The organism is Phytoactinopolyspora limicola (assembly GCF_011320225.1).
Classification (GTDB): domain Bacteria; phylum Actinomycetota; class Actinomycetes; order Jiangellales; family Jiangellaceae; genus Phytoactinopolyspora; species Phytoactinopolyspora limicola.
In genome coordinates this window covers 37,515-152,857 of record NZ_JAAOEN010000005.1, presented here as the reverse complement: position 1 = coordinate 152,857, position 115,343 = coordinate 37,515, and the positions used below count along the sequence as shown (strand labels likewise).

Genomic DNA, 115,343 nt, shown 5'->3' with positions numbered 1-115,343 from the left:
GATCGACCTCGACCAGCCGCTCGACCATGGCTTCCAGCATGGCTTCCCTGGTGCGGAAGTAATACGACGTGGAGCCTTCGGGGAGGCCCGCGGCCCGGTCGACGGCTCGATGAGTCAGGCCGCGCATGCCTTCACGGGCGAGTGTGGTGATGGCGACGTCGGCGATGTCGGTCCGACGAGACATACGTCACCCCTTTCTTCGACGTCGGTAACACTACCCAAGCTGACTCTACTTCTGTAGAGTCCTCTACATCAGTAGAGGGCGAATAAGGAGCAACCATGAAAGCGATCGTCGTGGGCGGCGGGATCGGTGGCCTGGCCACCGCGATAGCCCTATCGCAGGACGGGTGGACCGTCGAGGTCCTCGAGCGGGCCGCTCAGTTCACCGAGGTCGGAGCCGGGCTGTCGTTGTGGCCGAACGCACTACGGGCCCTCGACGCTCTTGGGGTGAAACATGACATCGAACAACGCGCACTCCGTGGGGTACAGGCCGGGATCCGGCACCCATCGGGCAGATGGCTCTCCCGAACCGACACCGCTGAGCTGGAACGACGCTACGGCCGACTAGCGATGATCCACCGCGCCGACCTTCTGAGCGTCCTGCGCGACGCCGCTCCAGCGGACTCACTCCGCCCGGGTGTGAGCGTCCACCGAGTCACCCGTAACGGCCTCGTCGAACACTCCAACGGCACATCCAAGGCCGACGTGGTGATCGGCGCCGATGGGATCCACAGCGCCGTGCGCCGGTCGATCTGGCCGGACGCGCCAGCACCGCACTACGTCGGCTACACCGCATGGCGAATGGTCACCAAGCCGATAGCCGTCACCGAGGAAGGCGAGACGTGGGGCCGCGGACAGCGCTTCGGTTATGCCCAACTGCCCGACGGTCGGGTGTACTGCTTCGCCACCGCCAACACCGCCGAAGGAACCGCCGGCAGCAGCCTGGCAGAGCTACGGCGGCGGTTCGGGTCATGGCACGACCCCATCCCGGCACTGCTGGACGCCACTGACGAGTCCGCGGTACTCAACCACGACATCTACGAGCTACCGCGCCTGAGCACATACGTCATGGACCGAGTTATTCTCGTCGGCGATGCCGCACACGCGATGACCCCCAACCTGGGCCAGGGCGCCTGCCAAGCCATCGAAGACGCCGTCGCCCTGCCCGCCGCCCTGCGCACCAACCAACTCGCAGCGTACGACCGCGCACGCCGCGCCCGCACTCAGATGATCGCTCAGCGGGCACACCGGATCGGTCGGCTCGGGCAGTTGTCGTCGCCTCCCGCCGTTGCACTGCGGAACTCGGCTATGCGCATCACACCGTCGAGTTCCCTTCTCCGTTCACTCGATCCGGTGCTGAGCTGGACCCCCGACGGGGCCAACACGTAGGCCGCCGCCGAGTACGACGATGAACGACACCAGTGCCAGGAGGGCCGCGTCAGTGAGCCAGCTGGTAACCAGCCTCGCTGACCGCGGCATCGATCGCGGCGCGCTCAACCGGCTCATCGCTGGTGACGGTGAGCCGGCCGGTCGCGAGATCGACGTCGACGTCGGAGACACCGGCCACCTCGCTCACCTCTTCGGCAACCGAGGAGACACAGTGGCCGCAGGTCATACCCTGCACAATGAAGGTGGCAGTATTCAACGCAGTACCTTTCATCATCAACGTGAGGAGCGCCGACGCGGCCCACACGAGCCCGCCGGCAGACGCCGGGTCAGGAACGGACCAGGCGCCCGATCGCGTCAGCGGCCTCTTTGACCTTGGCGTCGAGCTCCTCGCCGCCTTGGTTGGCCGCCTCCACCATGCAGTGCTGCATGTGGTCGGTGAGCAGGCCGAGCGCCACCGCATCGAGGGCCTTCTTGGCCGCCGACACCTGAGTCAGGATGTCGATGCAGTACGCCTCGGACTCCACCATGCGCTGCAGGCCGCGGATCTGCCCTTCAACCCGCCGCAACCGAGCCAACAGCTCGTTGGAGTCACTGATGTATCCGACCATGGCACTCGCCCCTTCATGTTCACCTCCCTACACCTTACCCCCCTACCGTATAAATGTGAACATCGGTGACTGATTTCGATCCGCGCCGCCAGGTACGTTAGAATCTTCACGCTTCACCAGGACAGGTAGCTCAGTTGGTAGAGCGTCCGCCTGAAAAGCGGAAGGTCGCCGGATCGATGCCGGCCCTGTCCACCGTCTGGCCAGCGGCAATACTGTCGCTGGCCAGCTGTCGTTTACCCCCAGTGCCCGCCATTCACCTGCCGTTATTGCACGCAGGATGCACGCGGACCACCGTGAGATGTGGCCTAGAAGGGTGAGCTGCGCGCGCCCATCCGAACGCGGCGCCGTGGCACCTTGATTCCTCGAACTCCTGAAGGCCTAACGAATCGGCCGCCCTTTTGAGTCCGAGTTCCGGACATGTGATCTTCAAAGCGGCCCCGCCGGGAGCTGGAACCTCCGCGACGGGGCCTGGACCGAACCTACACAGGAGGTTCAGCCGTGGAACCCAACCTACACACTGTCACGATCTCCGGTGACGGTGATCACGTCTACACCTGCACAGCGATCCGAGACGGGAATCGCTGGCTCGTCCACCGCACTGAGCGCCCTCGCGTTGACGTTCATGCCCGGCTGCTCGCCCGAGCCGCACGACTGGCCCGGCACGCGCTGGCCTCGGCGCTCGATGTCGATCCCGCCCGGATCTCCGTGCATGTTCATCCGGTCCTGCCCCACCCGGTGCAGGAGCATCTGAGGCGGGCATTCCGGCTACGTCACGCTTCGGCCACCTGCACTCGCCGTGCGGCCGCTGAGTACCGGGCCGCTGCTCATCGCCTGGTCGACTACGGATTGTCGCTGCGGGACATCGGCACCATCCTCGGCATCTCCCACCAGCGTGTGCACCAGCTCATCACAAGCGCGGCCGGTGGCGGTGACACACGATGACGGAGGACCAGCTTCGCGCCGCCGTCGAACGCATCGGCGAGGCAGCAACCGACGTACACAACGCGCTGGCCGTTCTCGACCGCCAGATCATGCGCCTTGAGGTCGCGCTGTCACAGGATGGCGGTGACCAGCCATGACCAGGGAGCAACGAAGCAGGGTAGAGCCGTTCAAACCCGACGATGTACCGGGGTATCTGTATCGGCAGGTGGCCGATCACATCGAAGCCCGCATCCGCGCTGGTGAACTACCGCACCGCTGTCGGCTGCCGGGTGAGCGTGACCTCGCCGTCGAATACGGCGTGTCCGTCGGCACCATCCGGCGCGCCACCCGAGCCTTACGAGACCGGGGAATGGTCGCGACGCTTGCAGCGAAAGGCAGCTACGTCACCGCCATCTCACGGTCGAGCGGCGGCGGTTGATAGAGCTGTTGCCAGTCTGAGCCGTTCCCCTCATAGCTGCCATCCGTAGGCCGAAGCGAAGCGGGTCAAGGGTGATCGCAGATCATCACGAAGTGACGCGAGCGTGCGAGCGCCCTTGACGTGCGCAGCGTAGGCCGAAGAATGGTCGCGACGAGGGGAACGGTGAACCACACCTGTGCCGACCAGGGTGGGCCAGCGGTCGGCATCGTCCGTGGCCGGTTTGGGGGGCGTAGAGGTTGCTCGCGTGCGGTTGGTCGGGCAGGCCCGAAGGCGCGGGGCTCAGCGAAGGGACCGGCCGCCAGGCCGCACGCCCGGAGCGAGCCCAAGCCGGAGGGGCCAGCGGCGAGCGCACGCGAGCCGCGTGGTCCCCTTGATCTCATAGAGGTCAACTCGGCAACTGGCGGGCTCGGAGAAGTGCGGGAACGCGACTTTGAGCGGCGACCCAGCGCCCGGCATCTGTGCTGATCCAGCCGATTAGCGTGATGATGTCTTGGTGGTCGCGGTTCAGGTCGCGGTTGTGGATAGGCTCGTGGTGGGCCACCCGATTGCGTAGACGGTTCAGGTGGCGGATGCGCTTTTCTACGCGGGCGCGCGACTGAGGTTGAAGATGTGGGAAGGCATGCCGTAGATGGTGGGTCCACAGGCTGGATTCGTACCGTTTGGTAAGCAGGTATCGCCAGAACCCGAAAGATAGCTCCGCGACGACGCGGCCGGGGGTCTCGTCGCGTCCGAGCTGCCTGACTCGCTCTCTCGCTTGGACGATCTGGATGTGCCGTTCAGGCGCGAGGACACGTCGCGGGTCCCGGTACCATGATCCTGGTCGTTGGCCGTGCCAGTTCTCGAGCTGGGCGACGAGGGCGTTGCGGAGTATCACCTCGAGCCCCGCCAACACTTCGTACATCGCGCCGGAAACGGATGTGTTCCACTCGTAGAGCTTGATCGCGCCCGGCAGGTCGTGGGTGGAATCACGGTACGGTCTGAGTCGTTCAGACGATAACAACGGCACCAGCTCGCCGAGGTTGACCTCGTTGGTTTCGTTGGCCACGATCGCCACCTTTGCGTATACTCGTTCTTGAACACCCCGGTGGGCCTCTGCTTCGGCATGTCCCCGGGGTTATTGCTTTCCAGGATCAGGTCGCGTGACCCTACCTCAACCCAACGGCGAGGTCGCCCATAGAGACGATGACACTGGCAGGGTCCTGGCTGCTGAGGCGCTCGCATTTGCCGGGCTTGTTCGCGTAACCAATGGGCACAATGCCTGCCGCGTGGGCAGCGATGATGTCGGATGGTGAGTCGCCGACGAACACGGTACTAGAAGGCTCTGCGTCTAGTTGATCGAGCGCCGCAAGTAGTAAATCTGGCTGGGGTTTGAGTCTGGCGGCGTTTTCGGGTGTGCGGGCAGCCACGATGTCGATATGCGGAGCGAGTTGGTGGGCACCTAGGTAGGCGTGGATGGCGTTCTCAGCGTTGTTACTGACGATGCCGACTCGTCGGCCGGTGCGTACGGCAGCATAGATGGTCTCGATCGCTCCGGGCGTGTGCGTGGCGGTATGGATAGCGGTGTGCTCAGCGGTGGTGAGGGCCACTTCGATCTTGCGAGCAGTAGCGTGATCGAGGGTTTGAGCATGGTAGAGCACAGCCATAGGGTCAGTGCTGGCCTCGATCTCAGGCGGCGGGGCGGCAGGCAGGAGACGGCGTAGCTCGTCGGCGAGCTTGGCAGTGTCGACGGTGGCGAAGACCGAACAGACGGGGCCGTCGAAGTCGAGCAGCACACAGCGGGACTCGGAAAGCAGGGCGTGCAGCGATGTGTCGGTGGACTTCACAGGGCACGCTCTCGGGACATGGTGTTCCAGATGCTGTCGAACCACTCACGGGCCTGCGCGACGTGCTGTGTATCCGGCGCGTTTGGGTCATCGGTGGCGGATTGGTGGAAAAGTACGGCGTCCTTGCCGCCGAGGTCGTACATCTCAACAGCCCCAGCGTCGGTTTCAATGGTGCGGGCGTAGATGGGGTAGAACCCGAAGAACATCTCCTCATCGTTGAGTAGGTACAGCTTGAACAGCGGCGTCAAAGCGTGCGTTCGGACCTGTACCGATGCCTCACTGATGAGCCCGAGTTCGTCCAATTCGCCTATAGCGTCGGCCATCGCGCCAACATGGCGGCTGAACAGCGTGTCGATTCGGCGACGATAGGCGGGCTCGTCGTGCTGATCGTCCACGCGCACAGGCAACGCCCATGGCGTGGACGTGTCCGGCACCAGGACCCGGATAGTCACAGTCTGCGGCGTAATACGACCGGCCCGGATCTTGTCAAGTGGCTCCTGTATCGCGCCTTGCAGCGTCTCACCGGATAAGCCCGCGAAGTCAATGGCCACGTGATCGCGTTCAAAGGCCTGCTCGACATAGGGCCGCAGGCCCACCGGCTTCTCGGTGCGCTGGCGCACAAATACGCCGCTGCCGTGACGGGAGACGATGAGATTCTCTTCCCTGAGCAGGCGCAGGGCTTGTTGAACGGTCATCCGCGCTACGCCGTACTGCTTGGCCAGCTCCTTACCCGAGGGCAACTTGTCGCCCGGACTGAACTTCTTGGTCAAGATCGCGGCACGTAGCGCATTAGCGACCTGCACATAGGGCGGTCGCGAATCATCGGGGTCGAGGCTCATGCCCACACGGTACAGGCTGCCTAGAAGAGCTAGCTACCCATGCTCCTGACTGCACCGTTAACCCTCAGCGCTGCCAGCATCTGCCCAAAGCTCTTGACTTATCTAAGTTGCCTAGGCATGCTGGTCATGTGTTTGGAGATGCCAAGACACATACACGGAGCCGAGGAGGCACACGTCATGGCGTTGCAGGGAGCTATCCCGGTGGAGTTTGGTGCGGTGTTTCCGCATGGTGCGTTTGTGATCGGTGAGGTCACACCCGAAGCCGACTTCGATCAGTCGACGAGGGACAACCGGGTGCAGAAGCGGGACAAGGTCAGCGGTTTGCCGGTGTGGCAGGTGCCGGTGATGGATGCCGACCCGGAGGCGCGTAAGGGGCAGCGTGAGTTGACGGTGAAGATCGCGGCTGAGGTTCAGCCGGTGCCGCCGGAGATCTTGAACGGGACACCGTTTCGCCCGGTGGAGTTTGAGGGGCTGGCGGTGGTGCCGTATGTGGACACCAACGGCCCACGTGCACGGCAGGCGTACTCGTTCCGGGCGTCGGGGATGCGTAAACCCGGAAACAAGCCAGCGGCGAAGGATGCGGCTGCGCGGGATGCGGCCTGACACACAGAGACCGGCGCGGGGATCAGACCGGCTACCAACCTTTGATCCCCGCGCCTTCCAATACCCCCAGCTTGGAGGGAATCGGCATGTCCAACCCTACCCACGACCATGCCCGGACCGAGCCGCTGTTCACCTTCGGTGTCAGCAACGGCGACACAAGGCCGGGGCTGTTGTTTCCCTGTGCCGGCTGCCACGCCCTGACCGTGCCCGAGCCCGGCGAATCGTGCGCTGACTGCGCCGAACCATCAGCGCGCCCGGCCCGAGCCGGCCGACGTTCCAACCGTTCGGCGCCTGCCCGCGCCGCTACTGGCCGCAAGGGCGGTGGTCTGTGATGGGTGCCCACTACGCGAATGACCCGGCGCACGGGGATGAGTACTACACCCCACGCCGTCCCGGTGATGACGACCCGCTGCTGGTCTCGGTGGTCAAGATCGTGTTCATGCTGGCCGCGGTACCGTTCGTGCTGCTGTGGCGGCACCCTGTCGCGACCCCAGTGATCGTGCTCGGCGGGTGGCTGCTGCTGTTTCACGGTGTCGCGTTCACCATCGTGTCCCTGGCGGTGATCGCGGGGCTGGTGGCCTGGTACTGGCGTGCTCCGGACAGCTTTGAACGGTTCGTGGTGCACCCGGCGCGTGGCCGGTGGCGACGCTGGCGCACCTACGGCCGGGGCTGGTCGTCGGCCATGCACATGTGTGGCCTGGCCAAAGGGTGGGGCGCGAAACAGTACGCCCCGCACGTGATCACCGTGCGCCGTGATCCCCATGTTGATCATGTCCGGGTGAAACTGCTCCCCGGACAGACCAGCGGCGATTTCGCCGCCAGTGCTGACGCGCTCGCGGCCACCTTCGGTGCGTTGTCGTGCCGGGTCGAGCAGGAGAAACCCGGCGTGGTGTGGTTGCGGTTCGTCCACGCCGACGCGCTGCACGAACCGGTCCCGCCGCTGGAACCGGATGATCCGGTCGCGCTCGATGCGCTCACTCTCGGTACCACCGACACCGGTACCCCGTGGCAACTCGCCCTACCCGGCACGCATGTTCTCGTGGCTGGTGCGACGAATTCGGGGAAGGGGTCGGTGATCTGGTCCACCATCTGCGCGCTGGCCCCGGCGGTGCGGGACGGGTGGGTGCAGGTGTGGGCGGTTGATCCGAAAGGCGGCATCGAACTGGCCCCCGGCGCGGGCATGTTCGCTCGTTTCGCCCACGAACCCGAACCCATGGTGCAGCTCGTGGAACAGGCTGCCGAGCTGATCCGGACCCGCGCCGATGCCATGCGCGGCAACACCCGGCAACATACCCCGACCACGGCTGATCCGTTCGTGGTGCTCATCATCGACGAGTTGGCGTTCCTCACCGCGTACATGCCGGACCGGGCGTTGACGAAACGTCTCGCGTCGGCGCTGTCGGTGGTGCTGTCCCAGGGCCGCGCTGCCGGGCTGTGCGTGCTCGCAGCGGTGCAAGACCCACGTAAAGAGATCGTGAACATGCGCGACCTCTTCCCCACCCGCATCGCACTCAGGATGACCGAGGCCGATCAGGTGGACATGGTCCTTGGGGATGGCACCCACCACCGCGGCGCCCACTGCGAACGCATACCCGAACACTCCCCAGGTGTCGGCTACGTCGCCGTCGATGGGCGCGCCGAACCCGTCCGAGTCCGCGCGGCCTACCTCGCAGACGAGGACATCACCACCCTGTGCCACCGGTTCGCACCCCACCGGTCCACCACGAGGGCATCAAGTGGCCCGGTGGTGCGGGCCATCTCGACCGAGGCAGAGGCGGCGTGATGAGCATCCACATCGATCACGACCGGATGATCAGCGACACGACGAAACACGGCGCGTGGCGGCTGCCGGTGGGCCGCGACGTGTGGGAAGTGTCGTGGCTGCCTGGTCGGCTGCTGGACCGCGACACCGCCACCACGGCCATGACCCTCGCCGAGATCGTCGCGACCCGCACCGCCGATAACGGCCTACACCACGACGACCCAGCCTGGGCACTGATCGACGCTCTCGCCAGCGAACTCGGCCTCACCGGACCCGCCGCTGTGACCCGCCTCGGAGTGTGACCCCGTGACTCTGCCTCGCCTGGATGATGACACCGTACGCGGGCTCGCGGTCGCGGAGCGGGTGTGTGTGCGCCCGATCCTGTCGCGGTTGACCGACACCGAAACCGGCGACACCCGCACCGTGCTGATCCCGTGCGGGGCCACCCGCGAAACCGTCTGCCCGTCCTGCGCCGACAAGGCACGCCGGCTACGGATGCAGCAATGCCGCGAAGGGTGGCACCTCACCCAAGAACCCACCACCAACCCAGACGAAGACGACGACGGCCAGAACGACGACGAGGATGGTGGCGACAGGACAGACCGGGATGGAGGGGTGCGTCGGGTCCGCTCCACCCGCCGCCGCGACGACGCCGACGACCTACCCCGCCCACCACGACAGCACACCACCCTCGGCCGGGTCTTCGACACACCGGACGGGAAGACCTACCGCCCGTCGATGTTCCTCACCCTCACCATGGGCTCGTACGGGCGGGTGACCCGTGACGGGGTGCCGGTGGACCCTGCGACGTATGACTACCGCCGGGCGGCGTTGGATGCGTTGCACTTCCCGAAACTCATTGACCGGTTCTGGCAGAACCTTCGTCGGGCGACGGGGTACAAAGTGCAGTACTTCGCTACCGTCGAACCACAACGCCGCCTCGCACCCCACCTGCATGCCGCTGTTCGGGGGACGTTCCCGCGTGCCCTCATCCGGCAAGTCGTCGCGGCCACCTACCGCCAGCTCTGGTGGCCCCGACACGACGAACCGGTCTACGACGGCGACCACCTGCCGGTGTGGGACGAGGACACGGGCGGATACTGCGACCCCGGCACCGGGCAGGCACTCCCGACGTGGGATGAGGCCCTCGACCAGCTCGACGCCGACCCCGACGCCGAACCGGCGCACGTGGTCCGCTTCGGTACCCAGATCGACATGCAAGGCATCCTCGCCAGGACTCCTGCGGCTGACCGGCGCGTGGGTTACCTCACCAAATACCTGACTAAGGTCCTCGCCGACGACCTCAACGACGATGGCGAGGTCTCGGCGGCTCGGCAGGCGCATATCGATCGGATCGCCGACGAGGTTCGTTGGCTGCCGTGTGCGCCGACGTGTGCGAACTGGCTCCGATTCGGTGTCCAGCCCAAAAACACCCGCCCCGGCCTGGTACCAGGGCTGTGCCGGTCTAAGGCCCACGACCGGGACCATCTCGGCCTCGGTGGGCGTCGTGTCCTGGTGTCGCGTAAATGGACTGGTAAGACGTTGACCGAACACAAGGCCGACCGCGCCGCCATCGTCCGCACCGTCCTCGAAGACGCCGGCATCGACATGGACGACCACGACCAGTTTTCGGCAACCGCCACCAGGCCAGACGGCACACCCCGCTACGTCTGGGCCCCGGTCAAACCCGGCGACACCGATGCCCCGTCCTACCTGCGGCTCATCGCCGCTGCCATCCGCACCCGACAACGCTGGCGCACCCAATACGAACACGCCAAACAACGCGCCGGACCCTGCGGCCCGGATCTTTCGGCAACCATCTCGGGTGCCGCCTCGGCGGCATAGTCATGAAAGATGTGATGACCTTGGAACGCCTACTCACCGTGGACGAGGCCGCCGAACTGCTGGGAACGTCGGCGCGCTTCCCTCGCCGCTTGATCGCTGAACGTCGCATCCGGTTCGTCAAGCTCGGTCACCACGTGCGGATTCCATCATCGGCCCTCGCCGAGTACATTGCCGCCGTCACGGTCGAACCTGTCGAGGTCAAGTGGCGTGCTGGCCGGGTGGTCGTCTGATGGCGCGGCGTCGGTTCGGCATGGTGCGCAGGCTGCCATCGGGGCGCTACCAGGCCTCATTCATCGGCCCGAACGGCCGACGACAGTATGCACCGGACACGTTTCGCACGAAGACCGATGCTGACCGCTGGCTGGCGCGTGTGGAGGCGGACATCAGCCGTGGTCAGTGGCTAGATGAACAGCTCGGGCGACAGACGCTCGGCGAGTACGCCGAAGCATATCTAAATGACAATCCCGACGTTGGCCCTCGATGGGCCGAAACGTGTCGGCGGAACGTGCGTCTACACATGGATTCGCTGCTTGATCTCCCATTGATCGCAATCACTCCACCGGTTGTGCGTTCCTGGTATGCCAAAGCTCTCAGGGGTACGGGTGGTCGTACGTCCATTGCGCAGTCCTACCGATTCCTGCGCGCAGTCATGAACGCTGCCGTCCGAGATGACGCGATCGCACGTAACCCCTGCCAGATCCCGGGCGCAGGCGGAACTAAAGCAAAGGAGCGCAATATTGCGACCCCGGAACAGGTAGCCGACCTGATCAGGGGCATCACGCCCCGCTATCGGGCGGCCGTCGTCCTCGCCGCGTGGTGTGGTCTTCGACGTGGTGAGGTATGTAGCTTGCGCTGCGCGGACGTCAACCTTGACAAGGGCACTGTGTGGGTGCGAACGAACCGCGTTGAACTACTCGAATCCTCCGCCGCCTTCGACAAAGAACCCAAGACCGAGGCAGGCAAACGCGAGATCTCCGTGCCTCCTCACGTGCTGGTGTTTCTGATCGAGCACGCGAAGGAATGGGCCGGAACGGAGTACTTCTTTATCGGCCGGGACGGTGCGCGCATGCGGGGCAACGCCGTCTATCAAGCCTTCGTCCGTGTACGCAAGAAGGTCGGCGTCGACATCGCCTTTCACGATCTGCGCCACACGGGTCAAAGCCTAGCCGCTGCGGCCGGTGCGACTCTCGCAGACCTGAAGAAGCGGCTCGGACACTCGTCCTCCGCTGCGGCGAATCGCTACCTTCACGCACTCGATGGGCGGGACGCCGAGGTAGCGAAGGCGCTCAGCGACCTGGCGGCACGCTCCAGTGATGTCCGGTCGCTTGCACGGGACGAACGAGAATAGAGGCGTCCCCATGTTGCACGCTCGCTGCACGCGTCGTCGTTGGAGCCTGTTTGACCAGGCCTTTTGCCTACGCCTGAAAAGCGGAAGGTCGCCGGATCGATGCCGGCCCTGTCCACCACCTGACCAGCGACTCCACCGTCGCTGGTATTACCGACACCACGCACCCCTGACCAACGTCCCACCCACCCCACGTTGTGCACCTGATCTCCGTTTTGTCACCTGATCTTTTTCTCAGGGACGATCAGGTGTACGAACGGCGCGTGACGGCGCGGCGTGATGCATCTGATCTCGTCTTAGAGTGTGGACGCGTGGCGATCAGATGCATGGACGGGGCTTGTCGGTTGGTTGATGCATCTGATCATCAGACTTAGCGTCGACCGCTTCATGCAACGACGGCGATGACGTGCATGCCCTCGCCAGGTCTCTGACAGCTTTCTCCGTCAGACCGGCTACCGATCAGATGCACGACACGGTCCTGAAAGCGGTTGTCGTGCATCTGATCGCCGGGGCGTCCGCATTGTGGGGGCGATCAGATGCGTACTACCGCACGCCGACACTGGCAGTCGCCACCACCATGCATCTGATCGCCCCCACAAGAACGATCAGGTGACAAAACGGAGATCAGGTGCACAACGGGGTGGGCGGCAGACGCCGGGTTGGCAGACGTCGGCTATTCGGCCCTCTCCACCACCTGATCCCCGGCTGCTGACACCAGCCGCGCCGCCAGCACCCGACACCGTTGCCCGAGTTCAGCGGGGTCGAGCACCTCGAACCCGTGCCCGAGCAGCACCACGTGCATGAGCACGAAGTCGAGGTTGTCGGCACCCGAGCGCACCTCGCAGCTCCCGCTCCCTCGCGGTTCGACCACGGCCGCCGCGGGCGGAATCTGGGCGCGCACCGTCTCGGCCGGAGCATGCACGAGGAAACGTGCCTGGTGCTGATAGACCCGGTTCGCCACACTCTCCTGTACATAGGCTGCCGCGTCGGGTGCCGGTCGGGGCTTGAAACGCCAGGTACGTGCGGTCACGTCGGTCATCCGGTCGACCCGGAAGCTTCGCCAGTCGGCGCGGTCGAGATCGTAGGCGAACAGGTACCAACGCCGGCCCAGCGCAACGAGCCGGTAAGGCTCAACTCGCCTCTGTTCCGACGCCGCCGACGACGGGTAACCGAAGCCGACCTCGACCTCGTCATGACGAGCTCTGGCCAGCGTCATCAGCACGTCGGAATCGACCGGCGCCCAGGCCGAACCGAACGTCTCCACTGCCCCGGACAGCGCACGTATCTTGGGCCGTAGCCGCACCGGCAGCACCTGGTCGAGTTTGGTCAGCGCCCGAAGTGCCGCGTCGCCGGCCCCGATGACCGCCCCACCCGCGCCGGCAAGTAAAGAAATCGCGGTGGCGATCACCTCGTCGTCGTCGAGAAGAAGCGGCGGAAGGTCCTGCCCTGGGCCGAGCTGATAGCCGCCGCCTACACCGTGGCTGGCATGGACCGGATAGCCGAGCATCCGGAGCCGATCGACATCTCGGCGAACGGTGCGCGGCGTGACCCCGAGACGATCGGCGAGTTCGTGGCCGGTCCAGGCACGACGCTGCTGTAGCAAGCCGAGCAGGGTGAGTACCCGCTCCGTCGTACCACGGTCGGAACCGCTGACCGCATGGCCCATCACCTAACATTAGCGGACCGAATCCGTCCGCTTTAGGCGCCAGAGTGGCTAATGAACAAGCCCGCCTTTGATTGGAGCGCCCCGATGAGCCGCCACTTTCAGGTCACCTTCGACGCCAATGACCCAAAGACGTTGTCGATCTTCTGGCGGGACGTCTTGGGCTACGTCCACCCGGCTCCACCGGGCGTAGAGCTGCCCGACGGCGCCGACCCGCTGGCTGCGTGGGACGACTTCCTCGAACAGAACGACGTGCCGGTGGAGCAGCGCAATTCGGCCTCTGCCCTCGTCGACCCAGAAGAGAAGGGACCTCGGCTGTTCTTCCAACAGGTCCCAGAGGGAAAGTCTGCCAAGAACCGTGTCCACCTCGACGTACGCGCGGCTCCCGGACTCCAGGGGGACGAGCGCATGGCGGCGCTCGAGGCCGAATGCGACCGTCTCGTCGCACTCGGTGCGAAGCGCGTGCGTCGCCATGAGCCCGATCTCCCGATGAGCGCCGGTTTTATCGTGCTCACCGATCCCGAAGGCAACGAGTTCTGCCTCGACTGACTGCCCCGGACACGCCCGGGTCACGGGTGGCGATCAGCCACCTTCGACGAGTGCCGGTGGGACGAAGCCCTCGGCGGCGAGGGCGTCCCAAAGGGACAGCGGAATAGGGCGACGAGCCGCCGCGGTTCCGGTAGTGGAACTCTTCCTCGATTGATCAGCTGCCACGACCCGATTGTTCAGCCGCCACGTCGTTATCGATCCCGTGCGTGCGACGGCGGCCTCTTATGAACAGCAGCAGGGCGCTCATGCCGATCATCACGATGGCACTGATGCCGGCCGCAACCTGGAAGCCAGCGGAGAACGCCTGCCGCGCGGTGGATACCAACGTTGAAGCCAGTGGCTCCGGAAGGTGAGCAGTAGCCGTCAACGCCGAGCTGAGACTGTCCCGGACGGCCTCCACCACATCCGGAGTGGTGTCCGCCGGCATCAGATCGGCCATCCTGGACCGGTACACCGCGGTGATGGTGCTGCCGATGACGGCGATGCCGAGAGCGCCGCCGAGTTGGGGCGCGGTAGCCGAGATCGCAGCTGCGGCGCCTGCTCGGTCCGGCGGTGCGGCACCTATCACCATGTCCGTTGCCAGAGCCATCATCGGACCCAAACCAGCAGCGACGATGATGGCACCGGTCACCACCACCGCCAGCCCGCCGGGGCCGTCACTCACCTGGGTGAGTACGCCGTATCCGATCGCCGAGACAACAAGCCCGACCGCGATGATCAGCGTCGGCGACACCCGGCGGGCGATCCGGGGCGCCACCGTCGATCCGAGGATGACACCGGCCGCCGGTGGCGCGGTCCACAGGCCGGCGTCCAGCGGAGACAACCCCTGGACCAGCTGCAGATATACGGCGATCGCGTAGTTGGAACCCCACAAGACGAAAATGCCCACCGCGAGAGTGCCGGCGGCCACGGCGAAGGCTCGGTTGCCGAACAAGCTCAGATCGACGAAAGGATCGGGCATGGTCCGTTGCCGGCGGATAAAGGCCACACCAGCCGCGATGCCGACGACGATGGCCAGCACGGCGTCCAGCTCCACGCCGTCGGCGGCGAGCTGCTTCAACCCGTAGACCACGGGGAGCACCGCCGCCACCGACAACGCGGCGCTGACGACGTCGATCCGCTTCGTGCCACGATCCCGGGACTCAGGCAGCAACAGGGGGATGAGCACGAGCAGGACGACCATCACCGGCACGGCCAGTAGAAACGCCGATCCCCACCAGAACCGGTCCAGCAGCCACCCACCGATGAGCGGGCCCAATGCGGTACCGCCGGAGACGCTGGCCACCACCACACCAATGGCGGTGGCCCGCTGCCGCGCGACCGGAAATAGGACGGACACCAAGGCCAGGATGGAGGGCATCAGGGTGGCACCGGCCAAACCCATCAGAGCGCGGGCGGCGATGAGCATGTCGGGACTGGTCGAATATGCCGCCAGCGCCGAGGTGATGCCGTACCCGATCACACCGAACAGCAGGATCCGGCGGCGGCCGATGCGGTCTCCTAGGGCGCCCATCGCGATCAGCGATCCAGCAAGCAGGAAAGCATAGACATCGACGATCCACAGCAGCTGGGTGCTGCTAGCCGCGAGGTCCCGTCCGATCGAGGGCAACGCGAGGTTGACGACGGTCAGCTCGAGGGAGGCGAGAAAGGCGGGCAACGCGAGGACGGCGAGCCCGATCCATGGTCGCCGGATCGTTCGCTGGGCGGCCACGGCAGGTTCCGGATGAGTCATGCCAAGGAGTATTGAACCTCGACTATAGTAGAGGTCAAGGCTACCGTGGTCGAATGGACAATCCCCCATTCGACGCCAAGGAACTCACCGTCGGACAGTTAGCTGCCCGTTCCGGCGTCGCCATCACCGCCCTCCACTTCTACGAACGCAAGGGGCTCATTCATAGCCGCCGCACCAGCGGCAATCAGCGGCGTTATCAGCGCGACACGCTGCGCCGCGTATCGTTCATCCGGGTCGCGCAGCGTGTTGGCATCCCGCTGCGGATGGTGGCCGAGGCCCTCGATACGCTGCCGGAAGGCCGCACACCCACCCGCGACGACTGGGCGGAGCTGTCCGCACAGTGGCGCGACGAGCTGGACCTCCGCATCGACCAGATGACCCGGCTACGTGATCGCCTGTCCGACTGCATCGGGTGTGGCTGCCTCTCGCTCGATCGCTGCCTTCTACGCAACCGAGACGACCGGCTCGGAGAGATCGGGCCCGGCCCTCGCCATCTGCTCACTCGGCGGCTCGCGGCGGAAAGCCGGGCCAACCCGCCCGGCCGCCTCGATGACGATGAGTAATCAGCAACCGTTGAGCGTGGCCCTGGCGGCGGCGACCACGGCGTCCAGATGGACACCACATCGCCGCATCACCTCGGCACCGGAACCGGACTCGCCGAAACTCTCGACACTGACCACCTGTCCCGCGCTTCCGGTCCAGCGGTACCAGGCATCACCCCGGCCGGCCTCAACCGCGACCCGCGCGGTCACCGCCTTCGGAAGTACCGATTCGACATACTCGTGATCAGCGTCGAGGAACCATTCCACACACGGCATCGATACCACCCGTGCCGCTACCTGTTCCGCTGCCAGTAGCTGAGCTGCCGCCACCGCCAGCTGCACCTCACTACCGGTCGCGATGATCGCGAGGTCGAGGCCATCACCCTCACACCAGGCGACGTAGGCTCCCCGAGCCACGCCGTCTTCAACGTCGCTCCGCTGCGGCAGTACCGGCACATCCTGCCGTGACAGGACGAGTGCCGTGGGCCGATCCGGTTGGGCAAGGATCCGTCTCCAGGCGGCTTTCACCTCGACGGCGTCGGCGGGCCGCACTACGTCGAGCCCGGGTACCGTGCGCAACCCGGCGATCTGTTCCACCGGCTGATGCGTAGGACCGTCCTCCCCCACTGCCACCGAGTCATGGGTGAAGACGTAGACCACCGGCAACTCCATCAAAGCGGCGAGGCGAACCGCCGGCCTCATGTAGTCGCTGAAGGCCAAGTACGTGGAGCCGTAGGGCCGCCACGGCCCGTGTAACGCGATGCCGTTGAGGATCGCCGCCATCGCGTGCTCGCGGATGCCGAACCGGATGAACTCACCCGCTGGGTCGGCGGCGGAGAAGCGTTGTCCGTCTACCGCGACGTTGGTCGAGGCCGCTAGGTCGGCCGAACCGCCCCAAAGCCGGCGCTGCCGAACCGGCTGGTTGTGCAGCGCCTTGATCACCGCACCGCTGGCCTTGCGCGTGGCCACGAGGGTTCCCGGTGGCGGTGGGTCCACATGGTCGGCCCGGACGAGAGTGTCGACGGACGGCTGCCGGAACATCGCCCATGCCGCGGCAGCCTCCGGATCGTGATCGGCCCACTTCCGATAGTGGTCGGTCCAGCGAGCTTGCGCACTCTCACCTCGGCTTCGAGCCCGGCGGGTGAAGGCCAACGCACGTTCGGTGACCAGACCGTCGAGGTCAGTGTCCGGGTCGAATCCGAGCTGAACCTTCACCGCCGCTAGTTCGTCAGCACCGATCCCTCCGGCATGTGCCGCCGGTGTACCGGCAACCGATTCGGCGGGCCACCCGATGACACTGCGCACGGCCACCAGAGTCGGCGCGCCGGTGGGCTCGGCGGCCTGGCGAAGCACCCGTTCGATGTGGTCGAGGTCGTGAAGATTCTCGAGGTCTAGCACCCGCCACCCGTAGGACCGGTAACGGGCGCGCACGTCTTCGGTCATGGATTCTTCGGTGCCGCCGTCGATGGTGACGCGGTTGTCATCCCAGATCACCACCAGGTTTTCCAGACCCACCGTGCCGGCCAGGCTCGACGCCTCACCCGACACACCTTCCTGCAGACAACCATCACCGGCCAGGGCCCAGATCGTGTGGTCGAGAAGGTCGGAGCCCGCCGTGAAGACGGCGGCTTCATGCCGCGCGGCCATCGCCATGCCGACAGCCGACGCCACCCCCTGCCCCAACGGTCCGGTGGACATGGAAACCCCCGGCGTGACGGAGAGCTCCGGATGCCCCGGCGTGCGAGCGCCGAGAGTCCGGCTGGCTGCGATCTCACCCAGCTCGAGGCCATAGCCGGTCAGATAGAGCTGCATGTATAAGAGCAGGCTGGCGTGCCCGGCGGAGAGGACAATCCGATCACGGGCCACCCATTCCGGATCAGCTGGATTGTGCCGGAGTACCCGCTGGAAGAGCACGTGAGCCAACGGCGCGAGCGCCATCGCGGTGCCCGCATGTCCGTGCCCCTTCGCCTGGACGACGTGCGCCGGGACCGCGATGGCCGCGGCGATCGCCTCGGCCTCCGCCGGATCCGCGACCGCCGGCAGGAATCGTGTACCCATGTGCGTCACTTTTATATATAGATATACAAAAGTCAACGCCTAGGGTGTGCGCACCGCGTACCATGGCGGCGGAGCACCCGGCCACTAGCGGAGGATCTTGGTATGGCGCGTGTCCTGGCGACTGGCTCCGGCGTCGTGCTCGACCTGATCCGTACCGGTCGCGCTCGCACCCGCACCGACCTCATCGAGCACCTCGGCTGGTCACGCATCACCCTCGCCCGCCGACTCGACGAACTGCTCGACGCGTCGATCATCGTCAGCGCCGGCCAGCTCGATTCCCGCGGCGGACGCCCGCCGGAGGAGTTCGTCGTCAACAAAGACGCGGGCCTGCTGCTCAGCTTCGATATCGGCCGCTCCCACACCAGACTCGGCCTCACCGACCTCGCGTCCACCGTCCTCATCGAAGACGAAGCCGACATCGGCTTCCAGGACGGCCCAACGGAGATCTTCGAATGGGCACCCCAGGTTGTGGACTACATGCTCGCCAAGATCGGCCGCCGTAGGGCCGACATCCACGGCGTCGGTGTTGGTGTCCCTGGACCGGTCGACGCCCTGACCGGTCGCCTCGCCGCACCTCAGCCCGACGAACGATGGCAGGGCCTTGCCCTCCCCGACCTGGTTAAACACCACTTCCCCGTCGTGTGCGCGATGGATCGCGATGTCAACATCATGGCCGTCGCGGAGTCTCGGCTCGGCTGGCCCGAATACCACGACCTCGTCATCCTCAAAGTCGGCCTTGGCGTCAGCTGCGCACTGGTTCTCGACGGGCGCATCTACCGTGGCTCCCGCGGCGGCGCGGGCGATCTCAGCCATCCACTACGCACCGCGGGCGAACCACGGACTCTGGAAGCCGAGGCCAGTGGGGCGATGATCCGCCGCGCTCTCGTCGCCAAGGGACATCGGATCCGTACCAGCGCCGACATAGTGTCTCTCGCGGCCAGCGGGAATACCGACGCGCTCCACCTGCTCGCCACAGCCGGCCGGACCATTGGCGACGCCATCGTCGGCATCGTCGCCATGCTCAACCCCGAGGCCGTCGTGGTGGGCGGCAACCTGGCCGAGGCGGACCGGCCGTTCCTGTCCGAGGTTCGCGCAGCCATCCTCGGCGGCGTGCCGGACTTCGCCCGCACCGGCCTGGTGGTTGAACCCGCGCGCCTTGGCGGCAAAGCCGGCGTCATCGGCGCCTCTCTCATCGCCCAGGACGCACTCTTCGAGCCAGACCGGATCAGCCACCTGACCCGCTCCAAGCGCTGACTGGTGACAACGGTCACAGCCCGGTAGGATACGGCAACACTTTGGCACATAAGTGAGCCAAAGTGATGAGTATCTAGGAGCTGACACCGTGGCAGTGAACCTCGCCGACGAGCTTTCGTCGATCGTGACGCAGGCAGCTGCGGCCGACTGGCGGGAAGCGGTGACACTCGCGGGGGACGGACTCGTGGCCGGCGGCGTCGCCACCAACCGCTACACGCACGAGATGATCGACGTCGTCCTGCAACACGGCCCGTACATGGTGGTGGCGCCCGGTGTCGCACTCGCCCACGCCCGACCGTCGCCGGCCGTCCTCCGTACCGGGCTCAGCTGGGTAGGTCTGAGTGCGCCGGTCGAATTCGGGCACACGGCCAACGACCCGGTCTCCCTCGTCATCGGACTCGCGGCTACGGACCATCAAGGACACCTGGCGGTCATGGCCGAGCTGGCCAGCGTGTTGGTCGACCCGGAACGGGTCCGGCAGCTCATTGCCGCAACCGACGAGCACGAAGTCCGCCGTCTTCTTACCGAGTTCGCCGCCACCAGCTAGCCGGCCTTCACCAGTCAAACGAATCGTCCGCCCCGCAAACGAGGAAGGAAGCCCAATGAAGATCGTCGCCGTGTGTGGCATGGGGATCGGAACGTCGGTCCTTCTGAAGATGAACGCCGAGAAAGCGCTGCGCTCCCTCGGCATCGACGCTGACGTGGAGGCGGCAGACATCGGCGTTGCCCGTGGTGCAGCCCGCACCGCCCAGGTTGTCCTGACGTCGGCCGAACTCGCCACCGAGATCGGCGACGTTCCCGCCAAGGTCATCGTGATCGACAACTTCTTCGACGTGGCCGAGATCACCCAGAAGATCCAGAGCGCCGTCGAGTAACCCGCCCCAGCTCCCGCCGACCGTTCGAGAACAGGAGGGCCCACGATGGAGTGGCCTGCAGAGATCCTCGACTTCATCGGCCAGCACATCCTCAACGTGCCGGCCTACCTGATCGGCATCATCACCGCCATCGGCCTGATCGCTCTACGCCGTTCGGTTGGCCAGGTGATCGGAGGGGGCCTGAAGGCCACCCTCGGCTTCCTCATTCTCGGCGCCGGGGCCGGCGTCGTCGTCGCCTCACTAACTCCGCTCGGTGACCTGATCCTCGCCGTCACAGGCGCCCAAGGGGTCATTCCCACCAACGAGGTGATCACCGCCATCGCGTCCGAGCAGTACGGGACCACGAGTGCCTACGTGCTCGTGCTCGGCTTCGCGGTGATGCTCCTGCTGGCCCGGTTCACGCCACTCAAGTACATCTTCCTGACCGGCCATCACATGGTGTTCATGGCGTTGCTGCTGTCGGTGGTACTCACGGTCGGATTCGGCGAAGACCTCAACTGGCTCGTCGTCGTCATCGGGGCGATGCTACTCGGAGTGATCATGGTGGTCATGCCCGCTCTGGCGCATCCCTGGACCAAGAAGATCACCGGCGACGACACCATCGCCATCGGCCACTTCAGCACACTCGGCTACATCGCCGCCGGCGCCTCGGGCCAGGCCGTCGGGCAACGCAGCAAGTCGACCGAAGAGATCAACTTTCCGAAGAGTCTGAGTTTCCTCCGTGACTCCATGGTGGCCACCGCACTGTCAATGGTGCTGATCTACTTCGCGTTCGCCATCTGGGGGCTGATCTCGCTCCCCACGGAGGAAGCCCTGAGCATCCTTGGGTCGGCCGACCGCGGCGCGTTCATCATGGATGCCTTTGCCCAGGCGCTGCAGTTCGGCGTCGGGGTGGCGATCATCCTCTACGGCGTCCGCACCATTCTGGGCGAGCTGGTGCCAGCCTTCCAAGGCATCGCGGCCAAGGTAGTGCCCGGAGCCAAGCCAGCGCTCGACATCCCGATCGTGTTCCCGTTCGCGCCGAACGCAGTGCTCATCGGATTCCTCGCGTCGTTCCTCGGCGGCCTGGCCAGCCTCGCCCTGCTAGCCGCGTGGGCCGGTCCAGTGTTCGGTTTGGCGCTCATCCTGCCCGGCATGGTGCCGCACTTCTTCACCGGGGGAGGCGCCGGCGTGTACGGCAACGCCACCGGCGGGCGCATCGGCGCTGCCATCGGTGGATTCGTCAACGGCGTCCTCATCACCTTCCTGCCGGCGGGACTGCTGCTCGTCCTCGGTGAACTCGGGGTGGAAAACAGCACGTTCGGCGACACCGACTTCGGCTGGTTCGGCATTCTCATCGGCAGCGGGCTGCTGGGCAGCACAGCCGTCGGTGTCATTCTCAGCGTGGTGATCGGCCTGGCGCTCGTGATCGGCGCGTCGATCTTCCAGATCCGGGTGGTCAACCGCGGCTGGGTGCCGGGTGCCAAGCGGGATGCCTGGCTGGAGGAACAGAAAGCTCAACTCGAAACGCAGAGAGCCGAGGCAGCAGCCAACTAGTGTCGCTCTTCCGAGACTGTCAGCGACGTCAAACGGACTCACCGACGGGGGTCACGAGCGCGCCGGTTCCGCCCGCCACCACGTCACACGACGGGCGGAGCCGGTGCGCAGCGTCGCGACGCCAGCCGATTCAAGCCGACTCAAGCCGATAGGTAAGGCCGGTATGCCGGCGGCCAGCACCGACGGTACGCACCGCAACCGCCAGCGCCCTCCGAGATCCAACCAGCACCACGAGCCGCGCAGCGCGGGTGACCGCCGTATACAGGAGGTTGCGTTGCAACATCACCCACGCACTGGTGGTCAACGGGATCACCACGGCGGGGTACTCACTGCCCTGGGAACGATGGATAGTCATGGCATAGGCATGCTGAAGCTCATCGAGTTCGGCGAAGTCGTAATCGACGTCCTCGTCTTCGTCGGTACGCACCGTCAGCACCTGCTGCTCGACCGAAATGGCGGTGACGACACCCACCGTGCCGTTGAACACACCGGCCGCACCTTTGTCGTAGTTGTTGCGGATCTGCGTGACCTTGTCGCCGACACGGAACACCCGCCCGCCGTGCCGCCGTTCCGGTGCGCCATCACGCGCGGGCGTCAACTCCTGCTGAAGGCGCTCGTTCAAGGCACCCGCTCCGGCCGCACCTCTGTGCATCGGCGCCAGGACCTGGACGTCACGGCGCGGATCGAGGCCGAACCGGCGCGGTATCCGACGCGTGACGACGTCCACGAGCAGATCGGCGGCCTGCTCGGTGTCCTCGCAGCCGAACCAGAAGAAGTCGTCCAGACCGGTGAGCTCCGGACTTTGGCCCGCATTGATCCGGTGCGCGTTGGCGACCACACCGGACTGCTGCGCTTGACGAAACACCTGGGTGAGGCGGACGCGTGGGATCGACTCGGCCGCGAGCACGTCGCGCAGCACCTCCCCGGCGCCGACGCTGGGCAACTGGTCGACGTCGCCGACCAGCAACAGATGCGCTCCTGGGGCGACCGCCTTGACCAGGCGATTGGCCAGCAGCGTATCGACCATCGACGTCTCGTCGACCACCACTAGGTCGGCGTCGAGTGGGTTGTCGCGGTCGAAGGCCGCATCACCCCCAGGGCGAAGCTGTAGCAGCCGGTGGATGGTGGCCGCCTCGTGACCGACCAACTCGGACAGCCTCTTCGCCGCCCGCCCCGTCGGAGCCACGAGGGTGATCTTCGCCCGCTTGGCCCGAGCCAGCTCCACGATCGAGCGCACGGTGAAGCTCTTACCGCACCCCGGCCCGCCGGTGAGTACCGCCACCTTCTCCGTCAACGCCAGCTTCACCGCAGCTACCTGCTCGGTGGCCAGTTCGACCCCCGTCCGCCCGGCCAACCACGCAAAGGCTTTGCCCCAATCCACCGAACCGAATGCGGCGAGCCGGTCCGCGGGAGCCACCAGGAGTGTGCGAAGGCCATGGGCGAGCGCCTGCTCCGCCCGATGGAAGGGCACGAGATAGACCGCGGCGATGTGGTCGCCCTCGCCGCTAGGCAACTCCTCTCGAACCACGCCCTCATCGGCGACGAGGTCGGCCAGCACCGGCATGAGCTGGCCGGCGGGCACCGTAAGAATCTTCTCCGCGGCCACCAGGAGTGCGTGCTCAGGTAGGTAGCAGTGGCCGGCATCGGCCGCCTCGCTCAACGTGTACTGGAGTCCAGCCCGGATCCGTTGCGGCGCGTCGTGTGGGATCCCGACGGCTTTGGCAATGGTGTCGGCGGTCTTGAATCCGATGCCCCACACGTCGGCGGCCAGCCGGTATGGATCGTCCTTGACCACGGAGATCGATGCGTCACCGTACTGCCGATAGATACGTACCGAGATCGACGTGGTCACACCGACACTCTGCAGGAAGAGCATGACCTCCTTGATCGCCTTCTGTTCCTCCCACGCCGCGGTGATCAGCTTCGTGCGTTTAGGGCCGAGACCGTCGACCTCGCCTAGCCGCTCCGGGGTGGACTCGATGACGTCGAGGGTGTCCAGGCCGAAGTGTCCGACGATCCGTTCGGCCATCACCGGGCCGATTCCTTTGATCAAGCCTGAACCCAGGTAGCGCTGGATGCCTTGAACCGTGGCAGGAAGGACGGTCGTGTAGTTCCACACCTCGAACTGCCGGCCATACTGCGGGTGAGAAGTCCACCGTCCGGTCATCCGTAGCGATTCGCCGGGTTGGGCGCCGAGCAGCGCGCCGACGACGGTGATCAGGTTGTCTCCGCTACGTTCGGTGCTGGCCCGAGCCACGGTGTAGCCGGTATCATCGTTGGCGTAGGTGAAGCGTTCTAGAACCGCGTCGAGTTGCACACCCGGCGGACGGTCCGGCGCACTCGGAGGCCCTCCCGCAGCAGCGCCGTCTACCGCACTGGCATGGCGTTCCTGCATTGGACGCCCTGGTTCCGCTGGGCTGCGCCCGGCGCCGAGACGACCGGGGCCGCCGCCACGGCCAGGCACACCAGGCCGCTGCACGGGAGGATCGGGCTCACCGGCGGGACGGATCACGCTCCTCATTGTGACCCCTCACCGCCCCCGCAGGTATGCACCTGATCTCCGTTTTGACGCCTGATCGTTTTCACCGGGGTGATCAGGTGCGCAGACGTCGCGATTATGGCGACCGTTCTGCACCTGATCGCCTCCACGATGCGGACGTCCGACGATCAGATGCATCAACACCGCTCATCGGCTAGTTGATGCATCTGATCACCACACCCTCGGCGTCGACCCCGCCAACACCCACAACGACAGTGACGTCGTATAACCATCACCGCCACGGTTCCCTGGCTCACCGGACCGGTCAGGATCGCCCAGCCCCGCCGCCGATCAGATGCACGGCCACAAGCCATCGGCGTCAAGTAAGCATCTGATCGTCGGATGTCCGCATCGTGGAGGCGATCAGGTGCACCACACGGCGCCGACACCCGCCATCAGCACACCTGATCACCCCGGTGAAAACGATCAGGCGTCAAAACGGAGATCAGGTGCACAACGGGGGGTGACGGCGCATCCGAGGGCGGCCACACACTATGGCGCCACCCCTCCCGAGCAGACGAAAAGCCCTGGCCGGCGAGGGACACCGGCCAGGGCTATGTGTCTTTCAGAGTTGTCTGCTCACCCCTAGAGACTGAGGTCTACCTCACTGCGCTGACCCGGAACCTGGCCGCTCAGTAGGGTGCGAACCTCAGACTCGCGGTAGCGTCGATGTCCTCCGAGGGTACGGATCGACTCGAGCTTACCCGCCTTCGCCCACCGTGTGACCGTCTTAGGGTCAACCCGGAACATAGCCGCCACCTCGGCAGGAGTGAGGAGGGCCTCGGCTTCCTGAGTCTTGGTCGCCATCGTCACTTTCCTTCCCCACGTGACGGGACCGTCCCGCCACACAAGAGTTATTTCATCCTTCTGACCATCTTCCATGGGAGAGCCTTATGGCTCGACCCGAACCGACCATTTGGATGATTTTCTGACCATTCGGATGATGCCGTGTACGGCGTGCGCAAGCCTACGCAGACTTCACGAATGCCGCAATCGGTGCAAATCACCCCAGAGTGGTCTGCTCCGACCCCGACGCCATCCGAGATCAACATAGCTCCCAACGTGGGCACGCGAGGGCGTTTTCGCCAAATCGGTGTCAAAACCCGGCCGATAGAGTGGAGGGTGACACCCGTCGAAGCCTGCCAACCCCGCAGGCACGAAGGAGAAAGGTCATCACCATGACCGAGGCGTCGCCTCTTGTATTCAGCCGCACCGCCGGCCCCGACCCCCGATCCGGCCACGAACAGGTGGTCTTCTGCCAAGATCGGTCCAGTGGATTACGCGCCATCGTCGCGATCCACTCCTCCGCCCTTGGCCCTGCCCTCGGTGGCACCCGCTTCTACCCATACGAGTCGGAGGCCGCCGCACTCGACGACGTCCTCCACCTCTCCCAGGGCATGACCTACAAGAACGCTCTGGCCGGCCTCGACCACGGCGGTGGCAAGGCTGTCATCATCGGCGACCCCGCCACCCACAAGTCGGAGTCGCTCCTGCGGGCCTACGGGCGGTTCGTCGCCTCGCTCAGCGGGCGCTACATCACCGCCTGCGACGTCGGTACCTATGTCGCCGACATGGACGTGGTAGCGCGCGAATGCAACTGGGTCACCGGCCGATCACCGGCTGAAGGGGGTGCCGGAGACTCCAGCGTCCTCACCTCGTTCGGGGTCTTTCAGGGCATGAGGGCCTGCGCCGAGCAACTGTGGGGCGACCCCACTCTGGCTGGGCGCCGGGTCGGCATCTCCGGTGTCGGGAAGGTCGGTGCCAAGTTGGCTGGCCTGCTCCTTGACGACGGTGCACATGTGGTGGTCACCGACGTCTCCGAAGCCGCCGTCGCGGCACTACGGAGCGCACACCCCCAGGTCGACGTCGTAGACGACACCGGCCACCTGCTGGACTCGGGCATCGACGTTTACGCCCCGTGCGCGCTCGGGGGCGCGCTCACCGATGACGTCGTCACCGCCTTGTCCAAAGGCGGCGTCCGGGCGGTCTGCGGTGGCGCGAACAACCAACTGGAGCATCCTGGGGTAGAACAACTACTCGACGAGATGGGTGTGCTCTACGCTCCGGACTACGTCGTCAACTCCGGCGGTGTGATCCAAGTGGCCGATGAGCTGCATGGGTTCTCCTTCGAGCGGGCTAGGGGCAAAGCCACGCAGATCTTCGAGACTACTCGGCAGATCTTCACCCTCGCCCAGAGCGAACGTGTTCCCCCGGCCGTCGCCGCTGATCGCATCGCGGAGCGCCGGATCGCCGAGATCAGTCGCCTGCGCGGCATCTACCTGCACGTATGATGGCTGTGATACTTCTCCTACCGCCGGTAGGAGAAATAAGTCGGCACCGGATGAGACGGAACAGGGGTCGACCCTGTACCGTTATACCTACGAGCAGATGTCAACCGAAGGAAACGAGGGCGTCCGGCTAATCTGGTCGCCCCGGTTTTGTGCGAGGGGGTCGACCCTATGGGGCGCGGCCGGGCCAAGGCCAAGCAGACAAAGGTCGCCCGTCGGCTTAAGTATCAGACCCTCGACACGGATTTCGACGCTTTACAGCGCGAACTACGTGGCGAGGAAGATGCCGGCGAGCAGTCCGAGGACTACGAGGCCGAGTACTACGCAGGCTACGAGGACGACGAGGGTGATGACCCCCGCCGTCGAGTTAGCTAGCGAGCTAGTCGCTTCGGTACCCACCGAACGAGCAGAGCCACCGGTATTGCCGCATTTCGCCTCCGAGGCACGGCGGTACCGTTGGCCTGCCCGGGCGGAGAGCGACTTTTCCGGGTAGCCGTTCGGCCGTTTGCTCAGCCGGCCACCCGACGTGCGGCACTCAGGCGGCGTAGCTACCCTGAAGCTCGGCAGCGCCAGCTCCCCCGGCGATCACCTCACCGGCGACCCACGCCGGCACACCCCGGTCATTCAGGCGCCGCACGGTGTCGTCAACAGCGTCAGCAGCCACCACGGCCACCATTCCAACTCCCATGTTGAGCGTGCGTTCCAGCTCATCTTGAGCCACGCCGCCCACCTCACCTACCAGCCTGAAAATCGGCGCCGGGGTCCACGTGGAGCGTTCGACGCGGGCCGAAACCTCAGGCGGAAGCACCCGAGCTAGATTGGCCGCCAGACCGCCTCCGGTCACGTGCGACAACGCGTGCACCTCGACGTTGTTCGCAAGGTCAAGGCAGTCGAGCGCATACACCCTGGTAGGCTCCAGGAGCTCCTCGCCCACGGTTCGGCCCAGATCTGCGACATGCCGATCCAGCGCCCAGCCGGCCCGCTCCAGCACATGCCGGACGAGAGAGTAGCCGTTGGAATGGAGACCTGACGACGCCATGGCCACGAGCACATCGCCGGCTCGCACGCGGTGTGCACCCAGCAGCCGGTCGGCCTCCACCACACCGGTCACAGCACCGGCGATGTCGTATTCGTCCGGGCCGAGCAGACCCGGGTGTTCGGCGGTCTCTCCGCCGCTGAGCGAGCACCCAGCGGCCACACAGGCCTGGGCGATGCCTTGGACTATCGACGCTATGCGCTCGGGGACCACCCGGCCACAGGCGATGTAGTCGGTCATGAACAGCGGCTCGGCGCCACACACCACGATGTCGTCCACGACCATACCCACGAGGTCGAAACCGATCGTGTGATGTACGCCCATCCGCTGCGCCACTACTACCTTGGTGCCGACACCGTCGGTGCTCGTGGCGAGCAGCGGCCGGGTGTAAGTGCGCAGCACGCTGGCGTCGAACAGACCGGCGAACCCGCCCAGCTCGCCGAATGTCTCCGGGCGGCGAGTCCGCGCCACCCACTCCTTCATCAGCTCCACCGCGCGGTCGCCGGCCTCGACGTCCACTCCGGCGCTGGCGTAGGTGGTTCCCGACGGGGCCCCCGAACTCGTCATGCGGTTACTCTATCCAGCACGTTCTTTCCCGGGGTGCGGGGCGGCTCGATCGGATAGACACCGTCGAAGCAGGCCCGGCACAACTCGTTCTTTGGCACCGTGGTGGCCTCGATCAATGCCTCCAACGTGACGTAACCAAGGGAGTCGGCCCCGATCGACTCGCGGATCTGATCGACCGACAGATCGTTCGCCACGAGTTCGGCCCGCGAAGCGAAGTCGATGCCGTAGAAACATGGCCATTTGACCGGCGGGCTGGAGATCCGCACGTGGACCTCCGCCGCTCCGGCGTCGCGCAGCATTTGCACCAGTTTGCGTTGGGTATTGCCACGCACGATGGAATCGTCCACGACAACAAGCCGTTGACCGGCGACGATCTCCCGCAACGGATTGAGCTTTAGCCTGATCCCCAGCTGGCGCAGGGTCTGGGAGGGCTGGATGAACGTCCGCCCTACATAGGAGTTCTTGACTAAACCGATGCCGTACGGGATACCCGACTCCTCCGCGTAACCGACCGCGGCTGGAGTTCCCGACTCCGGGACGGGTATAACCAGGTCGGCGTCGACCGGGTGCTCCTGCGCCAGCCGGCGCCCGATCTGGACCCGGGTCAGGTGCACCGACCGGCCGGAAATCTGGGTGTCTGGTCGGGCGAGATACACGAACTCGAACAGGCAGCCCTTCCGCTCGGCCACCGCGAAACGTCGGGAACGCACTCCTTGAGCGTCGATGACGACGAGTTCTCCGGGCTCCACCTCACGGACGAACGATGCCCCGACGATGTCCAACGCGGCGGTCTCGCTAGCGACCACCCAACCGCGCTCCAGGCGGCCCAGCACCAATGGACGGACCCCTTGCGGGTCACGGGCGGCATACAACGTCGACTCGTCGCAGAACACCAACGAGAAGGCGCCACGCAGCTGTGCGAGGACCTCCGCCGCGCAGTCTTCCAGCGAGGTCCCGGGGTAAGAACCGAGCAACGCGGTGATCAAGGCGGTGTCGGTGGTATTGCCGTACCGCAGTTCACCCACCGGCGCACCCAACCGCTCGTGGACGACCTCCAGGAGGTGTTCGCTGTTGGTGAGGTTGCCGTTGTGACCGAGGGCGACCGTCCCGGCCGGTGTGGCGCCGAGGGTGGGTTGCGCGTTCTGCCACTCGCTGGCACCGGTGGTGGAGTACCGCGCATGCCCCACGGCGACGTGACCCACGAGGGTGTTCAGAGTCGACTCGTCGAACACCTGACTGACCAAACCCATGTCTTTGTACACAAGCAACTTGTCGCCATCACCCACGGCGATGCCGGCGGCCTCCTGGCCGCGGTGCTGTAGTGCGTAAAGACCAAAGTAGGAGAGCTTGGCGACCTCCTCGCCAGGTGCCCATACGCCGAACACGCCGCATGCGTCCTGGGGGCCGCGATCTTGAGGGTCGAGCTCCTGTGTCAGCCGTCCATCCCCGTGAGCCACATCCCGAGTGTACGTCGCCCTACGGCTATCCGCGTCGCGGCCGGGAAGGTCGACCCGATCGGTTGCCGTGACCGGACCGTCCGGTGCCCCTCCTCGGTGGTTTACCACCCTGACGGGCGCCGCGTGCGGCAGTGGTCGGCGCAGGCGTCGGCATGGCCGGTGCGTCGGCAAGGCTCTCGATCGTCATCGGTCCACTAGCGACCGCACGGGCGTCGACACTCTTGACTTCCACGCCAGCTCGCCGGAAGAGGTCACCCAAGCCCCGCGCCTGCCCCGGCGTCGCCATGGTGACCACCGCACCAGACGCGCCAGCGCGGGCTGTCCGGCCGGACCGGTGCAAGTAGGACTTCGCTTCGCCAGCTGGGTCGAAATGCACTACCAGCCCGACGCCGTCGACGTGAATACCGCGGGCGGCCACGTCCGTCGCCACGACCACCTGGGCGCGACCACTCTTGAACCGGTCGAGGTTCCGCTCGCGGACGCGCTGCGACAGATCGCCATGCAGATCGACGGCCGGCACACCGGCGTCTTCCAGGTCCGCCGCCAACCGAGTAGCGCCGCCCTTGGTGCGGGTGAACACAATGCTGCGCGGGTTCTCCCGCAGCAACGACGTCGTGACATCGATCTTCCGTCCGGCGCCGACAACCAGCACATGATGGTCCATGGTGGTGACGGAGCCGACGTCCGGGTCGACCTCGTGCCGGGCCGGGTCGGTCAGGTGGCGACGCACCAGCTTGTCGACGTCGCCGTCCAACGTGGCCGACAGCAACAGGCGCTGACCGCCGACCGGCGTCTGGCCGAGGAGGTCGTCCACGACCGGGTAGAACCCAAGGTCGCAGAGATGGTCGGCTTCGTCGAGCGTCACGACCTCAATGTCGTCGAGCCGGCAGGCGCCGCGTCGTACCAAGTCGTCGAGCCGGCCGGGGGTGGCCACGACGATGTCGGCGCCGCGATCCAATCGACGGATCTGGCGGTCGTACGGCGAACCGCCGTACACGGTGACCATCCGCAGGCGCAACGCCTCGGCCAACGGCTCGATGGCGGTGACCACCTGGCCGGCGAGCTCACGGGTGGGAACGACGATCAGTGCACGTGGATGGTTCGGACGGCTCTTCGAGCCGGCCAGCTTCGCCAGGATCGGCAGGCCGAAGGCGAGGGTCTTTCCGGACCCGGTCTGGGCCCGGCCCAAGACGTCGCGACCGGAGTTCGCATCCGGAATGACGGCGGCTTGAACAACGGTTGGTTCGGTGATGCCGTCGACCCCAAGGATCTTGACGACCCGCTCCGGGACACCCATGGCCAGGAAGGCCGACGTGGCCGGGTCGAACGCGTCGATGGCCGCACGCCGTGCGGGGTCGAAGCCGCGGCGCTCTCGCGGCGGCCCGCCGGGGCGGCGCTTGCGGTGGTCAGCGCCCCGGCGCTGGTTGTACGGCCGACCGTCGCGGCGGGAGTGTTGATGGCCGCGCCGGTCGGAACGGTCGGGCGACACACTGGGTTGATCGATCGTCACGGGTATGCTCCAGCTGACTAATGCTGTCGGCGCACCCTTGCACGCGGGCCGCGGGGTGCGGTGCGCGACGAGCCACTGGGTGCGGGCACCCGACTTCGCGCGACGTTCCACCGTCGGCTGAACACATCAGATGGCGTAACCATGACGAGTTCACAACCCGGGCACTGATACGGCCGAGTCCACTGGACTCGGCCGCGGCTGTCAACCAGTATAAACCACGCCTGGGGGTCGTTTGTCCCCGACTCCGGACACGCCGGCCGGCGCCCAGGTGGATGATCACCTGGACACCAGCCCGCCGATGCCTCGATGGTGTCGCCGGCAGAGCAGCCCTACCGCACGACCGAGATCACCTCACCCATGATGCCGTCCGGTGGCCTCCGGCCGGACGGACGCCATCAGCCGCGATCGGGGATGTCGTCGTACCGGTCGGCGTCGAGCTCGTCGATCGTGCCGTCGGCGACCGCCTCGACGATGCCCATCACCCCTCGTTCGACCGCGGTAATCAGCTGACCACGTTTCTTGGCGCCCCAACTGTGGGTCTGGCCACGGACCTCGAACAACACCGACGCCGAGCCGTTCAGCGCCAACGAACCCAGGGCCGTACCGGGGAGATCGATGTTCTGCGGGTACAGCGAGATGTTGCTGAAAGGCGAGCGGGCCTGCTGGAGTGCGTCATACGCAGCGAGGGTGGCCCGCTTGGCGGCGTCGAGGTCGTAGCCCTGATCGAAATGTTCGTGGTTCTCGATGTCGATGAACTTTCCGGACAGCGAGAGCGTCACCCAGTTGTTGGTGCCGTCGACCACGTAACAGGGCGCTTGGTGGTGCAGGTCGATGAAGACGTCAACGTTGCCGAACTCCACCTGAAGGTCGCGATAGACGTCGCGGACCGCCTGCGATTCGGGGTGGATGTACCAGCCCGGCGTGGCCGACGCCCCGGGGAAGTCGGCCGGCTGCGGAATGTAGTCGAGCAGTGGGTGGAAGTCTCGGTTGACGTCGAAGCCTGGGCGGTCACGGTAGTCGTCGCCCTGGAGAACTCCCGTGTAGTAGTTCCACGCCGGCTGGGCTCCGTCGAGCTGCGGGAAGTCGGCCACCACGTCGGCCCACGAGCGGTCGTTGCCGCGTCGGTCCAACTCGGCTGCGTCAGGGTTCATCTTGGGGATAGCAACGAGTGTGACGTTCTCGCGCAGCCGTTGCGCCTGAGGTGTCGGAGCGGACATCTTCCGTAGGAGAGAAACCAGAGCGTCCGTTCCGGTCTTCTCGTTGCCGTGGATCTCACTCTGAACCAAGACGACGCGGTCGCCCTCACCTACGCGCGCTGCCCAGATCTCCCGGCCGCGGTTGGACTCGCCGACGACGTCGACACTCAATCGGCCGTGGGAACGCTGCTCCAGCCCGGTGAGCTCCCGGCGCAGCTCTTCATGATCGATCCAGGCGGAGGTTCCGGTGCCACCGGTCTCCGTTCCACAGTGTGCGTTGGTGGGCTCGGCGACGGCGGGAACACCGACGAAAGCCGTCGAGGCGACGGCTAAGGCAGCGACGGCTGAGCCTAGGGTGAGGGGGCGGAAGCGGGCACGGGCCATGACGATCCCTTCGATCAGTGCCGTCCCCCACCGGACCACACATGGTGATCATCAGCTATGCGTGAGCGGTTGCCCCTAAATTAGCGATCTACGACGAGAAGTCAAGATCGTATGTGACATACCACTGACTGGCACTCGCGGCATGCTCCTACCGGGCAGGTGACACGGTGTCCGCCAGGCGTTGGAGCAGTAGCGCCTCGGCGAGGCACACCTTCTCGAACTGGCCTAGGTGCAGGCTCTCGTCGACGCCATGTGCCCTGGAGTCCGGGTCTTCCACCCCGGTAGCCACCACGGTGGCGGCGGGGAAGGTGTCCTGGAATTCGGCGATGAACGGGATCGAGCCACCCAATCCCATCTGCACCGGCGGCTGCCCGAACGCCTCGGTCAGGGCATCGACCGTCGCTCGGTACGCCGGCGAAGTGGTGTCCAGCACACACGGTGCTCCTAGCGCGCCGTCGGTCACCGTGACCTCGGCTCCGAACTCCGCATGCTCGACCAGATGTGCCCGGATTGCCCCGGCTGCCTCCTCCGGATCCTGCCCAGGAGCAAGCCGCACGCTGATCTTCGCCCGCGCCCGGTGGACGAGAATATTGGCCGACTCGGCGATGCTGGGGGCATCGATGCCGACCACTGACAGCGCCGGCTGCGCCCAGAGCCGGTCGGCCAAAGCGCCGGCACCCACCAACTGAACCCCGTTCAGCAGCCCCGACTCTTCCCGGAACCGGTCGGTCGGGTAGTCCACCTCCGCGGCCGGAGCGTGGACCAAGCCTTCGACGGACACGGCACCGTTCGTATCGTGCAACGTACCTAAAAGGCGGCACAGCGCGGTGAGCGCGTCGATGACCGGCCCACCGAACATACCCGAATGCACGGCATGCTCCAGGACACGCACCTCCACCTCACAGTCGACCAGTCCGCGCAGGCTGGTGGTGAGGGCAGGTGTGTCTACCGACCAGTTCATCGAGTCCGCGACGACGATGACGTCGGCGGCGAGCAGATCTCGGTGTGTGTCGAGGAAAGAGGTGAACGTCGGAGAGCCGATCTCCTCCTCACCCTCGACGAACAGCGTGACCCCCACCGGCGGGCGGCCGTCGAACACCCGCAACGCGGCGATGTGGGCCATGATCCCGGCTTTGTCGTCCGCGGCACCACGGGCATACAAGCGGCCGGCCCGCTCAGTGGGCTCGAACGGGTCGCTGGTCCAGTCCGCCACCGGGCCGGTGGGCTGGACGTCGTGATGGGCGTAGAGCAAGACCGTGGGAGCGCCGGCGGGGGCCGGCCACCTGGCGATCACCGCGGGCTGGCCCTCCGGGACGGCGAGAACCTGGACATCGGCGGCACTCGCGGCGCGGGCCAACTCGGCCACGGCGTCGGCGCTAGCCCGGACCGCATCCGCATTCGACGGATCAGCGCTCACACTCGGGATACGAACCAGCCGCTCGAGATCGGCCCGGACTGACGGGAAGACGCTCGTTGCGGCGTCTCGGATATCACTCACGAGACATCACCTGGCCCGGCGCCACGGACACCGCACGGGTTCACTGCTTGCCGCGGCGGGAGAGCGCGTACAACCCGCCGCCGAGCGCCAGGACAACGATGGCCCCGATGATCCACGGCAGTGGAGACGATCCGGTGTCCGGCAGCGGACCACCGGCGTTGGCCGATGCCGGAGCGGCCGCGGCCAACCCTGCCCCCAACACGAGGGTGGTAGTGACAACAAGACGACGACTACGTCGAGCAAGACGCATCGGGGACCTCCAGAACGAGACGAACGATGACTCAGATCTTTTCACGCCGCGGTGCCGGCTGAACAGCCGCACCGGTGATCATTGCCGGCATCGTGTCGCTATGGCGACCCGATCGTGGTTTCGATCACCGGGGGTGCTGGTCGAACAAGCTCAGCTGGCCGGCCGGCTGCGCCGGGCACACCCGTCCGGTCTGGTCTCGGCCGCGGTCGGCGCCGCGATGACCGGCGCGGGTCCGGCCGGCGTCCGGCCGGTCGAACCCGTGCTGGCGCAAGATGGGCCGCAACCGCTCCCGGAGGTGCTCTTTGTACTGTGCCGGCACATAGGCGCCGCGCCCGTAGAGCTGTTGGTAACGCTCCACCAGGCCCGGATGCTCGCGCCGCAGCCAGCGCATGAACCACTCCCGCGCACCGGGCCGCAGATGCAACGGGATCATGGTGACCCGACTCGCGCCGGCCTCCGCCAGCTGCGCCACAGCACGCTCGAGCTCGACGGAGGTGTCGGTGAGCCACGGCAGGACGGGCGCGAGCAGCACCGAGCAGTCGAAGCCCGCCTCCCGGACAGCTCGCACCAGCGTCAGGCGAGCCCTCGGTGATGGCGTGCCGGGCTCCAAGCTGCGATGCAGTGGCTCATCCACGAGAGCGATCGAAACCGCCAAACCGACCTCCACAGTCGACGACACCTCGGCCAACAACGGAAGGTCGCGCCTGAGCAGTGAGCCCTTGGTGAGGATGGAGAACGGTGTACCGGATCCGGCCAACGCCTGGATGATGCCCGGCATCAGCCGGTACCGCCCCTCGGCCCGCTGGTATGGGTCGGTGTTGGTGCCGAGCGCGACGTGCTCGCGGGTCCAGGATCGACGGGCCACTTCGCGGGTCAACACCTCCGGCGCGTTGACCTTGACGACGATCTCCGAGTCGAAGTCACGGCCGGCATCGAACTCGAGCCATTCATGGCTGCGCCGGGCGAAGCAGTAGGTGCAAGCGTGAGTGCAGCCCCGGTAAGGATTCACCGTCCAGCCGAACGGCACCTCAGACATGGCCGAGACCTTGTTCAGCACACTTCGCGCGGCGACCTCGTGGAACGTGACACCCTCGAACTCTGGAGTGGTGACGCTACGCACGAGCCCGGGGATACGCCGCAGGCCAGGCAGCGCTGTAGCGGCCTCGACACTCAGCGTCTGGTTCTGCCATCGCATAACGTGTAGTCGAACACATGTTCCCATGTTTTGCCAAGGGATGATGCCTTGGGAACCGCCCCGCGGTAGCTGCATTCTCGGGCCCGGCCGCACCACCGGCGGCGGGTCCTCACAGCAGCGGTAGGTGACCCGCCAGGTTGGCGCGCTCCCCACTGGCCGAGATCCGGCCCGCATGGGCCTCAACATCCCACGCAACCCGGCCCGTCGCCAGCCGGATCCAGGTGGCAGCGTCCATCTCGACGATGTTCGGCGGCGTCCCCCGCGTGTGCCTGGGGCCCTCAATGCACTGCACTGCGGCGTACGGCGGAACCCGCACTTCGACGGTACGGCCCGGCACTCGCTCGGCGAGCATGTCGAGCAGCGCCCGCACACCTGTGCGCTGCGTACTCCGGGGCATGGCGGGTGGCTCTACCTCACGCACCGAACGGGCAAGATCGTCGGCGTGGGTGACGATCTCGATCACCCTGGTCAACAGGAACTGACTGAGCCGGATGGCACCACGGCGCCCCGCGACCACCGGATCCCCCGGCGTGAGCTGCTCCATCCGGCCGACCGCGACCGCCAGCGCGTCGTCGATAGCGGCAACCACTCTGTCCGGCTGTGATCGCGCGGCGGCGGCGATGGCCCGCGCTTCGTCAGCGACGACGCCGGCGTTGGTGTCGTAAGCAAGCACGTACTGGCTGGCGGTCAACACGTCCACCGACCGGGCAGCCGGGGTCAGCTCGCCCACCCGGCCAACCACGCTGACCAGATGAGCGGCCAGCTCGGTTACGGTCCAACCGGGCAGAACACTCTCGTGGCCCCAGTACCGATGAGGCAATCCGACCAACCATTCCCGCAGCACCTGGTACCCGTCGTAGTAGGTACTCCAGACCACGTCAGGATCGATTCGTTTCGCCACCACCACACGGTAACCGCGACGCCGCGAAGACCCGACACACGTCCCACCACATCCGCGTCATGGCAGCTCATCGCAGCAACGAGAGGTCATCCGGTCCACGGATTGAGCACCGGCACCCCGGTCGGCTCAAAATGTTTGACGTTTCTGGTGACCACTTTGAGGGCATGAACCTCCGCCGTCGCAGCGATCAACGCGTCAGTGACGCCGACTCTGCACCCGGCTTTCTCCGTCCGCGCGATCAACCGTCCCCACGCGTCGCCAGTCTCGGCATCTACCGACAGCACTCGATGCTCGAATCGCGCGCGCAAATCATCGATGAGCCACAGTTGCAGACGCTGCCGTCGCCATCCGGACGGCAACCGCTCGACCCCCTTGCGCAGCTCACCTAGCGTGATGACGCTGACATAGGTGCGATCCTCGTCGACCATGTGCATCCACGCCATCAATCCGGAGTTGGGCCTTGGCTTGAACCACTCCGACACTGCGTTCGTGTCCAGCAAGAAGGTCACGGGCCAGGCTCCGCGTACTCAGGGCCATCGAGGTCGGCCTCTCGCATGTCGATCTCGATTCGCTCAACATCGACGTCCAGCCCCGCCATCGGCGAATTCGCAAAGAACTCCGCGAGGCTCCCCTTCCGCGTCGATTTCCGGTGCCACTCGTCCGTCGCCACAACCACAACAACCTCCTCACCACGACGGGTAACAACTTGCGGGCCATCTCGGCTCGCCCGATGGACGAGTTCACTGAAACGGGACTTGGCCTCGGCAACCGTCCAGACCCGGTCGGCATCAGAACCACTCATACGATCACCTCGGTGACCATCATAGTCATGATGGTCATCGACATCAACGACTGTACCTATTGACGTATGGTCTGGAATGACCGACCATACGGATATGGCCGACCATACGGCAGATGCCGACCGTTCCGCCGGCGCGGCGGCGGACTCGCCTGGTGACACCACGCCGCTGCCGGACTACGAGCTGGACGAAAGACTGGATCTGACGCAGCGTGCGCAGTACCGGGCACTCTTCGAGGAAACACGGGAGCAGATCGTGAGCCTGCTCCTCGAACGAGCTGCTACAACGTCAGACCTGGCGGTAGCGCTGAACAAACCCAAAGGGACCGTTGGCCACCACCTCAAGGTGCTCGAAGAGGCCGGCCTAGTGCGGGTGGTACGCACCAAGCGGGTCCGGGCCATCGAAGCGAAGTACTACGGCCGCACTGCTCGGGTATTCATCTTCCAGCGCAGCGACGAAGCCACGACGATGCCCCAGCGGGCCTTGTCGACCGCAGCGGAAGAGATCTCCAACGCGCCGCCCGACCTCCCGTTCAATGCCAACATCCGGCACGCCCGGATCCCGACGGAGCGCGCCGCGGAATGGAGCGATCGGGTCAACGACCTCATCATGGAGTTCACTCGTGAGCCGCGTGGTGGCGACGTCGTCTACGGCTTCGCCATCGGCATCTACCCCACCACGCGCCGCCCGCTTCCCGATGCCGGCCACGACGGCCCGCCCGAAGCCCCATGACCGCCCCGACCGCAACGCCTTCGCAGCAGCGCCTTGGCCGCAATTACTGGACGCTGTTCTCCGCCACCACGGTGTCGAACCTGGGTGACGGACTCATGGTGGTAGCCATTCCTTGGCTCGCGTCCGCACTCACCCGCGACCCCATCCAGATCGCCCTGGTCACCCTCGCCACCCGGCTGCCATGGCTGCTGTTCTCCCTGCCGGCCGGTGTCATCACCGACCGGTTTGATCGTCGTCGGCTGGTGGCGGTGATGGACGTCGCCCGCTGCATCGCCATCATGAGCCTCGCCTGCGTCATTGCCGCCCAGCACGGCAATCTCACCAGCCCCGATGCGATCGCCGACGGCAGCGCCGACCCACCCGGCAATGCCCTACTCCTGCTGGGCCTGCTCTACCTGACCGCCCTGCTGGTCGGCTTCGCCGAGGTACTCCGCGACAACTCGGCCCAAACCCTCCTGCCATCCATCGTCAGCAAAGACCGCCTGGAGAAGGCCAACGGCCGGATGTGGGGCGCGGAGATGGTCACCAACCAGTTCGCCGGTCCACCGCTGGCGGGCCTGCTCCTCGGCGTCGCGTTCGCGCTGCCGTTCTTCCTCACCGCCGGGACCTATGCCATCGGGGCAGCGCTGGTTTTCACCCTCGCCGGTGCCTTCACCCCAAAAGGCCAGACCACCACCGGCCGGATCGCCTGGCGGGCGGAGATCTCCGAGGGGGTTCGCTGGTTATGGAATCACCACCTCCTACGATCACTGGCCCTGGTACTGGGCGGACTGAACGCGATGTCGGCCACCTGCATGGCCATCATGGTCCTGTTCGCCCAGGAGGTATTGGAGCTCGACGCCAGCCGGTTCGGCCTCTTGCTGACCGGCACCGCCGGCGGGGCCATCGTCGCCTCGCTGTGCGCCGAGCGAGTGAGCCGCAGGCTCGGCACCGGAACGTCGCTGTTCGTCTCCATGCTCGGCATGGGCACCGGACTGGCGGTGATCGGGCTAGTGTCGAGTGGGGTCCTCGTATGGGCGGTACTGACCGTCAGCGGGTTCCTCGTCGTGCTGTGGAATGTCATCACCGTGTCACTACGCCAGTCGATCATCCCGGACCACCTCATGGGCCGGGTCAATTCGGTCTATCGGTTCTTCGGCTGGGGCACGATATCGCTGGGTAGCCTGCTCGGTGGTGTCATCGTCGCCATCGGCGAACCCCTCTTCGGCCGCGAATGGGCCTTACGCACACCATTCCTGGTTGCGGCCGCTGTTCATCTCGTGTTGTTCGCCTACGCCCTTCCACGCATCAACACTGCGCGGATCGCGGCTGCTCGGGCAGCCGCAGCCGACGCCGGAGACTAGTCATGAACCTGACCCAAGGGATGCTGCTGCACCGGGAACGCACCCGTGAGCTGCACGCTGACGTGCTGCGACATACGGTGGCCGAGAAGCGTCGATTGGATCGACGCCTGACCCGCCGATACCGTCGGCAAGCTCGACTCGCGACTCGGCTGAGCCTCCGGCTGACCGAACTTGGTGGGATAGGCCGCAGTTAGTGTCTTGCACTACAGGCCCGGGTGCCACCGCGCGGATCAGTCCGCGCCGAACGCCGCCGGCAGAGTGCCCTCATGGGCAGCACGCAGCTCGTCCAGGCCAATGGTGAACTGACCTTGAACGTCGAGCGCATCGGCATCGTCCACCACACCGATGCGCTCGTGCGGCACACCACGCGCCGCGCACATCCCGGTGAAACGCACCTCTTCCGGATGTGGCACGGCGACGATCGCCCGCGCCGTCGACTCGGAAAAGAGGAAAACGAATGGGTCGAGCTCAGGCGGCACCCACACCCGCGCGCCGACGCCGTGTCGAAGCACCGCCTCGCTGAGCGCCTGCGCCAGCCCTCCGTCGGAGACATCGTGCGCGGCTGCGATGAGACCGTCCCGGGCGGCGTGGTAGAACAGCTCGGCCAGGTCTCGTTCGGCGTCGAGGCGCACGGCGGGCGGTTGTCCACCCAGGTGGCCGTGGACCACGTGGGCCCATTCCGATCCCCCGAACTCGTCGTCGGTGTCACCTAACAGGTAGATGATGTGGCCAGGTGTGTTGAACCCGCTGGGTACGCGGCCGGCGACATCGTCGATCACACCAAGGACACCCACCACGGGCGTCGGCAGGATGGCGGTGTCGCCAGTCTGGTTGTACAGCGACACGTTGCCGCCGGTGACGGGTGTGCCCAGCGTGCGGCATCCATCGGCGAGCCCCCGGACCGCTTCGGCGAACTGCCACATGACGGCCGGGTCCTCCGGCGAACCGAAGTTGAGGCAGTTGGTCACGGCCAGCGGCCGCGCCCCCGTAACCGCGACGTTGCGATACGCCTCGGCCAGCGCCAATTGCGCCCCCAGGTAAGGGTCGAGCTTGGCGTAGCGGCCGTTGGCATCCGTGGACAGCGCCACGCCCAGGCCGGTCTCGGGGTCGACGCGAAGCACACCGGCGTCCTCCGGCTGCGCGAGGACGGTGTTTCCCAACACATAGCGGTCGTACTGATCGGTGATCCAAGCCCGGGAGCACAGGTTCGCAGAACCGATCAACCGCAGCAGAGTGGAACGCAACTCAGCGCCGGTGCTGGGCCGGGCCAGAGTGGACGGACCCGCCGCCTGCAACGTGTCCTGCCAGGCCGGGCGCGCGAAGGGTCGCTGGTACACCGGCCCCTCGTGGGCGACGGTGCGCGGAGGCACGTCGACGACGGTCTCGCCCCGCCATTCGATGGTCAGCCGCCCCGACTCGTTGACCTCTCCGACGATGTCGGCCTGCACGTCCCACTTCTCACAAATCCGCATGAAGCGTTCGACCATGGCCGGTTCGACCACCGCCATCATCCGCTCCTGCGACTCGCTCATCAGGATCTCTTCCGGGGCAAGCGTCGCATCACGCAGCGGCACCCGATCCAGGACCACATGCATGCCGCCATCGCCGGCACTGGCCAGCTCCGACGTAGCGCAGGACAACCCGGCACCGCCCAGGTCCTGGATTCCGACCACCAAACCTTCGGCGAACAGTTCCAGCGTGCACTCGATGAGCAACTTCTCCATGAACGGGTCGCCCACTTGCACGCTGGGACGTTTGGCCGGCCCTTCGGACTCGAATGTCTCCGATGCCAACACCGAGACGCCGCCGATGCCGTCGCCTCCCGTGCGGGCGCCATACAGAATGACCTTGTTGCCGGCGCCCGAGGCGTGCGCGAGATGGAGGTCCTCGTGCCGCATCACCCCCACGCAGAGGGCGTTGACCAGTGGGTTTCCGGCGTAGCTAGGGTCGAACACGACCTCGCCGCCGATGTTGGGCAGGCCGAGGCAGTTGCCGTATCCGCCGACTCCGGCGACGACGCCGGGCAGCACCCGCTGGGTGTCCGCCGCCTCCAACGGTCCGAACCGCAAGGAGTCCATGACGCCGATCGGGCGCGCTCCCATAGCCAAGATGTCCCGGACGATCCCACCAACACCCGTGGCGGCACCCTGGTACGGCTCCACGTATGACGGATGGTTGTGGGACTCGACTTTGAAGGTGACGGCGTAGCCCTGCCCGATATCGACGACACCGGCGTTCTCGCCGATGCCAGCCAGGAGCTTGCCGGTGCTGGTCTCCTGGGCCAACTCACCGAACGTGCGCAGGTGGACCTTGCTGGACTTGTAGGAACAATGCTCGGACCACATCACGCTGTACATGGCGAGCTCGGCGCTGGTGGGGCGGCGCCCCAACAGCTCGCGGATGCGCTCGTACTCGTCGGCCTTCAGCCCGAGCTCACCCCACGGCTGGGGCTGGTCAGGCGTCTTGGCGGCGTGCTCGATGGTGTCGATGGTCATGCGGTCACCAAGCTATTCAGAACGGAGGTGAAGAAACCGAGGCCATCGGTGGTGGGGCCGGTGAGCGCCTCGACCGCGTGTTCGGGATGCGGCATCAACCCGACGACGTTGCCCCGCTCGTTGGCGACGCCGGCGATGTCCCGGTACGAGCCGTTGGGGTTGCCATCGAGGTAACGGGCGACGACCTGCCCCTGGGCTTCGAGCCGGTCCAGAGTTGATTCGTCGGCGACGTAGCCGCCCTCGCCGTTCTTCAACGGAATGACGATCTCTTGGCCCGGCTGATAGGCGGAGGTCCACGGCGTCGACGTGTTCTCGATCCGCAGCTTCTGGTCTCGGCACACGAACTTGCGGTGATCGTTACGGACGAGCGCACCGGGGAGCAAATGGGTCTCGCACAGGATCTGGAAGCCGTTGCAGATGCCAAGCACCGGCATTCCACCCCGGGCAGCGTCGATCAAGGGCTCCATGATCGGAGCGAACCGGGCGATGGCGCCGCAACGCAGGTAGTCCCCGTAGGAGAAGCCGCCGGGCAGGACGATCGCGTCCACCCCTTTGAGGTCGGCGTCGCCATGCCACAACGAAACGGCGTCGCCGGTAGCGATCCGGACGGCGCGCATGGCGTCGCTGTCGTCCAGCGAGCCGGGAAAGGTGACGACTCCGATAGTCACGCTTGGGCTCCTCTCACGTCCCTCGCTCGTCGCCTAGCCGATCTGCGACCGGTGACCCTCACTGCTCGACCCGCAGCTCGAAGTCTTCGATGACCGGGTTGGACAGCAGAGTGGACGCCGCCTGCTCGATCCGCGCGACCGCTTCCGGGGTGGCGGCGCCGTCGAGTTCGATCTCGAATCGTTTGCCTTGCCGTACCGCGGTGACGCCGTCGAACCCCAACCGGTTCAACGCTCCGTGCACGGCTTTGCCTTGCGGATCGAGAATTTCGGATTTCAGCATGACGTCGACGACGACACGAGCCACGGGCAGACGCTCCTTGCGCGACTGGAGAGATGGGCACGCCCAGGATACGTCAGAAGGCTGGGATTCCCCCGCAGCGGTGCCGGCTCCCGAGCGTCCGGGAGGATCGCGCCGCCGGACTGGTCAGCCGAGTGGCCGCTGTGGCCGGTCCAACCGCCTCAGAACTTGTTTCCCGTCAAACGTTCGTACGCATCGACGTAACGCTGCCGCGTCCGCTCGACGATCTCATCCGGTAGCTCCGGCGGCGGCGTGCCGGCGGAGCGGTCCCAGTCCGCGGCTGGCGAGGCGAGCCAGTCGCGGACGAACTGTTTGTCGAACGACGGCTGCGACTGACCAGGGTGCCAGCTGTCCAGCGGCCAGAAGCGCGACGAGTCTGGCGTGAGCACCTCGTCCGCCAACACGACGGTGCCGTCGTCGCGCAGCCCGAACTCCACCTTGGTGTCGGCCAGGATGATGCCCCGATCGCGGGCGATCGACTCTCCCCGGGTATACACCTCCAGTGTCAGCCGGCGCAGAGTGGCGGCGAGGTCAGCGCCCAACAGCCGTTCGACCTCGGGGAAGTCCATGTTCTCGTCGTGTTCACCAATGGCCGCCTTCGTCGTCGGCGTGAAGATCGCCTCGTCGAGCCGAGAACCGTTCTCCAGACCCGGCGGCAGCCCGATACCGCAGATGGCGCCGGCTTTCCGGTACTCGACCAGCCCGGAGCCCGCGAGATAACCCCTCGCGATGCACTCAACCGGCACCATCTCCAACCGCTCGACCAGCACTGCTCGGCCGCTCACCGCGCTGGGAACAGTGGTGGAGACGACATGATTGGGCAGCACGTCGGCCACTTGCTCGAACCACCACAACGACATCGCCGTCAGGATGCGGCCTTTGTCGGGGATGGTGCTGCTCAGGATGTAGTCATAAGCCGAGATGCGGTCGCTGGCCACGAGCAGCAGGCGGTGGCTGCCGTCCTCCGGCGCGTACAGGTCGCGGACTTTGCCCGAATAGAAGTGCCGGTAACCCGGAAGGACAGGAGCACTCACACTCGAAGCGTACCGTCACTACCCTGCCCACGATCCGAAACCCACCCGCCCACTATATGGACAGCCGGTATACCATCGGCCCATGCGACATACGTCCCGAATGCCCCTGCTCGGAATTCCGCTCGCCGCCCTGATGCTCACCGCAGCGTGCGGTTCGGACGACGACGCGACCGACGACGCGACGGACACCGCATCCGCGGCAACCGGTGAGTGCACCCCGGATGCCCTCGACACGCTGACCTCTGGCACATTAACCATCGCCACCGGTCAGCCCGCGTACGGACCATGGATCGTCGACAACGAGCCGGAGAACGGCGAGGGGTTCGAGGGGGCTGTGGCCTACGCCGTAGCCGAGCGCCTCGGCTACGCAGCCGACGACGTCACTTGGACCCGCGTCGATTTCAACGCCGCCATCCAACCCGGCCCCAAAGACTTCGACTTCGACATCAACCAGTTCTCGATCACCGAGGAACGCAAGGCGGCTGTCGACTTCTCGTCCTCCTACTACGACGTGGCCCAGACCGTCGTCGCGCTCGAAGGTACACCGGCGGCCGAAGCCGGCAGCCTCGACGACCTACGTGACCTCAACATCGGCGCACAGGTCGGCACCACGAGCCTGCAAGCGATCAACAGCGCCATCGAGCCGAACAACGAGCCGGCCGTCTTCAACAGCAACGACGACGCCAAACTGGCCCTGGCCAACGGCCAGATCGACGCGCTCGTGGTCGACCTTCCCACCGCCTTCTACGTCACCGCGGTCGAGATCGAGGACGGCGTCATCGTCGGCCAACTCCCCGACACCGGCGACGACGTCGAACAGTTCGGGCTCCTGCTCGACAAAGACAGCCCGCTGACCGACTGCGTTACCCAGGCCGTCGACTCGCTGCGCGACGACGGCACCCTCGACGCCATCGAGCAGGAGTGGCTCGCCGACGTCGTCGACGTGCCGAAACTCTCCTGACGCGTCCGGTGAGCTCGCCCCTGTACGAGCCGAGCCCGCTGGAGCTGGAGCGCCGGGCCTACCGGCGCTCCCGCGCCCGGCGGTCGACCGTCGTCGCCCTGCTCAGCACTCTCATCTTCGCCGTGGTCGCCTACCTCACGGTCACCAACGCCCCCGGCTGGGAACGGACGAAGGCGACGTTCTTCGACGTCTCCTACGGCTGGGAGGTCCTTCCCTCCATCCTGGAGGGGTTGTGGCTCAACATCCGGGTGCTCGTCGTGGCCGCCGTGTGTGTCGTCGTGGTGGCGCTGGCCCTGGCGCTGCTCCGGACCTTACGGGGCCCGATCTTCCTCCCGTTGCGGCTGCTGGCCACGGTCTACACCGACCTGTTTCGCGGCATGCCGCTGCTCATCGTTCTCTACCTGGTAGGTCTCGGGCTGCCCGCGTTGCGGCTGGACTGGATCCCGACCCAGGCAGCCGTGCTCGGCACCATCGCACTCGTGCTGACCTACTCCGCCTATGTGGCGGAGGTGTTCCGCGCCGGCATCGAAGCGGTGCACCCGAGCCAACGTGCGGCCGCTCGATCGTTAGGGCTCACCCACCGGCAGACCATGCGGATGGTGGTACTTCCGCAAGCCGTGCGGAAGGTGACGCCGCCGCTGCTCAACGACTTCGTCGCCCTGCAAAAGGACGTAGGCCTGATCTCGGTGCTGGGCGCGGTCGACGCCATCCGGCGGGCCCAGATCGAGGTGTCGCAGACGTTCAACTTCACTCCCTACGTCGTCGCCGGATTACTCTTCGTTCTCCTCGCGGTGCCATCGGCTCGGATCGCCGACTGGGTATCCAACCGGGCGGCCCGCCGGCAGCAAGCTGGAGGTCTGGTATGAGTGCGAGCCCGCCAGTGCTGTCGATCGAGGGCGTAGTCAAGTTCTTCGGTGAACACCAGGTGCTACGAGGGGTCGATCTCGAGGTGGCCGAACACCAGGTGGTCACCGTCATCGGCTCGTCCGGGTCGGGTAAATCGACCCTGATGCGCTGCGTCAATCTTCTCGAGGTGGTCGACGACGGGGTGATCACGCTCGACGGCGAGGACATCACCGACCCACGGGCAGACGTCGATCGAATCCGCCGCCGGATCGGAGTGGTCTTCCAGGCCTACAACCTGTTCCCCCACATGACCGTCCTCGACAACATCACGTTGGCGCCCCGGGTGGTTCACGGCCTCCCCCGCGATCAAGCCGCGGAGCAGGCCCTGGACCTCCTCGACCGGGTGGGACTGCGGGACAAGGCCGGCGAGTACCCCGATCGGCTCTCCGGCGGGCAGCAACAGCGCGCCGCGATCGTGCGTGCTCTGGCGACTGACCCCCGGCTTCTATTGCTCGACGAAGTCACCAGTGCCCTCGATCCGGAGTTGGTGGGTGAGGTACTACGTCTGGTGCGGGAACTCGCCGAGCAGGGGGTGACCATCCTGATGGCCACCCACGAGATGGGGTTCGCCCGGCAGGTAGCCGACCGGGTGTGTTTTCTCGATCAAGGCGCCGTGCTCGAACAGGGGCCGCCGGAACAGGTGCTGGGCGACCCAGTGGAACCCCGCACTCGGCAGTTCCTGGCCCGCATCATCGACGCCGGCCGGCTCTGAGCCCCCCCAGCCTGAACCTGCCCCTACTCACCCAGCGGTGGCGGCGTTGTACTGGTCACGCCACGCGACCCACCGTCGGACCGCGCTGAGATCGTAATCCGGACCCGACACACCGAGGGTGAACATCGTGGCGCCGGCCTCCACCAACGGCGCCGCGAACTCACCTGGCGCCGTCGTACCAATCGCGGGCACCGCCACCGACCGCTCGATCCTGGTGCGGTCGCGATCGACGTCGGCGCAATGATCGGCCAGGATCCGGCTCTTGCGGACCAGTGCGTTCACGTCGGAGAAGCTATGCCAGATGTCGGCGTGTTCGGCCACCATACGCAGCGTCTTGCGCTCGCCACCACCGCCGATGAGGATCGGGATGTTCCGTGTGGGCAGCGGGTTGAGTTTGCGCCATCGGGCCCGGATGCGGGGCAAGGCGTCAGCGAGATCGGCCAGCCGCGACCCGGGGGTGCCGAACTCGAATCCGTACTCGTCATAGTCGCGTTGGAACCAGCCAGCTCCGATGCCGAGAATCAGTCGGCCGTCACTCATGTGGTCGACGGTGCGGGCCATGTCCGCCAGCAGATCTGGGTTCCGGTAGCTATTGCAGGTGACCAACGCGCCGATCTCGGCCCGGGACGTGATCTCGGCCCAGGATCCGAGCATCGTCCAACACTCGAAGTGCAGCCCTTCGGCATCACCGCTCAGCGGGAAGAAGTGATCCCAGTTGAAGATCATGTCGACGCCGGTCTCCTCGGCTTCGACGACAGCCATACGGATGCGCTTGTAGTCCGCGTGTTGTGGTTGCATTTGCACGCCGATGCGAATCGGACGGTTCACGTGTCCTCGCCCTCGTGTTGTGAATTTACCTAGTGCCCTGCGGGACGGCCGGACCGATCACGGTTTCGTACGTCGACCCCACCTCGGGGGCTGAGACCGACCATACCCACGCCGCGCCCTCCGGGAATCACCGTCTCCTGCAAGCTGAACGGGGAATACGGAAGAATGGGCGACGTGCCTGAGAAACCCCTCGTACCCGACGTCCTCGCCACTCGCTACGCCTCCCCCGGGCTCACTCGACTCTGGTCTGCCGAGCACAAGATCATCCTTGAACGACGGCTCTGGCTAGCCGTACTCCAGGCGCAGCGCGATCTCGGGGTCGACATCCCGGCTGGTGTCATCGACTCCTACGAGGCGGTGATAGAACAGGTCGACCTGGACAGCATCGCCGCGCGAGAACGTATTACCCGCCACGACGTCAAAGCGCGCATCGAGGAGTTCAACTCCCTCGCCGGGCACGAACATGTCCACAAGGGCATGACCAGCCGCGATCTCACCGAGAACGTTGAACAGTTGCAGATCCGGCAGTCTCTGGAGCTGATCCGCGACCGCACGGTGGCCACCCTGGTGCGCCTGGCTGCCCGGGCCGGTGAACACTCGGGCACCGTGATGGCCGGGCGTAGCCACAATGTGGCGGCCCAAGCCACCACCCTCGGCAAACGGTTCGCCAGCGCCGCCGACGAGCTCCTCATCGCCTACGAACGCCTGACGTCGCTGATCGAGCGCTACCCTCTGCGGGGCATCAAGGGCCCCGTCGGAACCGCCCAAGACATGCTGAACCTGCTCGACGGGGATCCAGCCCGGCTGACCGAACTCGAACGGAGAGTGGCCGCTCATCTGGGTTTCGCCAGAGTGCTCACCAGCGTCGGGCAAGTGTACCCGCGCTCCCTCGACCACGACGTCTTGTCTGCTCTTGTCCAGGCCACCGCCGGACCATCCAGCCTGGCCACCACCATCCGGTTGATGGCCGGGCACGAACTCGCCACCGAAGGGTTTCAGCCGGGCCAGGTCGGCTCCAGTGCCATGCCGCACAAGATGAATACCCGGTCCTGCGAGCGGGTCAACGGGCTGGCCGTCGTCCTCCGCGGTTACGCCTCCATGACCGCCGAACTGGCCGGCGCCCAGTGGAACGAGGGCGACGTGTTCTGCTCCGTCGTGCGTCGGGTGGCACTACCGGACGGATTCTTCGCCGTGGACGGCCTATTCGAGACCTTCCTGACCGTGCTCGACGAGTTCGGTGCGTACCCCGCTGTGATCAGCCGCGAGCTGGACCGCTACCTACCCTTCCTGGCCACCACCGCGGTGTTGATGGCCGCGGTCAAGGCCGGGGTGGGCCGCGAGACCGCACATGAGGTCATCAAGAAACACGCCGTTGAGGTGGCCTTGAACATGCGCGAGCATGGCGCCGACCGCAACGATCTTCTCGACCGCCTCGCTGGCGACCCACGCCTGGGCATCGACGCCGCGGAACTCGACGCGTTGGTCGCCCGTCCGATGGACTTCACCGGAGCGGCGGCCACGCAGGTAGCCACCGTCATCCAGCGAGTGGAGGACGTCGCCGCGGCTCACCCCGAGGCGGCCGCCTACGTCCCAGCACCGATCCTTTAGACGTGGCGTGCCGGGCCTGGCCCTCCTGGACGTGGCGTGCCGGGCCTGGCACTCACCTAGACGTGGCGGGCCGGCCCGGCACTCACCGACCGATGATCAGGCTCATCGCTTCCTGGCGGGTGGCGGGGTTGCGTAGCTGGCCCCGAACCGCACTGGTAACCGTCTTGGACCCTGGCTTCCGGACTCCGCGCATCGTCATGCACAGGTGCTCGGCCTCCACCACGACGATGACACCGGCTGGTTTGAGCAGATCGAGCAACGAGTCTGCCACCTGAGTGGTCAGCCGCTCTTGGACCTGGGGACGTTTCGCGAACACGTCGACTAACCGAGCCAGCTTGGACAGCCCGGTGATGCGTCCGTCCGGGCCGGGGATATATCCCACGTGCGCCAGCCCGTAGAACGGGACCAGGTGGTGCTCGCACATAGACGCCAACTCGATGTCCTTGACCAGGATCATCTCGTCGTGTCCCAGCTCGAACGTGGTGGTCAAGGCATGCGCGGGATCCTGCGCCAGTCCGCGGAACATCTCCTCGTAGGCACGGGCGACCCGGGCCGGGGTATCCAGGAGTCCTTCCCGGTCCGGGTCCTCACCGATGGCGGCCAGCAGCTCACGCACAGCCACCTCGACCCTCGCGTGATCGAAGACCCGGCCCCCGTCGTCCGGACTCCGCGCCGTGTCGCCCACCCGCTCAATCCTTGGTGTGGTTTTCGGTAGCCGCGGTGTGTTCGGCGGAGCCTGATGGCTCGCTCGCGCCGATGGCGGCCGGCTCCTCGTGGTCTGCTTCGGAACCGTTGGTGGAGATCTTCACTGGAACGTCGACCGGCCCGAGTTCGGACGGTTTACGCGTGGGCGAGCCGGTCCAGGCTGGGCGCCGCGAGTGTTTGCGAATCTCGGCGAAGATCTCCGCGACCTCCTCCTTGTTGAGGGTCTCACGCTCCAACAACGCCACGACGAGAGTGTCGAGGATGTCGCGGTTCTCGACCAGGATGTCGTACGCCTCCTGGTGTGCGGTCTCGATGAGCTTACGGACCTCTTCGTCTACCTGACCGGCGATCTCCTCGGAGTAATCACGCTGGTGGCCCATCTCCTTACCCAAGAACGGCTCGGAGCTGTCGGAGCCGAACTTGATGGCGCCCAACCGTTCGGTCATGCCGTACTGGGTGACCATCCTTCTGGCCAGCGTGGACGCCTTGTCGATGTCATTGGCTGCCCCGGTGGTCGGGTCGTGGAACACCAGCTCCTCCGCGGCCCGGCCGCCGAGCATGTACGCGAGCTGATCGAGCATCTCGTTGCGGGTGGTCGAGTACTTGTCCTCGTCCGGCAACACCATGGTGTATCCGAGTGCGCCACCACGGGGCAGGATGGTGACCTTGTGCACGGGGTACGTGTGGTGCAACGCCGCCGCGACCAGCGCATGGCCACCCTCGTGGTAGGCGGTGATGCGTTTCTCTTCGTCCTTCATCAGCCGCGAGCTCTTCTGCGGGCCAGCGACGACCCGGTCGATCGCCTCGTCCATGAACTTGGGCGTGATGACCTTGGAGTCGTTGCGGGCCGCCAACAGGGCTGCCTCGTTGAGGACGTTGGCCAGGTCGGCGCCGCTGAACCCAGGGGTCCGGCGGGCCACCGTCATCAGGTCGACGTCTGGCGCCAAGGGTTTACCCCGGGAATGCACCTCGAGGATCTTGTGCCGACCGTCGAGGTCAGGTGCGCCAACGGCGATCTGCCGGTCGAAGCGACCTGGGCGCAGCAGGGCTGGGTCCAAGATGTCCGGCCGGTTGGTAGCGGCGATCAGGATGACGTTGGTCTTGACGTCGAAGCCGTCCATCTCGACGAGCAGCTGGTTCAACGTCTGCTCACGTTCGTCGTGGCCGCCGCCCATACCCGCACCGCGGTGCCGGCCAACCGCGTCGATCTCGTCGACGAAGACGATGGCCGGGGCGTTCTCCTTGGCCTCCTTGAACAGATCTCGGACCCGGGAGGCGCCGACACCGACGAACATCTCCACGAAATCGGAGCCGGAGATCGAGTAGAACGGTACTCCGGCTTCGCCGGCCACCGCACGGGCCAGCAGCGTTTTTCCCGTTCCCGGCGGGCCGTACAGCAGGACACCCTTGGGGATCTTGGCCCCGACGGCTTGGAACTTGGCCGGCTCCTGCAGGAACTCCTTGATCTCCTGCAACTCCTCGATCGCCTCGTTGGCGCCGGCGACGTCGGCGAACGTGGTTTTGGGTGCGTCTTTGGACGCGAGCTTGGCTTTGTTCTTACCGAACTGCATCATCCGGCCGCCAGCACCCTGCATGCGGCTGATGAAGAAGATGATCAAGGCGACCAGAAGCAGGAGCGGTAGGACCGTTCCAAGCACCGCCATCCACGGGTTCGATTGAGGGATATCGACGTCATAACCCTCGGTGAGTGTCCCGTCGCGGCTCTGATCTCGCAGCTCGCTCTCGAGCTCGAGGGCCTGGCCTTCGACGTAGTACGCCCAGATCTCCTCGTCGTTCTTCAGCGTCAGCTCGATCCGCTGGACGTCGCCACCGGTGATCAGCGCCGAGGCGACGTTGCCGTCCTCGACCTCCTGGACGGCTCGTGCCGTGTCGACGTGCTCCGGACCGTCACCTCTCGACAGGAAACTGTTCAGCATGATCGCCACGAAGACGAACATGATGAACCATATCGCCGGTCGCACAAATCGCTTAGCGTTCATGATGCGGGGCAGGACCCCGTTCCTCCTGCTGAGTCGGGTCCACATCCGGCTGGCACGACGCGCTGACCGACGCGCTCAGCCGAAGGTGTCGGATCTTTACGACGATACCCTGCACGTGCGTACTCCGACCATCCGCACCACCCTGACCATCGGGCGGACCGCCGCGTCAACCAGATCAGGTGTACATGTGTGGCGCCAGTGTGGCCACCACACGCAGGTTCCGGTACCGCTCGGCGAAGTCGAGGCCGTAGCCGACGACGAACGAGTTCGGTATGTCGAAACCGACATACTTGACATCCACGTCCGTCTTGGCCGCCTCCGGTTTACGCAGCACGGTGCAGATCTCCACCGACGCCGGCCCCCTGGAACGCAGGTTGGAGATCAGCCACGACAACGTGAGACCGGTGTCGATGATGTCCTCGACCACGAGCACGTGCCGACCAGTGATGTCGGCGTCTAGATCCTTGATGATCCGGACCACACCGCTGGACCGGGTCCCCGAGCCATACGAGGAGACGTCCATCCAGTCGATCTCGACATGCCGGGACAGATGTCGGGACAGGTCCGCCATCACCATGACCGCGCCCTTGAGGACACCGACGAGCAACAGCTCCCGGCCCTCATAGTCGCGCTCGATCTCGGCGGCCATCTCCGCCAGCCGGCTTTGGATGTCGTCCTCGGTGAGGATGACCTTCTCGATGTCGGCGTCTACATGCTGCGGTTCCACGCTACGAAGCCTGCCATACCCGACCGCGGCTTCCCGCCTCGCCACCGATTTCCACCCCGTATCCAGCCGCCAACGCCGCCGCCACCCCTTGCAACGCACTGGTGTCGTAGGCCGCGCCGGCCGCCGTCGACAGTACGGGTGCCCCCTCGACCACCGACGCGTGGAAGGCGAGCAACTCATGGACGAACCCCGTGCGATGCTCGGCGACGTACCGTTCGGTGATCGGCTCGCCCGCGTCCATCCGCTCGACCACCACTTCGGCCCGATGGTCGCGAAGGTAGGGGCCCGGCATAGACACCCGGATCCGGCCGGCCGATCCGAACACGGCGACTTCCTCCGTGTACTCCGCGTAACCAGGCAGCCAGTTCCACGACAACAACAGCTGCGCCGGGCCGAGCCGGCCGAGCGCTTGGATCTGCGGCGGATCGGCCAGCTGCTCACCGGGGTCGGCCGCCCCAACCTGGGCGTGGCCGAATTGAACCGGCAACTCGCCGAAGATCGCACGAAGCAACGACATCTCGTGACACACCGAACCCTGCAGGACGTCACGATAGATCGACCGGAACGGCTCTCCGAGCGCACCGAGCGCCTCGTCGAGCCGGTCGGACTCGTAGGCCCGCGCCGCCGCCACGGTGCTGGCATCGACGTCGGCGTAGCTGAGTTTCCGCTGGTGAGCGAACTGGCCGTCGTGGTCGGGATGCAACACGGTGACCCGAACCAGACGGACGTCACCGATGCGGTCCAACGCCTGACGGGCACGGGCCAGCACCGGGTAGTACATCTTCATATAGGCGATCTGGAGCACTCGATCCCGCTGCTGGGCAAGCCGGTCCAGTTCGACGCACTCGGCCACCGTGTGGGCGAACGGCTTCTCCGCCAGCACGTGTTTGCCGGCATCCAACGCCCGTCGGGCTAGCTGGGCGTGGGTGCCCGGAGTCAACAGCAACACGGCGTCGACATCTGAGTCGGCCAGGACCGCCGCGACGTCAGTGGAGTGCCGCGGAATCCCCCACTCGGCGGCCACCTGCTCGGCGAGCCGAGGCGAGGCGTCACACGCATGCGTGACAGCAAACCGATCCCGCAGGGTGTGCAGATTGTGCAGGTGCACCGCCTGGGCGATCAAGCCGAGCCCGACCACTGCCACCCGCACCTCGGGCGTGTCAACCATCGATGTCCTCCTGAAGGGTCCAGCCCGGCTCAGCCGGATGGTTCGAAGACGAGCCGGCTCGTTCTGCGGCGGATCCGGATCGCGCCGGGCAGATCGATCCCCTTTTGCCCGCGCCATGCCGTCACCAGCGCGTCAACGGCCTCGATGTGCGCGGCCGTGAGGTCGGTCGGGGGGCACCCGGCATCGATGGCGGCGGCGCGCAGCACCCGCCATCGCACGGCGCGCGGCAACCCAGCCAGCTCACCGACGTCGAGCCCGCCACCGGGACGGGTCACGTCGATGCGGACCTGGTGAGCCAACTCATCCAGTACGTCGGCATCCGCGCGCAACAGCTCACCGGTACGCGCCAACGCGGCTGCGACCCCCGGCCCCAGCTCCTTCTCCAAGATCGGCAGAACCTGGTGCCGGACCCGGGAGCGGGTGAACGCCGGGTCGGCGTTGTGGGGGTCTTCCCAGGGATCGACCTCATCAGGGATGGCCGCGCGGACAACTTCCCGCGCCATCCGCAGCAGCGGCCGTCGGTAGCGGCCATGCCGCGGCGCCATCCCGCCCAGGGAGCGCGCACCGGCACCACGGGCCAGGCCCAACAGGACCGTCTCGGCTTGGTCGTCCATCGTGTGTCCGAGCAACACCCCCATCGCCTGGTGCCGTTCGGCGGCCGCGTCGAGAACGGCATACCGTGCTCCCCGGGCCCGCCCCTCGGGCCCGCCGGGGCCTGGGCCGACCCGGACGTGGATCACCTCCACCGGATCGAGGCCCCAACGGGCGAGCACAGCGCCGACCGTCCGCGCGCGGCCGGCCGAACCTGCCTGGAGCCCGTGATCGACGACAACCCCGCCGGCCACCACTCCGGCCCTGGGTGCCTCCGCGGCCAACGCCGCCGCCAGCGCCAACGAGTCCGCACCACCCGAACAGGCCACCAACACCACCGGCGCGGTCTGGTGGTTGGGCGCGGCCGAGCCCACCTCGGCCAGCACGGCACGCACCGCGCGGCGCACCTCCAGCCGTGGTTCAGCCATACCCGGCCCCCGGCTAGCCGTGGACTCGCTCAATCCACGCCGACGGATCGGCGATCTCGTCCATCGACGGCAAATGCTCAGCGGATACCCACACCTGGTTGAACCCCTCCATGCCAACACGATCGACGACGACGTTGACGAAGGCGGCTCCATCACGGTACTGCCGCATCTTGGCTTCCATACCCAACACTCGTCGCACGGCCCTATCCGCACCGGACGCGCCGCGCCGGCGCCGTTGGAACCGGCGGCGGATAGTCTCGACACTCGGCACGATGTCGGGGCCCACCCGGTCCATCACGACGTCGGCGTGCCCTTCCAGCAGCGACATCAACGCCGTCACCCGCCGCACAACGGCCCTCTGCTCCGGCGACTGCATCAGGTCCAGCAGGTTCAGCTTCTCCCGCTCACCGCGGACCGCCCTCAGCAACGCCTGGACCAACTCGCGCAGATTGGCGGTCAAAGCGCCGCTGTCGACCTGAGTGGCCGCCACGAAGTCTTTGATCTCGTTCTCCAGGTGGTCCCTCAGCCACGGCACCGCCGTGAACTGCACCCGGTGGGTCTCCTCGTGCAGGCACACCCACAACCGGAAATCGTCCGTAGAGACGTCCAACTCCCGCTCCACATGGACGACATTGGGCGCCACCAGCAGCAATCGCCCGAGTTCAGCGTCGGCACCCCGATGGAACGGATCGAACTGGCCGAGCACCCGTCCGGCGATGAACGCCAGGAAGATCCCCGTCTCGACGCCGGTGGCCTTCGGCCCGAGGTAGTCAAACGGGTTGGTGGGCCGCTGCTCACGCGCATGGTGAAGCTTGCGCATGAGCGGCGCCACCACTGTGCGCAGGCTTTCGGTATTGGCGGCGATCCAGCCGCCCCGGTCGACCACCACCACCGGCGCGGACGCCGACGACCCGTCCAAGCCGGTCACCCGGCGGACATGCCCCTCGGCCTCGGCCGCGAACCGACGCAGGTCGGCCACGGCGGACTCCGCCTGGGCGGGGCTCACCGGTGGACCGGAACCGGCCAACCGCCGGCCAGTCCTCGCCGCGAGGTCCCAATCGACGAACTCCGGACCAGCATCGTGTGTGGGCATGTCTTCACGCTACGTCACCTGACGGCCCCGCTACGAGACAAGGGCGTGTTCCGCCTGACCGGGCCTGCCGGGGTGCGCGCACCCTACGGCGAGGAGCGCACGAGCCCGGCCGCGAGCCGATCGAGGGCGGCCCGGGCGGCCAGCGCGTCGCTGGCATCGTCGGCCAGGACCGCGAACGCGTACGCGGGCCCATCGGCGCCTGCCGCGATCCCAGCCAGACTGTGCACCCCGGTGAGTGTTCCGGTTTTCGCGCGCACGTAACCCGCCCCGCCGTCGGCGGCTCGTTCAGCCAGCGTGCCGGTGAACCCGGCCACCGGCAAACCCCCCAGGACCGGCCGCAGATCCGGGCGATCCACGTCCGCCGCGACCTCCAACGCTGCCACCAACGCACCGGCCGTGACAGAGTTTCCCCTGGCCAGACCACTGCCATCCCGGATGTCGACGCCGGCCAGTTCGATGCCGAGGCCAGCGAGGACGTCTTCCGTCGCCGCGGCCGCCTCTGCCGACGAGCCGTCGCGACCGGACCCCAACGCCACGTGCCGATGGAGGTGCTCGGCGGCATCGTTGTCGCTGGTACGCATCACATACTCCACGATCGTCGACAGTGGCGGCGACGACGCGGCCACCAGTTCCGGGGCGTCGTCGGCCGCCGACGCCCGACGAGGGTCGTCGAGAATCTCGATGCCCTCGTCCTCGAGGGCACCGGCGAACACTTGGGCCGCAGCCTGCGCGGGGTCATCCGCACGCTGGCGGAGCCCGGGATCCCTCCGACCACCGTCGACCGACAGCGCGCTGACCGGCGCCACCACACCGTTGGGCACGTACGTGGACCGCCAGTCCGGATCGATCGCGGGTCCGGTGAAGAGGGCATCGTCGAAGCTCAAGCGGACCGCATCGATGCCTTCGGCGGCTAACACCTCGGCCGTGGCGGCGGCTAGCTGATCGAGGCTCGCCGCCCCGGGCACGGTGGCGGCGTCCGCGCTGGAGGCCAACATCGGATCGCCGCCGCCGACCAGGGTGATGTCGGCCGCCTCGGCCGAACCGCCGTCGCCCATCACCACGCCCGTGACGAACTGGTGGTCGGGGCCCAGCACGTCCAGAGCCGCCACCGACGTCAGGATCTTCATGGTGCTCGCCGGGATAAACCCGTCGGAGACGTTCGACTCATAAACCACCTCGCCGGACCCGAGTTCAGCCACGGCGACACCTACGTGGCCCCCCAGCTCGGCGGCGCCGGCCAACACGTCGATGCGGCCGGCGACATCGTCGACCGGGTCACCGTCCGCGCGGGCAGCGGACAGCACTACGTCGGCCGCCGGCCAACCGGGATCGATGCCCGGCAGAGACAACACCCCAGCCACCTTCACGGCCGGTTCCGACGCGAGCAGATCTGGCCCTAGGACACCGGCACCGACCGCGGCGCCGACGGCGACTACACCACCGGCCGCCCACAACAGCCTGCGCCGGGACTTGCGCCGCTTGGACCGATCTCGCCTAGACATCTCGCTCTCTCCACCGACACACCCCAGAAACGGGGACAACTCAGACTAGTGCCCTGGACCGCCACCGACGGCACGCCCTCACCGGCGAAACAGGCCGCGTCACCACTGAGTAAGCCCACCATCACCGCTGAGATAGGCAACCATCACCGCTGCGAGCCGGTGGCTGAGGTCGGGAGGGCCATCGGCAGACGTGACGAATCGAACACGGGTCAATCGGTTCGCGGGCGGCCGAGTAAGCCAGACTGGCATGATGAGCGGTAGCGGCAACCAGGAAGGTGCGGCGGTGGAGTTCGACGTCACCATCGAGATTCCGGCAGGCAGCCGGAACAAGTACGAGGTGGATCACGAGACCGGTCGGATCCGGCTCGACCGCCGATTATTCACGTCGACGCGCTACCCCCATGACTACGGCTTCATCGACAACACCCTTGGGCTGGACGGCGACCCGCTCGACGCCTTGGTCTTCATCGAGGAGCCGACGTTCCCCGGCTGCCTTATTCGCTGCCGAGCCATCGCCATGTTCCGGATGACCGACGAGGCCGGCGGCGACGACAAAGTGTTGTGTGTGCCGGCCGACGACCCCCGCAAGAACCAGTTCACCGACATCAACGACGTCCCGGAATTCGACCGGTTGGAGATCCAGCACTTCTTCGAGGTGTACAAGGATCTCGAGCCGGGCAAGTCGGTTGAGGGCGCTTCATGGGTGGGTCGTGCCGCCGCGGAAGAAGAAATCCGGGCGTCTTTCGAGCGAGCCACAACAAGCTCCCACCACTAGCCACCCGTTGTGCACCTGATCTCCGTTTGTGCGCCTGATCGTTTCCATGGCGACGATCAGATGCACAAGCGGCGGAAACCTCGCTGGTCAACGCGCCACGACAGCACCGAATCACGTCTCACGATGTGAACCGAAGACGATCAGATGCATCAACCGGTCTGTGCGGTCCGTTTGCGCATCTGATCGCCGGTGCGACCGGCGTGAGCGGGGCTGGTTCACCATGCCGTGACGCGGTGCGCGTTTGCCGCCGAGAGCAGTTCCTCCTGACGGCAGGGCCAGCCGAAATGAGGGCCGGCTTCTCGTACGGGGACTACCTGCGTACGTACCACCGAGTCGGTTCGGTCGGGTCGGGGACATCAAACATCGGACTGATCCACAGGCTGTGGGGTTCTAGCAGCCGCAATCAAGGGGCCCGAAGAGCCATCCGGGTGTTGTGCGCGGCGGAGCCGAAAAGAGGCGTGCCCGAAGCTGGCCAGTAGGACAGATGGATGCGTGCTCGCACCTCTCAGTCGGCCGTTCCACGTGAGTCGCAGCCCCGCTCACGCCGGTCGCGCCGGCGATCAGATGCGCAAACGGACCGCACAGACCGGTTGATGCATCTGATCGTCTTCGGTTCACATCGTGAGACGTGATTCGGTGCTGTCGTGGCGCGTTGACCAGCGAGGTTTCCGCCGCTTGTGCATCTGATCGTCGCCATGGAAAAGATCAGGCGCACAAACGGAGATCAGGTGCAGTCAGTGGTGGAGGGTCGCGCCCTTGATGATCTTGTCTACCGAGTTCTTCGGGCCATGGATTGCCATCCCGACCACGTCGAGCTGATCCCGCGCGACGGCCCGGACGGCGGCCCGATTGTCGCGGTCGTTACCGGTCTCGAACAGTTCGCTGGTGAACACGGCAAACCTGAGACCGCGGTCCAACGCTTTCGCGTGCGCCCGGGCCATCACCTCCTTGGCACCGGAGAAGATCATGACCGGCTGCCGGAACATGGGCAGATAGGTTGTACCGTCGGCGTCCTCGTACGGTTCGCCGATCAGCTCCGGATCGGCGCTCGCAAGCCCGCTGACCACGAAGGCGGTCACGTTCAATCGCTGCCACAACTCCAGGTCGTCGCGCAGCAGAACCGCGATCTTAGTGGCGAACCGGACGGGCTCGGCAGCTGGTGAATCGACGGCCGGCTGGGTTTCATTACTGCTCATAGCTCCATGGTTGGTGGCACACCCGCCCAGGGGCTTGTACGTTTTTTGCGTGTACTGCCGCACCGATCCGCCCGCTGCCGGGGTCCATGCCTGGCGGCCGACCATCGACGGCATCACCGAGGTGTTCCACGCTGGCTTCGTCGATCACGCGTACCCGGCACACACACATCTGACATGGACCTTGCTGATCGTGGACGACGGTGCCATCAGCTACGCGCTCGACCGGCATCCGCACGGCGCCCTACGGCCGACGGTGACGTTGCTGCCGCCCCATGTCGTGCACGACGGGCGCACGGTCACCCCGCGGGGATTCCGCAAACGAGTGTTGTATCTGGACTCGTCGGTGCTCGACGACGACCTCATCGGACCCGCGGTCGACGATCCGAGTATCACCGACGCGTTGCTGCGCCGCCGTATCCACCAACTCCATCAGGCGCTGGCGCATCCTGGTGAGGTTCTGGAGGCGGACAGTCGGTTGGCGCTGGTCGCCGACCGACTGGAGCGGCATTTGCGCCGGCAACGCCCCGCCGCCGAGCCGCCTCGGCCAGGGTTGGCCGAGGATCTGCGTGAGTTGCTGGACACCCACATCGGCTCCGGGTTGTCATTGCGGCAGGCGGCGGAGCGGTTGCATGCACATCCCACCCACCTCGTCCGGACGTTCTCGGCTCGCTTCGGGTTGCCGCCACACGTCTATCTGATCGGCCGCCGAGTGGAGCTGGCCCGTGGGCTGCTGCTAACGGGTATACGCCCCACCGACGTGGCCATCCGGGCCGGCTTCTACGACCAAGCTCATCTCACTAGGCACTTCAAGAGATATGTCGGCACCACCCCCGCGCACTACGCCGCGTCACGACGGGTGTAGCCCGGTCGCGCTTCTGCGACACGGCTGCTGGTGGCACGACGTCGCTGGCCACGCGGAATCATTGCCTATGCCTGTATCACGCGTAGACTTGGCCTTAGGGAGGCTGGCTCAATAGGTCAACGGTCACGACCTCAGGTCGACGATCACGACCTCCAGGTGATCAATCGAGTCACCACAATCAACCATGAGCGCCGGCCCATCCGGCGCGCTTCGCCGTACCAGTGGATCCACTGCTAAGGCTTCGTCGATACACAGAACGGTGGGTTCCCATGACCCCTGGAACATCGTCAACAGCCAACGCATCTGACCTGCCAGTCAGTGACACGACGGCCACGCTGCCGGGTTTACCCGCCGGCTCGAGGCGCGAACGTTATATCAGCAAATTCGCTGAGCTGTCTCACGAGATCAAGGCATCTGACCTGCTCAAGAGGCGATACGGTTACTACTGGACGATGATCGTCTTGATGACGCTGGCCTTCGCCGGGGTATGGGTGGGGTTCGCACTCCTGGGCAATTCCTGGTTCCAGCTCATTCTGGCCGCCGTGCTGGCAGTGGTGCTCACCCAATTCGGCTTTCTGGGCCATGACGGCGCTCACCGCCAGATATTCGCCTCACATCGGTGGAACGAATGGTCTGCGCGGGTATTCTCAGGCCTGTTCACCGGACTGAGTTATGGGTGGTGGCTGACCAAACACAACCGCCACCATGCCAATCCCAACAAGGTCGGATCGGATCCTGATATCGGTGCCGGGGCTTTGGTTTTCACGCCCGACGACGCTCGCCGTCGGACCGGTCTGGCCCACCGGTTCGCCCGCAGGCAGGGCTACCTGTTCTTTCCGCTGCTCCTCCTGGAAGGTTTGGCGCTGCACGTGGCCAGCATCCAGCGGGTCGCGAGCCGGGAGGCCTTGAAACATCGGTGGACCGAGGCGTCGTTCTTGGCCGTTCGCCTGGGTGGCTACCTCACCGTGCTACTGATCGTGCTGCCACCGGGAAAGGCGGCGGCGTTCTTCGGCATCCAGATGGGGCTGTTCGGTCTGCTGCTTGGTGGATCGTTCGCGCCGAATCACAAGGGTATGCCCATTGTCCCTATCCACGAGAAGACTGACTTCCTGCGCCGTCAGGTGCTGATGTCCCGGAACGTCAGCGGCGGTTGGGCCACTGACTTCGCGCTCGGGGGGCTGAATTACCAGATCGAGCACCATCTGTTCCCGAGTATGCCGCGCCCGAACCTCCGGCGGGCCCAGCCCATCGTGCGGGAGTTTTGTGCACGTCACCAGGTTGCCTACACCGAGACGAGCCTGTTCGGTTCCTACCGGATCGTCGTACGTTATCTGAACCGCGTCGGACTCGGCGCCCGAGATCCATTCGCCTGCCCGTTGGCCGCCGAATACCGGGCATGACGATCACAGCACCCTAGGCCCAGACACCGGCGCGGCTCACGGGACCCGGCCGTAGAAGGCGGGGTCACGCCAGTAGAAGACGTTCTGGACTTCCACGTCCTTGCCGGGCCGGGGCGCGTGGATCATTTGGCCACCGCCGATGTAGAGGCCGACGTGGTAAACCCCGGACTCTTGCCCGTTGTTCGACCAGAAGATCAGGTCACCGGGCTTGATCTGCGAGTACGGCACGCGGGTGACCATTCGCGCTTGAGCGACGCTCCAATGCGGCAGCGACTTCCCGCCGGCCTCCCAGGCCCGCATGGTCAACCCGGAGCAGTCGAAGGCGTGCGGCCCTGAGCCGCCCCACTGATACGGCTTGCCCACCTGCTGGCGGGCGTAGGCGATGGCGGCATCGGCGCCACTCGGCGGATCCGGTGGCGGTGGTGTCGGGGTGGAGGTGGGCGTGGGCGTGGGCGTGGGTGTCGGGGTGGGCGTCGGCGAGGGCGTGCGGGTCGGTGTGGGCGACGGCGTACGGGTAGGAGTAGGCGAACTCGTCGGCGTCGGGGTGGGTGTCGGCGACGTCGTCGGCGACGGTGTCGGTGTCGGTGTCGCGGTGGGGGTGGAGGTGGGCCGGTCGGGTTCGCCGTCTGGCTCCTCGTCTGGCTCGCTAGGCGGATCCTCGTCAGGGTCCTCGGTCGGCTCTCCGTCCTGCGATCCGTTGTTGTCGTCATCGCGAGCTCGTCGTTCCCGCTCCGCCGCCTCGTCCTCGGCCAGCGCCTCCTGACGTGCCTGTTCAAGCGCGAACGTGGTACCACGAGCGGTCGCCAGCTCACCAAGGAGCCGTTGCCGCTCCAGTTCGGCGGCGACGGCGGCCGCTTCGTGCTCGGCGGCCAGGCGAGTGGCCGACTGGTACGCCTGCTCGGCACGGTCGGCGGCCCGGTCGCGTTCAGCGACGGCGTGCCGGGCCACAGCGGCGGCCTGGTCCGCGATCTCGTTGGCCGTCCGGGCGGCGTGGAAGGCGCCGGCCTGAGACTCAGTGACCGAACGGAATGCGGCGACGCCGTCCACAAGCGACCGGTCGTCGTCGGCGGAGAAGATCATGCCTAGATGCGCCAGTTCACCGCCGTGCCGGTAGGACGCGGCGACGACCTCGGCCAGCAGTTCCTGTGCTTGCTCGGCTTGGTGGGCCGTGTCGGCGGCGTGCTCGCGTGCGGTGTCTTCGAGTTCCTCGGCCTCGGCGAGGTGCAACCGTGCGCCGTTGTACGCCTCGGCGGCACTCGCGACCTCGACGTGCATCTCGTCGAGCTCGGCGGCAATGGCCGCCAACCGCCCCTCGGCTTGGGCGACGGCATCGCCGGCGTGTCGCTCGGCCTGTCGGGCGTCCTCGAGTTGTTGATCCGATGGCCGGGTGGGATCGGCCGCGACGGGTGCGACGTGGCCAACGGCGACGAGACCAGCGAGCACTCCGATGAGTACACCACCGACCCGCGGCACCGCGGCTCTTCTGTCATTTCGCACGTGGGCCGACCTCCCCGCCGTCAGGCATCACAGGAGACGAGATTAGCCACTCTCGTCACGCAAGAAAACACAGATCACAAGAAACCCACCCGCCACTCGGCGTGTCGACTTGACGAAACACAAGCGTGTAATTCTTAACGACGCTGGTCGGCGCCCCGCGACGCGCCAGGGCCCCGTCACATGAATCGCGTCTCACATACTGAGAATTTCCCGGCGGAGCAGCGGCGACAGCACCAGAACGCTGCGAGTACGAGCAACGAACGGTTCCGCCGAGATCTCGCTGAGGACACGCTCGAAATGCTGCATGTCCGCGGCGAACACGTGGAGCAGCGTGTCGGCGTCGCCGGTCACCGTGAACGCCTCGATGACCTCGGGATAGGCCTCGACCCGGCGGAGCACCTCAGCACCCGATGTGCTGCGGCTACAGAACAGTTCGACGTACGCCTCAGTTGTCCAGCCCGTGAGCGCTGGATCGACCTTCACCGTGAAGCCACTGATCACGCCACGCTCGCGCAACCGGTCGACGCGGCGCTTGACGGCGGGAGCCGACAAGTTGACCTCCGCACCAACGGCGCCATAACTGGCCCGGCCGTCGGCCATGAGCGCCTGGATGATCCGCCGATCGAGGTCGTCGATGTCCACCATGCCATCGTGTCGTAGAACATCGCAGCAACGCAACGTTCAGCATCTAAACAGCCTCACAACGCAACGAATCTATGCCCAACGCGCAACAGAGCGGTATAGCGTTGCGGCACACCAAGAGCCTAGATTCATCGTGTGACCAGCATCGATTCGCGGCACTATCTGATGTGCCCACCCACCTACTTCGACGTGACCTACGCCATCAACCCATGGATGGACCCGGCCCGGTCGGTGGACCGCGAGCTCGCCATCACCCAATGGACCACCCTGCGGGAGACCTACGAGAGCCTCGGCCACCGCGTCGACGTCATCGACCCCATCCCTGGACTGCCAGACATGGTCTTCACCGCCAACGGAGCTTTCGTCGTCGGCCGCCGTGCTCTCGGCGCCCGGTTCCGCGAACCGGTCCGCGCCGCCGAGGCGCCCGCGCACCGGGCCTGGCTCGCCGACCGCGGCTATGAAGTACACCTGCCCCAAGCCGTCAACGAGGGTGAAGGCGACCTGGCCTGGACCGGCAAACACATCCTGGTGGGCACTGGTTTCCGGTCGGCATCGGATGCCCAGGCCGAGATCGCCGGCGTGTTCGGCGTCCCGGTGATCGCCCTGGAGCTCGTCGACCCGCATTTCTACCACCTCGACACAGCGCTCACCGTGCTCGACGAACACACCATCGCCTACTACCCGCCAGCGTTCTCCCAGGCCAGCCAGCGGCAACTGGACGCGCTCTACCCGGAAGCGGTGATCGTCGGAGAGGGCGACGCGATGGTCCTCGGCTTGAACGCCACGAGCGACGGCCGGCACGTCGTGATGGCGGCCCAGGCCGAGAAGATGGCCGAACAGATCTCCAGCCTTGGGTTCGTCCCGGTTCCCGTGGACGTTTCCGAGCTACTCAAGGCCGGTGGCGGGGTCAAATGCGCCACCCTAGAACTACACAAGTAGACGAGGAGAACCACGATGACCGAAACCGGCCGTGCCACGGAGCTGATCGCCCTCACCGAGCGCAGCACCGCGCACAACTACCATCCGCTTCCGGTCGTCATCGCCGACGGCGAAGGCGCCTGGGTTACCGACGTGGAGGGACGGCGCTACCTCGACTGCCTCGCCGCGTATTCCGCGGTAAATTTCGGCCACCGGAATCCGGAGATCGTCGCCGCGGTCAGAGAGCAGCTCGACCGAGTTACCCTCACCAGCCGTGCGTTCCACCACGATCAGCTCGGCCCGTTCGCGCGCGAGCTAGCCGACCTCGCCGGCAAAGATCTCGTCTTGCCCATGAACACCGGCGCCGAAGCGGTAGAGACGGCTATCAAGGTAGCGCGTAAATGGGGTTACGAAGTTAAGGGTGTTCCGGAAGATCAGGCCACGATCATCGTCGCCGACGGCAACTTCCACGGCCGCACCATCAGCATCATCAGCTTCTCTACCGATGCCACGGCACGCACTCATTTCGGGCCATTCACGCCCGGCTTCCGGGTGGTTCCGTACGGGGACCCGCCGGCGCTCGCCGACGCCATCGACGACACGACGGTGGCGGTGCTCATCGAACCGATCCAGGGTGAGGCCGGAGTCGTCGTACCACCCGACGGATACCTGTCTCAGGTACGCCAGCTGTGCGACGCGCGCGGGGTGCTCTTCGTCGCCGACGAAATCCAGTCCGGGCTGGGCCGGGCCGGCACCACCTTTGCCTGCGACCACGAAGACGTCATCCCCGACCTCTACATCCTGGGCAAGGCGCTCGGCGGTGGCATCGTTCCGGTCTCCGCTGTGGTCGGCAACAACGATGTGCTCGGTGTGATCCACCCCGGCGAGCACGGCAGTACCTTCGGTGGCAACCCCCTGGCGTGTGCCGCCGGCCGTGCGGTCGTCAGCATGCTGAGCACCGGCACCTGGCAGCGCACCGCCACTGAGCTGGGTCGTCATCTGTTCGACGGGTTGTCTCAGCTTGCCGACAAGGGCCTCCTGGAGGTCCGGGGACGGGGCCTGTGGGCCGGCATCGATATCGACCCCGATCTCATGAGCGGCCGGCAGGCTTGTGAACACCTACTGGCGGAGGGAATTCTGGCCAAGGACACTCACGGCTCCACCATCAGGTTGGCTCCACCGCTCGTCATCACGGCCGAAGAGATCGACCTGGTGGTCGACGCGTTGTTCCGGGTCCTCACCGGGAAGGGCGCGGCGCGCTGAAGAATTCGCTGCCAGCGATACTGGCTGACGTTGTCACCGTGCACGGAGTAATGTAGCGATGTGGGGAAATCATCGAAACACGACATCTCTGTTTTCCAGGTCAACCCATCCGTGTGGGCACAGGCACTCGAATTGGCCGACGGCGACGGCCGACGTATCGAAGTACGCGGTGAATTCGACGTCGTCGTACATAACGAGCCGCTTGCTCCGCATGAACGGGTGAAATTTACCGCCCAAGCCGACTAACGATACGCGTCCTCGGTGCTTACGCTCGGACCATGCTGGGCACCCCCGCACCGGATGCTCGCGCTCGCGCCGGCACAGTGGTGTGTCGTGCCGGAGATCCGCGTCCGACGTTGGTATTCAGCCCGAAGAGATGGGTGCATCACGAGGCGCCGGCCGAGGTCGATGCGGTGCATCGATCGACGACGGCAACGCGCCCAGGCGCCGCCTGGGCGCCACATTACGATGCGCTGATCTCCGGTGCACGACGTCAGCGTGTGCGTGCATACGTGTCCGCACCGGCGAGGTGCAGCGAGACGTACATTTCCTCGCCCAGCACCCAACTGTCGTGCCCCGGCGGTATGGAGAAGAAGTTCCCTTCGCTGAGGACGATCTCCGTCCCGTCGGCCATGGAGACAGCGGCTTTGCCGCACAGGACGAACCCAATGTGCGGCGTTTGGCAGAGCTCGGTGCCCACGATTGGGCCGACATGCTCACGCCAATGCCAGCCCGGCTCATACGTCGCCTGGCCGATCTCCTGACCACCGACCCGGAAAACCTCGAAACGGCCCAGCGGAAACTCGGTCGTTTCTGTTGGGTTGTCGATATTCACAAGCTCCAGAGGTAACGTCATAAGACGTTTCTAACCACGATTCGGAGTTCGAGTCTTGGACGAAAATGCGGCGTTGGGCCGGACCACAGTAGGTGAGTCAGAACGAGGTCCGTCAACTCTGAGTGAGCGGGCGCGCTTCATCCGTCCTTCGTCGCTGCCGGGTGTTGAAGCTCTGCACGCGACGTTCGTCGCGCACCGGTACGCGCCACACCTACACGATGGCTGGACCGTGGCCTACGTCGACCGTGGCGCGGCCGGTTTCGATGTCAACCGGGAGTTCCACACCGCAGCCGCCGGGCATGTCTTCTTCATACCACCATGGACGGTTCACACCGGGCAGCCAGCCACACCAGACGGCTACACCTATCGAGTTCTGTACGTCGACGTCGAATCAGCCGACCGGTTCGGGAGCCGGCTGGCCACCAAAACGGCCGTGCGCGAGCTACCTACAGTCCTCCAGCACACCGGCCTGGCGGCTGCCCTGCACACGCTGCACACAACGCTTCAGGATCAGCATTCGGCCCTGGAACAGGGCGAGAGCCTCGCCGCGGTTGACACCATGCTGGCGCCGCTGCTCGCGGCCCACCCCACCACGCGTCGTACACATCCAGCTGTTGAACAAGCTCGCGACTATATCCGAGCCAACTGGCGCGACGACTTCACCCTGCACGAACTCGCCGAGGCCTGCCACCTGAGCCCATCTCATTTGACCACCCTGTTTCATCGGCAGGTCGGGGCGCCACCCTCGGCGTATCGACGGTCGGTGCGGGTGTTGCACGCCAAGCGGCTCCTGCGCCGCGGAGAGTCCATCGCGGACGTGGCGTCGCACTGTGGGTTCTACGATCAGCCCCACTTCAACCGCCATTTCATCCGCGCTACCGGGTTAACGCCCCGTGTCTACGCCGCACGCACACGTTGATCGTTTACGGCAGCGTCGCCGCCCGGACACACAGCACATCGGGCAAGTGTCGCACGACCTCAGACCACGTCTCGCCTTCGTCCGCGCTCGCGTAGACCGAACCATCGCGGGTCCCGACGTACACCCCGGCAGCCTCCGGTACATCGTCGGTAGTGAAAGCGTCGCGCAGCACCGAAGCGTAGAAAGTGCCAGCCGTACTGACCGTCGCCTTCTTCCATGAGACGCCCGCGTCGTCGGTGCGCCATACCTGAAGGGTCCGATCCGGTGGGACCCGCTCGATGTCCGCCGTCAGCGGAACCACCCACGCCGTATCCGGGCGATGCGGGTGCGCGACGACGGGGAATCCGAAACTGGACGGTAGACCGTCGGCGATGGGCGTCCAGCTCGCGCCGCCGTCGTCGGACCGATACACGCCGGGGTGGTTCTGGGCGAAAAGCCGGTCCGGGTTGCCGGCGTCGCGGGCGACCTTGTGGACGCATTGTCCGTACTCGGGCGGCTCGCCGGGGAGGAAATCAGCGGAGATGCCGGTATTCGAGGGGTTCCAGCTTGCCCCACCGTCGTCGCTGACATACACCCCGCCCGTGGACATCGCCACCATGATGTGGGCGTCGTTCACCGGGTGCGGGAGGATCGTGTGCAGGGCCTGACCACCACCGCCGGGCTCCCAGGTCGGCCGGTGGGGGTGGTCCCACAGCCCCTGACACAAGGTGAAGGTCTCGCCGCCGTTGTCCGAGCGCCACAGCGCCGACGGCTCCGTGCCTGCCCACACCACACCGGGCCGCTGCGCGGTGTCCGGGCGGATCTGCCACACCGCCTCTACCGACGCGCCCAGGTCGGCCGGGAACCGGATACCACTGCCGTCGGGTGCTTCACTCCACGTCGCACCAAGGTCATCGGACCAGGACACAGACGGCCCCCAGTGGTCATAACTGGCCCCGACGAGTAGCCGCGTGCGCCCGCCGCGGGCATCCACGGCGCAGGCGGCCACTGATTTCATCAGCAGATGCGGACCGTCGACGGCCCAGGTCCGCCGATCCGAGCTACGCAGCAGCCACAATCCTTTGCGAGTGCCGACCGCGACTAGCACCTCGCTCATGGCCACCACTCTCCTACGCCGAGCTGCCCTTCTGAGCACGAATACTGCCAGGATTAGGCCGAACGTCAAGGGGTGAAGACACTCGATATGCATGAGTACGTCGTCGGCCGTTCAGGCATCGTGCCTTGACGAGGCGGCACCCGTCCGCGAGGCTGGCGCCCACGTGAACCACCAGGGCGGTCTGGGGCGATTTGTGCATTCGAATGGCCGTGCCGCGCTGGTGGCCTCGAACGACACGGGAGGGTCGACGTGCGGTTCATCACCCGACGAGGAGACCGGCTGCGGCTGGGGCACGGATTGACAGAAGCCAGCGACGCAACCACACTCCGGCGAACAACGCGAGGATGGGCCGCCGTAGCCGCCGCCATGACCATCACCGCTGCTGGCCTGACTACAGCTACCGGTGCTCCGCCCGCCGGCCAGGCGGCCGGAGCCCCCGCGGGTGCGCCTGCCGCCACCGCTACCACGGCCGACACCACTGGCGTCGTCATCACCGCGTTCCGTACCCGCGGGCCAGGCGGCGCTTTCGACGAGTTCGTGGAGGTACGCAACCTCGGCCACGAGCCCGTGGACATCTCCGGATGGGCACTCCAGGGCTGCGCCACAGGCAGCGGCAACCCCAGCACCCGGGTGACGGTCCCCACCGGCACCACGGAGATCACCCCCGGTGGATACTTCCTCTTTGTCAACCCAACACAAGACCAATACAGCGGCGGCACCACCCCTGACCTCACGTTCAGCACCGGCATCGCCGACGGTGGCGCGAGCGGAGTCCGCCTGGTAGACGGCGACGGCGCGATGGTCAGTGGCGTCGGCACCACCCACCCGGACTCGCAATGCGCCGAAGGCGGCGGCTGGGCCACGTCGTTCCCTACGTCCAGCCCGTACGACCTGGTCCGTGTGGGCGACCGGACGGATGAGACCCAGGTAAGTGGCGTCAACGCCGATGACTTCGCGAACGCCGCGGTCACCCCCCGGAACTCGACGTTCGACCCCGATGAACCACCGCCAGGCGATCTCAGCCTCGAGTGCACGGCGCCGTTCACGGTCACGGCTGGTTATTCCGCCGCCGACGGGCCCTTCGTCGATGGCAAGGCGATTACCGCCTCCGCGATCGGCGGTTCCGGTGCGCTCACCTTCGCGGTTACCAGCGTCGACCCCGCTCCCGCGGCGGGTGAGGTCAGTGTCACCGCAACCGACGACGGCACCGCCGAGATCCGGTTCAGCGACGACGTACCTGGCCTCGACCCCGCGCGATCGCCGGGTGTCTACTCGGTCACCACGTCGGTGACCGACGGCGACGGCGAGACCGCCACCTGCACCGTCGACGTCCGAATGGTGCCCGTGCTCAACATCGGCCACCTACGAGGAGTGGTGCCCGACGACACCAACGGTCGTCTGCACGTCTCGCCTTACGCACTGGGTTCGCCGATCTTCCAACCGGGTGACCCGATCGCCGTTCAGGGCGTCGTGACCCAGCTGACGATGGAGGAGAACCCCAACGGCTTCGACTTCCAGGGTTTCTTCATCCAGAGTCTCGACGCCGACCCCGCCGGCATCGACGGGTTCGACCCCGACGCCCCGGTGTTTACCGATGGTGATCCGCGCACGTCAGATGGTCTGTGGGTGTCCACCGGAACGTTCCCGACGGTGCGCCCCGACACCGCGACGTCGGTGCCGATCGGGCAGCAGTACCGACCTCAGCTCGGCGACGTCGTCACCCTGCGCGGACCGGTGGTCGAAGACTTCCAGCAGACGGTCCTGCAGAACCCGTTCGTCGTCGACGTCACCACCCCGGTGGACACCGGCGTCGATCTGGCGGCACATATCGCCGTCGTCGAGGTCGACCCGCCGGACGACATCCAGGAGGCGTCGGTCTACTGGGAGCGCCTGGCCGGTATGCAGACGGAGGTCCCCGCCGGCAGCGTCGTCGTCAGCGGCAACGACGTCTTCGCCCCGTCCACCAGCGAGTTCTGGGTCATCCGCGGTGACCACCCGGTGGCATTGCGGGATGATCCAGCTCACCGCCGCGTCTTCCGCGACTACCACCCCCTTGCCCACAACGGGCCGCACGACCTGACCCAAGGTCCGGGTGACCAGAACGGCTATCGCATCGTTTTGGGGTCGTTCGGTCTCAAAGCCGCCGCCGACGACGCCACGACGACGATCGCTCCGGCCCGTAGCGGCGACACGCTGAACGACGCGGTTCGCGGCGGACTGTTCTACAGCTTCGACAAATACCAGGTGATGGTCGACGAGCAGCCGGACCTGCAGCGCGGCGCGGATCCATCGGCGGCCAGCCTGCAGGCGGTCGAGGGCTTCGACCCGGATACCGAGTACTCGGTGATGGTGTACAACGTCGAGAACCTCTACGACTTCCGGTCCGACCCGTTCAGCGGCTGTGACCTCGATCCCGACGTCGTACCCGAAGGCCAGCAGCCCACCAGCACCTGTACCGCCGACGAACCCGGTGGCTCGACGGTGCGCCCGCCGTTCACCTATGCGCCGCGCAGCCAAGAGCAGTACGACGCGCACCGCGTCGCTATCGCCGAGCAGATCCTGCACGCCCTACAGGCACCGGACGTCATCACCATTCAGGAAGCCGAGAAGCAGGACGTGTGTGTCCCGGTGTATGACGAGGCCAGCCCGGCCGACTCTGCTATGGACTGCGATCTGTCCGCCCCGGAGGCGGGTGAGGACATGACAACCACCGAACGCGGCTCTGGGGCACCGGACACCATCGAAGAATTGGCGCTGGAGATCTTTATCTTGTCCGACGGTGCGGTCCGCTACGAAGCCTCCGGCGATGCGGTCAACGGGCGCGACGTGCGGGGCATCACCCAGGGTTTCCTGCACCGTGTGGACCGGGTGGAGCTGGTTCCGGCCGACGAGTTACTCGCCGACCCCGTGCTGGGTGATGGCGACGCCGTCGACATTCCGTACCCCGAGATCAACGAGCGCACCGAGCTGGCGCCCTGGGTCAAAGAGGCCGCGAATCCCAAGGCGGTCAACGCCGTGCTGGCCGACGATGTGCCGGTGCAGGACGGTGGCCGCTTCCCAGATACGGGGTACGTGTTCACCCGGCCCGCCCAAGTGGCCAAGTTCCGGCTTTATCCTGAAGGTGTCGGCAACGGCACCTATGTTGAGCGCTACGTCACCTCGAACCACATGTCCGCCGGGCCGGACGGCCGGGTGGAACAACGCACCGAACAGGCCCGGCTGAACGCGGCCGTGGGTGAGGCGGCCCGTACGGACGGCGGGCAGGTGCTGGTCACGGGCGACTTCAACGTCTTCCCGCGCCCGGACGATCCGTTCCCGGCATTCAAGACCGACCCGGATCGTGCCCCCAGCGATCAGCTCGCCGCGATGTACGAACGCGGCTTCACCAACCTGCACGACGTCATCCTCGACGAGGCGCCGGAGAACACGTACAGCTTCGTCTTCCGCGGTGTCTCGCAGATTCTCGACCACGTCTTCGTCGACGACGCCACCCTCGACGAGTTGGTCGTCGCGCGGTTCGTCCACGTGAACGTGGACTACCCGGCAGGTGTGCCCGACTTCGAGCCGGGCCGCGGTGCATCCGACCACGACCCGCTGTACGCGAGGTTCCGGTTCGCGCCGGACGGCGAGCCGGAATGTACGTCGACGGTGACCGGTGTGCACGTCGGTCCGCTCTCGGTGTCGGCTGGCGTCACCTGCCTAGCGGCTGCGTCGGTGTTCGGACCGGTGACGGTCGCGGCTGAGGCGAGTGTGGTTTCGTCGGACGGCACCCGGATCACCGGCCCGGTCCGAGCCCGCGATGCCGCGGCGGTGACCCTCTGCGGCACCACGGTGGCTGGGCCCGTCTCCCTGTCCGGGAGCTCGGCGGTGACGCTCGGCGACCCGGAGGCCAACTGCGCCGGCAACGTGATTACCGGACCGGTCCAGATCACCGGAACCGCCGGACCAACCGTCGTCGCTGGAAACGCGATCGTTGGACCGCTGAGCTGCCGGGACAACGACCCGGCCCCGGTGGATCAGGGGGCGCCCAACACCGTGGTGGGTCCGGCGAGTGGCCAGTGCCGCAACCTCACCACCCCCTAACCCTCCTCCCCATGATCATTGGCTTTTGACTACCGGATCCGGTAGTCAAAAGCCAATGATCATGGGAGGGGGCGCTGGTAGCCGGCGGTCCACCCTTCCACCCGGTAGCCCAGTGTCTCGTTGATGCTGATCATGTGAGCGTTGGAGTCCGCATTCCACGTCCAGATGGCCTGCACGCCGGGCCGGTCGTCCAGGAGCTGGCGGAAGTTGGCTGCTTTGAGCAGCAGGCCGAGCCGATGTCCTCGGTGGGCCGGATCGACCACGGTGGAGTCCTGGAACCCAGCGTCGTCACTGTGCTCAGACAACGACACACGAGTCAGACCCGCCAAGGAACCGTCCGGCGCGACGGCCATCGCACCCCACTCCCGGCGTTCCATGAGCGCCGCCCGCTCCTCCGACGACCGGATCCTGGCGGCGTCCCATACCTCGGCCTCGTAGTCGAGTTCACCGAGAGGCGCATCGGTGCTCAGCCGCCCTTCCAGGCGGGCAAGCTCGTCGACGTGCTCGTCGGGGACCCGGTCCTTCCACGTCACAAGCTCGTAGCCGGAGGCGTAGGGACGGGCGTCCTCTTCCGCCTTGGCAATCGCGTCGAGGTCGAATGGTGGTCGTTGTACCCGTGCGATCTCGGTGATCCGCCGGGTGAAGCCATGGTGTTCGGCGAAGTGAGTGCCCGCCGTCTCCGGGCTCTGCGTCGGCCCCTCCAGGAAGGACAGCTGACTGGTGCGGCCCGCGTCGACGGAGGCTTGGGTCACCGTCTGAAGCAGCGCGGTGCCGATGCCCTGCCGACGCGCATCGGGTCGAACCCAGATCTCCGGCTCGGCCAACGTGAGGTTGTCCCGCAGGGGCAAGGCCAGCCCCGCGGCGCCGACGGCACGCCCCGCTTCCTCGGCGAGCCAGAGTTTGACATCGTAATCCGCGCGCCCAGTACGCAGCACCCTCAGCTCGCTCAGCGTATATCGCGGGCCGTGCGGGTAGTCAGCGGTATACGCCTGGATATGAACGTCGTACCAGGCGTCGAAGGTGGCGTCGGTGGACGCGATGGGCCGGATCTGCATGTCTCAAGAGTGCGGCGCCCCGCAAGCCGCCGCAACAGAATTTCTCCGGACGCCGAGACGACCGTTCAGCGTCTATCTACCGGTTCAGGAAGAGTTGAGTTCGTCTAGCCGATCGAAAGTGGCGTCCACGGCGTCGGCAAGCCCGGAAAGGCCACCCCGCGTGCCGTCCGCACCGCCTGCGGCGATCACCGAACTGGCAGCTCCGTAACATGCCGCGGCGAGCGAGGCCGCAAGGATAGCGGTGTCGGCATCGGCACCGTTCCTCTGGAGAACTTCACAGCTGGCATGGACGTACCTGCGCTCTTTGAGGAGCTGGCGTGCCATCAGTGCTGGGTTCTCCCGTAGCAGCCGCTCTCGCAGTACTAGCCAGCCGGAGTGCTGTTCAACAGACGACGCCAATGCCCGGATGCCCGTCCGGGTGATCTCGGTGGCGACAGCCAGGTTGGCCCCGATGGGGCCATGTCGCTTCGCCGCGGTGTCCAGCTCGGTGACCAGTACATCGAGTAGCTCACCGTCGTCTGCGAACAGCACCTCCTGTTTGTCGCGGAAATAGCGGAAGAAGGTGGTACGGCCCACTTCAGCACGGGCGGCGATCTGGTCTACGGTCACGCCGTCGAATCCGGACTCAGCGAACAGTGTCATCGCGGCGGCCACGATGGCGTCCCGGGTACGACGCTGTTTACGTTCGCGGAGGGACATTGTCACGGCCATGCGCCAATGGTAAACCTGGGCCTCCGTACGTTATGGTACTCAGTACCATATTGAACGACGTCCTTGAGGAGCCTCATGTCCCCGTCTTCCGCCCTCGTCACCGGCGCGTCGTCCGGCCTCGGCCGGCACGTGGCCACCGAACTCGCCCGCCAAGGCTGGAACGTCATCCTCGGGTGCCGTGACCAAAGCCGCGGTGCTGCCGTCGCGGCAGAAATCAACCGCCAGTTTCCCGGCGCCTCCGCGTATGTCCTGCCGATGGACCTCGCCTCGTTCGATTCCATCCGGGCGGCTGTAGCCAGCCTCACCGACCAACCGCCATCGGCACCGCTACGCGCACTGGTGTGCAACGCGGGTATTCAGGTGGTTGACGGCGTACGTCGCACCGTCGACGGCCACGAGCTCACCTTTGGCACCAACCACCTGGGTCACTTCCTACTCATCAATCTGCTTCTGGACCAGCTCGTGGCACCCGCACGGATCGTCCTGGTGTCCAGCGGCACCCATTTCGGCCCGCATCGTGCACTCGGCTTCCCCGGACCTCGCTGGGCTGATCCCCGGGTCCTCGCCGATCCCGACGCTGTCCACCTGGGTCAGACAGCCAAAGATGGGCGGATCCGATACGCGACGTCGAAACTGGCGAACATCTACACCACCTACGAACTCAGCCGCCGCCTCGCCGACCAGGACGTGACAGCCACCGCCTTCGACCCTGGGCTAATGCCAAGTACCGGTCTTGATCGTGACTATCCGAGCCGGACCCAGCGCATCTACCGGCGGCTGGCACCCGTGCTCGTACGGCTCGTTCCGGGAGCGCGGCATCCGCAATGCTCCGCCACCGACCTCGCCTGGCTGGTGACCAGCGCAGAGGTTGCGGACATCAGCGGGAGATACTTCGTCGGCCGACGACCTAAGCGATCCTCGAAAGCATCCTACGACGAGGTTCTCGCCGCCCAGCTCTGGGACCGCTCGCACGAACTGGTGGGCTCCCCAGCCCGCCCAGCACCCCCGAAGCTCCCCTGACCGGGCTCATTCGGCCAGCGTCAGGGAGGATCGGACCACGTCGGCCAGCTGCTTGGCAACCGCCTCGGCCTGCTCCGCCGTCGCGGCCTCGACCATAACCCTTACCAAGGGTTCAGTGCCGGACGGACGCAGCAGTACCCGCCCAGTGTGTCCGAGCTCTGCCTCCGCCGCCGCGACGGCCTCACGGATGTTGTGGTCACTGGCGACCCGGCGCTTGTCTACGCCGCCGACATTGACCAGGACCTGCGGGAGCTTCTCGACGACGCCCGCCAACTCGCTCAGCGGGCGTCCAGTGTGTGACATCTGCGCGAGCAGATGAGTCGCGGTGAGCACACCGTCACCGGTGGTGCTGTGATCGAGCAAGATCACATGCCCGGACTGCTCGCCACCTAGGGCATAGCCGTGGTCTTTCATCGCCTCCAGCACGTAACGGTCACCGACGGCGGTATCGACCACGGTAATCCCTGCCGCCTGCATCGCAAGTCGCAGTCCTTCATTGGACATCACCGTCGCCACCACCGTGTCATGGCGCAACCGACCCTGCTCCTGCATCGCCAGTGCGAGGACGGCCAAAATACGATCGCCGTCGACGACCTGCCCGTCCGCGTCCACCGCCAGACAACGATCGGCGTCACCGTCATGAGCGATCCCGACGTCGGCACCGTGTTCAGCAACCGCTTGAATCAGGAGGTCGAGATGGGTTGAACCACAGCCAGCGTTGATGTTGAGCCCATCAGGTTCGGCGCAGATAGCGACGACGTCCGCACCTAGACGCCTCAGCACCTCTGGAGCGGCCTCGTACGCCGCGCCGTGGGCGCAGTCCACGACGACCTTCAGCCCGTCGAGCCGGTAGGGGGCAGAACCCACCACATGGGCGACGTAGGTCTCCACGCCCTCCGGGTAGTCATGAACCCGCCCGACCGCAGCACCCGTGGGACGTTTCCAAGGCTCGCGTAGCCGAGCCTCGATGGCGTCTTCGATCGCGTCGTCGAGTTTGTGCCCACCGCGGGCGAAGAACTTGATGCCGTTGTCTGGCATCGGGTTGTGACTGGCCGACAACATCACACCAAGATCCGCGTTGAGCCGCCCGGTCAGGAAGGCCACCGCCGGGGTGGGCAACACCCCAACCCGCAAGACGTCGAGCCCGGCACTCGCGAGGCCCGCGACAACAGCTGCCTCAAGGAACTCACCCGACGCACGTGGGTCGCGGCCGACGACGGCCGTAGGCCGCTCGACACCGAAAGCTCCGGCCTCGGCGAGCACGTGTGCGGCCGCCACCGACAGGTCAAGGGCCAACTCCGCGGTGAGATCGACGTTGGCCAACCCCCGTACGCCATCGGTTCCGAACAGGCTCGCCACGTATCTACTCCTTGGCTCGGGGCCGGGTCTATACCCTCACGGCTCGTGCAAATCCACGATGGCACCGCCGACCCGCGGATACACGTTCGGCCCCGGAGTGAGTCTCCCCGGGGCCGAACCATGCTAAGCGTGTTACCCGTAGCGCCGCTACGGGCCGGTTTCATCACACTGATACGCGCACACGTGCCGCCGCGCCCGGATGAGCGCAGCCATGGAGTCCGCCGCCAGCGTCACCGGCCTGGCGGACATCCGGTGCAGATCAGCGCTTGCTGTACTGGGAAGCCTTCCGGGCCTTCTTGAGTCCAGCCTTCTTACGCTCGGTGACGCGGGCGTCACGAGTGAGGAAGCCAGCCTTCTTCAGCACCGGGCGGTTGTTGTCGGCGTCGGCCTCGTTCAGCGCGCGAGCAATAGCGAGGCGCAGCGCGCCAGCCTGCCCGGAGGTGCCGCCACCGTCGAGGCGAGCCGCGACGTCGTACTTGCCGTCCAGCTCCAGCTCGACAAACGGCGAACGGATCAGCTGCTGGTGAACCTTGTTCGGGAAGTACTCGTCGAGCGGGCGGCCGTTGATCTTCCACTGGCCGGTGCCAGGTGCGATACGTACCCGCGCGATGGCCTCCTTACGGCGGCCGGTGGCGGTGGCAGGCTCGATGGCGGAGAAACGCGACGGCGTCGACTCGGACGTGAACGTCTCGGTCGTGGCCTCCTCGGCCCCGGTCTCAGCGGTGGTCTCGGTCATGTCCTCACTCACGGTGGTGGTCATGGTGTTCATCACGCTCACTGGGTGAGCTGGCCGATCTCGAATTGAGCCGGCTTCTGGGCCTGGTGCGGGTGCTCCGGACCGGCGTAGACCTTCAGCTTGGTCAGCATCTTGCGACCCATGCTGTTGTGCGGCAGCATCCCCTTGACCGCCTTCTCGATGACGCGGCGCGGGTTCTTCTGCAGCAGCTCGGCGTAGGTGGTGGAGCGAAGGCCACCCGGGCGACCGGAGTGCCGGTAGTCGATCTTCTGCTCCAGCTTGTTGCCACTCAGCGCGATCTTGTCCGCATTGATGACGACGACGAAGTCGCCGGTGTCGATGTGCGGAGCGTAGGTGGGCTTGTGCTTGCCACGCAGCAAGGTGGCAACATGGGAGGCGAGCCGGCCGAGGACGACGTCGGTGGCGTCGATGACATGCCACTGACGCTCGACATCACCGGGCTTGGGGCTATACGTGCGCACGGTCGTAGGCCTTCGCTAGGTCGGAGGATGGTTCCGGTCTGGGCGTGCCACCACCCGATAGCAGGCAGCTACCGACACGCACAACGACGACCTAGATTACTCGCCTCAGGGCCACGCGGTCAAAACAGCGCCCCCCACCCCACTTTGTCACCTGATCGTCGTTTGTGCGCCTGATCGTTCTCATGGCGACGATCAGATGCGCACCGCCACCGTTAACCGCGGCAAACCCCGGGTGAGCACACCTCGTCACATCTCACCTCATGGACATATGGCGATCAGATGTCGTAAGAGCGGCTCAGGCCTCGCGTTGCGCATCTGATCGCCAGCGCACGCCTGGGACGGTGACGTGTCGTGCGCGGCACGGCGAGGTGTCGTGCGTGGCACGGTGAGGTGCCGTAAACGTGGGCACTTTGTCCGATTTGTGGAACCGCTCAGCGTGCCACCCTCTGCGAAGATCAACGGCGGCCACCAGCACGATGAACGAACTCTGGCGATCAGATGCAAGGAGCCGCGTGTTCGCCCCTGTCACAGCATCTGATCCACGAGCGTCCGAAACGTGAGACTTGAGCGGATGCACAGGTCCGTTGTTGACCGCGGTGAGCCGAGGCTTCGCGCATCTGATCGTCGCCATGAGAACGATCAGGCGCACAAACGACGATCAGGTGCACAACTAGCGGGGGCGGGCGACGCGGGCTTCATCCCACACCGGCTCTGGGGATTCGTACACCGCACCGTCGGCACCGAACACGAGGAACCGGTCGAAGTCACGCGCAAACCAGCGATCGTGGGTTACCGCCAGGACTGTCCCCTCGAATGCGGCCAGACCATCCTGCAGTGCCTCGGCCGACACAAGGTCGAGGTTGTCGGTCGGCTCGTCCAGCAGGAGCAGCGTGGCGCCGGACAGTTCCAGTAGCAGGATCTGGAACCTCGCCTGCTGACCGCCGGACAACGAGTCGAACGCCTGCTCAGCTGCGTAGGCCAGCTCGTATCGGTCGAGTACGCGCCCGGCGTCCTCCCGGGGCAGGCCGACGCGTCGGCCGTCGCCGCGATGCAGCACCTCCAGCAGCGTACGGCCGGCCAGCTCCGGATGCTCGTGCGTCTGCGCGAACCATCCCGGGCGCACCCGCGCGCCCAGCCGAGCGATACCGGAGTGGCGGACCGGCTCGACCGGAACGTCGCCTACCGGCAGGTGCTCGGTCTCCGGGGCGGTGCCGCCGCCGGCGAGCAACCGCAGAAAGTGGGACTTGCCGGATCCATTCGATCCGAGCACCGCGACCCGCTCACCGAACCACACCTCGAGGTCGAAGGGCCGCATCAGGCCGGTCAGCTCCAACCCTTCGCACACCACGGCCCGTTTGCCGGTGCGCCCGCCCCGCAGCCGCATGCGGACGTTCTGCTCGCGCGGCTGCGCCTCGGGTGGTCCGGCCTCCTCGAACCGTCGCAGCCGGGTCTGTGCCGATCGGTATCGCGACGCCATGCCGGAGTTGTACGCCGCCTTCTGTTTGTACATTTGCACGAGTGCCGTCAGCTTCGCGTGTTCGTCGTCCCAGCGTCGACGCAGTTCTTCCAGCCGGGCGAACCTGTTCTGCCGGGCTTCGTGGTACGAGGCGAACCCGCCTGGGTGTACCCACGCGGTGTTGCCCGCGGCGCCAAGTTCGACCGTCACGACGTGGGTGGCGGTGCGGGCCAGCAGTTCACGATCGTGGCTGACGTAGAGGACCGTCTTGGGGGTCTCCGCGAGCCGTTCCTCCAGCCACCGCTTACCTGGCACGTCGAGGAAGTTGTCCGGCTCGTCGAGGAGCAAAACTTCGTCCGGACCATGTAGCAGGGCCTCAAGGACCAGCCTCTTCTGCTCACCGCCCGACAACGACGACACCTGTCGCCACCGGCACCTCTCGTACGGCACGCCGAGGGCTGACATGGTGCACACGTCCCACCGGACCTCCGCCTCGTAACCGCCGGCGTCGGCCCACTCGGCCAGCGCCGTGGCGTAAGCCAGCTGGGCTGGTTCGTCGTCGCGTTCCATCATCGCCAGCTCGGCATCGTCGACGGCCGCGGCCGCACGGCGCACCCGCGGCGGTGCCACCGACAGCAGCAGGGAACGGACGTCCTCGACGTCGCGGGCGACGAACTGCCGCATGATGCCCAGCCCACCGCTGCGGGTCACCGCACCTTCGTGTGGGTTGAGATCGCCCCCGACGATCCGCAGGAGCGTGGTCTTGCCCGAGCCGTTGGCACCAACCAGGGCCACCTTGGCGCCGTCCCCCACGCGGAACGAGACGTCGTCGAGCAACACCCTCCCGTCCGGCAGGGTGAAGGAGATCGAGTTCAGGTCGACGTGGCCCACAAACAGTCAGTGTCGGACAGCTGCCGGACCGATGTCGACCGAATTTCACCTGCCCTGCGCGGCCGGCGAACGGTGCCGGTGTTCGGTCACGGTTCGGGATCCTCGAGCTGGCTGCTCAGCCGCCGCGGCGCCCGGAACCGGTAACTCTCCACGAGTAGTTCGGCGATGTCGTCCCAGTCGGTGCCGGGGTCGAGCACGACCCCCATGATGTTGGGCGCCCACGGTGGTCGGAAGAACGGAGGGCCATAGCTGCTCAGCGCTTCGACGTCCGGATCCGGGGCGTAGAACGTGAGCACGACGAGGGGCCCGTCGGCGCCCACCGCACGGGCGTAGGCCGGCGGCCAGCCGGAGTCGACCAGCACGACGTGGGCGAAGGTGCGCGTACCCACCCGCCACCGGGTACCGACCCAGGCGGCCTCCTCGACGCATTCGGGCAACCGCAGGCACAACGAGCGTAGGTGCTCGGCCACGCCGCCCGGAACCTCCGCTGAGTCCCTCACCCTGCCTCCTTACCGAAGGTGTGCGCCCTCGCAGCCGTTCAAGGGGTCCCGGTGACGCCGCCGTCTACCCGGAGATTGACACCGTTGATGTACCCGGCGCGGGGGCTGGCGAGGAAGGTGACGGCGTCGGCGATGTCTTCCACCCGCCCGAGCCGTCCGGATGGGTTGGCGGCGCCCACCGCGTCGGCCTCCATCTGGGCACGATCCAGCCGCCGCCCAGCACGGCGTCGGAGCAGATCTTCCGACGACGGCGTGAGGATCACGCCGGGGCTGACGCAGTTGGCGGTGACACCGGTACCCGACAGATGCTGGGCCAGACTCGTCGTCATGTTGACGACCGCGGCTTTGGCCGCCGAGTATTCCACCATCGTGGGCAGTGGAGTGGTGACCGCACGGCTACCGATGTTGATCACCCGCCCCCACCGGTTCTCCTGCATCGCCGGCAGCACCGCCTGAGTGACCTGCACCGCCGTCAACACATTGGCCTCGAACGCCGCCAGCCAGTCACGTGGGCGTGCGCCACACCAGTCATGTTCGGCGAACGGGCCGGCATTGTTCACGAGGATGTCGACGCCGAACGCGTTAGCCGCCGACCCGACGTCGTCCGCGACACCATCGAGGGTCAGGTCGCCGAGCACCACACCCGTATCCGCTCCGGATGAGCGGATCCGTTTGGCCACCCGCTGGGCAGCGTCCGGGTCCCGCCCGTGCACCAGCACCGCGCATCCTTCCGCGGCCAACGTGTGCGCGATGGCGGCGCCGATGCCGCCGCTGCTGCCGGTGACGAGGGCGCGCCGCCCGGCTAACTCCAGATCCATGACGGTGACGCTAACAGCCTGCGCCGACGGCCGTCGTCGGCGCAGCCCGCGATCAGCCGCGTCGTTCTGCTCCTTCGGGGCGCAACCGTGGGTCGTGCAGGTGGCAAGCTACGTCCACACCACCACTACGCAACAGGCCCGGATCGCTGCCTTCGTGGAACCGGACCACGACGGTGTCGTCATCGGTCTCGACCCCCACCACACCGCGCCACAAGGGGTCGTCCGGGGTCTCGGCCTGCGCCTCCTCCATCAACCCAGCCAGTTCGGACACCTGGCGGTTCGAGGGAACTCGGATCCGCGCCGTGCCGTCACCTACCTTGACGTCGTCGAGGGCTGCTACCAGCGGCTGCTCGTTGGCGAAGACATCCTCGCCCAAGCGGGTCCAACGACGCTCGAACATCGCCCGGAGGTCGCGCGCCTCCCAGCCACACGGCTCGAAGGCCAGCGGGCAGCGCGGATGGAATGAGCAGCCGTGCGGCGGCGCAGCGGCGTCGGGGATCTCACCGCGGGGCAGGTCCCGAGGCACCCGCCGTTCCGGGTCCGGGTCGGGCACCGCACCGAGCAGGGCTCGGGTGTACGGGTGCTTCGGGTCGGCGAAGATCTCCTCGGTCGGCCCCAGCTCCACCACCCGGCCCAGGTACATGATGGCGACCCGGTCGCAGAAGAACTTCGCGGTAGCGAGGTCGTGGGTGATGTACACGTAGGTGAGATCCAGCTCGCGCTTGAGATCGAGCATCAGCTCGAGGATCTTCGCCCGAACACTCATGTCGAGCATCGAGATCGGCTCGTCGGCCACCAGTAGTTCCGGACCGCAGATGATGGCCCGAGCGATCACTGCTCGCTGCTTCTGCCCGCCGGACAGCTCAGCCGGCAGTTTGTCCAAGAACTGGTGGGCCGGCGTCAACCCAACCCGCTCCAGGGCGTCGATCACCCGGTCTCGGGCTTCGGCCCGCGACGACACCAGCCCGTGGATACGCAGCGGGTGCCCGATAGCGGTGCGGAGATCCATGGTCGGGTTGAGAGCGGCATGGGGGTCCTGGAACACCATCTGCAGCCGCCGCCGGAGCACACGCAGCCGCCGCTGGGGCAACGAGGCGAGGTCGTCGGCACCATAACGGATCTGTCCCGACGTGGGGCGCACCAGTCCGAGCAACGCCCGGCCCAGCGTCGTCTTGCCGCTGCCGGACTCACCAACGAGTCCGAGCACCTCACCACGGCGCAGCAGTACGTTGACACCGTCGACGGCCTTCACCGTCTCGCCGGCGCTGCCGAGGAGGCGAGCCAGGGCGCTGGACCGCAGATCGAAGTGGACCTCGAGGTCCCGCATCTCCATGAGGACATCCTGATCGGTGCCCTCCGCAGTGGGCTGGATGTCAGGCTTCGTCGGCAACGGTGATCTCCTCCCGCACCAGGATTTCCCGGCCGCCGTCCGGCATGAGTTCGTCCGGGCCGTGCAGCCAGCATTCGACCGTCTGTGGTCCTACCGGCACCCGCTCGGGGAACCGCTGTGGGCACACCTGCATGGCTTTGGGGCAGCGCGGATGGAATCGACAGCCGGATGGTGGATTGATCAGGTCCGGTGGTGCACCGGGGATGTAGTGCAGGCCGGTCGTCGACAGGGAGATCGTCGAGCGGAGCAATTCCTGCGTGTAGGGATGCTGGGGTCGAGCGAAGACGTCATTGACCGGCCCCTGCTCGACGATCCGCCCGGCGTACATCACCGCGACACGGTCACAGGCCTCCGCCACGATGCCCAGGTTGTGGGTGATGAACAGGAGCGACGTGTCGAAGTTACGTCGAAGGTCGGCGAGGATGCCGATGATTTGAGCTTCCACCAGAACGTCCAGCGCGGTGGTGGGTTCGTCGGCGACGACGAATGCCGGCCGCAGCACCAACGCCAGCGCGATCATGATCCGTTGCCGCATGCCACCGGAGAATTCGTGCGGGTAGGCGCGGTACCTGGTGGGCGGGATGCCCATCGCTCGCAGCACCTCGATGCTGCGGTGTTTGGCCTCGCCCTTCGGCAGGTCGGGTTCGTGTGCCTTCAGGGTCTCCTCGAAGTGCTCGCTGATGCGCAGCAGCGGGTTCAACCGAGTGAGGGGCTCCTGGAAGATCAGTCCGAGTTCCGGGCCCCGCAGCCGCTGGATTTCTCGCGCGCTGGCCTCGACGAGGTTGCGGTCCTGGTAGATCACCTCACCGTCGAGGTGTGCGCCTCGCGGCAACAGCCCCAGCACACCACGGCCCAGCGTGGATTTCCCACAGCCGGACTCACCCACAAGACCCAGCACCTCACCCGGCCGCAGGTCGAACGTCACACCGTCGACAGCGCGTGCCGGGCCGTGTTCGGTGCCATACCAGACCCGTAACTCGCGTACCGAGAGAACCGGCTCGGTCACCTCACATCACCCTTCCTGAGGTCGTCGACGGAACCGGTGGTGCCGGCCGTGCCGCCGGCGGCGTCGTCGCGCCGGGCTGTTGCCCGGTCGATGCTCGGCATGGTGATGGACACCAGGCGCCGCACCCGGATGGCTGGGTTCATCGTCTCGTTCAGGCCTTCACCCATCAACGTCAACCCCATAACCAGCAAGACGATGGCGAGACCGGGGAATAGGCCGGTCCACCAGATGCCGGTGCCCGCGTCGGCCACCGCCCGCTGCAGGTCGTATCCCCATTCGGATGCCTCGGTGGGCTGGATGCCATAACCGAGGAAGCCGAGACCGGCCAGCGTCAGGATCGCGTCGGCCGCGTTGAGGGTGGCGATGACCGGCACACTTTGGACCACGTTGGACAGCAGGTACCTGAGCATGATGGTGATGGGCCGAGCGCCCATGGCTCGAGCCGCCTCGACGTAGGTCTGTTCCTTCGCGCTGATCGTCGCCGCGCGTACCACCCGGAAGTACTGAGGGATGTAGACAGCGGTGATCGCCAACGCCGCTGTCGCCGTGCCCCCGCCGACGTGCTCGGCGAGCAGGAAGGCGACGACGATGGCCAGCAGCAGGGCCGGCAGGGCGTAGAGCGAATCCATGATCATGACGAGTACGCGGTCCACCCAGCGGCCGATGAAGCCGGCCAGCAGGCCCAGAAGCACCCCGATGAACAGCGAGAACGCCAGCGCGAGCAGAACCACCGTGACGGCGGTCCGGGCGCCCCAGACCACCCGGCTGAATACGTCGAATCCCTGCGTACTGGTCCCGAACCAGTGGTCGCCGCCGGGTTCGAGGTGATTGCCGAACCTTTCACCGGTGGCGTCGGCGACCTGTGAGAACCCGTATGGTGCGATCAGCGGTGAGAACACCGCCATCACCAGCATCAAACAGACCAGCACGGTTCCGCTGATCAGCATGAACCGGCCTACGCCGTGGGAGTTCCGGTAGGGCCGGGCGATGCCGCTGAGGAAACGCCGGAGCCGAGTGCGCCCCCGACCGCCGCCCACGTCACCCATGTCGCTCGGCGGAGGAACCGCTGCGGTAGCCATCAGTACCTCACCCTCGGGTCGATGATCGCGTTGATGATGTCGATCAACAACGACGCCGTGACCACGACCAGTGCGAACAGCGTGATGACACCCTGCACGGCTACGTAGTCGCGGTTTTCCAGATACCGCACGAGCTGGCTACCGATTCCGTTCCAGTTGAAGGTCTGTTCGGTCAGGATCGCCCCTCCCATCAGCAACGCCACTTGCAGCCCGAGGATCGTCACGAACGGCACCATGGCGTTGCGGAAGGCATGCTGAATGACCACCTTCCGTTCGGGTATGCCACGCGACCGCGCCGCCTCGACGTAGTCGCTGCGCAGCGTCTGGATCAGGTTGATCCGGATGATCCGCATGAAGATCCCCGACAAGAGCAGTCCGAGCGTGAGCGCCGGAAGGATCAGGTGTTGAACCCCGTTCCAGAAGGCGCTGGTATCTCCGGCGAGCAGGGCGTCCACGAGGAAGATGTTGGTTCGTGATTCCACCGTGGCCAGCACGATCGGGCTGGCTTGGGAGCTTGATGGCAACCACCCGAGCCCTCGGGCGAAAGCGAGTTGGAACAACAGCCCGAGGAAGAACACGGGGGCGGCGTAGGTGAGGATGCCGAACACCCGCAGGGAAGCGTCGAACGGGGTGTCCCGGAACCTGCCGGCGAGCAACCCCAGCGGGACACCAACCACCATCGCCACCAGGAACGCCGCCGCCGTGAGGGTCAGCGTCGCGCCGCCGTTGACCGTGAAGATCTGCGTCACGGGACGGTTGTCGATGATGGTGTGACCGAAGTCGAGAGTGAAGATCCCGGTGATGTATTCCCAGTACTGGACGAAGATCGATCGATCGTATCCAGCCGCGGCGCGTAGCTCGGCGAGTTGCTCAGGGGTCCGTTGGCCGCCGAGAGCGACGCTGATGGGGTCACCGGGCGCCACCCGCATGAGGATGAACACGATCGTCAGGATCACCAGAACCTGCGGGACGAAGAGCAGTACCCGGGTCAACAAGTACGTGCGCAGCGACCCCGAGGTGCGAGTCGACAACCGAACACCAGCCTTCCAGTCAACGGTGCCGCGTCAGGCTACGCGGCACCCCGCACGTGATCGTGCCGGCCGACACCACCCGCCGAGCGGACGGGGACTCGGATGGCGACCGACGAGCCCGTCTGCTGGCAGGTACGCACCGGCCGGCACGATCTGAGGGATTCATGTTCGCCGAGACAGTCGCGGCCTTGGAGGCCACGCGGAATGGGGCGTCGGGTAGTGAGCGGGGCAGGATGCCCGGGCCCGCGAACCCGACGATGCCCATTCTGCGCGGTCTCTTAGTCGGCCACTCCTGACACGACGTTGTAGTAGAAGATGAACGACGGGTCGAGAGTTTCCTCGACACCGGTGACACCGTCCCGGATGGCCGCGATCTGGTCACGCTGCCACAGCTGGATCACCGGAACCTCCTCGGCGACGATCTCCGAAGCCCGTTCCACCGCGGCGACCCGGGCGTCCTGGTCGGTGTCGGTGAGGATGGTGTTGATCAGGTCATCCATCTCGTCGTTGGCGAAGCCGTTGTTGAGGAAGTTGGTGTCCTCGTCGGAATGGTAGAAGCCGGTGATGTAGTTCGACGGGTCCGGGTGGTCGGGGAACCAACCGAGGTCGAAGGCGTCCATACTTCCGTCGCTGAACGTCGTCGAGTACTGCGCCCAGGACAACTGCTCCAGGTTGACGTCGAACAAACCCGTGTCTTCGAGCTGCCGCTGGATCTCGCCGTACATGTCGCCGATCTCTTCACCGTAGCGGTCCGGCATCCACCAGAGGTCGAACGATACCGGGGTGTCGATGCCGGCGTCGTCGAGCAGACGCGTCGCTTCATCCACATCCGGCTCGCCGTACCGGTCGAGGTAGCTGGGCACGTGGCCGGCCACACCCTCGGGCACCGGGCCGTACAGCGGCGAGACCGTGCCGCGGTACACCGACTCGGCGATCGTCTCGCGGTCGATGACCTGGGCGATGGCCTGCCGGATTGCCAGGTCTTCCAGTGGCTCGCGGCCGGTCTGCAGCACCATGTAGTTGATCTCGGTGCCTTCACCGGTGACCACCTGCACGCCCCGATCGGCGCCGCGCTCCTGCAAATCGGCGATGTCGGTGACGGCGAGGCTGCGGTAGGCGATCATCACTTCGCCTTCCTCGATCGCCTGCTTCAGCGCCGACGGCTGCTGGTAGAACTGGATCACGACGCCACTGTTGTTGACCTGTTTGTCGCCGGCGTAGTTCTCGTTGACACCAAGGCGGATCTGCTGCGTGGTGTCGAACGCCTCGATCTGGTAGGGCCCAGACCCGAAAGCCTGATCGTTCGGCTGAAGCTCATCGGCCGGATAGCTCATCGGGACGATAGCGGCGGCGCCAGTGGTCAGAATGTACGGGAAGACCGCGTCCGCCGACTCCAGGCTGAAGGCCACCGTGTACTCATCGCGGGCCTCAACCGACTCGATGCCCGACAGCAGCGCCCAGCCGTTGGACTCGTGCTGGATGTTGAGGTTGCGTTCGATCGAGTGAACGACGTTCTCGGCGGTCAACTCGGTGTCGTCGGCGAACATCTGGCCTTGTCGGACCACACAGACGAAGGTGGTGTCGTCTTCCCAGTCGCAGCTTTCGGCGGCGTCTGGCTGGGGGTCGGTCTCGCCGAGCGGCACGGCGAGGAGCCGCTGATAGGTGTTGTAGACGACGTTCCAGGACGGCTTGTCGTATGCCCCCGCCGGGTCGACGTTGGTCACTGTGTCGGTGGTGCCGAGGATGACCGGCAGCGCGGTGTCGACCTCGTCGCCATTGCCGTTGCCGTTGTCATCGGTGGCTGCGCCGTTGTCGTCACCACCGTCGTCGCCGTTGCCATTGCCGTTGTCGTCGCCGCCACACGCCGCCAGCACCAGGGCCAACGCGGCGCCGACAGCGAGCGGCAACGCGACGCGTCTCCTTGGTTGGTCCGCGCCGAGATCGGCGATCGTGGATGCTCTGAACCTTCGTCCGCGCATCGGGTTCACCTCGATGTCCTTGGTATGAGCCGGGGTGGGTTCTCCACCGAGAGCGGTGTTTCCCTGACCTACCGGTGAGCAGGCCAGGCCGTCCGGTGCGTTCGCGCCCGCGCCGGATCCGTCGACCCGTCGTTGGGCACCTGCCGGTCTCACCGACGGTCCGCCGGGCTGACCCGGCGACCGACCGGACGTGCGACGGGTGCCACCACACCCCGATGCCAGCGCATTGGGGCTGCCTCCGCCGTTCCGCACTCGATCGATCACCGGCTCGTTCCCGCCGTTCCTTAGGCGAGACCTGCCTCGCAGCGTAGTCCTAACCCGAACCCGAACTGAACGACCCAGGATCCCACTCCCGTAACGATCCGATCACACGGATCGAAGCGTTCCGACAGGTGATGGAGCGGGCAACGGGTCCGCTCCATCACCTGTCGCGAGATGCGCGCTCACCAGTGTGCGACGGCCCGCCCATGTGCCATATTGCGCCTGTGCCTGCCGCTCCTGATGTCGTGGTCATCGGGGCAGGTGTGGTTGGTGCGGCCTGCGCCTGGCACGCCGCACGGGCGGGACTACGGGTCACCGTCGTCGATCGCGGTCCGGTGGCGTCCGGCACCACCGGCGCCGGTGAGGGCAACATCCTGGTCTCCGACAAACCCGCCGGCCCGGAACTCGAGCTGGCCCTGCTGTCGGCCCGGCTGTGGTCCGACCTGGCCGCTGAGTTGGGTGGGTTCGAGCACCACGACAAAGGCGGTCTGGTGGTGGCGGCCTCGGAGAGCGCCCACCAGAACCTCCTCGACACCGGCCTCGGCCAGCAGGCGGCCGGCGTGACGGCGACCCCGGTGGCCCCCGACGACCTGCCCGGCTACGAGCCGCACCTCGCGGGCGACCTCGCCGGCGGTATGTACTACCCCCAGGACGCACAGGTGCAGCCCATGTTGGCGGCGGCCCGGATGCTCGCCGACGCCAGGGGGCACGGCGGCGCCGAGCTACGTACTGGTGTGCAGGTCACCGGCTTGTTGCGGGACGGTGAGCGGGTGGTCGGAGTAGACACCACCAGCGGCTCCATTCCTGCGGCGGCGGTCGTCAACGCCGCCGGCACGTGGGGTGGGCAGGTGGCCGAGTTGGCCGGCGTCCACCTCCCCGTGCTTCCCCGCCGTGGTTTCGTCCTGGTGACCGAACCCGTACCGGTGCTCGTCCGGCACAAGGTCTACGCGGCTGAATACGTCTCCGACGTCGCCAGTGCCGACGCCGGCCTTCACACGTCGCCGGTGGTGGAAGGCACCGACGCCGGCCCCATCTTGATCGGCTCCAGTCGGGAGCGAGTCGGTTTCGACCGCTCCATGCCCGCGGAGATCCTGCGCACTCTGGCTGCCGCCGCGGTCCGGCTGTTCCCGGTGCTGGCCCGGGTCAACGTCATCCGCGCCTACCGCGGCTTCCGGCCCTACTGCCCGGACCACCTGCCGGTGATCGGCCCCGACCCGCGCGCTCCTGGCCTGTGGCACGCCTGCGGGCACGAGGGTGCGGGGGTGTGCCTGGCCGCGGCCACCGGGCACGTGATCGCGGCGAGCCTGGCCGGCCGGTCTACCGAGGTGGATCTCGTTCCGTTCCGACCGGAGCGGTTCGGATGAGCCCGCCACCGCCGACGTTCGACTTCGACGGTCAGGCCATCCCGTTCCGGCCCGGTCAGAGTGTCGGTGCGGCATTACTCGCCGCCGGCATCCGTTCATGGCGTACCACTCGCGTCGGCGGCCGGCCGCGGGGGATGTTCTGCGGCATCGGAGTGTGCTTCGACTGCTTGGTGATCGTCGACGGCCAGCCGAACCAGCGAGCCTGTCTCGTCCCCGCCCGGGCCGAGACAGACGTGCGCAGGCAGGAGGGAAGTGGCCATGGCAATCTCTCGTGACTCGTCTGCCGACGCCCGGGTCGATGTCCTCGTGCTCGGCGCCGGCCCGGCCGGGCTGGCCGCCGCGACGGCCGCCGTGCACGCGGGGGCACGGGTGACCGTCGTCGACGCTGGTCCGACGCCCGGCGGACAGTACTGGAGGCATCCACCCGGCTCGTCGCCTCCGGGTATCGGCCAACACCCCACCACGCGCGTCTATCGAATGCTGGCGGAGACGGTCCGGGCCCGCACCAGGTACCTGTCCGGGCACGACGTGTGGGCCGTCGAGCGTGACGATGACGGATTCGCCGCGCACACCGTGCATGAAGGCGCCGAAGTCACCGTCCACGCCCGGCGCCTGGTCCTGGCCACCGGGGCACACGACCGCTCGCTACCGTTCCCCGGCTGGGACCTGCCCGGGGTGTACAGCGCCGGCGGCGCCCAATCATTGTGGAAGGGGCACCGGGTCACCATCGGCCCACGGGTAGCTGTTGGTGGCACCGGGCCGTTCCTCCTTCCCGTCGCCGCCGACCTCGCCGCACACGGTGCGCGGGTGGTCGGGGTGTTCGAGGCGAACCACCCACGATCGTGGAGCCGGCACCTGCCGGCTGTCACCAGCTCGGTTGGTACGTTCCTCCGCGGCGCCGGCCACGTCGCCACGCTGAGCCGCCATCGGGTGCGGCCGCGGGTCCGGCACGCAGTGGTCGCCGCCCACGGTGACGACCACGTCGAAGCGGTGACGGTGGTGCGGCTCACTCCCGAATGGACCGTCGTGCCCGGATCGTCACGAGTAGTGGAATGTGATGCCGTGGCGGTGGGCTGGGGCTTCACGCCGCGCCTGGAACTACCGCTCGCGCTGGGTTGTACCACTCGCCTGGGCGCCGACGGCTCGCTGGTGGTGCGGGTGGACGATCACCAGGCTACCGACGTCACCGGGGTCTACGCCGCCGGTGAGGTGTGTGGGGTCGGCGGGGCGGCACTGGCCGTCGTCGAAGGTGAGCTGGCCGGCCTAGCGGCCGCGGGGGCGAGAGCAGTGCCCGACCGCGACCGGCTCGCCCGGTTGCTCGGTCGACGGGCGCAGCTTCGCCGTTTCGCGCAGGCCATCCACGAGGTGTATCCGGTGCGTCCCGGTTGGCTGAGCTGGCTGCGCCCAGACACCCTCGTCTGCCGGTGTGAAGAGGTCACCGTCGCCACTGTCACCAATGCCGTGCACGAACTCGGGGCCACCGATGCCCGCTCCGTCAAGCTGCTTACCCGGGCCGGGATGGGATGGTGCCAAGGGCGCATGTGCGGCACCGGAGTTGCGGCTCTGGCCGGCGCCGAGGCAGGCACCGCCGCAACACCGCATGCCTTCGCCGAACGCCCGGTCGCCACCCCGATTCCCCTCGGGCTACTCGGCCGCGTCGAGAAGCCGCCGCTCCAGCCCGGACCGGCTCCGGTCCCGTCGCACAACAGGAAGGATCGACCTCTATGACCGTCACTCCGCGCCAGCCCTGGCACGGCGTCCTCGTCGCGACGGCGTTGCCGTTCCGTGCCGACCTCTCAGTGGACCTCGACCGATTCGCCGATCACGTACGTTGGCTGGCAGCCGCCGGCTGTCACGGGGTCTGCCCCAACGGTTCACTGGGCGAGTACCAAGTGCTCACCGCCGACGAGCGGGCGGCCGTGGTCCGCACCGCGGTCGACGTCGCTCCGGACGGGTTCGCGGTGGTGCCGGGTGTGGGAGCCTACGGCGCGTTCGAGGCCCGCCGCTGGGCCGAAGCCGCCGCCGAGGCGGGCGCCCAGGCGGTGCTGAGCCTGCCGCCCAACACCTATCGGGGCGACGACCGTGCCGTCGTACAGCACTACCGCGAGGTCGCCGCGGCCGGCCTGCCGGTGGTGGCCTACAACAACCCGATCGACACGAAGATCGACCTCCAGCCGGAGCTGTTGGCCGCGCTGCACGGTGAAGGGCTGATCGTCGGTGTCAAGGAGTTCACCGGCGATCCCCGGCGGGGTTACCGGATCGCCGAGCTCGCACCCGAACTGGACCTGATCATCGGTACCGACGACTCCGTGCTCGAACTGGCGTTGGCCGGTGCCAAGGGCTGGATCGCGGGTTTCCCCAACTCGCTGCCACGGCTGTGTGTGGACCTGTATGAGGCCGCGCTCGCCCACGATCTCGACACCGCGTTGCCGTTGTACCGTGACCTGCATCCCCTGTTGCGGTGGGACTATCGCACGGAGTTCGTCCAGGCGATCAAGTTGTCGATGGACGTCGCCGGCCGCTACGGCGGGCCGTGCCGGCCACCCCGGCAACCACTCCTGGCCGATCAGGAGGAGGAGATCCGCCACACCATGTCCATGATCATGAACACTTGACCGGGTCATAACCCGGATAAGTGTTCATGATCACCGGAGGGAGGGGTCCATGTACGACGCTGTCGACTCGCACACCGAAGGTATGCCCACGCGGGTGATCACCGGGGGCGTAGGCACCCTGCCCGGGGCCACGATGGCGCAGCGGCGCCAGTGGTTCATCGAGAACTCCGACGGCATACGCCGGCTACTGATGAACGAGCCCCGCGGCCACCCAGCCATGAGCGGCGCCATCCTGCAACCCCCCACTCGGCCCGACGCCGACGCGGGTGTGCTGTTCATCGAGGTGTCCGGCTGCCTGCCCATGTGTGGCCACGGCACCATCGGGGTGGCCACCGTCCTCGTCGAAACCGGGCGGGTGGAGGTCACGGAGCCGGTCACCACGATCCGCCTCGACACACCGGCCGGTCTCGTCGTCGCCGAGGTGACCGTCCGCGACGGCTCCGCGGAATCGGTGACCATTCGCAACGTCGCCTCGTACAGCCACGAACTCGACGCCACCGTGCACCTACCCGGCCACGGTGAACTCACCTACGACATCGCGTACGGCGGCAACTTCTATGCGATCCTGCCGCTGGACCAGGTAGGGCTCCCCTTCGACCGGGCGCAGAAGCAGCGGATCCTGGACACCGGGCTGGCCATCATGGCGGCGATCAACGAGCAGCGCCGCCCCGTCCATCCGGAACGGCCGGACATCGCCGGCTGCCACCACGTCCAGTTCCTGGCCCCCGGGGCGAACGCCCGGCACTCTCGACATGCCATGGCCATCCATCCGGGCTGGTTCGACCGCTCGCCATGTGGCACCGGCACCTCCGCCCGGATGGCTCAGCTGCACGCTCGCGGCGAGTTGCCGATCGACGCCGAGTTCGTCAACGAGTCGTTCGTCGGCACCCGGTTCGTCGGGCGGCTGGTAGGCGAGGACACCGTCGGTGGTCACATCGCCGTGGTGCCCACCATCACCGGGCGAGCCTGGATCACCGGTAGGGCCCAGTACGTCGTCGATCCCACCGATCCGTTTCCCGAAGGTTTCGTCCTTTGACGGTTCTGGGCACCCCGTCCAAGCCAGGACGGCGTGAGCGCGACCGGGCCCGAACTCGGGCCGGCGTCCGCGCCGTCGGCCGGGTCGCCGGCAGGTTCGTCGTGCCAACCATCCTCGCAGCGGTCTTCGCGGCACCGCTGTGGTTCATGGTGGTCGGATCGCTGCGCCCCGCCGGGTCGCCGCCGCCGCGGACCCTCGAGGTCCTGCCGCCGGATCCGACACTCGACGCCTACACGCGGCTCCCCGAACTGATCCCGCTGTTCACCTATCTCGGGAACTCCGCCCTCGTGGTCGCGCTGGCGGTGCCGCTGACGGTGGTGGTCGCCGCGCTGACCGGCTTCGGCCTGCGGATCATGACACCGCCCCACCGCCGCCGCGCGGTGCTGGGACTACTCGTCGTCCTGCTGGTGCCGGTCACCGCGGTGTGGGCAACCCGCTTCGAGGTCTTCCGGCTGGCCGGCGTCGTCGATACGTACATCCCGTTGCTGGCCCCGGCGCTACTCGCGGTCAGCCCGTTCCTCGTACTGCTCTATGCCTGGAGCTTCGGCGGCATCCCGGACAGCCAGTTGCAGGCCGCCCGCCTGGAGGGCGCACACTGGCTGACCATCTGGCGGCGGCTGGCGCTCCCCCAGGTCCGGCCGGCGACCCTGGCGGTGGCCGTGCTCGCCTTCACCTTCCACTGGGCCAATTTCATCGACCCGCTGCTCTACCTGCAACGCGGCGACTTGTACACGTTCCCGCTGGGGTTGCAGTTCTTGCGGTTGCTGAACCCGACCGACTGGCCGTTGCTGATGGCCGGCTGCGTGATCGCCACCCTCCCCTGCGTGGTGGTGTTCCTACTGGCGCAGCGCATCCTGCTGAGTGACGACCCCTTGAGTGCCTTGAGGAGACGACGTTGACCCGCTTCACGCGTTGGGTGACCGCGCTGCTCGCTGCCACGGCTCTGGCGGCCTGCTCGGGCGGAACGGGCGACGGTGACGGCGACGGCCCCGGAACCGGACCGGCCGCACGGATCACCGTCGTACTGTTCGGTGACGCCGAGGAGGTCGCGGGCTACCGCGATCTGGTCGAGGCGTTCGAGGCGGCCAACCCCGATGTCAGCGTCGACCTCTCCCCGGTAGCCACCCAGGACGAGCTGATGGCCCGGCTGACGACGTCGTTCGCCGGTGGCAACCCGCCCGACGTGTTCCTGCTGAACTTCCGCCGATATGGCCAGTTCGCCGCGGAAGCCGCGATCGAGCCGGCCCAGTCCTACCTCGATACCAGTGACGTTCTCGACGAGGCCGATTTCAGCCCGGCCGCCCTGGATGCGTTCCGGTTCGACGGCAACGAGTTGACGTGCCTACCTCAGAACCTCTCGTCGCTGGTGGTCTACTACAACAAGGACATGTTCGAGGCCGCCGGCATCCCGTTGCCACGCGACGGCTGGGACTGGGACGAGTTTCGGGCCGCTGCCCAGGCACTCACCGGTGATGGCAGCTACGGCCTCGGCACTGAGGTGATGATCATCCGGCTGGCTCCGTTCATCTGGTCCAACGGCGGCGACGTCGTCGACGACCCGGACCACCCGAGCACCCTGACCCTGACCGGCGACCCAGCCACCCGGGCTGCCGTCGACTGGTTCCTGGACCTCCAGTTGGTGCACGGTGTGGTCCCGCCGGACATCGAGGAACAGAGCGAAACCAGCCAGGCCCGGTTCCTCCGCGGCACCCTCGGCATGTACCTCGACAGCCGGGTGGCGGTCCCAGTGCTCCGCGGCATCGACGGGTTCGAGTGGGACGTCGCACCGCTGCCGGTCGCACCGGGCGGCGAGCCGGCGAGCATCCTGCACAGCGACGCCTACTGCATGAGCGCCGACCTTCCCGACCACACCAGCGCCTGGCGGTTCATCGAGTTCGCCACGGATGTCACCGGCCAGGAGATCCTCGCCGACTCGGGCCGGACCGTCCCTTCGCGGCTCGACGTCGCCACCTCGGACCTCTTCCTCGAACCAACCGAGCCGCCGGCATCGTCGCACGTCTTTCTCGACGCCGAACCGCACCTGCGCACGACGCCGCGGACCGGGACGTGGTCGCGGGTGGAGCGCGAGGCGAACGCCCTGCTGGAGGAGGTCTTCTACGGCCGGGTCGAACGGGAGGAAGGACTCCGGCGGCTGGAAGAGGACCTACGTCCGTTGTTCACCCTCGATGGTGGGGGTGGCCGTCCGTGAACACACCAACCGAGGCTCCGCCGGATGGACGGCGCGAAGGTGCGAGTATCCGGCTCGCTGGGCTGGCGAAGTCCTATGGCACGGTCGCCGCGTTGTGCGGGGTCGACCTGGAAGTAGGCGCCGGGGAGCTGGTGACGATCGTCGGCCCGTCGGGCTCTGGAAAATCGACGATCCTGCGGCTGATCGCCGGCCTGGAGCGGCCCGACGCTGGGCAGGTCGTCGTCGATGGCCAGGATGTCGTCGACGTGCCCCCGCACCGGCGCTCGGTAGCGATGGTCTTCCAGGACTACGCGCTCTACCCACACCTCACCGTCCGGGACAACCTCCGGTTCGGGCTGCGGGTACGCCGGGTAGCCCGCGCCGAGGCGGACCGACGAGCGGAGGCGGCCGCCCGCCGCTTAGACATCGCTGAGCTGCTGGACCGTCATCCCGACGAGATGTCCGGCGGGCAACGGCAGCGGGTGGCGCTGGCCCGCGCCCTAGTCCGCGATCCCAGCGTTTACCTCCTCGACGAGCCGCTGGCCAGCCTGGATACCCAGTTGCGGATCACCACACGGTCCGATCTGCTGGCCATCCACCGCCAACTCGGGACAACCACGTTGCACGTCACGCACGATCAGGCGGAGGCGATGACGATGGGCGACCGGGTCGTGATCGTGGAAGGTGGCCGGGTCCGCCAGGTCGGCCCACCTCAGGAGGTCTACGACGCACCCGCCGACACGTTCGTCGCCCGCTTCCTCGGCAGTCCGGCCATGAACCTGACGCCCGGCGGCGGAGTGCTGGGCCATCCCGAGGACAGCGTCGCCGGGGTCCGACCAGAAGACCTCACGATCGACGACGACGGGCCGATCGAGGCCACCGTGGAGGCGGTGGAGGCCCTCGGCAGCGAGGCCGTGCTGTTGACCCGGTGCGGGGACGGGACGGCGCTGGCCGTCCGGACCGGCCCCCGGCCCGACGTGCGGCCCGGCGACCCGATCCGGCTGCGAGCCAGCCCCGACCGTATCCACCGGTTCGACGCGCGGACGGGGCTGCGCCGATGACCACGTCAGCGGGTCCGCCGCCGACGTCGCGGCGACCGGGCAGCGCGCCACGCACCATGACCGGGTGGGTGTTCCTCGCGCCGTACGCGGCCGCCGTGGTGGTGCTCATCGCTCTGCCCGCGCTGCTCAACGTCGGCTACGCGTTCACCGACCACACCGGGCTGACGAGGGACCCTCAGTTCGTCGGCTTCGACAACGTCCAGCGGCTGACGTCCGACACGTTCTTCGTGGACAGCCTGGAGGCGTCGCTGTTCCATGTCGCGTTGTCGGTGCCGCTACGGCTGTTGGCGGCCGTTGGTCTCGGTCTGTTGCTGGCCGCGCCCCGCCCCGGCGGTCGCTGGTTCCGCACCGCGGTGTACCTGCCCACCGTCATCCCGGACGTCGCCCTGGCTGTCCTGTTCCTGTGGGTACTCAACCCGCTGTACGGGCCACTGAACCAGCTGCTGGGCCTGTTCGGGCTGCCGGCCTTCAACTGGCTGGCCGAACCGACCACCGCCCGGGTGGGCGTGGTCTTGATGCTGCTGTTCCCGATCGGCGAGGGGTTCATCGTTGTCCTCGCCGCCCGCCGGCTGCTGGACAACCGGCTCTACGAGGCGGCCGCTTTGGAAGGGTGCGGGCCGTTCGGCCAGCTGCGCCGGATCACCCTGCCGCTGCTGGCACCCATCCTCGTGCTCCTGGCGGTGCGCGACACGATTCTGACGTTGCAGGTGAACTTCGTCCCCGCGTACGTGCTCACCGACGGCCGGCCGGCCAACGCGACGTTGTATCTCCCGGTGTACATCTTCGACCAGGCATTCGAGTTCTCCGGCTTCGCCTACGGCGCACTGATCACTATCGTTCTGATGCTGATCACCACCGCCATCATCACGGCGTTACTACTGGTGGTCCGGCGCTGGCGCATCCTCCGCTGACGCCCCCGCACTCCTCCCATGATCATGAACACTTTGCCGGGCTATAGCCCGGCAAAGTGTTCATGATCATGGGTGTGCGATGCTGACGCGATGGTGAACCGGCCCCTCGTCGACGCCGCCCGCGGCCCCGCGACGTGCGTTCGTGCCGCCGGCGGGGTGATCTCCGTGCTCCTCGCGGTGACACTACTGGCCGGCTGCGGCAGTGACGACGGCGACGGCGCCGCCCAGGATCCCGCCGAGGCCATGCTGGCCAACCTGCCAGACTGCGACCGCGTTCCACTGGAGGACGACCCCGAGATCGACCCGGACGTGCCCGGCCTCGTCCTACCCGACGGTGCCCGGATCACGTCGGTCTTGGAACAAGGGCCGCTGACGACGGTCGACGGCACCATCCGCATGACCCCTCTCGACGTGCGGGCCGACTACGAGAACCGCGACGACGTGGAACTGCTCCGCGTCGAAGACGAGATCTTCGAGGCCGAAGTCCTGGTCCGGGCGGACGGGCTGCGGATGTACGTGCTCGCCGCGGCTCTGTGCGACGACGGCACGTCGATCACCGCGGTCATCGGTCCCGATTCCGAAGACGCCGGTCTGCCGGAATTCCGCAGCGACCACGGTTGACCGGCCACGCGCCGAGGCCACTCGACAGATGTTCTAACGGCCGGTCAGGATTCCCTGCACATGATCGGTGACCGGCATGAACCCCGCGTCTACGCTGCGCACATGCGACCGATTCTCAGGAGCTGAGACTTCAGCGTCTCAACGGGGTGCTCAGGTCGCTCCCCACCTGCTGCGGAGGGAGACTTCGGCATGAAAGCGACGTTCGCCCGGCACCGCTGGCGTGTCACAGCGATGGCGGTGCTCGCACTGGCCGCGACAGCGGCTTTGGTCATCTCACTTGTCCCGGGTCGTGGTCAGGAGTCACTGGCCACGTCCACACCTACCGGGCCCATGGAGTTGCCCGACGAATGGATGACCAGCCAGCGGCTCAGTGACGGCGACACCGACCTATCGGCGGCGACGTACGCGTCGGCTCGTGCCGAGGCCCGGGGTATCGCCCTGCGCACCCGCAACGTCTACCGGCACCTGGCTCAGTTGGAATGGGACTTCTTCGGTCCGTCGAACATCGGTGGCCGGATCGTCGACATCGCCATCGACCCCGAGGTCGACGACCAACTGTTCATCGCCGCCGCCTCCGGCGGGATCTGGAAGTCCAGCGACGCCGGCATGACCTACGAATCGGTGTGGCCCGACGACTGGGTGCAGGGGATGGGTGCGGTCGCCATCACCAGCGACGGTGTCCTGTTCGCCGGCACCGGTGAACCACAGCCCGGCGGTGGTTCCATCACCTTCGGCGGCGACGGCGTGTACCGCTCGCACGATCGTGGTGAGACGTGGGAGAACGTCGGCCTGCAGGACAGCCACGCGATCGCCCGTTTCGCCATCGATCCAAGCGACGAGGATCGCGTGTTCGCCGCGGCTGCCGGCAACCTCTTCACCCCCGGTGGCGAGCGCGGCGTCTACCTGACGGAGGACGGTGGCGACACCTGGCGGCAGGTACTCGAACCGCTCAACGACACGACGGGTGCCACCGAGGTGGTCATCGACCCGGACAACCCGAGTCGCGTCTACGCCGCCATGTGGGATCACCTGCGGGAGCCGCACCAGCGCACGTACGGCGGTCCCGGTTCCAGCCTGTGGCGCTCCGACGACGGCGGCGAAACCTGGGAGCGCATGACCAACGGGCTGCCGACCGACGACGACCAGGGCCGCTGGGGACTCACACTCGCCCCGAGCAACCCGGATCGGCTGTACGCCTATGTCGGCACCGCACTCGGACCGTTCCGTGCGTTCTACCGCTCCGACGACGGCGGGGACACCTGGACACAGACCCCGCTGACCGCGGCGGGCGCTTCGCAGTCCACGTTCAGCTGGTGGTTCGGCAAGATCTGGGTGGATCCGGCCGACGAAGACCATCTGTTCCTCGCTGGAGTACAGCTCCGGCGTTCGACGGACGGTGCGATGACGTTCACCACCTCCGCCGGCATCCATGTCGACCAGCACAAGATGGCGTGGGATCCGGACGTTCCGAACCGGGTCTACCTGGGCAACGACGGTGGCATGTACCGCTCGGACACCAACGGCGTCACGCAGTCGTGGACCAAGGCCACCTATGAGCCCTACACCCAGTTCTACTCTGTGGACGCGGCCGAGACCGACCCAGTACTGAAGGTCGGTGGCACACAGGACAACGGCTGTTTGCGTGGCTACAACGGCGCGGGTGGTCCATGGAACTCCATCGGTTGTGGCGACGGCTTGCAGGTGATCATCCACCCGGAGAACCCGGACATCGTCTTCGGATGCAGCCAGTACGGCAGTTGCTACCGGTCGGAGACCGCGGGCGGAACCCCGCGCCAACCCATCGGGCCGGGGCAGACGACGTCGCAGCGTCGAAACTGGTTCACGCCGTTGGTGTTCGACCCGAGTGACCCCGACGTCATGTACTACGCGGGGAACATCGTCAACCGGTCCACCGACAATGGCCGCACGTGGACCGCCATCAGCCCCGACCTGACCGACGGTGGGCCCAACGACCCAGCCGGTTACCCGTGGGGCACCATCACCGCGGTCGCCGTCGCCCCAACCGACAGCGACACCCTGTACGTCGGCACCGACGACGGGAAAGTGTGGTGGACCAACGACGTGGGTGAGAACTGGACGGAGGTCGACTCCGACCAGCTACCCGGCACGTGGGTGACGCGGATCGCCGTCCACCCGGACGACGAGAACGTTGCCTACGCGACGTTCTCCGGCTTCCGGGCCGGCAGCGACCGACCACACTTGATGGTCACTCAGGATGGCGGCGCAACCTGGACCGACCTCGGCCATGGCCTGCCCGACGCACCGGTGAACTCGGTTGTGCCGACCTCCGACGGGCTATTGATCGTCGGCACCGATGTCGGGGTCTACCTCTCGGCGTGGAACGGCGGCGAGTGGGCTGCGCTCGGTGACGACCTGCCGGTGGCGGCGACGATGTACATGCGATACCACGAGCCGACCCGCCAGTTGAGTGTGGCGACCTTCGGCCGTGGCATCTATGAGGTCGACGTGCCGCGGTGCCGCGCGGCGTCGACCCGGCTGCCGCTGCGTGATCCTGGGGTCGGCGTGCCCGGGGTGTTGGCCTCTTGCCGAGCAGCACAGTAAGCGGAAACCGGTGGCGCGGTCCGGCCTGGTGCCGGGTCCGCGCCGCTGGGCCGCAGCGATGCCACCTGGCCGATGGGGCGGCAGGCCGTCGATGAAACAGACCGGAACGCCGGCGCCGACGGCAACCGTGGCCAAGCGCACCAGCTTGCGGGAACAGGTCGCACATGCGCTGCGCCGAGCAGTGATCTCAGGTGACATGGCACCGGGGAAGGTCTACTCAGCTCCGGCCCTGGCGGCACGTTTCGGCGTGTCGCCGACGCCGGTCCGCGAGGCGATGCTCGACCTCGCGACGCAAGGGCTGGTGGAGGTAGTTCCCAACAAAGGTTTCCAGGTGACCAGGCTGTCCGACACCGAGCTGGATCAGATCATCGAGATCCGCTTGTTGTTGGAACCCCCAACCGTGGAGCGGGCGGTCGCACAGGCTCAGCTCGGCGACGTGGCCGGTCTCACCGTGGTCGCCGAGGGAGGGGTCGCGGCGGCGGCCGCCGGTGACCTCTTCGGTTATGTGGAAGCCGATCGGGAGTTTCACCGGCGGCTGCTCACACTCGGCGGCAACAACCGGCTCGTCGTTCTGGTCGACGAACTGCGCAACCGGTCACGACTGGCCGAACCAGCGGGTCTGGCCGAGCGAGGACTGCTCGGGGTATCGGCCGCGGAACACGTAACGATGTGCCAACACTTGACGGAAGGGGACGGCGCAGCGTTAGCGACACTCATGCGTGTGCACATCGCTCATGGCCGGGATAGAAGTTGAGCGTTTCCAGCGCCATCGGTCACCGTTGTGACGGATAGCGCTGTCCCAAGATCGACATGGGTACCATGTGATATGCCATACTGCTCTGGGATCGTCGGCATGTTCCGCGGTCCCTGAGCGTGCGGAGGCGCCATTGGAACTCTCGCTACAGCAGCTCTTGGATGCACTCGCCGAGCGCGTCGGACGGCCAGCCGTGCTGGAAGACCGCTTCATGCGATTGATCGCCTACAGTTCACACGACCAACCGATCGACGGAGTGCGGGAAGACTCCATCTTGCGCCGGCACGCCTCGCCCGAGGTGACCAGCTGGCTCAAGGAGTTCGGGTTGCCCGACGCCCGTCGTCCACTGCGCCTCCCCGCCAATCCCGATCTGCACATGCTCGCCCGGGTCTGCATCCCTGTGCTGCACAAAGACAAAGCGCTCGGCTACTTGTGGTTCGTGGACTCCGACGACTCCATGAGTTCGGCCGACATCGATTTCTGTGTACGGGAGGCCGCCGAACTCGCCGACCACCTACATCGCGAGAGCGTCGCCAGCCTGTTCTCCGCGGCCCGCCTCAACGACGCCATGCACATGTTGCTCAGCGACTCACCACTCACCCAGGAGGCTGCCCAGAGCCTGGAGGAGACCGGCTACATCGACACCACCGACGGCATCGCCGTGGCTGTGTTGCAGCCACTGTCCGGCGAGGTTGGCGACGAGCCGCGCACCGAAGAGGCATTGAGCCAAGCCATGATCGACTTCCAACGCCTTGCCCGGCGCGGGCAGGCCTTGGAACTCGTCCGCCGTGACCACTGCGTGTTGCTGCTCGCCTGCCCCGGCGACGACGATGCTCAACTGTCCGAACGTATCGAGCTGGCCCACGAGCTCGTCCAGGCCAGACTGGCCGCCGCTGGCCGGAGCACCACCTTGGTGGTCGGGGTTGGCGGCCGCCGGGGCCGTCTGGACCACGCCATCGAATCGTTCCGCGAGGCGCGGATGTCAGCGGATGCGGCGCGCTTGTTGTCCGGTCTGGGAAGCATCGTGCACTGGTCACGTCTCGGTATCCACCAGATCGTGGTGGAGTTGGCATCGATGAACGAACACGTGCCGAGGGTCCACGCCGGTCTCGGCCGCCTGCTCGAAGACCCCGAGAGCCTCCCCCTGCTGGAGACGCTCGAGACCTACCTCGACGTCGCGGGCAACGCCCAGGCCACCGCCGAACGGCTCAACCTACACCGCACGTCGCTGTATTACCGCCTTCAGCGGGTTGAGCAGTTGGCCAACACCGATCTCAAGGACGGCATCGAACGGCTCGCCCTGCACCTGGCGTTGAAGGTGGCCCGGATGACCGGTCAGTACGCACCTCGTCGTGGTTCCGGCCCGGGAGCCAACCCGGCCAACGAATCGATCACACCACCTGAGCAACGTACGGCCAAACAACGTGTCGCCATCCGCTGACAACGTTGCCCCCTACCTTCTCCCCCTCGCCGCTTCTCCCATGATCATGAACACTTTGCCGTGCTATAGCACGGCAAAGTGTTCATGATCATGGGAGAGAGGGAGAGCCGTGGAGGACACGGGCGAGGCGGCGGCGCCACCAGGTCACACGTTCCGGGTCGCGCAGCTCGTAGGTGGCCAGCAGTGCTCCGTCCGGTGTCGGTGGGCGACGCGGCACGGGGAGGTAGCCACCGACGGGCCGAAGCGAATCCGCGGCGGCCACGACGTCGCCGTCCAGCAGCGACAACGTACCCAGGCCACAGGCGAACTCCAGGTCCGGTAGCGCTCCCGCCAGCGCGAGTTGTGCACTCAACCCGACGCTGGTCTCCAATGCCGACGACACAACACACGGCAGTCCGGCGGCCTCGGCGACCCGCAGGGCACGGCGCACACCGCCCAACGGCGTGCATTTGATCACCGCGATATCGGCCGCGCCGGCCACCGCGACCCGCAGTGGATCGTCGGCTCGTCGGATCGACTCGTCGGCGGCGATCCGTACGTCCACTCTGCGCCGCACCGCGGCCAACTCATCGATGGTGTGGCACGGCTGCTCCACGTACTCCAACCCATGTGCCGCCCGATCCAGATACCCGATGGTGGCGACGGCGGTATCGACGTCCCACGCTCCGTTCGCGTCGACCCGGAGGGCACCTTCCGGCCCCAGCGCGTCGCGTACCGCTTCGACCCGGGCGACGTCCTCGGCCAACGAGCCGGGGTGGTCGGCGACCTTCACCTTGGCGGTCCGACAGCCGGAACTCTCGACGATCCGATAAGCCCGCTCCGGGCCGACCGCCGGAACCGTGCAGTTGACCGGGATCCGGTCCCGGACTGGTTCCGGCCATCCCCGCGTACATTGTTCGATGGCGGTCGCCAGCCAGCCGGACGCTACGGCGTCGTCGTACTCGGCGAACGGGCAGAACTCACCCCAACCGGCCGGTCCCTCGATCAGCATCCCCTCGCGGACGTTGATACCCCGGAACCGGGTTCGCATGGGGATCGCGTAGATCCGTGCACCATCGGTGTCGATGTCACTGTTCATCGCCACCTAGTCTGGCGCACCACCCGAACCCCCCTCCCCTCCCCTCCCGCTGATCATTGGCTTTTGACCCCCGAATTCGGTAGTCAAAAGCCAATGATCATGGGGGTGGGGGGGCGGGTTAGTTCATGGCCCGCCGTAGCGCGCCCGGACCACCGACGACGGGCAGGTGCACGTGGCTCCCGGTCAGATTCACCTCGACGTCATTCCCGAAGTTGAATCTGGCCTGGATGCCGGTGTCCACGCCGGCGACGACGATGCCGATGCGGTGCCCCGCCTCGAACGTGTAGTCGTCGGTCATGATGTCCCACTCGAGCCGCTGACCCGATCCCGGCCGCAAGCTGTCCTGGCCAGCCAGGTAACTGGCGCTGGCCCAGCCACGGGCCACCACCTCGAACGGCAGGGTTCGAGTATTGCGCTCGACGTCCGGGTAACACCCAGTGTCGGCATCGGTGCCCGCCCCGAAACAGCTGATCGTGTCGAGGTTGCGGATGCCGCCGCTCGCGGTCCAGTTAGTCCGCTCCGCGGTGCCGTAGTCGACGAGGTACGCCGCCAGTCCGGCGTCGGCTCCGTCGATAGCCGCCCGCAGCGACACCAAGGCCGAACCACTAATCCGGACCGGCTCGGTGAGTTCGTCGGTCATGAACACCAGGCGGTGGTCGTCGTCGGCGAAGCCGTTCTGCACCTGGGTGTTCAACGCCCGCCTGGCCTCGGTGAACGTCTGCGTCCGCGGCGACAGGTTCCGCCGGTCGAGGCTGAGGACCCCCTGCCGAGGATCGTTGGCGTCGTTAGGCTGCCCGAGACGGAGCAGGGTGTGGGTGCCGCCCGGCCACTCGTCGTAGCTCTCCCACCGGCCCAGATCGTATTCGACGTCGGCGATCGGTTCGTCCATGATGCCGTTGTCGATGTTGTGCAGCCAGTAGTCGAACCAGCGGTGAATGGTGACCATCCACTCGTCGCGCCGGAAATCGAATCCTTTCTCGTGCGCCACCGGAGCCAGCCAGATCTTGCGCGGCACGTCGTTCTCCGCCAGGGCGTCCCACCACTCGCCGTAGTTGATCGGCTTCACGTTGTAGTCCTGAGTGCCGTGAACGACGAACACACTGGCCTTCACCTGGTCAGCGTTGCGGATGTAGTCTCTCTTCACCCAGAACTCGTGGTTCGGGTCACGCGTGACCTGCCCCAGGGCGAGTTCGTCGCGGACGTTCGTACACTCGGAGAACGGCGGCAACTGGTTCGCGTTCTGGATCGACGTCGCCAGGCTGAGCGCGGTGTGCCCTTGGAAGTGGACCCCGTTGTGCCAATACCAGTGGTACCAGCTGGAGATCGCCGTAATGGGCACGATGGTCGCCAAGCCCTCCACGCCGGTGGCGGCGACCCCATTGGCCACCGTCCCGTCCCACGACTTCCCGACCATGGCGGACAGGCCGTTGGACCAGCTGGCCTCGACCTCGTTGCCCTCGGTGTCATAGGCGGTACCGGAGCCATTGAGCCACTCGACCAGCTTGACCGTGTTGTCGATCTCGGCCGGCCCGCCGATGTCCAGGCACCCGGTCGAGCCCCGGATTCCGGCGAGGTCGAGCAACGCCACGGCATAGCCACGAGGCACGAAGTAGTTGTCGTAATACAGCGGGAAATGGTCGAGTGGACCGTCGGGCAAAGTCTTACGCTCGGCGAGCCGGCCACGGCCGTTCGCGTGGTAATACGGACTCGGCACGATGATCGTCGGGACCCGTAGATCGCCGTCCGATGCGGCCGGCCGGATGATATCGACGTAGAGTTCGTCGATCTCGTCGCCGTCGACGCTGCTCACGGCGCCGGGGATGATCACGGACTCGCGGACGGCGCCGGCGTAGTCGAACACCGGCTGCGTTACTCCGTCGTCGACGACGATGTCCCCCGGCTCGGCCAGCGTCGTCAGCGGCGAACGGAGGACATCGTCGAGACGATCCCGAGCCTCCCGAGCCGCGTCCTGGTCGAATGGTGGATCGTCGGGGAACGTGTCGGTGGCCGGCAGTGGCCCACCAGGGCTGCCGGCTTCGTGGTCGCTTGGTTGGGCCTGGCCGGTCCCGGGGATGGCTGCGACGGCCAGTGCACCAGCACCAACCGCGACCACAACCAGCCGTCTCATCTGGGTGAACGTTGGCATCGTTCCTCCTACACGCCGTGCGTAACGTCGATCAGGAGCTAAGGGACATGACGATGGAGCGGGCGGGTGCCGGCCTGGTAGCTCAATCTGGACCGGCACCCGACAGACATAGGCGGGGGCACTCCGGAGCCTGGGGATGGTCGGACTCCGGAGCGCCTCCCGCTCGAGACCCGCGGGGAGCTGTTTACAACTCGGCCCGCAGGTCTTCGGCGAGCGCCACGAGGGCTGCGCTCGCCAGGTTGGCGACCCCGGTGTCGGCGACACCTTCGGCCACCTCGACGAACCGGTTGAGAGCCTGCTCGGCGCCGCGCCCGCCGGCACGCTCGGCCGCCCGCAAGTGTGCGAGCAACCGTTGCCGCTCGGAACGTTCCAGCAGGCCATCGTCGTAGTAGGAGTCCACTAGCTCGGCCGCACCGGCGAAGGTCACCTTCAGATCCGTCGTGGTGAGCTCCACTTCCAGCGTCTGGGTGGCATCCGGGTCGGACTCGCTGGTCGCGGTGATCGTCACCGTCGCGGACTCCGTCGCACCCGGCCCCGCTGTTGCATAGACGTACGCGGGAACCGTCTCACCGGCGTCGACGGCCTTAACCTCATACGGCAACCAGACCTGCCAACCCTCGCCGTCGACGGAGGAACTGAGTCGATAGACGTCGGAACTGTACAGATCGGCACCGGCGGCACCGGTGTTGGTGACCGGCAGTGTCACCAGGCCGGTCGAGTCGCCCACGGCGAATGTGCTCACGTCGCCCAACGAGACGTCGCGGTCGAACTCCCCCGCTCCGTCGAGGTGCCGGACGGCGAGGTCGTAGAGCAAGACGCCGTCACCGTTGCGGTACGTGTCGAGGATGTAGAAGTGCAGCTTGTTGTGTTCGTCGACGAACTCGAACTCGCTGTCGGAGTCCGTGCCGGCATGCCAGGTGGCGTTGTTCAACTGACGCGGGTCGCCGCGCAGCACGGGCACTGGTGTGCCATCCGGCCGGTGGTAGTCGACCAGGTCGAGGGTCTCCGGGTTCGGGTCGATCAGCCACGCGCTGGGGAACGCGTTCGTGTTCCGTGTCATCGCGATGAGCACGCCGTGCCCGGGGACGAACGAGTCGTTGCCGACGGTGTCGACGACCTCGACCTCGTAGTTGTGGTAGTTGTCGTTGCCGTGGCACCAGAACGAGTCCTCACCAACATGCCCGAGGGCTGCGCAGGTGCGGAAGTTCTGGCCGTTGGCCGTGGTCTCTCCGAACCGGATCCGCATACCGAGTTGACCACCGGAGCCCGGCTGATGCGCCCGAGCCTGCAGGGTGGCACGCGCGACGCCGTTGTCCGGTAACTCGTCCCGCTGGAATTCGGCGATCTCGCTGGGCTGGAAGAACCCCATGTCCCGCTTGTACTTAGTCATGTGATGCGGACCAAGCGCCGAACCGCCCTGGTTGGGCACCTGCCAACGGTTGTGAGTGCCACCAGGTCCGTTGAACGTACCGCGGGACATCATCTCCCAGTAGCCGGTGGCGTTACGCAGGTTGTCCGCGAACGGGTTGTTGTAATTGTCCGGGAGTCCGAACAAGTGACTGATCTCGTGGGCGAAGGTGCTCTGCCCAGACGATTCCGCCTGCGTGGAACTCGGACGGCTTCCACCCGTGGCGTTCGGCCACTGACTCGCCCCTGACCGCCACGACGTGAACCCACCGTCCTCGGGTGCGATCCCGGCATCGAACAAATACCGAGTACCGACGTAGTTCGGGATCGGATTACCAGCGCTGTTCAACACCGGACCATCCTCCGCGCCGGGCGGACCGAACGCGTCCGGGACGTCCTCGTGCGTCTGGAAGATCATCCGACCCTGCTCTTCCCAGGTGGACGACTCGTCGTGACCAGCGGTGACGTAAAGGACGAAGTCGTACCCACAGTCAGCGACGTCGAGCGCCGTAGCGGTTGGGCACTCGAATCCGTTCTGCTCCATCTCTGTGCGCCACGGCAGATTGCCGTCCCGGCGGAGGTTGCGGCCATCCGGATTCTGCGCCGACCAAGGCGTGCAGTTGTCGCCGGCCGGACAGACCGAATCGGGCTCATCACCCAGCGCACGCCCGCCCGTCGGCCCGTGACCGAGCCCCCATTCGTGGTAATTACCCGGCAGGGTGTACGGGCCAAAGGTATCGACGGTGACACCCGTGCGGCCGTGGCTGGTCTCCATCCAGTACGAGTGGATGGTCTGCCCGCCGTTGAACTCGTTCGGAGTCGTGAAGTACTCGTGGAACCACGAGTTCACATCCTCGACCGGCTCCCACGAGCCCTCCCACGGTGATCCCGGAGGGGCCGGGTTGCCGAACGGATGTGAGCCTTCCTCCTGGGCAACCAAGAACGGTTCGTCCTCGTAATCGAGCAGCACGACGGCAGCCTCGAACTGCACGTCACTGCCATGGACGGAGTCGTCATGCCACTCGTCCGGGCGGACTGGCACGTAGTCGTCCCAGGTCTTGAACTCCATGTCGAGCCAATCCTGGGCATCTATCGGGACGATCGGACCAGCCGATGTGGCACCTGCGGGATTGGCGTGGTCGTCCTGTGCGGTGGCCAACCCGATCCCGCCGAGCAGCGATGCGGTGAGAACCACGGAGCCGGCGATACCCGTCGCCCGCCATGCCCGTGTCGTCTTGTGCGGTGGGTGACTTTCCGGTCTTGCCATAACACCCTCCCAACGCCGACATCGTGTGTCGACGGCCGTGGGCACTGATCCTCGGACCCTAGAAGGGTTACCATTCGGACGTCACCGCGCATCTGCACGGAAAAACCGTCGAACCATGCGACATCTGTCGAGATCGCCACCGATCACACCACCGACGGTCACCAACTGAGCGCCGGTAGCCTGGCGCGCTGAGCGCGGCGACCCTGGTGCGCTGAGCGCGGCGACCCTGGTGCGCTGAGCGCCGGTAACCACGCCCGATATGCGCCTTGTGTGGAAGCGGTCAGCGCGTCAGGGCACCAGGCGAAGGTCCGCCCACCCATCTACGGGGCTCAGGCCGAGACGGTGGCATGGGCTTCAGCAGCCATGGAGTGAGCACCAGTCTCGGCGCCACCGCCGCGTGCGCTGCCCGCCGACGGTACGACGATCAGATGCCACATCGGGCCAATGGTGGCCAGGGGCGCATCTGATCCATTCCGCGTTCGCATAGTGGACGCGATCAGACGCACCGACGTCGCCATTGTTCCGCCGTTTGTGCGCCTGATCGCTCCCAGGAAAACGATCAGGCGCACAAACGGCGATCAGGTGTCAAAGGTGGGCGCAGTCGCCGGCGGCGGGACCGTTGATCTGATTCGACGCGCCGAAGTCGCTCGCCGCCGCGCTGTTGCCGGTACATGACAACCGGCCGCTGAACGTGTTGCCGGCCAGGATCGGGCCGTACGCCCCAGCGTGCTCGGCATACCGTTCGGCCCACTCATGGTGTGGAACCTGGGCATTGCCGCTGAGCGTCACCGAACCGCGGAACGTGCTGCCCACCGCCGTGACACCACCGGTAGTCCCGGAGATGCGCGTGAGCCCGCGCACGTCGGCACCGATCAGTTGGACAAGGTCGGCCCGGTCGGCGATCACGGTGCCGGACACCGAGCCGCCAGACACAACAAGCGACCCGCCGCGGACGGTGACGTTACCGGTGACTTCTGCGTCGTGGAGGCAGGTGACGCCGTCGGTGACCACCATGGTCCCGCGGTGCGCGCCGGTGATGGTTCGGGTGCACTCGGGTGTTTCGCCGGGCAGAACCGTGGCGCGGTATTCGTCGGCGTCACCGATGTTGCCCGCCGGGTCGATCGCCCGGTGTTCCACGACGTGAGTGCCATACCCGGGGATGAACGGACCGTTGGGATCACCGGGGCCGTAGTGCTGCTCGAACGTCGCCTTCGAGAGTCCGCCGGTACCGAGGTTGCCGTAGGTGAGTGCTTTGACGTCGGTGCCGGAGTGGCGGAACCGGAAGGGCGACTCTGGCATGGGCTCCTCCGGGAACCCGAAGTAGTTGAACCACCCGTCGCCGTTCAGCCGGAACTCGCCGACGACGTACGGCTCATCTTGGTATCCGTCCTGATCGTCCTGCGGCTCCAACCACATGTCCCAGCCCTCGAAGTAGACCGGATGTTCCACGTCGCCTCCGAGAGTGGCCAATGGCTCGGATAGGGTCCGTGGCGCGGACGGAAGCGCGTTGTCGACGGTCCAGGTGAGCGTGTCCGAACCAGCGTGTGGACGGGCCGGGTCGGTGACCGTGGCGGAGAGTTCATACGTGCCTTCGGCCAGGTCGAGCGCACCCAGATCCAGGGTGCGGCGGTCCGGCTCGACGTCCAACTCCTGCCCGTCGAGGCGCCAGCCGACGTCCAGAATCCGCGTGTTGGCGTGGGTGGTCGTCACGTAGACGATCTCGTCGCCGGCAACCGGCCGGTGTGTCGGGGTCGACGCGACGAACTCGACGTCAGGGTTCGACGGGACAGCCCGGAGCCGGCTCACCGTCCACTCGCGGGTCTGCACGAAGCGGGCGCCGTTGTAACCGGAGTCCGTCGCACTGATTCCGGTGGATGGGTTACGCACCCAGTCAATCCCGTCGGGGCCGACCGGATCCCGGACCTCGACGTGCACGACGTCGCCGGGGGCCAGGTCGAGGGTGCTGAGGTCGAGATAACGGGTGTTGCCGGACGAGACGACGTCGCCATCCGGCCCACCGATCCGCCAGGTGACCTCGACCTCGTGATACTTCGGGTGCATCGGCTCAACCCAAACCACGCCGCCGCGGCGGACCTCACCCTCTGGTGTGTGCCGCAGGTTCATCTCACCCTTGTCCCTCTGACCGGTGATCCGCGCCACCATGTGTTCCCTGCCCACCTGGTCGAAGTAGAAACCGATCCACCTCATCATCGAATTCGAGCTGGGCCGCCAGACGTTCGAGCCGCTGTAGACACCGCTCTCGTAGCCATCCGGGTCGGCGGCCCGGATGATGCCACCGGATTCGCTCTCCTCCCCCAGCCAACGCCACCACTTCGCCTCGGCCGCGATCATCTCCTCCGACGTCATCCGGGTGTGGTGGAACGAACTCGGCTCGGAGTCGGGGTGTCGTGGTCCGGGTTCGGTCCGGGCCGAGTACGGGTACTCGTCTTGCATGGTGCCGAGCGAATGACCAAGCTCGTGCAGCGAGATGAGCGGGGCCTGGGGGCTACCGCCGGAGGTGGTGGCATCCCGGCCACCGATCCCGCCATAGGTGAACGTGTTGGAGATCGCCAGCGTCTGGATGTTCTGCGGGCCGGAGTTCTGCCCGCCCGTGGGCCGGAAGCTGCCCACCGGTACTCCTAGGGCGGGCGCGACGTAGCTGTTGAGGTACATGGCCCGCTGCTGATGGCCGTTACACCTGGGGTCTCCGAGGATCCCGGCGTCCAGTGGGTAGTCCGGGTTGGTGGTGGGGCTCGGGTGGCCGGGGCAGGCGCTGCCATTCGTCGGCCCCGCGAGCGGCTGTCCGTAGGTGATGCCGCGCGCCAGCGGGTTGGTTAAGCCGTCGGCGTACCACAGCCGAAGGGGAGTGTTCTTGGCGTCACGCACCTCCGGCGGCGCGTCCTCTTCCGGGTCGCGACGGATGCCGGAGTCCACCGAGGAGATTTCCAAGAGGTACACGTTGATGTAGTCGCGGTAGGTGCGGAATGGCTCGACGCTCCACTGGACCGCCTGATTACGATCCACATCTTCGTGGCAGGTGTCGAGTTCGACCGCCTGGTAGCCGTCGCATACGACGATGAGATTGAGCCGTTCGCCAGGTGGTCCGGTCTCCTGTAGGGGCACCACCCTGGCGCTGCCGGGCTCCGGCCAGGGCGGCAGGTTCGCCAGATGTTCGGCCGGTCCGGTGTCGGCCGGTGCGACCTCGGCTGCCTCGTCGGCGACGGAGCTGGTCATGGGGACTACCAGCAGCCCTGCGGCCAGGGCAGCCGATGCCAGGGGAACGGTCACACGTCTCATCCGGGACTCCTCACACGACGACGGCGGCCCGACTCGGTCGGAACAGGGATCGACTGCCCTGACGGGCCCGGTTGTAGCACGCTATTCCGCCGATGTCTCCGGGATCACCAGTCATCTGATGGAAGTTCGGCTCACCGCGTCCATCCAACGTCGGAGGCACCCGCCGGCGAGCGACTCCGCTACCGCCACATGGCGTCGAGCACGGTACGCGAGCCCGAACACCATGTGGCGGTAGCGAAGTGCGCGATGCAGAAGACCCGAGGTTCGCGAACGCCCCGCCTAGAGCTCGCCGCGGGCCATCCGGATCAGCCGGTCGAGGATGTACTCGGTCTCCCGCAACCCGTCGTGTTCGTAGGCGTTGGTCTTCCAGGCCCGCAGGCCGCGCACCGCGGCGGCCGTCTGTTCGGACAACTCCGCGTCGACGTACATGTCGTCGGTGTACAGGGCGGCGGCCACGGGGACCTCATTGCGCGCTAGGGCATCGACGTCGTACAGCGCGGGCCAGTCCGAACGTTCCGCGAGCAGTTCGGCGACGGGCTGGAACGGGCGCAGCGCTGGATCGTCGTCGAACATCCACGGATAGATCATCTCGCCGGTGAACAGCACCGGTGATACGTCAGGATCGAAGTCGGCCGGGCGGACTCGATGAGCTGCCCACCGGGTGGCCGCGCCCTGGGCGTAGATGGCCTCGTGGAGTACCGCGTACAACGGCCGGTCGGCCATGGACAACGACTGTTGGACGCTGTGGCGGAAGGTCTCGGACAGTTCAGCGCCGGCCGGACCGTCGACGAAGGCCTCTTCCACCAGGTAGTGCAGATTCGGTGTGCTCATCCGTGCGCCGAAGTCGATCCCGAGCCGCTGGAATCGGCGCACCGGTAGAGCCGTGCCATCGGGCAGCCGCACGTCGTTGTCTCGCAGATACGCCGCAATCGCGTCGATCCGACCGCGGTCCTCGGGAAAGGCGGCGTGGAAGGCGTCGTTCTTCGCCCGCACCTGCTGGTAAGTGGCCTGGTAGACGTCGTCGGCGACGGCCCGTAGCGGCGCCAGACCACCGGTGATGTAGACGGCGTCAAGGTGTGCGGGAGCGAACGAGAGGTAGGTGAGCGTGCAAAAGCCGCCGAACGACTGCCCGAGGACGCTCCACCGGCCGCCCGGACCGAGCAGGACCCTGCGGATGAGTTCGGCGTCGGCCACGATGGAGTCGGCCCGGAAACACGCCAGGTAGGCAGCCTGCTGGTCTGGCTCACCGCGCCATGCGATGGTCTGCGCGGTGACCGGCGACGAACGACCGGTACCCCGTTGATCTAGGAGTAGCACCCGATAGTCGCGGACCGCGCGACCGAGCCAACCGCTGGCGCCGATAGGCCGCGGGCTCTTACATCCCGGCCCCCCTTGGAGGTACAGCAACCATGGTGTGTGGGGATCGTCCGCGCGGTCGACGGCGGCGACCTCACGCGCGTAGACCCGGATGGTCTCCCCGCCCGGACTGTGGTGGTCCAGTGGTACGTCGAACCAGTGGTCGCGCAACGCTAAGCCGCCAACCCGCACGAGACCGTCTGCTCTTGCCGGAATCACGCCCGCGCGCCGCTACTCGATACCGTGTTTGCGCAGGATGGCTTCGATGTCGTCGAGGTCGTCGTCGCCCTTGCCTTTTCCTTTGCGCTTCGGGGACTCTTCAACCGCCGGCCGCTTGCCGGACTCTTCGACCTTCTTGGCCTTCTTGGTCTTCTTTGGTTGATCCGCCGGGCCCTCCAACTTCTGCCCGACGACGAACAACACACCAGCCAGCGACAGCATGCCGACGCCGATCCACGCCAGTGGGTTGAACACGATTTGAGTGACGAACCGAATCAAGCCCGTAGCCGAGGCGCCGACCAGCAGCAGACCGAACGCCGCCATCTGCATAGCGGCCGCGGCACCTTTGGTACGGACCTCCCGCAGGGAGAGGGCAACCATACCCGTGCCGAGGACGGCGACCAGAACCGAGATAAGCGTGCCCATGCCCCCAGGCTACGCGTCAACGCCGCCGAATGCCTCAGGGCCATCCCCGATCTCTCCCATGATCATGAACACTTTGCCGTGCGATAGCACGGCAAAGTGTTCATGATCATGGGAGGGGCGGGGAGGGGAGGGTCCGCAGTCGGCGCGCAGTTCGAGCCTGCTGAGCCAGGTCGGCATCCGGTGGGTAGCCGACCGCCTCGAGGGTGAGCCCGTGCGGCGCGGCAACCGTGACCGCCGAGTCACGCACCGCTCGCGCCAGCACCGTGGCCGGCCAGTCGATCGGCCGCCGGCCGTCGCCGACGAACAACAGCGCACCGATCATCGCCCGGACCTGGTTGTGGCAGAACGCGTCGGCCTCCACCGTCGCCGCCGCTATCCCGTCGATGCCACGTTCCCAGCGCAGCGTCCGCAACTCCCGGATTGTGGTGGCACCCTCACGTGCCCGGCAGAAGGCGGCGAAGTCGTGCTCACCGAGCAAGCCGGCCGCCGCGGCGTTCATCGCGGACAGGTCGAGGGACCGGTTGTGGTGCACCACATGTGAACGCAGCAAAGGATCGGGGCCGCAGTCGTTGTCCGCGACCCGGTAGATATATCTGCGCCAGATGGCCGAGAATCGGGCGTCGAATCCCTCCGGCGCTGGCGCCACCGACATGACCCGAACGTCACCAGGCAGCACGCCGGCCAATCGGCGCACGAGTGAAACGCCCGGGCTGCGGGCGGACCTGCCCGGCAACGTCACCCACGCTGACTCGGGCAGGTCGGCATGACACACCTGACCACGAGCGTGTACTCCGGCATCGGTACGGCCGGCCACAGTGAGCCGGGGTGGCTCACAGCGCAGCACCGTACCGAGGGCATCTTCCAGCGAACCCTGAACGGTACGCCGTCCTGGCTGAGCAGCCCAGCCCGAGAAGTTGGTGCCGTCATAGGCGATATCCATCCGGACGCGCAACAGCCCACCGTCCCGGTTCGGGGGTTCGGTGGGCCGCATCATCCGTTGACCATCAGCAGTGATCGTTAGCTGATCTGCGCCCTCAACTCCCGGTGATCGTTGCCGGGGGGGGGGGGGGGGGGGGGGGGGGGGGGGGGCAGGGGGGGCAAGAGACGGGG

General features: G+C 66.6%; 107 protein-coding genes and 1 tRNA gene (1 of these 108 only partly in view). 49 read left to right on the top strand and 59 right to left on the bottom strand.

Features of this window, described 5'->3' with window-relative positions:
* Positions 1–184, bottom strand: partial view of a TetR/AcrR family transcriptional regulator gene (locus G8760_RS14755; protein ID WP_166352416.1) — the start only. It extends 368 nt beyond the left edge of the window; 184 of the gene's 552 nt are visible here — the first part of the coding sequence; its start codon is at positions 182–184; its stop codon lies beyond the left edge, outside the window.
* 95 nt (positions 185–279) lie between these two features.
* Between G8760_RS14755 and G8760_RS14750 the strand changes: the two genes are divergently transcribed.
* The gene (locus tag G8760_RS14750) at positions 280–1,389 is read left to right on the top strand and encodes an FAD-dependent monooxygenase (RefSeq protein ID WP_166352414.1); all 1,110 of its coding nucleotides are present in this window, start codon (positions 280–282) and stop codon (positions 1,387–1,389) included.
* A gap of 49 nt (positions 1,390–1,438) precedes the next feature.
* Here G8760_RS14750 and G8760_RS14745 read toward each other — a convergent pair whose 3' ends face one another.
* A complete protein-coding gene (locus G8760_RS14745; protein ID WP_166352412.1) occupies positions 1,439–1,645 on the bottom strand; it encodes a heavy-metal-associated domain-containing protein in 207 nt (68 codons plus the stop codon).
* A gap of 70 nt (positions 1,646–1,715) precedes the next feature.
* Complete coding sequence (locus G8760_RS14740; RefSeq protein ID WP_166352410.1) at positions 1,716–1,997, bottom strand: metal-sensitive transcriptional regulator; 282 nt, start codon at positions 1,995–1,997, stop codon at positions 1,716–1,718.
* A gap of 119 nt (positions 1,998–2,116) precedes the next feature.
* On the opposite strand from G8760_RS14740, the gene G8760_RS14735 reads away from it, so the two are divergent.
* The 4 genes from G8760_RS14735 (at position 2,117) to G8760_RS14720 (ending at position 3,357) form a co-directional block, all read left to right on the top strand.
* Positions 2,117–2,189: transfer RNA gene (locus G8760_RS14735), tRNA-Phe, on the top strand.
* Between the two features lie 306 nt (positions 2,190–2,495).
* Positions 2,496–2,939 carry a hypothetical protein gene (locus G8760_RS14730; RefSeq protein WP_166352408.1) on the top strand — a complete coding sequence of 148 codons (444 nt, stop codon included), beginning with the start codon at positions 2,496–2,498 and terminating at the stop codon, positions 2,937–2,939.
* Positions 2,936–3,076 (top strand): hypothetical protein, encoded by a 141-nt coding sequence (locus G8760_RS14725; RefSeq protein ID WP_166352406.1) that lies wholly within the window; start codon positions 2,936–2,938, stop codon positions 3,074–3,076. The genes G8760_RS14730 and G8760_RS14725 overlap by 4 nt, the downstream gene beginning before the upstream one ends.
* Positions 3,073–3,357, top strand: coding sequence for a winged helix-turn-helix domain-containing protein (locus tag G8760_RS14720; RefSeq protein WP_166352404.1), 285 nt, complete (start codon positions 3,073–3,075; stop codon positions 3,355–3,357). Before G8760_RS14725 ends, G8760_RS14720 begins: the two co-directional genes overlap by 4 nt.
* Before the next feature lie 385 nt (positions 3,358–3,742).
* Here the strand turns inward: G8760_RS14720 and G8760_RS14715 are convergent, their stop codons facing one another.
* From G8760_RS14715 to G8760_RS14705, 3 genes are all read right to left on the bottom strand, one after another.
* Positions 3,743–4,402 (bottom strand): Abi family protein, encoded by a 660-nt coding sequence (locus G8760_RS14715; protein WP_166352402.1) that lies wholly within the window; start codon positions 4,400–4,402, stop codon positions 3,743–3,745.
* Positions 4,403–4,502: 100 nt separating this feature from the next.
* Positions 4,503–5,180, bottom strand: a complete 678-nt coding sequence (locus G8760_RS14710; RefSeq protein ID WP_207782368.1) for an HAD family hydrolase — start codon at positions 5,178–5,180, stop codon at positions 4,503–4,505.
* Positions 5,177–6,019, bottom strand: a complete 843-nt coding sequence (locus tag G8760_RS14705; protein WP_207782367.1) for a GntR family transcriptional regulator — start codon at positions 6,017–6,019, stop codon at positions 5,177–5,179. The genes G8760_RS14710 and G8760_RS14705 overlap by 4 nt, the downstream gene beginning before the upstream one ends.
* A gap of 177 nt (positions 6,020–6,196) precedes the next feature.
* Between G8760_RS14705 and G8760_RS14700 the strand changes: the two genes are divergently transcribed.
* From G8760_RS14700 to G8760_RS14670, 7 genes are all read left to right on the top strand, one after another.
* Positions 6,197–6,622 (top strand): plasmid replication, integration and excision activator, encoded by a 426-nt coding sequence (locus G8760_RS14700; RefSeq protein WP_166352400.1) that lies wholly within the window; start codon positions 6,197–6,199, stop codon positions 6,620–6,622.
* Between the two features lie 86 nt (positions 6,623–6,708).
* Positions 6,709–6,954 carry a hypothetical protein gene (locus G8760_RS14695; RefSeq protein WP_166352398.1) on the top strand — a complete coding sequence of 82 codons (246 nt, stop codon included), beginning with the start codon at positions 6,709–6,711 and terminating at the stop codon, positions 6,952–6,954.
* Positions 6,954–8,405 (top strand): FtsK/SpoIIIE domain-containing protein, encoded by a 1,452-nt coding sequence (locus G8760_RS14690; protein WP_166352396.1) that lies wholly within the window; start codon positions 6,954–6,956, stop codon positions 8,403–8,405. The genes G8760_RS14695 and G8760_RS14690 overlap by 1 nt, the downstream gene beginning before the upstream one ends.
* Positions 8,405–8,686, top strand: coding sequence for a hypothetical protein (locus tag G8760_RS14685; RefSeq protein ID WP_166352394.1), 282 nt, complete (start codon positions 8,405–8,407; stop codon positions 8,684–8,686). The genes G8760_RS14690 and G8760_RS14685 overlap by 1 nt, the downstream gene beginning before the upstream one ends.
* Positions 8,687–8,690: 4 nt before the next feature.
* Positions 8,691–10,229: a replication initiator gene (locus tag G8760_RS14680; protein ID WP_207782366.1), complete on the top strand. Its 1,539-nt coding sequence runs from the start codon at positions 8,691–8,693 to the stop codon at positions 10,227–10,229.
* A gap of 14 nt (positions 10,230–10,243) precedes the next feature.
* A complete protein-coding gene (locus G8760_RS14675) occupies positions 10,244–10,459 on the top strand; it encodes an excisionase family DNA-binding protein (RefSeq protein ID WP_211198980.1) in 216 nt (71 codons plus the stop codon).
* On the top strand, positions 10,459–11,577 hold the full coding sequence (locus G8760_RS14670; RefSeq protein WP_166352392.1) for a site-specific integrase: 1,119 nt from the start codon (positions 10,459–10,461) through the stop codon (positions 11,575–11,577). The genes G8760_RS14675 and G8760_RS14670 overlap by 1 nt, the downstream gene beginning before the upstream one ends.
* Before the next feature lie 670 nt (positions 11,578–12,247).
* On the opposite strand, the gene G8760_RS14665 is transcribed toward G8760_RS14670, so the two are convergent.
* Positions 12,248–13,240 (bottom strand): helix-turn-helix transcriptional regulator, encoded by a 993-nt coding sequence (locus tag G8760_RS14665; RefSeq protein ID WP_166352390.1) that lies wholly within the window; start codon positions 13,238–13,240, stop codon positions 12,248–12,250.
* 84 nt (positions 13,241–13,324) lie between these two features.
* Here G8760_RS14665 and G8760_RS14660 point away from each other — a divergent pair, with 84 nt between their 5' ends.
* Entirely contained in the window at positions 13,325–13,786 is a 462-nt protein-coding gene (locus G8760_RS14660; protein ID WP_166352388.1) for a VOC family protein, read from the top strand.
* A 33-nt stretch (positions 13,787–13,819) separates the two neighbouring features.
* Here G8760_RS14660 and G8760_RS30585 read toward each other — a convergent pair whose 3' ends face one another.
* On the bottom strand, positions 13,820–13,951 hold the full coding sequence (locus tag G8760_RS30585; RefSeq protein ID WP_281355153.1) for a hypothetical protein: 132 nt from the start codon (positions 13,949–13,951) through the stop codon (positions 13,820–13,822).
* Positions 13,941–15,518 (bottom strand): MFS transporter, encoded by a 1,578-nt coding sequence (locus G8760_RS14655; RefSeq protein ID WP_166352386.1) that lies wholly within the window; start codon positions 15,516–15,518, stop codon positions 13,941–13,943. Before G8760_RS14655 ends, G8760_RS30585 begins: the two co-directional genes overlap by 11 nt.
* Before the next feature lie 53 nt (positions 15,519–15,571).
* Between G8760_RS14655 and soxR the strand changes: the two genes are divergently transcribed.
* Positions 15,572–16,081 (top strand): redox-sensitive transcriptional activator SoxR, encoded by a 510-nt coding sequence (gene soxR / locus G8760_RS14650; protein ID WP_166352384.1) that lies wholly within the window; start codon positions 15,572–15,574, stop codon positions 16,079–16,081.
* Here the strand turns inward: soxR and tkt are convergent, their stop codons facing one another.
* A complete protein-coding gene (gene tkt, locus G8760_RS14645; protein ID WP_166352382.1) occupies positions 16,082–18,118 on the bottom strand; it encodes a transketolase in 2,037 nt (678 codons plus the stop codon).
* Positions 18,119–18,220: 102 nt separating this feature from the next.
* Here tkt and G8760_RS14640 point away from each other — a divergent pair, with 102 nt between their 5' ends.
* The 4 genes from G8760_RS14640 to ulaA all read left to right on the top strand — a co-directional run bounded on the left by G8760_RS14640 (position 18,221) and on the right by ulaA (position 21,783).
* Positions 18,221–19,372, top strand: a complete 1,152-nt coding sequence (locus G8760_RS14640) for an ROK family protein (protein WP_166352380.1) — start codon at positions 18,221–18,223, stop codon at positions 19,370–19,372.
* Between the two features lie 88 nt (positions 19,373–19,460).
* Positions 19,461–19,919 carry a PTS sugar transporter subunit IIA gene (locus tag G8760_RS14635; protein ID WP_166352378.1) on the top strand — a complete coding sequence of 153 codons (459 nt, stop codon included), beginning with the start codon at positions 19,461–19,463 and terminating at the stop codon, positions 19,917–19,919.
* A gap of 55 nt (positions 19,920–19,974) precedes the next feature.
* Positions 19,975–20,247, top strand: a complete 273-nt coding sequence (locus G8760_RS14630) for a PTS sugar transporter subunit IIB (RefSeq protein ID WP_166352376.1) — start codon at positions 19,975–19,977, stop codon at positions 20,245–20,247.
* A 45-nt stretch (positions 20,248–20,292) separates the two neighbouring features.
* Entirely contained in the window at positions 20,293–21,783 is a 1,491-nt protein-coding gene (ulaA, locus tag G8760_RS14625) for a PTS ascorbate transporter subunit IIC (RefSeq protein ID WP_166352374.1), read from the top strand.
* 130 nt (positions 21,784–21,913) lie between these two features.
* Here the strand turns inward: ulaA and recD2 are convergent, their stop codons facing one another.
* Both recD2 and G8760_RS14615 read right to left on the bottom strand, forming a co-directional pair.
* Positions 21,914–24,178 carry an SF1B family DNA helicase RecD2 gene (gene recD2, locus G8760_RS14620; protein ID WP_166352744.1) on the bottom strand — a complete coding sequence of 755 codons (2,265 nt, stop codon included), beginning with the start codon at positions 24,176–24,178 and terminating at the stop codon, positions 21,914–21,916.
* 729 nt (positions 24,179–24,907) lie between these two features.
* Positions 24,908–25,129, bottom strand: a complete 222-nt coding sequence (locus G8760_RS14615; RefSeq protein WP_162453515.1) for a BldC family transcriptional regulator — start codon at positions 25,127–25,129, stop codon at positions 24,908–24,910.
* 371 nt (positions 25,130–25,500) lie between these two features.
* On the opposite strand from G8760_RS14615, the gene G8760_RS14610 reads away from it, so the two are divergent.
* Complete coding sequence (locus tag G8760_RS14610) at positions 25,501–26,613, top strand: Glu/Leu/Phe/Val family dehydrogenase (protein ID WP_166352372.1); 1,113 nt, start codon at positions 25,501–25,503, stop codon at positions 26,611–26,613.
* A 168-nt stretch (positions 26,614–26,781) separates the two neighbouring features.
* The gene (locus G8760_RS14605) at positions 26,782–26,985 is read left to right on the top strand and encodes a DUF3073 domain-containing protein (RefSeq protein ID WP_166352370.1); all 204 of its coding nucleotides are present in this window, start codon (positions 26,782–26,784) and stop codon (positions 26,983–26,985) included.
* A gap of 160 nt (positions 26,986–27,145) precedes the next feature.
* Here the strand turns inward: G8760_RS14605 and purM are convergent, their stop codons facing one another.
* The 10 genes from purM to G8760_RS14555 form a co-directional block, all read right to left on the bottom strand.
* The gene (gene purM / locus G8760_RS14600) at positions 27,146–28,213 is read right to left on the bottom strand and encodes a phosphoribosylformylglycinamidine cyclo-ligase (protein ID WP_166352368.1); all 1,068 of its coding nucleotides are present in this window, start codon (positions 28,211–28,213) and stop codon (positions 27,146–27,148) included.
* A complete protein-coding gene (gene purF, locus G8760_RS14595; RefSeq protein WP_166352366.1) occupies positions 28,210–29,670 on the bottom strand; it encodes an amidophosphoribosyltransferase in 1,461 nt (486 codons plus the stop codon). The genes purM and purF overlap by 4 nt, the downstream gene beginning before the upstream one ends.
* A gap of 25 nt (positions 29,671–29,695) precedes the next feature.
* Positions 29,696–31,180, bottom strand: coding sequence for a DEAD/DEAH box helicase (locus tag G8760_RS14590; protein WP_207782365.1), 1,485 nt, complete (start codon positions 31,178–31,180; stop codon positions 29,696–29,698).
* A 395-nt stretch (positions 31,181–31,575) separates the two neighbouring features.
* The gene (locus tag G8760_RS14585; RefSeq protein WP_166352364.1) at positions 31,576–32,760 is read right to left on the bottom strand and encodes a M14 family zinc carboxypeptidase; all 1,185 of its coding nucleotides are present in this window, start codon (positions 32,758–32,760) and stop codon (positions 31,576–31,578) included.
* A 148-nt stretch (positions 32,761–32,908) separates the two neighbouring features.
* Positions 32,909–34,258 carry a dipeptidase gene (locus G8760_RS14580; protein WP_166352362.1) on the bottom strand — a complete coding sequence of 450 codons (1,350 nt, stop codon included), beginning with the start codon at positions 34,256–34,258 and terminating at the stop codon, positions 32,909–32,911.
* Positions 34,259–34,298: 40 nt separating this feature from the next.
* Complete coding sequence (locus G8760_RS14575) at positions 34,299–34,508, bottom strand: LPXTG cell wall anchor domain-containing protein (RefSeq protein WP_166352360.1); 210 nt, start codon at positions 34,506–34,508, stop codon at positions 34,299–34,301.
* 124 nt (positions 34,509–34,632) lie between these two features.
* A complete protein-coding gene (locus tag G8760_RS14570; RefSeq protein WP_166352358.1) occupies positions 34,633–35,703 on the bottom strand; it encodes an Rv2578c family radical SAM protein in 1,071 nt (356 codons plus the stop codon).
* 109 nt (positions 35,704–35,812) lie between these two features.
* Entirely contained in the window at positions 35,813–36,604 is a 792-nt protein-coding gene (locus tag G8760_RS14565) for a sterol carrier family protein (protein WP_166352356.1), read from the bottom strand.
* 86 nt (positions 36,605–36,690) lie between these two features.
* On the bottom strand, positions 36,691–37,113 hold the full coding sequence (locus G8760_RS14560; RefSeq protein ID WP_166352354.1) for a type II toxin-antitoxin system VapC family toxin: 423 nt from the start codon (positions 37,111–37,113) through the stop codon (positions 36,691–36,693).
* Positions 37,110–37,406, bottom strand: coding sequence for a type II toxin-antitoxin system prevent-host-death family antitoxin (locus G8760_RS14555; protein WP_166352353.1), 297 nt, complete (start codon positions 37,404–37,406; stop codon positions 37,110–37,112). The genes G8760_RS14560 and G8760_RS14555 overlap by 4 nt, the downstream gene beginning before the upstream one ends.
* 94 nt (positions 37,407–37,500) lie before the next feature.
* On the opposite strand from G8760_RS14555, the gene G8760_RS14550 reads away from it, so the two are divergent.
* The 3 genes from G8760_RS14550 to G8760_RS14540 are packed head-to-tail and all read left to right on the top strand — an operon-like array spanning position 37,501 to position 39,673.
* Complete coding sequence (locus tag G8760_RS14550; protein ID WP_166352351.1) at positions 37,501–38,136, top strand: ArsR/SmtB family transcription factor; 636 nt, start codon at positions 37,501–37,503, stop codon at positions 38,134–38,136.
* Positions 38,133–39,479: an MFS transporter gene (locus G8760_RS14545; protein WP_166352349.1), complete on the top strand. Its 1,347-nt coding sequence runs from the start codon at positions 38,133–38,135 to the stop codon at positions 39,477–39,479. Before G8760_RS14550 ends, G8760_RS14545 begins: the two co-directional genes overlap by 4 nt.
* 2 nt (positions 39,480–39,481) lie before the next feature.
* On the top strand, positions 39,482–39,673 hold the full coding sequence (locus tag G8760_RS14540; protein ID WP_166352347.1) for a hypothetical protein: 192 nt from the start codon (positions 39,482–39,484) through the stop codon (positions 39,671–39,673).
* Positions 39,674–39,709: 36 nt separating this feature from the next.
* Here G8760_RS14540 and purL read toward each other — a convergent pair whose 3' ends face one another.
* From purL to G8760_RS14520, 4 genes are all read right to left on the bottom strand, one after another.
* On the bottom strand, positions 39,710–41,974 hold the full coding sequence (gene purL, locus G8760_RS14535; RefSeq protein WP_166352345.1) for a phosphoribosylformylglycinamidine synthase subunit PurL: 2,265 nt from the start codon (positions 41,972–41,974) through the stop codon (positions 39,710–39,712).
* Positions 41,971–42,642 (bottom strand): phosphoribosylformylglycinamidine synthase subunit PurQ, encoded by a 672-nt coding sequence (purQ, locus tag G8760_RS14530; protein WP_166352343.1) that lies wholly within the window; start codon positions 42,640–42,642, stop codon positions 41,971–41,973. The genes purL and purQ overlap by 4 nt, the downstream gene beginning before the upstream one ends.
* A 58-nt stretch (positions 42,643–42,700) precedes the next feature.
* Positions 42,701–42,946, bottom strand: a complete 246-nt coding sequence (gene purS, locus G8760_RS14525) for a phosphoribosylformylglycinamidine synthase subunit PurS (RefSeq protein WP_166352341.1) — start codon at positions 42,944–42,946, stop codon at positions 42,701–42,703.
* Positions 42,947–43,101: 155 nt separating this feature from the next.
* The gene (locus tag G8760_RS14520) at positions 43,102–43,974 is read right to left on the bottom strand and encodes a phosphoribosylaminoimidazolesuccinocarboxamide synthase (RefSeq protein WP_166352339.1); all 873 of its coding nucleotides are present in this window, start codon (positions 43,972–43,974) and stop codon (positions 43,102–43,104) included.
* Positions 43,975–44,056: 82 nt separating this feature from the next.
* Between G8760_RS14520 and G8760_RS14515 the strand changes: the two genes are divergently transcribed.
* The 3 genes from G8760_RS14515 to G8760_RS14505 are packed head-to-tail and all read left to right on the top strand — an operon-like array spanning position 44,057 to position 46,553.
* Complete coding sequence (locus tag G8760_RS14515; protein ID WP_166352337.1) at positions 44,057–44,935, top strand: ABC transporter substrate-binding protein; 879 nt, start codon at positions 44,057–44,059, stop codon at positions 44,933–44,935.
* 8 nt (positions 44,936–44,943) lie between these two features.
* Positions 44,944–45,801 (top strand): amino acid ABC transporter permease, encoded by an 858-nt coding sequence (locus tag G8760_RS14510; protein ID WP_207782364.1) that lies wholly within the window; start codon positions 44,944–44,946, stop codon positions 45,799–45,801.
* A complete protein-coding gene (locus G8760_RS14505; protein ID WP_166352333.1) occupies positions 45,798–46,553 on the top strand; it encodes an amino acid ABC transporter ATP-binding protein in 756 nt (251 codons plus the stop codon). The genes G8760_RS14510 and G8760_RS14505 overlap by 4 nt, the downstream gene beginning before the upstream one ends.
* Before the next feature lie 27 nt (positions 46,554–46,580).
* On the opposite strand, the gene G8760_RS14500 is transcribed toward G8760_RS14505, so the two are convergent.
* On the bottom strand, positions 46,581–47,381 hold the full coding sequence (locus G8760_RS14500) for an LLM class F420-dependent oxidoreductase (RefSeq protein WP_166352330.1): 801 nt from the start codon (positions 47,379–47,381) through the stop codon (positions 46,581–46,583).
* A gap of 174 nt (positions 47,382–47,555) precedes the next feature.
* Between G8760_RS14500 and purB the strand changes: the two genes are divergently transcribed.
* Complete coding sequence (gene purB, locus G8760_RS14495) at positions 47,556–48,989, top strand: adenylosuccinate lyase (RefSeq protein ID WP_166352328.1); 1,434 nt, start codon at positions 47,556–47,558, stop codon at positions 48,987–48,989.
* Between the two features lie 82 nt (positions 48,990–49,071).
* On the opposite strand, the gene folE is transcribed toward purB, so the two are convergent.
* The 7 genes from folE to dacB all read right to left on the bottom strand — a co-directional run bounded on the left by folE (position 49,072) and on the right by dacB (position 57,203).
* The gene (folE, locus tag G8760_RS14490) at positions 49,072–49,674 is read right to left on the bottom strand and encodes a GTP cyclohydrolase I FolE (RefSeq protein WP_166352325.1); all 603 of its coding nucleotides are present in this window, start codon (positions 49,672–49,674) and stop codon (positions 49,072–49,074) included.
* A gap of 4 nt (positions 49,675–49,678) precedes the next feature.
* Positions 49,679–51,694, bottom strand: coding sequence for an ATP-dependent zinc metalloprotease FtsH (ftsH, locus tag G8760_RS14485; protein ID WP_166352322.1), 2,016 nt, complete (start codon positions 51,692–51,694; stop codon positions 49,679–49,681).
* 175 nt (positions 51,695–51,869) lie between these two features.
* Entirely contained in the window at positions 51,870–52,421 is a 552-nt protein-coding gene (hpt, locus tag G8760_RS14480; RefSeq protein ID WP_246222553.1) for a hypoxanthine phosphoribosyltransferase, read from the bottom strand.
* Position 52,422: 1 nt separating this feature from the next.
* A complete protein-coding gene (locus tag G8760_RS30275; RefSeq protein ID WP_246222552.1) occupies positions 52,423–53,589 on the bottom strand; it encodes a Gfo/Idh/MocA family protein in 1,167 nt (388 codons plus the stop codon).
* Between the two features lie 29 nt (positions 53,590–53,618).
* Positions 53,619–54,608, bottom strand: coding sequence for a tRNA lysidine(34) synthetase TilS (gene tilS, locus G8760_RS14475; RefSeq protein ID WP_166352317.1), 990 nt, complete (start codon positions 54,606–54,608; stop codon positions 53,619–53,621).
* A gap of 13 nt (positions 54,609–54,621) precedes the next feature.
* Positions 54,622–55,701 (bottom strand): zinc-dependent metalloprotease, encoded by a 1,080-nt coding sequence (locus G8760_RS14470; RefSeq protein ID WP_166352314.1) that lies wholly within the window; start codon positions 55,699–55,701, stop codon positions 54,622–54,624.
* An 83-nt stretch (positions 55,702–55,784) separates the two neighbouring features.
* On the bottom strand, positions 55,785–57,203 hold the full coding sequence (gene dacB / locus G8760_RS14465; RefSeq protein WP_166352312.1) for a D-alanyl-D-alanine carboxypeptidase/D-alanyl-D-alanine endopeptidase: 1,419 nt from the start codon (positions 57,201–57,203) through the stop codon (positions 55,785–55,787).
* 283 nt (positions 57,204–57,486) lie between these two features.
* Here dacB and G8760_RS14460 point away from each other — a divergent pair, with 283 nt between their 5' ends.
* The gene (locus G8760_RS14460) at positions 57,487–57,978 is read left to right on the top strand and encodes an inorganic diphosphatase (protein WP_166352740.1); all 492 of its coding nucleotides are present in this window, start codon (positions 57,487–57,489) and stop codon (positions 57,976–57,978) included.
* Between the two features lie 734 nt (positions 57,979–58,712).
* Here the strand turns inward: G8760_RS14460 and G8760_RS14455 are convergent.
* Positions 58,713–59,174: a DUF2000 family protein gene (locus tag G8760_RS14455; protein ID WP_166352738.1), complete on the bottom strand. Its 462-nt coding sequence runs from the start codon at positions 59,172–59,174 to the stop codon at positions 58,713–58,715.
* A gap of 49 nt (positions 59,175–59,223) precedes the next feature.
* Here G8760_RS14455 and G8760_RS14450 point away from each other — a divergent pair, with 49 nt between their 5' ends.
* Both G8760_RS14450 and G8760_RS14445 read left to right on the top strand, forming a co-directional pair.
* Complete coding sequence (locus G8760_RS14450; protein ID WP_166352309.1) at positions 59,224–60,036, top strand: helix-turn-helix domain-containing protein; 813 nt, start codon at positions 59,224–59,226, stop codon at positions 60,034–60,036.
* 269 nt (positions 60,037–60,305) lie between these two features.
* Positions 60,306–61,436, top strand: coding sequence for a fatty acid desaturase family protein (locus G8760_RS14445; protein ID WP_166352307.1), 1,131 nt, complete (start codon positions 60,306–60,308; stop codon positions 61,434–61,436).
* 36 nt (positions 61,437–61,472) lie between these two features.
* Here the strand turns inward: G8760_RS14445 and G8760_RS14440 are convergent, their stop codons facing one another.
* Together G8760_RS14440 and G8760_RS14435 are read right to left on the bottom strand one after the other, a co-directional pair.
* The gene (locus tag G8760_RS14440) at positions 61,473–62,933 is read right to left on the bottom strand and encodes a C40 family peptidase (protein ID WP_166352305.1); all 1,461 of its coding nucleotides are present in this window, start codon (positions 62,931–62,933) and stop codon (positions 61,473–61,475) included.
* Positions 62,934–63,125: 192 nt separating this feature from the next.
* Positions 63,126–63,575, bottom strand: coding sequence for an Lrp/AsnC family transcriptional regulator (locus tag G8760_RS14435; RefSeq protein WP_207782362.1), 450 nt, complete (start codon positions 63,573–63,575; stop codon positions 63,126–63,128).
* A 135-nt stretch (positions 63,576–63,710) separates the two neighbouring features.
* On the opposite strand from G8760_RS14435, the gene ddaH reads away from it, so the two are divergent.
* From ddaH to G8760_RS14420, 3 genes are read left to right on the top strand one after another with little or no spacing between them, the layout of a single operon-like run.
* A complete protein-coding gene (ddaH, locus tag G8760_RS14430) occupies positions 63,711–64,514 on the top strand; it encodes a dimethylargininase (protein ID WP_211198977.1) in 804 nt (267 codons plus the stop codon).
* A gap of 15 nt (positions 64,515–64,529) precedes the next feature.
* Positions 64,530–65,756 carry an ornithine--oxo-acid transaminase gene (rocD, locus tag G8760_RS14425; protein WP_166352299.1) on the top strand — a complete coding sequence of 409 codons (1,227 nt, stop codon included), beginning with the start codon at positions 64,530–64,532 and terminating at the stop codon, positions 65,754–65,756.
* A gap of 60 nt (positions 65,757–65,816) precedes the next feature.
* A complete protein-coding gene (locus G8760_RS14420) occupies positions 65,817–66,002 on the top strand; it encodes a hypothetical protein (RefSeq protein WP_166352296.1) in 186 nt (61 codons plus the stop codon).
* A gap of 247 nt (positions 66,003–66,249) precedes the next feature.
* Here the strand turns inward: G8760_RS14420 and G8760_RS14415 are convergent, their stop codons facing one another.
* On the bottom strand, positions 66,250–66,612 hold the full coding sequence (locus G8760_RS14415) for a cupin domain-containing protein (protein ID WP_166352294.1): 363 nt from the start codon (positions 66,610–66,612) through the stop codon (positions 66,250–66,252).
* 34 nt (positions 66,613–66,646) lie between these two features.
* Here G8760_RS14415 and G8760_RS14410 point away from each other — a divergent pair, with 34 nt between their 5' ends.
* Positions 66,647–67,510, top strand: coding sequence for a helix-turn-helix transcriptional regulator (locus tag G8760_RS14410; RefSeq protein ID WP_166352292.1), 864 nt, complete (start codon positions 66,647–66,649; stop codon positions 67,508–67,510).
* A gap of 4 nt (positions 67,511–67,514) precedes the next feature.
* On the opposite strand, the gene G8760_RS14405 is transcribed toward G8760_RS14410, so the two are convergent.
* A complete protein-coding gene (locus tag G8760_RS14405; protein WP_166352290.1) occupies positions 67,515–68,606 on the bottom strand; it encodes a WD40/YVTN/BNR-like repeat-containing protein in 1,092 nt (363 codons plus the stop codon).
* A 249-nt stretch (positions 68,607–68,855) separates the two neighbouring features.
* Here G8760_RS14405 and G8760_RS14400 point away from each other — a divergent pair, with 249 nt between their 5' ends.
* On the top strand, positions 68,856–72,689 hold the full coding sequence (locus G8760_RS14400; RefSeq protein ID WP_166352288.1) for a lamin tail domain-containing protein: 3,834 nt from the start codon (positions 68,856–68,858) through the stop codon (positions 72,687–72,689).
* Between the two features lie 59 nt (positions 72,690–72,748).
* Here G8760_RS14400 and G8760_RS14395 read toward each other — a convergent pair whose 3' ends face one another.
* Together G8760_RS14395 and G8760_RS14390 are read right to left on the bottom strand one after the other, a co-directional pair.
* Complete coding sequence (locus tag G8760_RS14395; protein ID WP_166352286.1) at positions 72,749–73,744, bottom strand: GNAT family N-acetyltransferase; 996 nt, start codon at positions 73,742–73,744, stop codon at positions 72,749–72,751.
* A gap of 84 nt (positions 73,745–73,828) precedes the next feature.
* A complete protein-coding gene (locus G8760_RS14390; RefSeq protein ID WP_166352284.1) occupies positions 73,829–74,455 on the bottom strand; it encodes a TetR/AcrR family transcriptional regulator in 627 nt (208 codons plus the stop codon).
* Positions 74,456–74,530: 75 nt separating this feature from the next.
* Here G8760_RS14390 and G8760_RS14385 point away from each other — a divergent pair, with 75 nt between their 5' ends.
* A complete protein-coding gene (locus tag G8760_RS14385) occupies positions 74,531–75,475 on the top strand; it encodes an SDR family NAD(P)-dependent oxidoreductase (protein WP_166352282.1) in 945 nt (314 codons plus the stop codon).
* A gap of 6 nt (positions 75,476–75,481) precedes the next feature.
* Here the strand turns inward: G8760_RS14385 and glmM are convergent, their stop codons facing one another.
* The 11 genes from glmM to G8760_RS14330 form a co-directional block, all read right to left on the bottom strand.
* Complete coding sequence (gene glmM / locus G8760_RS14380; protein ID WP_166352280.1) at positions 75,482–76,834, bottom strand: phosphoglucosamine mutase; 1,353 nt, start codon at positions 76,832–76,834, stop codon at positions 75,482–75,484.
* A gap of 259 nt (positions 76,835–77,093) precedes the next feature.
* Positions 77,094–77,594: a 30S ribosomal protein S9 gene (rpsI, locus tag G8760_RS14375; protein WP_207782361.1), complete on the bottom strand. Its 501-nt coding sequence runs from the start codon at positions 77,592–77,594 to the stop codon at positions 77,094–77,096.
* 14 nt (positions 77,595–77,608) lie between these two features.
* On the bottom strand, positions 77,609–78,052 hold the full coding sequence (rplM, locus tag G8760_RS14370; RefSeq protein WP_166352278.1) for a 50S ribosomal protein L13: 444 nt from the start codon (positions 78,050–78,052) through the stop codon (positions 77,609–77,611).
* A 670-nt stretch (positions 78,053–78,722) separates the two neighbouring features.
* On the bottom strand, positions 78,723–80,399 hold the full coding sequence (locus G8760_RS30850; RefSeq protein ID WP_166352276.1) for an ATP-binding cassette domain-containing protein: 1,677 nt from the start codon (positions 80,397–80,399) through the stop codon (positions 78,723–78,725).
* Between the two features lie 86 nt (positions 80,400–80,485).
* Positions 80,486–80,899: an MmcQ/YjbR family DNA-binding protein gene (locus G8760_RS14360; RefSeq protein WP_166352274.1), complete on the bottom strand. Its 414-nt coding sequence runs from the start codon at positions 80,897–80,899 to the stop codon at positions 80,486–80,488.
* Between the two features lie 38 nt (positions 80,900–80,937).
* A complete protein-coding gene (locus G8760_RS14355; protein ID WP_166352272.1) occupies positions 80,938–81,717 on the bottom strand; it encodes an SDR family NAD(P)-dependent oxidoreductase in 780 nt (259 codons plus the stop codon).
* Between the two features lie 52 nt (positions 81,718–81,769).
* Positions 81,770–83,107 carry an oligopeptide/dipeptide ABC transporter ATP-binding protein gene (locus tag G8760_RS14350; protein ID WP_207782360.1) on the bottom strand — a complete coding sequence of 446 codons (1,338 nt, stop codon included), beginning with the start codon at positions 83,105–83,107 and terminating at the stop codon, positions 81,770–81,772.
* Positions 83,091–84,113 (bottom strand): ABC transporter ATP-binding protein, encoded by a 1,023-nt coding sequence (locus G8760_RS14345; RefSeq protein WP_166352270.1) that lies wholly within the window; start codon positions 84,111–84,113, stop codon positions 83,091–83,093. Before G8760_RS14345 ends, G8760_RS14350 begins: the two co-directional genes overlap by 17 nt.
* Positions 84,110–85,159 carry an ABC transporter permease subunit gene (locus tag G8760_RS14340; RefSeq protein WP_166352734.1) on the bottom strand — a complete coding sequence of 350 codons (1,050 nt, stop codon included), beginning with the start codon at positions 85,157–85,159 and terminating at the stop codon, positions 84,110–84,112. The genes G8760_RS14345 and G8760_RS14340 overlap by 4 nt, the downstream gene beginning before the upstream one ends.
* Positions 85,160–85,191: 32 nt before the next feature.
* The gene (locus G8760_RS14335; RefSeq protein WP_166352268.1) at positions 85,192–86,223 is read right to left on the bottom strand and encodes an ABC transporter permease; all 1,032 of its coding nucleotides are present in this window, start codon (positions 86,221–86,223) and stop codon (positions 85,192–85,194) included.
* A 278-nt stretch (positions 86,224–86,501) separates the two neighbouring features.
* Positions 86,502–88,355 carry an ABC transporter substrate-binding protein gene (locus tag G8760_RS14330; protein ID WP_166352266.1) on the bottom strand — a complete coding sequence of 618 codons (1,854 nt, stop codon included), beginning with the start codon at positions 88,353–88,355 and terminating at the stop codon, positions 86,502–86,504.
* Between the two features lie 314 nt (positions 88,356–88,669).
* On the opposite strand from G8760_RS14330, the gene G8760_RS14325 reads away from it, so the two are divergent.
* The 13 genes from G8760_RS14325 (at position 88,670) to G8760_RS14265 (ending at position 103,037) form a co-directional block, all read left to right on the top strand.
* Positions 88,670–89,827, top strand: coding sequence for an NAD(P)/FAD-dependent oxidoreductase (locus tag G8760_RS14325; protein WP_166352264.1), 1,158 nt, complete (start codon positions 88,670–88,672; stop codon positions 89,825–89,827).
* Entirely contained in the window at positions 89,824–90,102 is a 279-nt protein-coding gene (locus G8760_RS14320) for a (2Fe-2S)-binding protein (RefSeq protein WP_166352262.1), read from the top strand. Before G8760_RS14325 ends, G8760_RS14320 begins: the two co-directional genes overlap by 4 nt.
* Positions 90,086–91,555, top strand: a complete 1,470-nt coding sequence (locus G8760_RS14315; protein ID WP_166352260.1) for an FAD/NAD(P)-dependent oxidoreductase — start codon at positions 90,086–90,088, stop codon at positions 91,553–91,555. Before G8760_RS14320 ends, G8760_RS14315 begins: the two co-directional genes overlap by 17 nt.
* Positions 91,552–92,442 carry a dihydrodipicolinate synthase family protein gene (locus G8760_RS14310; RefSeq protein ID WP_166352258.1) on the top strand — a complete coding sequence of 297 codons (891 nt, stop codon included), beginning with the start codon at positions 91,552–91,554 and terminating at the stop codon, positions 92,440–92,442. The genes G8760_RS14315 and G8760_RS14310 overlap by 4 nt, the downstream gene beginning before the upstream one ends.
* A gap of 49 nt (positions 92,443–92,491) precedes the next feature.
* On the top strand, positions 92,492–93,478 hold the full coding sequence (locus tag G8760_RS14305) for a proline racemase family protein (RefSeq protein ID WP_166352256.1): 987 nt from the start codon (positions 92,492–92,494) through the stop codon (positions 93,476–93,478).
* Positions 93,475–94,377 carry a carbohydrate ABC transporter permease gene (locus G8760_RS14300; RefSeq protein WP_166352254.1) on the top strand — a complete coding sequence of 301 codons (903 nt, stop codon included), beginning with the start codon at positions 93,475–93,477 and terminating at the stop codon, positions 94,375–94,377. Before G8760_RS14305 ends, G8760_RS14300 begins: the two co-directional genes overlap by 4 nt.
* Entirely contained in the window at positions 94,374–95,687 is a 1,314-nt protein-coding gene (locus G8760_RS14295) for an ABC transporter substrate-binding protein (RefSeq protein ID WP_166352252.1), read from the top strand. Before G8760_RS14300 ends, G8760_RS14295 begins: the two co-directional genes overlap by 4 nt.
* A complete protein-coding gene (locus G8760_RS14290) occupies positions 95,684–96,727 on the top strand; it encodes an ABC transporter ATP-binding protein (protein ID WP_166352250.1) in 1,044 nt (347 codons plus the stop codon). Before G8760_RS14295 ends, G8760_RS14290 begins: the two co-directional genes overlap by 4 nt.
* Positions 96,724–97,638, top strand: coding sequence for a carbohydrate ABC transporter permease (locus G8760_RS14285; protein WP_166352248.1), 915 nt, complete (start codon positions 96,724–96,726; stop codon positions 97,636–97,638). The genes G8760_RS14290 and G8760_RS14285 overlap by 4 nt, the downstream gene beginning before the upstream one ends.
* A gap of 90 nt (positions 97,639–97,728) precedes the next feature.
* Positions 97,729–98,259: a hypothetical protein gene (locus G8760_RS14280; protein WP_166352246.1), complete on the top strand. Its 531-nt coding sequence runs from the start codon at positions 97,729–97,731 to the stop codon at positions 98,257–98,259.
* 189 nt (positions 98,260–98,448) lie between these two features.
* Positions 98,449–100,842, top strand: coding sequence for a WD40/YVTN/BNR-like repeat-containing protein (locus tag G8760_RS14275; RefSeq protein ID WP_207782357.1), 2,394 nt, complete (start codon positions 98,449–98,451; stop codon positions 100,840–100,842).
* Positions 100,843–100,933: 91 nt separating this feature from the next.
* Positions 100,934–101,596, top strand: coding sequence for a GntR family transcriptional regulator (locus G8760_RS14270; RefSeq protein WP_166352244.1), 663 nt, complete (start codon positions 100,934–100,936; stop codon positions 101,594–101,596).
* A gap of 133 nt (positions 101,597–101,729) precedes the next feature.
* Positions 101,730–103,037: a PucR family transcriptional regulator gene (locus tag G8760_RS14265; protein WP_166352242.1), complete on the top strand. Its 1,308-nt coding sequence runs from the start codon at positions 101,730–101,732 to the stop codon at positions 103,035–103,037.
* 88 nt (positions 103,038–103,125) lie between these two features.
* Here G8760_RS14265 and G8760_RS14260 read toward each other — a convergent pair whose 3' ends face one another.
* The 7 genes from G8760_RS14260 to truA form a co-directional block, all read right to left on the bottom strand.
* On the bottom strand, positions 103,126–104,115 hold the full coding sequence (locus G8760_RS14260; RefSeq protein WP_166352240.1) for an o-succinylbenzoate synthase: 990 nt from the start codon (positions 104,113–104,115) through the stop codon (positions 103,126–103,128).
* Between the two features lie 118 nt (positions 104,116–104,233).
* Positions 104,234–106,261, bottom strand: coding sequence for a CocE/NonD family hydrolase (locus G8760_RS14255; protein WP_166352238.1), 2,028 nt, complete (start codon positions 106,259–106,261; stop codon positions 104,234–104,236).
* A gap of 184 nt (positions 106,262–106,445) precedes the next feature.
* The gene (locus G8760_RS14250; protein ID WP_166352236.1) at positions 106,446–108,935 is read right to left on the bottom strand and encodes an immune inhibitor A domain-containing protein; all 2,490 of its coding nucleotides are present in this window, start codon (positions 108,933–108,935) and stop codon (positions 106,446–106,448) included.
* 585 nt (positions 108,936–109,520) lie between these two features.
* Entirely contained in the window at positions 109,521–112,232 is a 2,712-nt protein-coding gene (locus G8760_RS14245; protein ID WP_166352234.1) for a M64 family metallopeptidase, read from the bottom strand.
* A gap of 279 nt (positions 112,233–112,511) precedes the next feature.
* Positions 112,512–113,780 (bottom strand): alpha/beta fold hydrolase, encoded by a 1,269-nt coding sequence (locus tag G8760_RS14240; RefSeq protein ID WP_166352232.1) that lies wholly within the window; start codon positions 113,778–113,780, stop codon positions 112,512–112,514.
* Positions 113,781–113,819: 39 nt separating this feature from the next.
* On the bottom strand, positions 113,820–114,233 hold the full coding sequence (locus tag G8760_RS14235; RefSeq protein WP_166352230.1) for a hypothetical protein: 414 nt from the start codon (positions 114,231–114,233) through the stop codon (positions 113,820–113,822).
* A 106-nt stretch (positions 114,234–114,339) separates the two neighbouring features.
* The gene (gene truA, locus G8760_RS14230; protein ID WP_166352228.1) at positions 114,340–115,227 is read right to left on the bottom strand and encodes a tRNA pseudouridine(38-40) synthase TruA; all 888 of its coding nucleotides are present in this window, start codon (positions 115,225–115,227) and stop codon (positions 114,340–114,342) included.
* Between the last annotated feature and the right edge of the window lie 116 nt (positions 115,228–115,343).

Bases quoted from the DNA above. Each gene is read 5' to 3' on its own strand.
- G8760_RS14655 (WP_166352386.1), bottom strand. From the start codon at position 15,518: ATGACTCATCCGGAACCTGCCGTGGCCGCCCAGCGAACGATCCGGCGA.
- G8760_RS14720 (WP_166352404.1), top strand. From the start codon at position 3,073: ATGACCAGGGAGCAACGAAGCAGGGTAGAGCCGTTCAAACCCGACGAT.
- G8760_RS14415 (WP_166352294.1), bottom strand. From the start codon at position 66,612: ATGACGTTACCTCTGGAGCTTGTGAATATCGACAACCCAACAGAAACG.
- G8760_RS14570 (WP_166352358.1), bottom strand. From the start codon at position 35,703: ATGCGATGGCAGAACCAGACGCTGAGTGTCGAGGCCGCTACAGCGCTG.
- G8760_RS14250 (WP_166352236.1), bottom strand. From the start codon at position 108,935: ATGGCAAGACCGGAAAGTCACCCACCGCACAAGACGACACGGGCATGG.
- G8760_RS14395 (WP_166352286.1), bottom strand. From the start codon at position 73,744: ATGCAGATCCGGCCCATCGCGTCCACCGACGCCACCTTCGACGCCTGG.
- soxR (WP_166352384.1), top strand. From the start codon at position 15,572: ATGGACAATCCCCCATTCGACGCCAAGGAACTCACCGTCGGACAGTTA.
- G8760_RS14235 (WP_166352230.1), bottom strand. From the start codon at position 114,233: ATGGGCACGCTTATCTCGGTTCTGGTCGCCGTCCTCGGCACGGGTATG.
- G8760_RS14695 (WP_166352398.1), top strand. From the start codon at position 6,709: ATGTCCAACCCTACCCACGACCATGCCCGGACCGAGCCGCTGTTCACC.
- G8760_RS14305 (WP_166352256.1), top strand. From the start codon at position 92,492: ATGTACGACGCTGTCGACTCGCACACCGAAGGTATGCCCACGCGGGTG.
- G8760_RS14705 (WP_207782367.1), bottom strand. From the start codon at position 6,019: ATGAGCCTCGACCCCGATGATTCGCGACCGCCCTATGTGCAGGTCGCT.
- G8760_RS14605 (WP_166352370.1), top strand. From the start codon at position 26,782: ATGGGGCGCGGCCGGGCCAAGGCCAAGCAGACAAAGGTCGCCCGTCGG.
- G8760_RS14325 (WP_166352264.1), top strand. From the start codon at position 88,670: ATGTGCCATATTGCGCCTGTGCCTGCCGCTCCTGATGTCGTGGTCATC.
- G8760_RS14385 (WP_166352282.1), top strand. From the start codon at position 74,531: ATGTCCCCGTCTTCCGCCCTCGTCACCGGCGCGTCGTCCGGCCTCGGC.
- G8760_RS14585 (WP_166352364.1), bottom strand. From the start codon at position 32,760: ATGGCCCGTGCCCGCTTCCGCCCCCTCACCCTAGGCTCAGCCGTCGCT.
- G8760_RS14285 (WP_166352248.1), top strand. From the start codon at position 96,724: ATGACCACGTCAGCGGGTCCGCCGCCGACGTCGCGGCGACCGGGCAGC.
- G8760_RS14610 (WP_166352372.1), top strand. From the start codon at position 25,501: ATGACCGAGGCGTCGCCTCTTGTATTCAGCCGCACCGCCGGCCCCGAC.
- G8760_RS14315 (WP_166352260.1), top strand. From the start codon at position 90,086: ATGGCAATCTCTCGTGACTCGTCTGCCGACGCCCGGGTCGATGTCCTC.
- G8760_RS14270 (WP_166352244.1), top strand. From the start codon at position 100,934: ATGAAACAGACCGGAACGCCGGCGCCGACGGCAACCGTGGCCAAGCGC.
- G8760_RS30275 (WP_246222552.1), bottom strand. From the start codon at position 53,589: ATGGTTGACACGCCCGAGGTGCGGGTGGCAGTGGTCGGGCTCGGCTTG.
- G8760_RS14550 (WP_166352351.1), top strand. From the start codon at position 37,501: ATGGCCGACCATACGGCAGATGCCGACCGTTCCGCCGGCGCGGCGGCG.
- rocD (WP_166352299.1), top strand. From the start codon at position 64,530: ATGACCGAAACCGGCCGTGCCACGGAGCTGATCGCCCTCACCGAGCGC.
- G8760_RS14685 (WP_166352394.1), top strand. From the start codon at position 8,405: ATGAGCATCCACATCGATCACGACCGGATGATCAGCGACACGACGAAA.
- purM (WP_166352368.1), bottom strand. From the start codon at position 28,213: ATGACGAGTTCGGGGGCCCCGTCGGGAACCACCTACGCCAGCGCCGGA.
- G8760_RS14255 (WP_166352238.1), bottom strand. From the start codon at position 106,261: ATGCCAACGTTCACCCAGATGAGACGGCTGGTTGTGGTCGCGGTTGGT.
- G8760_RS14470 (WP_166352314.1), bottom strand. From the start codon at position 55,701: ATGCCCACACACGATGCTGGTCCGGAGTTCGTCGATTGGGACCTCGCG.
- G8760_RS14540 (WP_166352347.1), top strand. From the start codon at position 39,482: ATGAACCTGACCCAAGGGATGCTGCTGCACCGGGAACGCACCCGTGAG.
- G8760_RS14275 (WP_207782357.1), top strand. From the start codon at position 98,449: ATGAAAGCGACGTTCGCCCGGCACCGCTGGCGTGTCACAGCGATGGCG.
- ulaA (WP_166352374.1), top strand. From the start codon at position 20,293: ATGGAGTGGCCTGCAGAGATCCTCGACTTCATCGGCCAGCACATCCTC.
- G8760_RS14355 (WP_166352272.1), bottom strand. From the start codon at position 81,717: ATGGATCTGGAGTTAGCCGGGCGGCGCGCCCTCGTCACCGGCAGCAGC.
- G8760_RS14245 (WP_166352234.1), bottom strand. From the start codon at position 112,232: ATGAGACGTGTGACCGTTCCCCTGGCATCGGCTGCCCTGGCCGCAGGG.
- G8760_RS14455 (WP_166352738.1), bottom strand. From the start codon at position 59,174: ATGAGCAGTAATGAAACCCAGCCGGCCGTCGATTCACCAGCTGCCGAG.
- purL (WP_166352345.1), bottom strand. From the start codon at position 41,974: ATGACCATCGACACCATCGAGCACGCCGCCAAGACGCCTGACCAGCCC.
- G8760_RS14545 (WP_166352349.1), top strand. From the start codon at position 38,133: ATGACCGCCCCGACCGCAACGCCTTCGCAGCAGCGCCTTGGCCGCAAT.
- G8760_RS14615 (WP_162453515.1), bottom strand. From the start codon at position 25,129: ATGGCGACCAAGACTCAGGAAGCCGAGGCCCTCCTCACTCCTGCCGAG.
- dacB (WP_166352312.1), bottom strand. From the start codon at position 57,203: ATGTCTAGGCGAGATCGGTCCAAGCGGCGCAAGTCCCGGCGCAGGCTG.
- G8760_RS14515 (WP_166352337.1), top strand. From the start codon at position 44,057: ATGCGACATACGTCCCGAATGCCCCTGCTCGGAATTCCGCTCGCCGCC.
- recD2 (WP_166352744.1), bottom strand. From the start codon at position 24,178: ATGCAGGAACGCCATGCCAGTGCGGTAGACGGCGCTGCTGCGGGAGGG.
- G8760_RS14310 (WP_166352258.1), top strand. From the start codon at position 91,552: ATGACCGTCACTCCGCGCCAGCCCTGGCACGGCGTCCTCGTCGCGACG.
- G8760_RS14505 (WP_166352333.1), top strand. From the start codon at position 45,798: ATGAGTGCGAGCCCGCCAGTGCTGTCGATCGAGGGCGTAGTCAAGTTC.
- G8760_RS14665 (WP_166352390.1), bottom strand. From the start codon at position 13,240: ATGGGCCATGCGGTCAGCGGTTCCGACCGTGGTACGACGGAGCGGGTA.
- rpsI (WP_207782361.1), bottom strand. From the start codon at position 77,594: ATGACCACCACCGTGAGTGAGGACATGACCGAGACCACCGCTGAGACC.
- G8760_RS14675 (WP_211198980.1), top strand. From the start codon at position 10,244: ATGACCTTGGAACGCCTACTCACCGTGGACGAGGCCGCCGAACTGCTG.
- G8760_RS14725 (WP_166352406.1), top strand. From the start codon at position 2,936: ATGACGGAGGACCAGCTTCGCGCCGCCGTCGAACGCATCGGCGAGGCA.
- tkt (WP_166352382.1), bottom strand. From the start codon at position 18,118: ATGGGTACACGATTCCTGCCGGCGGTCGCGGATCCGGCGGAGGCCGAG.
- G8760_RS14690 (WP_166352396.1), top strand. From the start codon at position 6,954: ATGGGTGCCCACTACGCGAATGACCCGGCGCACGGGGATGAGTACTAC.
- G8760_RS14630 (WP_166352376.1), top strand. From the start codon at position 19,975: ATGAAGATCGTCGCCGTGTGTGGCATGGGGATCGGAACGTCGGTCCTT.
- G8760_RS14575 (WP_166352360.1), bottom strand. From the start codon at position 34,508: ATGCGTCTTGCTCGACGTAGTCGTCGTCTTGTTGTCACTACCACCCTC.
- G8760_RS14445 (WP_166352307.1), top strand. From the start codon at position 60,306: ATGACCCCTGGAACATCGTCAACAGCCAACGCATCTGACCTGCCAGTC.
- G8760_RS14670 (WP_166352392.1), top strand. From the start codon at position 10,459: ATGGCGCGGCGTCGGTTCGGCATGGTGCGCAGGCTGCCATCGGGGCGC.
- G8760_RS14750 (WP_166352414.1), top strand. From the start codon at position 280: ATGAAAGCGATCGTCGTGGGCGGCGGGATCGGTGGCCTGGCCACCGCG.
- G8760_RS14340 (WP_166352734.1), bottom strand. From the start codon at position 85,159: ATGGGTGACGTGGGCGGCGGTCGGGGGCGCACTCGGCTCCGGCGTTTC.
- G8760_RS14740 (WP_166352410.1), bottom strand. From the start codon at position 1,997: ATGGTCGGATACATCAGTGACTCCAACGAGCTGTTGGCTCGGTTGCGG.
- G8760_RS14640 (WP_166352380.1), top strand. From the start codon at position 18,221: ATGGCGCGTGTCCTGGCGACTGGCTCCGGCGTCGTGCTCGACCTGATC.
- tilS (WP_166352317.1), bottom strand. From the start codon at position 54,608: ATGGCTGAACCACGGCTGGAGGTGCGCCGCGCGGTGCGTGCCGTGCTG.
- truA (WP_166352228.1), bottom strand. From the start codon at position 115,227: ATGATGCGGCCCACCGAACCCCCGAACCGGGACGGTGGGCTGTTGCGC.
- G8760_RS14390 (WP_166352284.1), bottom strand. From the start codon at position 74,455: ATGGCCGTGACAATGTCCCTCCGCGAACGTAAACAGCGTCGTACCCGG.
- ftsH (WP_166352322.1), bottom strand. From the start codon at position 51,694: ATGAACGCTAAGCGATTTGTGCGACCGGCGATATGGTTCATCATGTTC.
- G8760_RS14260 (WP_166352240.1), bottom strand. From the start codon at position 104,115: ATGAACAGTGACATCGACACCGATGGTGCACGGATCTACGCGATCCCC.
- G8760_RS14555 (WP_166352353.1), bottom strand. From the start codon at position 37,406: ATGAGTGGTTCTGATGCCGACCGGGTCTGGACGGTTGCCGAGGCCAAG.
- G8760_RS14320 (WP_166352262.1), top strand. From the start codon at position 89,824: ATGAGCCCGCCACCGCCGACGTTCGACTTCGACGGTCAGGCCATCCCG.
- G8760_RS14280 (WP_166352246.1), top strand. From the start codon at position 97,729: ATGGTGAACCGGCCCCTCGTCGACGCCGCCCGCGGCCCCGCGACGTGC.
- G8760_RS14405 (WP_166352290.1), bottom strand. From the start codon at position 68,606: ATGAGCGAGGTGCTAGTCGCGGTCGGCACTCGCAAAGGATTGTGGCTG.
- G8760_RS14660 (WP_166352388.1), top strand. From the start codon at position 13,325: ATGAGCCGCCACTTTCAGGTCACCTTCGACGCCAATGACCCAAAGACG.
- G8760_RS14700 (WP_166352400.1), top strand. From the start codon at position 6,197: ATGGCGTTGCAGGGAGCTATCCCGGTGGAGTTTGGTGCGGTGTTTCCG.